At 34.8% G+C, this 104440-nt stretch carries 89 protein-coding genes and 1 tRNA gene (1 of these 90 only partly in view); 24 read left to right on the forward strand and 66 right to left on the reverse strand.

The annotated features are described in order from the left end of the window. A protein-coding gene (gene htpG / locus GQ45_RS16985) for a molecular chaperone HtpG (RefSeq protein ID WP_047419791.1) crosses the window boundary here: on the reverse strand, positions 1-1012 show its 5' portion. It extends 875 nt beyond the left edge of the window; the window shows 1012 of its 1887 coding nt (coding positions 1-1012); the start codon lies at positions 1010-1012; its stop codon lies beyond the left edge, outside the window. A 510-nt stretch (positions 1013-1522) separates the two neighbouring features. Between htpG and GQ45_RS16990 the strand changes: the two genes are divergently transcribed. After that, positions 1523-2182: a TetR family transcriptional regulator C-terminal domain-containing protein gene (locus GQ45_RS16990; RefSeq protein ID WP_047419792.1), complete on the forward strand. Its 660-nt coding sequence runs from the start codon at positions 1523-1525 to the stop codon at positions 2180-2182. Between the two features lie 137 nt (positions 2183-2319). Beyond that, positions 2320-3630: an AarF/ABC1/UbiB kinase family protein gene (locus tag GQ45_RS16995; protein ID WP_047419793.1), complete on the forward strand. Its 1311-nt coding sequence runs from the start codon at positions 2320-2322 to the stop codon at positions 3628-3630. A gap of 117 nt (positions 3631-3747) precedes the next feature. Here the strand turns inward: GQ45_RS16995 and GQ45_RS17000 are convergent, their stop codons facing one another. The 3 genes from GQ45_RS17000 to GQ45_RS17010 are packed head-to-tail and all read right to left on the reverse strand — an operon-like array spanning position 3748 to position 6454. Then, positions 3748-4887, reverse strand: a complete 1140-nt coding sequence (locus tag GQ45_RS17000; RefSeq protein WP_047419794.1) for a peptidylprolyl isomerase — start codon at positions 4885-4887, stop codon at positions 3748-3750. A gap of 8 nt (positions 4888-4895) precedes the next feature. Continuing rightward, positions 4896-5438 carry a gliding motility-associated peptidyl-prolyl isomerase GldI gene (gene gldI, locus GQ45_RS17005; RefSeq protein WP_047419795.1) on the reverse strand — a complete coding sequence of 181 codons (543 nt, stop codon included), beginning with the start codon at positions 5436-5438 and terminating at the stop codon, positions 4896-4898. Continuing rightward, positions 5438-6454 carry a bifunctional oligoribonuclease/PAP phosphatase NrnA gene (locus GQ45_RS17010; RefSeq protein ID WP_047419796.1) on the reverse strand — a complete coding sequence of 339 codons (1017 nt, stop codon included), beginning with the start codon at positions 6452-6454 and terminating at the stop codon, positions 5438-5440. Before GQ45_RS17010 ends, gldI begins: the two co-directional genes overlap by 1 nt. 78 nt (positions 6455-6532) lie before the next feature. Here GQ45_RS17010 and GQ45_RS17015 point away from each other — a divergent pair, with 78 nt between their 5' ends. Together GQ45_RS17015 and GQ45_RS17020 are read left to right on the forward strand one after the other, a co-directional pair. After that, positions 6533-7582, forward strand: a complete 1050-nt coding sequence (locus GQ45_RS17015) for an alkaline phosphatase D family protein (protein WP_081980949.1) — start codon at positions 6533-6535, stop codon at positions 7580-7582. A 150-nt stretch (positions 7583-7732) separates the two neighbouring features. After that, entirely contained in the window at positions 7733-8152 is a 420-nt protein-coding gene (locus GQ45_RS17020; RefSeq protein WP_047419797.1) for a nucleoside-diphosphate kinase, read from the forward strand. A 50-nt stretch (positions 8153-8202) separates the two neighbouring features. Here GQ45_RS17020 and GQ45_RS17025 read toward each other — a convergent pair whose 3' ends face one another. The 6 genes from GQ45_RS17025 to GQ45_RS17050 are packed head-to-tail and all read right to left on the reverse strand — an operon-like array spanning position 8203 to position 14780. Next, the gene (locus GQ45_RS17025; RefSeq protein ID WP_047419798.1) at positions 8203-11568 is read right to left on the reverse strand and encodes a DUF3427 domain-containing protein; all 3366 of its coding nucleotides are present in this window, start codon (positions 11566-11568) and stop codon (positions 8203-8205) included. Then, a complete protein-coding gene (locus tag GQ45_RS17030) occupies positions 11561-11959 on the reverse strand; it encodes a (deoxy)nucleoside triphosphate pyrophosphohydrolase (RefSeq protein ID WP_047419799.1) in 399 nt (132 codons plus the stop codon). The genes GQ45_RS17025 and GQ45_RS17030 overlap by 8 nt, the downstream gene beginning before the upstream one ends. Before the next feature lie 22 nt (positions 11960-11981). Continuing rightward, entirely contained in the window at positions 11982-12278 is a 297-nt protein-coding gene (locus tag GQ45_RS17035) for a DUF721 domain-containing protein (protein WP_047419800.1), read from the reverse strand. Beyond that, positions 12278-12709 carry a hypothetical protein gene (locus tag GQ45_RS17040; protein WP_047419801.1) on the reverse strand — a complete coding sequence of 144 codons (432 nt, stop codon included), beginning with the start codon at positions 12707-12709 and terminating at the stop codon, positions 12278-12280. Before GQ45_RS17040 ends, GQ45_RS17035 begins: the two co-directional genes overlap by 1 nt. Position 12710: 1 nt before the next feature. Continuing rightward, positions 12711-13640 carry an alpha/beta hydrolase gene (locus tag GQ45_RS17045; protein WP_047419802.1) on the reverse strand — a complete coding sequence of 310 codons (930 nt, stop codon included), beginning with the start codon at positions 13638-13640 and terminating at the stop codon, positions 12711-12713. Positions 13641-13694: 54 nt separating this feature from the next. Further along, positions 13695-14780, reverse strand: coding sequence for a DNA replication/repair protein RecF (locus GQ45_RS17050; protein ID WP_047419803.1), 1086 nt, complete (start codon positions 14778-14780; stop codon positions 13695-13697). 124 nt (positions 14781-14904) lie between these two features. Between GQ45_RS17050 and GQ45_RS17055 the strand changes: the two genes are divergently transcribed. From GQ45_RS17055 to GQ45_RS17085, 7 genes are all read left to right on the forward strand, one after another. After that, on the forward strand, positions 14905-15678 hold the full coding sequence (locus tag GQ45_RS17055; RefSeq protein WP_047419804.1) for a tol-pal system YbgF family protein: 774 nt from the start codon (positions 14905-14907) through the stop codon (positions 15676-15678). A 156-nt stretch (positions 15679-15834) separates the two neighbouring features. Next, on the forward strand, positions 15835-16317 hold the full coding sequence (gene ribH, locus GQ45_RS17060) for a 6,7-dimethyl-8-ribityllumazine synthase (protein WP_047419805.1): 483 nt from the start codon (positions 15835-15837) through the stop codon (positions 16315-16317). Between the two features lie 167 nt (positions 16318-16484). Beyond that, positions 16485-16775 carry a hypothetical protein gene (locus GQ45_RS17065; RefSeq protein ID WP_047419806.1) on the forward strand — a complete coding sequence of 97 codons (291 nt, stop codon included), beginning with the start codon at positions 16485-16487 and terminating at the stop codon, positions 16773-16775. Beyond that, a complete protein-coding gene (gene mutL / locus GQ45_RS17070) occupies positions 16775-18625 on the forward strand; it encodes a DNA mismatch repair endonuclease MutL (protein ID WP_047419807.1) in 1851 nt (616 codons plus the stop codon). Before GQ45_RS17065 ends, mutL begins: the two co-directional genes overlap by 1 nt. Then, entirely contained in the window at positions 18626-19381 is a 756-nt protein-coding gene (locus GQ45_RS17075) for a rhomboid family intramembrane serine protease (RefSeq protein ID WP_047419808.1), read from the forward strand. Between the two features lies 1 nt (position 19382). Beyond that, positions 19383-20252: a rhomboid family intramembrane serine protease gene (locus GQ45_RS17080; protein ID WP_047419809.1), complete on the forward strand. Its 870-nt coding sequence runs from the start codon at positions 19383-19385 to the stop codon at positions 20250-20252. Between the two features lies 1 nt (position 20253). Then, positions 20254-21276, forward strand: coding sequence for an endonuclease/exonuclease/phosphatase family protein (locus GQ45_RS17085; RefSeq protein ID WP_047419810.1), 1023 nt, complete (start codon positions 20254-20256; stop codon positions 21274-21276). A 114-nt stretch (positions 21277-21390) separates the two neighbouring features. On the opposite strand, the gene GQ45_RS17090 is transcribed toward GQ45_RS17085, so the two are convergent. From GQ45_RS17090 to udk, 11 genes are all read right to left on the reverse strand, one after another. Beyond that, a complete protein-coding gene (locus tag GQ45_RS17090; RefSeq protein ID WP_047419811.1) occupies positions 21391-21699 on the reverse strand; it encodes a DUF6122 family protein in 309 nt (102 codons plus the stop codon). Beyond that, a complete protein-coding gene (locus GQ45_RS17095; protein ID WP_047419812.1) occupies positions 21692-22321 on the reverse strand; it encodes a WbqC family protein in 630 nt (209 codons plus the stop codon). The genes GQ45_RS17090 and GQ45_RS17095 overlap by 8 nt, the downstream gene beginning before the upstream one ends. Before the next feature lie 53 nt (positions 22322-22374). Next, positions 22375-24108 carry a signal peptidase I gene (gene lepB / locus GQ45_RS17100; RefSeq protein ID WP_047420586.1) on the reverse strand — a complete coding sequence of 578 codons (1734 nt, stop codon included), beginning with the start codon at positions 24106-24108 and terminating at the stop codon, positions 22375-22377. A 145-nt stretch (positions 24109-24253) separates the two neighbouring features. Then, positions 24254-24958, reverse strand: a complete 705-nt coding sequence (dapB, locus tag GQ45_RS17105) for a 4-hydroxy-tetrahydrodipicolinate reductase (protein ID WP_047419813.1) — start codon at positions 24956-24958, stop codon at positions 24254-24256. Positions 24959-24960: 2 nt separating this feature from the next. Continuing rightward, a complete protein-coding gene (locus tag GQ45_RS17110; RefSeq protein ID WP_052188393.1) occupies positions 24961-25641 on the reverse strand; it encodes a DUF5683 domain-containing protein in 681 nt (226 codons plus the stop codon). Continuing rightward, positions 25634-26539 (reverse strand): ParB/RepB/Spo0J family partition protein, encoded by a 906-nt coding sequence (locus GQ45_RS17115; protein ID WP_047419815.1) that lies wholly within the window; start codon positions 26537-26539, stop codon positions 25634-25636. The genes GQ45_RS17110 and GQ45_RS17115 overlap by 8 nt, the downstream gene beginning before the upstream one ends. Then, positions 26539-27312, reverse strand: a complete 774-nt coding sequence (locus GQ45_RS17120) for a ParA family protein (RefSeq protein ID WP_047419816.1) — start codon at positions 27310-27312, stop codon at positions 26539-26541. The genes GQ45_RS17115 and GQ45_RS17120 overlap by 1 nt, the downstream gene beginning before the upstream one ends. 595 nt (positions 27313-27907) lie before the next feature. Next, positions 27908-30052, reverse strand: a complete 2145-nt coding sequence (gene scpA, locus GQ45_RS17125; protein ID WP_047419817.1) for a methylmalonyl-CoA mutase — start codon at positions 30050-30052, stop codon at positions 27908-27910. Further along, entirely contained in the window at positions 30045-31409 is a 1365-nt protein-coding gene (locus GQ45_RS17130) for a methylmalonyl-CoA mutase subunit beta (protein ID WP_047419818.1), read from the reverse strand. Before GQ45_RS17130 ends, scpA begins: the two co-directional genes overlap by 8 nt. Further along, complete coding sequence (locus GQ45_RS17135) at positions 31399-31734, reverse strand: septum formation initiator family protein (RefSeq protein ID WP_047419819.1); 336 nt, start codon at positions 31732-31734, stop codon at positions 31399-31401. Before GQ45_RS17135 ends, GQ45_RS17130 begins: the two co-directional genes overlap by 11 nt. 38 nt (positions 31735-31772) lie before the next feature. Beyond that, entirely contained in the window at positions 31773-32381 is a 609-nt protein-coding gene (gene udk, locus GQ45_RS17140) for a uridine kinase (RefSeq protein ID WP_047419820.1), read from the reverse strand. A gap of 330 nt (positions 32382-32711) precedes the next feature. Here udk and GQ45_RS17145 point away from each other — a divergent pair, with 330 nt between their 5' ends. Then, the gene (locus tag GQ45_RS17145) at positions 32712-33923 is read left to right on the forward strand and encodes a multidrug effflux MFS transporter (RefSeq protein ID WP_047419821.1); all 1212 of its coding nucleotides are present in this window, start codon (positions 32712-32714) and stop codon (positions 33921-33923) included. A gap of 17 nt (positions 33924-33940) precedes the next feature. Here the strand turns inward: GQ45_RS17145 and GQ45_RS17150 are convergent, their stop codons facing one another. Genes GQ45_RS17150 through GQ45_RS17160 form a run of 3 tightly spaced genes read right to left on the reverse strand, consistent with a single transcriptional unit; the run spans position 33941 to position 35110 of the window. Next, complete coding sequence (locus GQ45_RS17150) at positions 33941-34357, reverse strand: hypothetical protein (protein WP_047419822.1); 417 nt, start codon at positions 34355-34357, stop codon at positions 33941-33943. Between the two features lies 1 nt (position 34358). Then, positions 34359-34742, reverse strand: a complete 384-nt coding sequence (locus GQ45_RS17155; RefSeq protein WP_047419823.1) for a DoxX family protein — start codon at positions 34740-34742, stop codon at positions 34359-34361. Next, a complete protein-coding gene (locus tag GQ45_RS17160) occupies positions 34727-35110 on the reverse strand; it encodes a hypothetical protein (protein WP_047419824.1) in 384 nt (127 codons plus the stop codon). The genes GQ45_RS17155 and GQ45_RS17160 overlap by 16 nt, the downstream gene beginning before the upstream one ends. Before the next feature lie 561 nt (positions 35111-35671). Between GQ45_RS17160 and GQ45_RS17165 the strand changes: the two genes are divergently transcribed. Next, complete coding sequence (locus tag GQ45_RS17165) at positions 35672-36154, forward strand: RNA polymerase sigma factor (protein WP_047419825.1); 483 nt, start codon at positions 35672-35674, stop codon at positions 36152-36154. Between the two features lie 3 nt (positions 36155-36157). Further along, positions 36158-36757: a hypothetical protein gene (locus GQ45_RS17170; RefSeq protein ID WP_047419826.1), complete on the forward strand. Its 600-nt coding sequence runs from the start codon at positions 36158-36160 to the stop codon at positions 36755-36757. Between the two features lie 144 nt (positions 36758-36901). Here the strand turns inward: GQ45_RS17170 and GQ45_RS17175 are convergent, their stop codons facing one another. The 3 genes from GQ45_RS17175 to GQ45_RS17185 form a co-directional block, all read right to left on the reverse strand. Further along, complete coding sequence (locus tag GQ45_RS17175) at positions 36902-37468, reverse strand: hypothetical protein (RefSeq protein ID WP_047419827.1); 567 nt, start codon at positions 37466-37468, stop codon at positions 36902-36904. Positions 37469-38117: 649 nt separating this feature from the next. Further along, positions 38118-38441 carry a hypothetical protein gene (locus GQ45_RS17180; RefSeq protein ID WP_047419828.1) on the reverse strand — a complete coding sequence of 108 codons (324 nt, stop codon included), beginning with the start codon at positions 38439-38441 and terminating at the stop codon, positions 38118-38120. 149 nt (positions 38442-38590) lie between these two features. Next, positions 38591-43768 carry an MBG domain-containing protein gene (locus tag GQ45_RS17185; RefSeq protein ID WP_047419829.1) on the reverse strand — a complete coding sequence of 1726 codons (5178 nt, stop codon included), beginning with the start codon at positions 43766-43768 and terminating at the stop codon, positions 38591-38593. Positions 43769-44163: 395 nt separating this feature from the next. Between GQ45_RS17185 and GQ45_RS17190 the strand changes: the two genes are divergently transcribed. After that, a complete protein-coding gene (locus GQ45_RS17190) occupies positions 44164-44691 on the forward strand; it encodes a Pycsar system effector family protein (protein ID WP_047420589.1) in 528 nt (175 codons plus the stop codon). Here the strand turns inward: GQ45_RS17190 and GQ45_RS17195 are convergent. From GQ45_RS17195 to GQ45_RS17255, 13 genes are all read right to left on the reverse strand, one after another. Further along, positions 44686-45303: an HD domain-containing protein gene (locus tag GQ45_RS17195; protein WP_047419830.1), complete on the reverse strand. Its 618-nt coding sequence runs from the start codon at positions 45301-45303 to the stop codon at positions 44686-44688. The two genes, GQ45_RS17190 and GQ45_RS17195, sit on opposite strands and share 6 nt — an antisense overlap. Before the next feature lie 107 nt (positions 45304-45410). Next, positions 45411-47375, reverse strand: coding sequence for an adenylate/guanylate cyclase domain-containing protein (locus GQ45_RS17200; protein WP_052188326.1), 1965 nt, complete (start codon positions 47373-47375; stop codon positions 45411-45413). A gap of 460 nt (positions 47376-47835) precedes the next feature. After that, positions 47836-49743 carry an acetate--CoA ligase gene (gene acs, locus GQ45_RS17205; RefSeq protein ID WP_047419831.1) on the reverse strand — a complete coding sequence of 636 codons (1908 nt, stop codon included), beginning with the start codon at positions 49741-49743 and terminating at the stop codon, positions 47836-47838. A gap of 144 nt (positions 49744-49887) precedes the next feature. After that, a complete protein-coding gene (locus GQ45_RS17210; protein ID WP_047419832.1) occupies positions 49888-51597 on the reverse strand; it encodes a sodium:solute symporter family protein in 1710 nt (569 codons plus the stop codon). 29 nt (positions 51598-51626) lie between these two features. Then, complete coding sequence (locus GQ45_RS17215; RefSeq protein ID WP_047419833.1) at positions 51627-51887, reverse strand: DUF4212 domain-containing protein; 261 nt, start codon at positions 51885-51887, stop codon at positions 51627-51629. A gap of 287 nt (positions 51888-52174) precedes the next feature. Continuing rightward, on the reverse strand, positions 52175-53251 hold the full coding sequence (locus GQ45_RS17220; protein WP_047419834.1) for an anhydro-N-acetylmuramic acid kinase: 1077 nt from the start codon (positions 53249-53251) through the stop codon (positions 52175-52177). Further along, on the reverse strand, positions 53248-53916 hold the full coding sequence (locus GQ45_RS17225; protein WP_047419835.1) for a bifunctional 2-polyprenyl-6-hydroxyphenol methylase/3-demethylubiquinol 3-O-methyltransferase UbiG: 669 nt from the start codon (positions 53914-53916) through the stop codon (positions 53248-53250). Before GQ45_RS17225 ends, GQ45_RS17220 begins: the two co-directional genes overlap by 4 nt. 221 nt (positions 53917-54137) lie before the next feature. Further along, positions 54138-54581: an endonuclease domain-containing protein gene (locus GQ45_RS17230; RefSeq protein ID WP_081980950.1), complete on the reverse strand. Its 444-nt coding sequence runs from the start codon at positions 54579-54581 to the stop codon at positions 54138-54140. 1 nt (position 54582) lies between these two features. Further along, positions 54583-56175, reverse strand: a complete 1593-nt coding sequence (locus GQ45_RS17235; RefSeq protein WP_052188329.1) for a glycoside hydrolase family 3 protein — start codon at positions 56173-56175, stop codon at positions 54583-54585. Next, positions 56150-57439, reverse strand: a complete 1290-nt coding sequence (locus GQ45_RS17240; protein WP_047419836.1) for an MFS transporter — start codon at positions 57437-57439, stop codon at positions 56150-56152. Before GQ45_RS17240 ends, GQ45_RS17235 begins: the two co-directional genes overlap by 26 nt. Before the next feature lie 5 nt (positions 57440-57444). Next, positions 57445-58950: a glycoside hydrolase family 10 protein gene (locus GQ45_RS17245; RefSeq protein WP_047420597.1), complete on the reverse strand. Its 1506-nt coding sequence runs from the start codon at positions 58948-58950 to the stop codon at positions 57445-57447. Positions 58951-59023: 73 nt separating this feature from the next. Next, positions 59024-60367 (reverse strand): hypothetical protein, encoded by a 1344-nt coding sequence (locus GQ45_RS17250; protein WP_047420599.1) that lies wholly within the window; start codon positions 60365-60367, stop codon positions 59024-59026. A gap of 10 nt (positions 60368-60377) precedes the next feature. Further along, positions 60378-63380, reverse strand: a complete 3003-nt coding sequence (locus GQ45_RS17255; RefSeq protein WP_231555216.1) for a SusC/RagA family TonB-linked outer membrane protein — start codon at positions 63378-63380, stop codon at positions 60378-60380. Between the two features lie 270 nt (positions 63381-63650). Here GQ45_RS17255 and GQ45_RS17260 point away from each other — a divergent pair, with 270 nt between their 5' ends. Then, positions 63651-64400 (forward strand): DeoR/GlpR family DNA-binding transcription regulator, encoded by a 750-nt coding sequence (locus GQ45_RS17260; RefSeq protein WP_047419838.1) that lies wholly within the window; start codon positions 63651-63653, stop codon positions 64398-64400. A 4-nt stretch (positions 64401-64404) separates the two neighbouring features. Beyond that, a complete protein-coding gene (gene murQ, locus GQ45_RS17265) occupies positions 64405-65217 on the forward strand; it encodes an N-acetylmuramic acid 6-phosphate etherase (RefSeq protein ID WP_047419839.1) in 813 nt (270 codons plus the stop codon). Between the two features lie 6 nt (positions 65218-65223). On the opposite strand, the gene GQ45_RS17270 is transcribed toward murQ, so the two are convergent. Together GQ45_RS17270 and GQ45_RS17275 are read right to left on the reverse strand one after the other, a co-directional pair. Continuing rightward, positions 65224-65628, reverse strand: coding sequence for a cytochrome c (locus GQ45_RS17270; RefSeq protein WP_047419840.1), 405 nt, complete (start codon positions 65626-65628; stop codon positions 65224-65226). A 124-nt stretch (positions 65629-65752) separates the two neighbouring features. Next, positions 65753-66877 carry a PQQ-dependent sugar dehydrogenase gene (locus GQ45_RS17275; protein WP_047419841.1) on the reverse strand — a complete coding sequence of 375 codons (1125 nt, stop codon included), beginning with the start codon at positions 66875-66877 and terminating at the stop codon, positions 65753-65755. Positions 66878-67008: 131 nt separating this feature from the next. Here GQ45_RS17275 and GQ45_RS17280 point away from each other — a divergent pair, with 131 nt between their 5' ends. The 3 genes from GQ45_RS17280 to GQ45_RS17290 all read left to right on the forward strand — a co-directional run bounded on the left by GQ45_RS17280 (position 67009) and on the right by GQ45_RS17290 (position 77205). Further along, the gene (locus GQ45_RS17280; RefSeq protein WP_047419842.1) at positions 67009-75594 is read left to right on the forward strand and encodes a T9SS type B sorting domain-containing protein; all 8586 of its coding nucleotides are present in this window, start codon (positions 67009-67011) and stop codon (positions 75592-75594) included. Positions 75595-75714: 120 nt separating this feature from the next. After that, positions 75715-75789, forward strand: a tRNA-Pro gene (locus GQ45_RS17285). A gap of 204 nt (positions 75790-75993) precedes the next feature. Further along, positions 75994-77205, forward strand: coding sequence for a site-specific integrase (locus tag GQ45_RS17290; RefSeq protein ID WP_047419843.1), 1212 nt, complete (start codon positions 75994-75996; stop codon positions 77203-77205). Between the two features lie 18 nt (positions 77206-77223). Here GQ45_RS17290 and GQ45_RS17295 read toward each other — a convergent pair whose 3' ends face one another. The 11 genes from GQ45_RS17295 to GQ45_RS17350 form a co-directional block, all read right to left on the reverse strand. Continuing rightward, the gene (locus GQ45_RS17295; RefSeq protein WP_047419844.1) at positions 77224-78360 is read right to left on the reverse strand and encodes a TlpA disulfide reductase family protein; all 1137 of its coding nucleotides are present in this window, start codon (positions 78358-78360) and stop codon (positions 77224-77226) included. 205 nt (positions 78361-78565) lie between these two features. After that, positions 78566-78781 (reverse strand): hypothetical protein, encoded by a 216-nt coding sequence (locus GQ45_RS17300; protein ID WP_047419845.1) that lies wholly within the window; start codon positions 78779-78781, stop codon positions 78566-78568. A gap of 175 nt (positions 78782-78956) precedes the next feature. Continuing rightward, entirely contained in the window at positions 78957-79295 is a 339-nt protein-coding gene (locus GQ45_RS17305; RefSeq protein ID WP_052188332.1) for a cysteine peptidase family C39 domain-containing protein, read from the reverse strand. A gap of 84 nt (positions 79296-79379) precedes the next feature. Continuing rightward, the gene (locus GQ45_RS17310) at positions 79380-79601 is read right to left on the reverse strand and encodes a hypothetical protein (RefSeq protein WP_047419846.1); all 222 of its coding nucleotides are present in this window, start codon (positions 79599-79601) and stop codon (positions 79380-79382) included. A gap of 214 nt (positions 79602-79815) precedes the next feature. Further along, complete coding sequence (locus tag GQ45_RS17315; protein ID WP_047419847.1) at positions 79816-81003, reverse strand: TlpA disulfide reductase family protein; 1188 nt, start codon at positions 81001-81003, stop codon at positions 79816-79818. 75 nt (positions 81004-81078) lie between these two features. Further along, complete coding sequence (locus tag GQ45_RS17320) at positions 81079-81282, reverse strand: hypothetical protein (protein ID WP_047419848.1); 204 nt, start codon at positions 81280-81282, stop codon at positions 81079-81081. A 911-nt stretch (positions 81283-82193) separates the two neighbouring features. After that, entirely contained in the window at positions 82194-82907 is a 714-nt protein-coding gene (locus tag GQ45_RS17330) for a CPBP family intramembrane glutamic endopeptidase (RefSeq protein ID WP_047419850.1), read from the reverse strand. Positions 82908-83103: 196 nt separating this feature from the next. Further along, entirely contained in the window at positions 83104-84354 is a 1251-nt protein-coding gene (locus tag GQ45_RS17335) for a hypothetical protein (RefSeq protein ID WP_047419851.1), read from the reverse strand. A 226-nt stretch (positions 84355-84580) separates the two neighbouring features. Continuing rightward, entirely contained in the window at positions 84581-86758 is a 2178-nt protein-coding gene (locus GQ45_RS17340; RefSeq protein ID WP_047419852.1) for an amino acid permease, read from the reverse strand. A 683-nt stretch (positions 86759-87441) separates the two neighbouring features. Beyond that, positions 87442-88128, reverse strand: coding sequence for a VTT domain-containing protein (locus GQ45_RS17345; RefSeq protein WP_047419853.1), 687 nt, complete (start codon positions 88126-88128; stop codon positions 87442-87444). Between the two features lie 87 nt (positions 88129-88215). Continuing rightward, positions 88216-88722, reverse strand: a complete 507-nt coding sequence (locus GQ45_RS17350; protein ID WP_156125461.1) for a hypothetical protein — start codon at positions 88720-88722, stop codon at positions 88216-88218. Between the two features lie 578 nt (positions 88723-89300). Between GQ45_RS17350 and GQ45_RS17360 the strand changes: the two genes are divergently transcribed. Beyond that, positions 89301-90251, forward strand: coding sequence for a hypothetical protein (locus GQ45_RS17360; protein ID WP_047419856.1), 951 nt, complete (start codon positions 89301-89303; stop codon positions 90249-90251). A gap of 323 nt (positions 90252-90574) precedes the next feature. Here the strand turns inward: GQ45_RS17360 and GQ45_RS17365 are convergent, their stop codons facing one another. The 3 genes from GQ45_RS17365 to GQ45_RS17375 form a co-directional block, all read right to left on the reverse strand. Further along, entirely contained in the window at positions 90575-91666 is a 1092-nt protein-coding gene (locus tag GQ45_RS17365; protein WP_047419857.1) for a two-component regulator propeller domain-containing protein, read from the reverse strand. Positions 91667-91848: 182 nt separating this feature from the next. After that, complete coding sequence (locus GQ45_RS17370) at positions 91849-92550, reverse strand: hypothetical protein (protein ID WP_047419858.1); 702 nt, start codon at positions 92548-92550, stop codon at positions 91849-91851. Positions 92551-92746: 196 nt separating this feature from the next. After that, a complete protein-coding gene (locus GQ45_RS17375; RefSeq protein ID WP_081980952.1) occupies positions 92747-93568 on the reverse strand; it encodes a type II CAAX prenyl endopeptidase Rce1 family protein in 822 nt (273 codons plus the stop codon). Positions 93569-93809: 241 nt separating this feature from the next. Between GQ45_RS17375 and istA the strand changes: the two genes are divergently transcribed. Next, positions 93810-95354 (forward strand): IS21 family transposase, encoded by a 1545-nt coding sequence (gene istA / locus GQ45_RS17380; protein WP_047414181.1) that lies wholly within the window; start codon positions 93810-93812, stop codon positions 95352-95354. A gap of 16 nt (positions 95355-95370) precedes the next feature. Further along, complete coding sequence (istB, locus tag GQ45_RS17385; RefSeq protein WP_047414086.1) at positions 95371-96102, forward strand: IS21-like element helper ATPase IstB; 732 nt, start codon at positions 95371-95373, stop codon at positions 96100-96102. Between the two features lie 83 nt (positions 96103-96185). On the opposite strand, the gene GQ45_RS17390 is transcribed toward istB, so the two are convergent. The 10 genes from GQ45_RS17390 to GQ45_RS17435 all read right to left on the reverse strand — a co-directional run bounded on the left by GQ45_RS17390 (position 96186) and on the right by GQ45_RS17435 (position 103323). Beyond that, positions 96186-96668, reverse strand: coding sequence for a Crp/Fnr family transcriptional regulator (locus GQ45_RS17390; protein WP_197056980.1), 483 nt, complete (start codon positions 96666-96668; stop codon positions 96186-96188). Between the two features lie 227 nt (positions 96669-96895). Further along, a complete protein-coding gene (locus GQ45_RS17395) occupies positions 96896-97525 on the reverse strand; it encodes a hypothetical protein (protein ID WP_047419860.1) in 630 nt (209 codons plus the stop codon). 309 nt (positions 97526-97834) lie between these two features. Continuing rightward, positions 97835-98251, reverse strand: a complete 417-nt coding sequence (locus GQ45_RS17400) for a DMP19 family protein (RefSeq protein WP_197056981.1) — start codon at positions 98249-98251, stop codon at positions 97835-97837. A 337-nt stretch (positions 98252-98588) separates the two neighbouring features. Then, the gene (locus tag GQ45_RS17405; protein WP_047419861.1) at positions 98589-99218 is read right to left on the reverse strand and encodes a hypothetical protein; all 630 of its coding nucleotides are present in this window, start codon (positions 99216-99218) and stop codon (positions 98589-98591) included. A 303-nt stretch (positions 99219-99521) separates the two neighbouring features. Then, a complete protein-coding gene (locus GQ45_RS17410; RefSeq protein WP_047419862.1) occupies positions 99522-100010 on the reverse strand; it encodes a hypothetical protein in 489 nt (162 codons plus the stop codon). A gap of 222 nt (positions 100011-100232) precedes the next feature. After that, positions 100233-100784: a hypothetical protein gene (locus GQ45_RS17415; protein WP_047414092.1), complete on the reverse strand. Its 552-nt coding sequence runs from the start codon at positions 100782-100784 to the stop codon at positions 100233-100235. 207 nt (positions 100785-100991) lie between these two features. Next, complete coding sequence (locus tag GQ45_RS17420) at positions 100992-101549, reverse strand: hypothetical protein (RefSeq protein WP_047419863.1); 558 nt, start codon at positions 101547-101549, stop codon at positions 100992-100994. Between the two features lie 234 nt (positions 101550-101783). Then, a complete protein-coding gene (locus GQ45_RS17425) occupies positions 101784-101987 on the reverse strand; it encodes a helix-turn-helix domain-containing protein (protein ID WP_231555217.1) in 204 nt (67 codons plus the stop codon). Between the two features lie 101 nt (positions 101988-102088). Further along, positions 102089-102457, reverse strand: a complete 369-nt coding sequence (locus GQ45_RS17430) for a type II toxin-antitoxin system RelE/ParE family toxin (RefSeq protein WP_052188335.1) — start codon at positions 102455-102457, stop codon at positions 102089-102091. Between the two features lie 374 nt (positions 102458-102831). Continuing rightward, complete coding sequence (locus GQ45_RS17435; protein WP_156125463.1) at positions 102832-103323, reverse strand: hypothetical protein; 492 nt, start codon at positions 103321-103323, stop codon at positions 102832-102834. Positions 103324-103747: 424 nt separating this feature from the next. On the opposite strand from GQ45_RS17435, the gene GQ45_RS17440 reads away from it, so the two are divergent. After that, a complete protein-coding gene (locus GQ45_RS17440; protein WP_052188336.1) occupies positions 103748-104392 on the forward strand; it encodes a helix-turn-helix domain-containing protein in 645 nt (214 codons plus the stop codon). Positions 104393-104440: the final 48 nt, after the last annotated feature.

Genomic DNA, 104440 nt, shown 5'->3' on the forward strand with positions numbered 1-104440 from the left:
GAGAAACATTTAAAGGAATATCAGGAGAATCAACCACGCCACGAAGCATCATTAAAAATTCAGGAACAATCCCTTCCACATTATCGGTAACATACACCTGATTTTGGTACAGTTGAATTCTATCTTTCTGTACATTCATATCGTTGCTTAACCTTGGGAAATAGAGTATTCCCGTTAAGTTAAACGGATAATCAACATTTAAATGAATATGAAATAAAGGTTCTTCGAATTGCATTGGATACAATTCTCTGTAAAAACTTTTATAATCCGCATCGGTTAAATCTGCAGGTTGTTTGGTCCAAGCAGGAGTAGGGTTGTTGATTATGTTGTCAACTTCTTGGGTAGGTGCTTTATCTTCTTCTTTAGCACCCTCTGGTTTGGGTAAAGTTTCTGTCTTCATTCCAAATTTAATCGGAATGGGCATAAACTTATTATACTTTGTTAAAAGCGAAGTAATTCTGCTTTTTTCTAGAAACTCAGTGGAGTCTTCAGCAATATGCAAGATAATCTCAGTACCTCTGGTGTTTTTATCAGACGCTTCTAAATCAAAATTAGGAGAACCATCACAAGACCAATGAACTGCGGGTGCATCTGTATGACTTTTTGTGATAATTTCTACTTTTTCTGCTACCATAAAAGCAGAGTAAAATCCTAAACCAAAATGACCTATAATCCCAGAATCTTTAGCGCTGTCTTTATACTTATCTAAAAACTCTTCAGCGCCAGAAAAAGCAACTTCATTGATGTATTTTTTTACTTCTTCTTCGGTCATTCCAAGACCTTGATCGATAACATGTAATTTTTTACCTTCTTTATCGATCTTTATTTCGATAATAGGATCCCCGTATTCGCTTTTTGATTCGCCAATAGAAGTTAAATGTTTTAATTTCAAGGTTGCATCTGTAGCGTTTGAAATTAATTCTCTTAAAAATATCTCGTGATCGCTGTATAAAAATTTCTTTATTAACGGAAATATATTATCAACGGACACATTAATTTTACCTGTTGCCATCTGTTTATTCTAATTTTAATGATTAATACGAAACCAATAGGTCAAAAAAAATACCAAGCTTATGGTTTGTGACAAACTGACATACACTAAATGAAATTCCTAGTCAAAATAGAAGATTTGTGCAAAACTTAAGGAATACCACTACTTTAAATAAATAAAATGACATTTTTTGTTAAGGAAAGTACTAGAAATACGACTGTTTATAGGTAACAATAGCATAAAAAGATTAGTGATTTTGATGTGCTAGAGCTATTTAGAAAAATTTAACAAATATTTTGTTTAATTTATTTGATATATAGTTAAACAAAAATTATCTTTACTCCGTATTGGGAATATAAATTGCTATGAAAAAGAGTTTTATTCTACAATCGATTTTATTGGTTAGGTTGAAGAAAGCGCATTCCTTAACTGGAATGCGTTTTTTTAATTTTTACCACTAGTCACTAGTAGCAGTTTTGTATTATTCGTATCTTTAAATGAGCTAAAATTAAAGGAAAAAATATAAAAAAAATGGCAGCAAAAACAGCAACAAAAAAAATTACAGACGATCAAATTATCGCCATGTATATGGATTATGTTCTAGAGCATGAAATGGTTCCAAAATCAATTTATAAATTTTGTAAGTCGAATAAAATTCAAGAACAAGATTTTTATACGCATTTTGGTTCTGTCGAAACCATACAACAACGTATCTGGGAAAAATTCTACGAGAATACCTATACCTTAATGTTAGAAAATAAAGAATATGCCTCTTTCTCGAATAAAGATAGGATGTTAACTTTTTTCTTTTCTATGTTCGAACTTCTGACCATGAATAGGAGCTATGTATTATTTGCGCTCAATGAGCATAAAGGTATGTTGAAAAATTTGAGCCAATTAAAGGGCTTAAGGCATAATATTAAAGAGTTTTCTACGTCGCTTATCAATGAGGCGAACGAATCTAAAAACTATAAACTAACGAAAAGAAACCCTACGCTATTCTCAGAAGGGGCATGGATTCAATTTTTATTTCTTTTAAAATTTTGGATGGAAGATGCCAGTGCTGGATTTGAGAAAACCGATGTAGTTATTGAAAAATCTGTCAATACTATTTTTGATGTATTTGAAAACACGCCATTAGATAGCATTATAGATTTCGGCAAGTTTTTGTACAAAGAGAAAATGGTTTAAGGTCATTTTTATGGGGAGCAGATGAGCACCATGAGTTGGTTCACCTCGACTCCTCAAACTGTTCTAGAAGCATTTGAATTGTGCTGATCATCAACTGCATTGAATGACAGTATAAAAGAATTAAATAAGAGGTACACATGAAAACGTTAGATAGAATACCCACAGGTAAAATAGAAAGAGCTAGTAAGTTGGTGAAAACGGGTGTTAAAATCGGTGGTAACTACGTTAAGTATTATGGTAAAAAATTAGTAAATCCCGAATTAACGCGAGATGAATTAAATGAAGATAATGCTGGCGATATTTATGACGGTTTAAAAACCTTAAAGGGGAGTGCCTTAAAAGTAGCACAAATGTTAAGTATGGATAAAAACATACTACCCTCTGCCTATGTAGAAAAGTTTTCGTTGTCCCAATTTTCTGTTCCGCCATTATCAGCGCCTTTGGTACGTAAAACCTTTAAAAAATACTTAGATAAATACCCCGAAGAAATCTTTGATACCTTCGATAAGGATTCTATTAATGCCGCAAGTATTGGTCAAGTGCATAAAGCCACCAAGGCGAACAAAGAATTGGCGGTTAAAATTCAATATCCAGGCGTAGCGCAAAGTATCAGTAGCGATTTGGCATTGGTAAAACCAATCGCTATTCGCATGTTTAACTTAAAAGGCAAAGATTCTGATAAGTTTTTCGAAGAAGTAGAGCACAAGTTAGTAGAAGAAACAAACTACTTACTCGAAATGAAACAAAGTCAGGAAATTACTAAGGCCTGTGCTATAATTCCGAATATGGAATTTCCAGTATACTATCCTGAATTATCCAGTGAACGGATTATTACTATGGACTGGATGCACGGAAAACACTTAAGTGAGTTTGCAAAAACTGATTTTGATGAAGCCACTGGAAATAAATTGGGGCAGGCCCTGTGGGATTTTTATATGTATCAAATTCACGGCTTACGGAAAGTACACGCTGATCCGCATCCAGGTAATTTTTTAATTAGTAAAGAAAATACCTTAATTGCCATCGATTTTGGATGTATTAAAGAAGTTCCAGATGAATTTTACTATCCTTATTTTGAATTAGCGCGGACGGAAGTTCTTCAGAACGACACATTATTCATGGAGCAATTGTACAAATTAGAAATTTTAACAGCGACAGACTCTCCAGAAGAATTACTATTTTTTAAAGCCTTATTTAAAGAAATGTTAAGCTTGTTTACGGCACCTTTTAACGAAACCCAATTCGATTTTGGAGCCGACGAGTTTTGGCTTCAGATTGCCGATTTAAGCCAGCGTTATGCCAATGACCAGCAAATTCGTAAAATGAATGGAAATAGGGGGTCTAAGCACTTTTTATATATGAACAGAACATTCTTTGGGCTGTACAACCTGCTACATGATTTAAAAGCAAAGGTTGAGGTAAATAGCTTTAGAAAATATATTGAGTAAAAATAATTAAAACTACCCATAGCACATGAAAAAAGCCGCTTCAAATTTTTTGAAGCGGCTTTTAATTTTTTAGTTTGTAGATGCTTGGTTAAGCATACTTGCAGGGTCGATGATCAATTAATCAACCGATACCAATTCTAAATCAAAGATTAAATCGGTATTTGGTGGAATTGGTCCTCTACCAGATTCACCATAAGCCAAATGGGCAGGAATAAATACACGTGCTTTCTCACCCACTTTTAAATTCATAACAGCTTCTTTAAAACCTGCAATTACCCCAGCATCCATGCTAACTTCCATAGGCATGGTCTGGTATCCACCTTGTGCCTCTCTATTAGGGTTAAACTGTCCGTTTAGTTTCGATATTTCTAAAATATTGCTATCAAAAAGACGGCCATCTTCAAAATAACCAGCGTAGAATAAATTGGCAGTCTGTCCAATTTTTGGCTTATCACCGGTGCCATTGGTAAGGGTATGTATTTTTAATCCAGAAGCTAATGTGGTAGCCGTTTTCTTTTGTGATTCTAGCGTTGCTACAAAAGCCGCTTGGGCTACTTTCATTTGTTCTTCGCGTTCAGCCGCTAATTTAGCTTCTTCTTTTTCTCTAATTTCTTCGTCAGCAAAATATTTGGTCATAACGGCAACAGCATCAAATTTTTTGGCTTCTTTTCCATTGCGAATAATGACAATTTTATTCATAAAAACAGTTTCTAAAGGCTTATCTCTAGGATCTGTTTTTACATTGGCAATAGAGTCTATAACTTCGGTACCTACTACAGTTTCACCAAAAACCGTATAACCGCCATTTAAATCAGGTCTTGGCACGTGAGTGATGTAAAATTGACTTCCGTTCGATTTTGGTTGTCCAGTATTTGCCATCGCAAGAGTTCCTACTTTATTATGGTTCAAAGAGTCATGTATTTCATTGGCAAAACGGTAACCAGGGCCGCCAGTTCCCATACCTAAAGGGTCACCACCTTGAATCATGAAGTCTTTCATTACCCTATGAAACGTTAAGCCATCATAGTAGTTTTTACCTTTTAAACTGTCGCTTACAAACGGACTTTTACCTTCTGCTAAAGAAATAAAATTGGCCACTGCAATGGGTGTTTTTTCGTATTCTAAACGTACAATGATATCCCCTTTTGAGGTTTGAATATCAGCAAAAATACCATCGCCTAAATCTGCAGTTTTACTAGACTTACAGCTTGAGAATAAGACGACAGCGAATAGGAATGCACTAAGTGTTTTTTTCATTTTAAGTATTAATTAGATTGTTTTTGTTCAATTTTTAAAATTTCTATAGAAGATTTAATAGGCGTATTAGGGGCAATTTTGTTATCATCTCCGTGATAGCCAAAAGCTAAAGAAGACGGGAACAAAAAAGTTGCCTTTTCTCCCTCTTTTAATAAGGTAAACGTAGTTCTTAATCCTTTAAAAAGACTGGGCTTATCTACTTTTATTTCTTGAATACCTAGGGCATCAGCAGTATAAATGGTGTCGTTTGTAAGCGTCATTATGGTATAACGCAAGGTTACGAGATCATCATTTTTAGCGATATAGCTGGTGCTGTCGTTTTTAGTTTCGTAATAGTACCAAGAACCATTAGCTGTCGCTATATAATTGTGCAGCGTATCTTTTTTTACCAACGAATTAATAATTTGAACTTCCATAGCCAATAGGTCCTTATTGCGCTCCACCGTTGATTTTATGAGTTTCGGCGTAGAAGTTCTTACGGGTTTTCTAGCGATTGGTCCTTCACAACCAACAAGAAAAATCACAAGGATAAAAAATAAAAGATATTTCATTATTTGGTCAATTCTTTTTGATATTTCGGTAACAAGTTTACAAAATACTTTGCAGTTTCTTCTAAGGAGAGGTCACTTTTTCCGCCGGCAGCATTCGTATGACCCCCACCTTCAAAGTGTGCTCTTGCGAATTCGTTTACCGAAAAGTCGCCTTCTGATCGCAAGGATATTTTAATGATACCCTCTTCTTTATTTTCTATAAAAATAACGGCAAACTTTATACCTTCTAGGGTAAGTCCGTAATTTACGAAACCTTCGGTATCTCCCTTTTTAAACTTATACGTATCTAATTCGTCTTGGCTGAGGGTTATGTATGCCGTGTTAAACCCTTCAAGGATGACCATATTTTTTAAGGCACAGCCTAATAAATGTAGCCTACTAGGTGAGTTTGTATCGAAAATAACATTATGAATGTAGGTATTTTTTGCTCCTTTATCCATCAATTCGGCAATAATTCTATGCGTTTTACTGGTGGTTGATGCATACTTGAACGACCCTGTATCTGTCATGATACCCGTGTACAAACAATTGGCAATTTCGGGTGTTATTTCTGAGGTATCTCCTATCAAATCTATAAAATTATAGACCATCTCGCAGGTAGAACTCATAGTCACATCCGAATAGGTGACCAAGGCGTAATCTGATGGTTCTTGATGATGATCGATCATGATGATCGGCACCTTTACGGCTTCTAGAAAAGGCTGCATTTGACCTATTCTCCCTAAATGATTAAAGTCTAAGGTAAAAATTAAAGTGGCTTCTTCGATGGCTTTTTTAGACTGACTGTTTTCTGATTCAAAATTTAAAATAGCAGCAGCTCCGGGCATCCATTTTAAAAATTTTGGAAAATCATTAGGACTTATAATGGTAGCTTCTTGCCCTTTATTTTTTAAAAAATGCCATAAACCTAAGGTAGATCCAATAGCATCTCCATCAGGATTTTTGTGTGGAACAATAACAATTTTTTGTGGTACGCTTAACAGTGCTGTTAGCTGTGTAATATCGGCTAAATTCATGGCGGCAAAGATACTATTTTATCCTACAATGTTAACATTCAAAGTGCTATTTTTGTAGCAACCTTAGAGAAACATCCTATGAAATTTTTAAAACCAATTGTCACAACCTTTTCCTCCCTATTGGCTGTTTGTATGTTTGCCCAAGAAGCGCAGCATGCCATAGATACCGTAAAAACAGCAGATTTTACGATTGCCTTTGGTTCTTGTAACAAACAAAATATGCCCAACCTTTTATGGGATGATGTTCTTATAGCCAAACCAGATCTGTGGATTTGGGGTGGCGATAATGTATACGCGGATACCGATAATATGCAAAAGTTAAGAGCCATTTACGAGCAGCAAAATAGCGTAGCGGGGTACTCAGCCTTAAAAAGTAAAGTTCCAGTGATCGGTACCTGGGATGATCATGACTATGGGTTAAATGACGGTGGGGTAGAATTTAAAGCTAAAGCAGCAAGCCAACAAGAATTTCTAGATTTTTTTGGCGTACCCAAAGATAGTCCAAGGCGAGGTAGAGAAGGGGTTTATGTGGCACATAGCTATGAAACTCCGAAAGGAACTATAAAGGTATTGGTTTTAGATACCCGTTATTTTAGAACGGCACTCACCAAAGATACCGAAACAAAAAGAAGGGTGAAGCCTAATACCTATGGTGAAGGCACTGTTTTGGGGGAAGCGCAATGGCAATGGTTAGCCCATGAATTAAATACAAGTACGGCCGATTTTAATATTTTGGTGAGTAGCATACAAGTATTGTCTAACGAGCATGGTTTTGAAACTTGGGGGAATTTTCCACATGAAGTTGATGCCCTTAAAAAAATGATCGTAGCTTCAAAAGCAAAAGGGGTGATGGTATTGTCTGGAGACCGGCATATTTCTGAATTTTCGAAAACCAATGTGGAAGGTTTAGCGTATCCCTTAATAGATTTTACCAGTAGCGGACTTACCCATACCTACACCTCATATACAGGCGAGCCCAACCCATATCGAGTAGGTGAGGTGGTGTCTATAGTTAGTTTTGGAACCTTAAGTTTTGATTTTGAGAAACAGCAGGTCTTATGTACAATGATAGGCGATGATGGTCAAGTATTGGGAACTTTCGAGCAGTATTACAATGCTAAACGCTAAACGCCTAGCGCCAATCACAAAGCGCAAAGAAAAATTGAATGGCGCAAAGCGGACAGCGGACAGCGGTTTGCGAAAAGAGCAGAGCGCTTTTTAAGCAAAGACTTGCTAATTATATGAAAAGTAGTACTTTTGCACAAAATTTAAAAAAAGATGACAACAAATAGAACATTTACAATGCTTAAGCCTGATGCTGTTGAGAACGGACATATTGGTGCTATTTTAGATAAAATCAACGCTGCAGGGTTTAAAATTGTAGCTATGAAATATACACAGTTAAGCACTAGAGATGCTCAAGCCTTTTATGCTGTTCATAGTGCGCGTCCTTTTTATGGGGAATTGGTAGAATTTATGTCTAGAGGACCAATTGTTGCGGCTATTTTAGAAAAAGACAATGCGGTAGATGACTTTAGAGCTTTAATTGGCGCTACGAATCCGGCAGAAGCCGCTGAGGGTACTATCCGTAAAATGTTTGCCACTTCATTAGGAGAAAATGCAGTACACGGCTCTGATAGTGACGAAAATGCAGCTATCGAAGGTGCTTTTCACTTTTCAGGAAGAGAGATTTTCTAAGGAAATTTTTATACAAATTAAAAGGCTACCTAGAAATGGGTGGCCTTTTTTTATTCTAAAACCATTACAAACTCGCCAATTATTTTCATTTCGTTTATATTATCTTCAGTTAGAACAATATCCTTAAAATTTTTATCATAAGAATTAGGCTTTAATACAATAGAATCATGCTGCCAACCCTCTTCTGTGACAGTCTTTTCACTTGAATAAGTTTTAACAGTAAATGCTGAATTAAAATCTGGGTCAAGCGAATCTCGGTTTTCAATTAGTAAAATTTTTCCACTACGTGAACCTACTACATTTTTTCTGAATATACATATTGAATTATTTGGAATCGTTTTATTCATTGATTCACCAATTACTCGACAAGCAAAATAATCATCTCTTGCGTATCTTTCAGGAACTGAGGTTAAGTTATATTCCTTTTCATCTTGCATTTCACTAAAACTTCCGGCTGCGGCGTAAAAATCGAATAAAGGAATTGAGAATTCTGATGATTCCAGTTCCTTTTCAATTAATTGGATTTCTGTTTTTGTGTTTTTTTGAGGAGCCTCCTTCTTATTTATAGCAGTTATGTAATTGTATAAATCATCCTTTACTGGTTGTTCCAATTGAAATTTAAAGTGAACAACAGGTTGTCCAGAATCAGGCATTTTTTCTTGTAGGATAGAGTCTTTTATTATTGAAGCGTCTCCCATGAAATAAAAATCAGTTCCTTCTGCATCTTCTTTTTTTACAAATAATAATATACGTTTTGAATTAATTACATTTTTTATTTCTTGACTAGAAAGTTTTCTATTTGACCTTGATTCCCAAGCAAAAACAGAAGGAGAAACAAAATAATCGTTATACTTTATAGTATCTTCAATGTGGTCAGATTTATGATAAGTAACAAAGCAAGGAGTAATTTCATTTCTTGTTCGGTATCCATAAACAGTACTACTGATATCATTTTCCCAGTTTAATAACCTGCAAACATCTTTACGACTATATTTATTGAAAAGTAGAAGCCCTCCTTTATAAGAATCTAAAGAAAATTTTTTGTTGAAAGTATAAATTGAGTAGTCTACTGAATCGATAAGAAATTCTTTAAACGTCTCGTTAGACAGTATTTTTATAAATTCATTTTGAAATTTAAGTGTATTTTTTTCTTGAAAAATAACTTTTTCTTCCTTTTTTATAAAGCTAAAATTAATATTAAAAATACAGGATTTTATAGTTTCTGGACTTGGGTTATAATGATATTTATTAAATATTATTTCATTTAGTTTTGAAATACTTAGTTCATGATTTTCAAGTAATTCTTTTAAAATTAAACTCTCTTCAATTCTTTTCGAATTGTTTATCTCTTTTGAGAAAAGTTCTAATAATTCAGAACGTTTTTTGTCTAAAAATTTTTCAAATGATGAATCAACTTTTTTAATGAAATTAAAGTATGACTTTGAATATTCTATGAAAGTGAATGGTTCTCTAGCTTCATTTTTCACAAAATCCATCATCATTGGAGTTCGTCCAATTCTACTTTTTAAATTATTGTAATCTATTTTTAAATCAGCAAGTAACTGCATATTGGTAGAATCGATTGATTCATAAATTCTTTCCTTGGTGATTTCGTCGAAATTGATAGTTGATTCTCCTGGAATCATACTACTGCCTTCAGAAATTAATTTTCTTATTTTATCTTTATTGTAGGAAGTGTCACCATATAAAGCTATTGGGATTAAATAATTGTTTTTATAATTACCAATAAAATCAATTGCCGTCAAATAATATTTATTTTCTGTTATTCTTAATCCTCTTCCTAATTGCTGAATAAAAATTATTGCCGACAGTGTTGGACGAATCATTACTATTTGATTTATTTTAGGAATATCTATTCCTTCATTAAATATATCAACAGCAAAAATATAATCTAATTTTATTGATAAGTCGTCACTTTCTAAAAGATCTATGGCGTCTGATCTTTCATCCTCTAAACTATCACCAGTTAAAGCGACTGTCTTGTATCCTCTTAGGTTAAATTTTTCAGATAACTCTTTTGCTTCATTTTTTAATGAACAAAAAATCAAGCCTCTCGTTATTCCATTATCAGAGCCATAAAATTCTATTTTTGAAATAATTTTTGAAACTCTTTCGTCAGCAGTTAAAAGTCTGAAGTCTGATTCTTTTTCTAGTATTTCATTATTTACTGACAAATCTGTAACGCCATAATAATGAAATGGAATTAGCATATTTTCTTCCATTGCTTTATGAAGTCTAATTTCATAAGCTATATTATAGTCAAAAAGTCGATAAATATCTTTGTCGTCTGTTCTATCAGGAGTTGCAGTCATGCCAAGAAGAAATCTTGGTTTAAAATATTCTATTAATCTAATATATGAATCTGCACCAGAACGATGTGACTCATCTATAATGATATAGTCAAAATAATCTTTTTCAAATTGGTTTAAGTGGCTTGCTTTTGAAATGGTTTGAACTGTACTAAAAACAAAGTCTTTATCTAAGTCCCTTAGTTGACCAGAGTATAACCCCATTGTTTTAGTTTCTCCAAAAATAGTTTGAAAAGTTTCCATTGCTTTTTTAGAAATATTTAATCTATGTACAACAAATAATAATTTTTTAGGATTAAAAGCTTTGGCGTCAAACGCTGCTAAATACGTTTTACCTGTTCCAGTTGCAGAAATTATTAAAGCTTTGTTCTTAACCTCCTGTCTTAATTTTTTTAGATTCTCTAATGCTTCTATTTGCATCGAGTTAGGAGTTATTTCAAAATTAAGTTCTTTGGATAACTCTTCCTCACTTTTTTTATAAACTAGAAATTGTTTATTATAAATCTCTTTATATTTTTCAATATAAGTTTCATTTACAATTTGGCCTATTTCAAAATCATCTTGAAATTCGGTTATCACTTTATCTACTATAGAGCTTGAGTTTCTTGCGGAAACTTTCATATTCCATTCTTTATTTATAGATAATGCAGAGGAAGTTAAATTACTACTACCAATAACTAAATTATAATAATCTGAATGCTTGAAAATATAACCTTTGGAATGTGAGTTTTCTTTAGTTATTATTTTTAATTCTATATTTTTAAATTGAGAAAGCCTTTTTAAAGCTTCGGGTTGAGTGAAGTTTAGATATTGAGAAACAAGTATTTTTCCTTGGATACCATTGTCATCAAGAATCTTAAAGGTGTTTATTAAAGCTGCAACACCACTTGTTGTAACGAAAGCAACAGAAATGTAAAAGCTCTCACAGGTTTCTAATTCTTTTTTAATTGTAGATAGAACTTTCTTTATGGGTATTTTTCTGTTTACAAGCAACTCTGGTTGATAGAGAGCTTCAGAATCTAATGACTTATCAATGAATCCTGTGAGCAAACTGTTTTTAAAACTATCATTAAAAACTTTATTCATCCTCAATTAACTTATTAACTATTGGAATGTCAGCTTCAGCCCAATCTAATTTTTTTATGTTTTTAATTGTAAGCCATTTTGAAGAAATGTGTTCATTTAATTGAATGTCCTTAGTGTTAGAATAGCATTTAAAACTATGCATTGTTAATTCAAAGTCTGGATATTTATGAACTACAGTCATTAGCAAACTATCGATTTTAATTGGAATAAAATTTAATTCCTCAAGGAGTTCTCTTTTCAAGGCTTCCTTTTTTGATTCTCCTTTTTCCATTTTACCTCCAGGAAATTCAAATTTTTTAGAAACATAACTAAGTTTGTTTTCAGGTCTTTGAACACAAAGTATCTCTTCATTAAAATATATTATTGCGGCAACAACTTCTATTTTTTTCATCAGTTAACTTTACAGTAAAGGCCTACCTCAACACCAACTTCCTAATCACCTCTTTTCCTAATTCCTCGTTCAGCATCGCGATGATTTTACTTTTTCCAAGGCTTAATTCTTCTCGTAAAACAGAGGAGGAGAGCGATACAAATAAGGTTTCGTGTCGTAATTCTATGGCCGTTGTGTAATTGTTAACGCCGTTCCCCATTAATTTAGCCCAAGCCTCACGCGTATCTACACGGTCAATACCTTTTTGCAACTTGTTTTTTGATATAAACTCTTGTAAGGCTTCACTAATTGGGATATTGTCATTACGTCTTTTTGCCATTACTCAGTGATATTTATAGGTTCGTATCTTTTATAGGTATAGGTTACATTCTCGCTCGTACGTACTGAAAAACTGTTGGCAGAAACGGCTATTAAATTTTCTGTCCAGTCCATACTACCGTTAGCTTTATACTGAATGATATAGCTATCTTCTAGTTTAAATATCGTAAAGAGCTCCGCATCGTCACTGGTAATATAGGTGCCTTCAAAGGTCGGTTTCATTTTTTTTCGAAATCCTGTTAAGCTGTCTAGTTGAATGTAATCGACCGTTTCGTTGATGGTGTATTCTTTGGTTTGCCCATCCGGGAAGCTTACTTTTTCAATTTCCCAATACCCATTTAATTGGTTTAATTGCGTTTCCGAAACACTATTAGCACATCCGGTTATAGCTAGAATAAGAAAAATAAGGATGCTGTTTTTTAGAAGTATCATTTTAGTTAGTATTTTTTACAAGAAAGTCAATAAACATTTTTTGTTGGTCTATAAAAAAATTATGAGAACAATGATCTGCATAAAGTACATTGTTGCTCCCGATTAGTGCTTTTAAGGCATCAATTTGTGCGGTATCATACAAGCCGTCTTCTTTACCATAAAGCCCGTAAATGGCAATATTTTTATTTTTTAAATCTTGTAAACTTTCTGTAAGGTTTATGCTCGTGTATTTTTCGTTTTTCCAAAACCCCATAGGAACCTTATAATCCATTTTTGAAGCATAGCTTTTTAATTCGCTATCAGTGCTAAACAACTGATATAATGCCCTCGCTTCTGCTGAAGGACTTTTAGGACTGTAAAATCCGTTTTGCATGGCATGTGCAAAGGTGTAAGAGCTGTACTCTAAACTTTTTGAATCCATATTTTCTAGCATGGTCATATACTTCAGATTTACAGTATCATTCTTCTCGGTATAGATCTCTTTAGCACTAGCAATAATTGTTTTAAAGGTTTGTTGCATGCTAATCGGAGCGCCAACTAGCCATAAGTCTATTATCTTGTCTGGGTGTTTTTCGGCGAATTGGGTGGCCACAATGCCACCAAAACTATGCCCCAACAAACTCGCTTTTTCTAGCTTCAATTGTGCGTAAATACTTAAAATATCAGCAAAGGTTTCTTCAAAGGTATAGGCTGCTTTTAGTTGGTCGGATCTTCCTTCGCCACGTCGATCATACGAAATGACAAAAAAACCATTTTCACTTAATTGTGCTGCTGTAGTTTTTTCAAACGCCACACTGTTGTACCCTGGTCCACCATGAAGAAAAAGAATTGGTTGATCAGTGGTTTTTCCAAAAGTTTGTATAGCGATGTCTTGCCCAACAACCATAAGGCTTGCGAAAACAAAAATTAGAATTAAAGGTATATTTTTCATTTTACGGTTATATTTTTCTTCACGCGCTATGCGCCCTGCGCTCTATTCTCTTTTTCAATCGCCAAGCTTAAATATCTTATACGATTGATGGATGTTTTGTACCACATTTTCGGTTCTATCGGCATGGGTATCACTGATGAATAACTGTCCAAAACGCTCATCATCTACCAAGCGGATAATTTGCGCTACACGATGTTCATCTAACTTATCAAAAATATCATCTAATAATAAAATAGGCGTTGTTTTTGACTCTTTTTTGATAAAATAAAACTGAGCTAATTTTAAGGCTACTAAAAAGGACTTCTGTTGCCCTTGGCTCCCGAATTTTTTAATGGGGTGTTCGCCTAAATCAAAATTTAAATCGTCCTTGTGAATACCCACGCTGGTATACTGTAAAGCCCGATCTTTATCTATATTTTGATCAAATAAAGTGAGTAGACTGTCTTTTAAAAGCTTGCTATCATACACCAAAGCTACTTCTTCATGACCTCCAGAAATGGCTTTATACTGCTCCTTAAAAATAGGAATAAAAGTCTCTAAAAAGGCGATTCTTTTGTCAAAAATTACCGAACCGTACCCGTTTAACTGTTCGTTATACACACTTAGTGTGGTTTTATCAAAAGTTTGGTTCGCTGCAAAGTATTTCAAGAGCGAATTGCGCTGCACCAATACCTTATTGTAATTGATTAGGGCTTGTAAATAGGCCTTATCAGACTGCGAAATGACGCCATCCATGAATTTACGTCTGGTGTCGCTCCCTTCTGTTATTAAATCCCGGTCTGAAGGCGAAATAATGACCAAAGGCAAAAAACCAATATGATCTGATAATTTATCATAGGCTTTGCCGTTTTTTTTGATAATTTTCTTTAATCCTTTTTTTAGGCTACACACAATTTTCTCTTCGCGCTCGTCTTTTTCGAAATTTCCTTCGATGACAAAAAAATCTTCTTCGTGTTTAATATTTTGGATGGCAATGGGGTTGAAATAACTTTTCCCGAATGACAAATGATAAATAGCATCGAGGATATTGGTCTTTCCAATGCCATTTTGCCCAACAAAACAGTTGATTTTTGTATCGAATTCAAAATCTATAGCACTAAAATTTTTATAATTGATAAGGGATAATTTCTTTAGGAACATGCAGTGTAAGCCTATTTTTTAGATTGATTTGTAGATGAAGCTGCAAATTATCGAAAAATAACGAATAAGAAGCTTTACAGTTTGAATAAAAACTTTATTTTTGCGCGATTATTAAAATGAAACAATGGCTACATATAAGAAGCGCGGTTATAAAGCGAAAGATGTTAATATAGATGGTGACGATAAGAACTTCCATGATGGGGATAGTACAACAGCTGAAGTATTTAATACGCTAGACGAAGGTGCAAGTAAAACAGAAGAATGGGTTTCTAAAAATCAGAACTACATTTTAGGGGTTATTGGTGCTATTGCTATTGGAGCCTTAGGATATTTGGCTTACAATCAATTTATCGCGGCGCCTAAAGAAGTAGAAGCAGGGAACGAAATGTTCTATGCGATGCAAGATTTTAACCAAGCCTTGCAAAACACTGCAGCACAAGATTCGCTATATACACTCGCCTTAAATGGTAGAAATGGAAAATACGGTTTGGTCGATGTTGTGGATAATTATAAGGGTACTAAAAATGCAAATTTAGCTACCTACGGGGCAGGAATGTCGTATTTAAACATACAAAAATACCAAGAAGCCATTGATTTTTTAAGTGATTACAACGCTGATGATGTTATGACCGGCGCTTTGGCCAATGGAGGAATTGGAGATGCTTTTATGCAATTGAACCAACCAGAGGAAGCCTTGGAGTATTACGAAAAAGCGCTTAATGCGAATGCGAATGGCTTTACAACCCCTATGTTTTTGCAAAAAGCAGGAACAACCGCACTAGAATTGAATAAAGCGGAGGTGGCTTTGAAATATTTCCAGAGAATTAAAGACGAATTTTCAAAATCATCAGAAGCCAATATGATTGATGTGTATATTGCAATGGCTCAGAATAAGTAAGCATTTATTAGTCTTCAGTAATCAGTAAACAGTTTTTTATACTAACGTTTAACTGCCTACTGCTACGAAACACTGCATACTACAAAAAAGTTTTGATTTGTTTTAAAGTGATATACTTAACGCAACAAGTTAATTTTCAACTTAATATTAAAATACATGGCAACAGCCACTAAAAATTTATCTGTATACGATAAAGCCACAATCCCAAATGCGAAAAATTTTCGGTTTGGGATTGTTGTTTCAGAATGGAATACTAAAATCACAGAAGGATTGTTTCATGGTGCTAAAGAAGCTTTGATCGATTGTGGCGCCATCGAAGAGAATATTATTCGTTGGGATGTACCTGGTAGTTTTGAACTTACTTTTGGTAGTAAAAAAATGATCGCTACGCAAAAGGTGCATGCAGTGATTGCTATTGGAAGCGTTATACAAGGTGAAACCAAACATTTTGATTTTGTGTGTAGTGCCACAGCACAAGGCATCAAAGATTTAAATGTAACCACCGATGTGCCAGTTATTTTCTGTGTGCTTACCGATAATACCATGCAGCAAGCCATAGACCGCAGTGGTGGAATTCACGGTAACAAAGGCACAGAGGCAGCTATAGCAGCTATAAAAATGGCCGCTTTAGGTCATTAAGTCTTCAACTAAAAAGTCAAAATTGGCATCAAGTTTTAAATTTATTTTTGAACTTGCACCTGCACTTGCACTTTCCTTCATCAAATGTTAACAATTTTTAGCATCAGAATTCTGTTAAACTATGGTATTTTCAGTAATTTTGGAAGGAAAGAAAAAATTAAGTTGTTTTGAGATTAAAAGGATTTAAACTTCGTAAAAATAATAGCTTTAAATATGTACCTCGGTATACCGAAAGCGAAGCTGCGACTAATCCCTATAGTTTTGATTCTAAATTTTCTAAATACAAAAACTCAGCGAACCTCTCTGATATTCGTGGGCAATGGGGAGAAGCTAGAAAAGCAGGAAGAACCAAAGGAAACAGAGAAATAAATATTCGACTGCTGGCGATCATCGCCGTTCTTGTCTTTATTGTCCTGTGGTTTTTTGACTTTGATTTATCCTTATTTACTAAATTTTAATGGCCGATATCATTCAACTTTTACCAGACCATGTAGCGAATCAAATTGCTGCGGGTGAGGTGGTACAACGACCAGCATCAGTAGTGAAAGAGCTTTTAGAAAATGCCATCGATGCCGGAGCAGACGCCATTAAGCTGATTATAAAAGACGGTGGGAAGGCATTGATTCAAGTGGTGGATAATGGAAGCGGCATGAGTGCTACCGATGCGCGTTTAAGCTTTGAACGGCATGCAACCTCTAAAATTAAAAACGCGGATGATTTATTTCGGCTTACCACCAAAGGTTTTCGTGGTGAAGCCTTAGCCTCTATTGCAGCGATAGCCCATGTAGAGCTCTTGACAAAAACCGAAGCCGATGAGTTAGGAGTACAATTAAAAATTGAAGGTAGTAAACTCGTTGCGCAAGAAGTAACGGTTACGCCAAAGGGTACTTCGTTTTGTGTAAAAAACTTATTTTTTAATATACCTGCAAGGCGTAATTTCTTAAAATCGAACCAAGTAGAGTTTAGGCATATTACCGACGAATTTCATCGGGTTGCTTTAGCGCATCCCAACATTCAATTTCATTTTTACAACAATGGGAGTGAGTTATTTAATTTGCCGAAAGCCAATTATAGACAGCGAATTGTTGGGGTTTTTGGGGCTAAAACAAATGAAAAATTAGTCCCTGTTGCCGAAGAAACTCAAGTCGTTAAGATATCGGGCTTTATTAGCAAACCAGAATTTTCTAAAAAGAGTAGGGGAGAACAATTTTTCTTTGTAAACGATCGCTTTATCAAAAGTCCGTATTTGCATCATGCGGTAGTGAGTGCTTTCGAAGGTCTTATTCGTTCAGATAATCACCCAGGGTATTTTCTATATTTATCTATTGATCCCGCCTCTATTGATATCAACATTCATCCCACCAAAACAGAAATTAAGTTCGATGATGAACATACGCTTTACGCGATATTGCGTTCTGCGATTAAACATGCTTTAGGCCAATTTAATGTAATTCCTGCCTTAGATTTTGAACAAGATCAAAATTTAGAAACTCCTTATGCCTATCAAAACAAGCAAGCCGATGTGCCTAAGGTTGTGGTTGATGCCGACTTTAATCCGTTTGCGAAAGATATTCCGAGGTCTAAAAGCATACCTTATTTTGAAAAACAAACCACAATAGGTTGGCAGAATTTATACGTTGGTTTAGAATCAAAAGTAGGTAAAGAAGCAGATTTTAGTAGTGTTAGTTTCGAATCGGAATCGATCTCAGGATCTATTTTTGAGGATGATAACCTAATGATCGACAGTGTAACGACCACGTTTCAATTAAAAAGAAAATACATTGTTACCACGATAAAATCGGGGATGATCATCATAGACCAAAGTAGAGCGCATCAACGTGTCTTATACGAAAGTTTCCTAAAAAATATTACGATTAAAGAAGCGGTAAGTCAACAATTACTTTTTCCCTTATCCTTGTCTTTTTCCAAATCAGAGATTGCTATTATTCTGGAAATAAAAGATAGTTTGGTGACCCTTGGCTTTGCTTTTGAAGCTGTAGAAGACGAGCATATTGCTATTTCGGGCGTACCTTTATTGGTGCCAGAAAGTGAAGTAGGCATAGTTTTAGATCAATTAATTTCTGATTTTCAGATGGATGTGCCTGGCGATAGTTTTTCACAGTCTGATATCGTTTCAAAAACCTTGAGTAAATCCTTATCGGTAAAAACAGGCGAGCAGCTAGATAGTGAATCGCAGGCAGCATTGGTCAATAATTTATTTGCGTGTAAGGAATATAAAATTAGTCCGTTTAACAAACCCATATACATTACCATTACCGGTGATGATATTGATAAAAAATTCTATTAAATGATGCGACTTACAGATACCGTAAAGCATTTGATTATTATAAATGTTTTATTTTTTATAGCGACACAGATTGTTGGAGATCAAATGTACCAATGGTTCGCGCTTTGGTTTCCTGCCAATGAAAACTTTCAAATTTGGCAAATTATTACCCATATGTTCATGCACGGCGGTTGGTCTCATATTTTATTCAATATGTTTGGCTTGTGGATGTTTGGAACGGCCGTAGAACAGTATTTAGGACGAAATCAGTTCTTGTTTCTGTATTTTTCAGCGGGCTTGGCGGCGGCGGCGTTTCAATTAGGATACTACTACTTTGAATACATGCCCATACACGCTGAATTGATAAATTTAGGCTTAACAAGCGATCAAATTATAGAAATGATATCGAATAACCGCGCTATAGAGGGTTTAAGTGATACTCAATTTACCGCTATCCAAGAAGCTTTCCCTATTTACAGACAAACATTTTTTGCTTCTATGGTGGGTGCTTCTGGTTGTATCATGGGAATTTTAGCTGCCTTTGGAGTGATGAATCCGAATGCAGAATTGATGTTGATCTTTTTACCGATCCCTATTAAGGCAAAGTACTTTATTCCAGGAATTATATTGTTAGATGTAATTTCTGCATTTACAGGACAATCTTTTTTTAGTCCAAGTAATACGGCCTATATGGCCCATATTGGTGGTGCACTTATTGGTTTTATCATGATGTGGTACTGGAAAAAGAATTCATTTAATAAGAACCGTTGGGATTAATATGGCGACAGACTTAAAATATCAATATTCTCGATTAAATATTGCTGAAAAATTAATAGCGATCAATGTACTTATATTCATTGTTACACGACTTGTTTCGGTATTATTTGGTGTTTCGATAAACGCCATGATTAGTTGGTTTGAGTTGCCAGAAAACCTTTCTAATTTTATTACTCAGCCATGGTCGCTTGTAAGCTATGCGTTTCTTCACGCCAGTTTTGGGCATATTTTTTGGAACATGGTGATGCTCTATTTTACAGGCCGAATTTTTATGAATCTGTATGGAAAAAAAACCTTTATCAATGTGTACTTTCTGGGTGCTATTGTAGGGGGGCTCATTTTTTTAGTGAGTTACAATGTATTTCCTGCCTTATTAAACGCTAATAATGCGCTTATTGGGGCTTCAGCAGCGGTATCTGCAGTGTTGATTTTTATCTGTACCTACACGCCAAACCAAGAAGTACGCGTTATTTTTTTTAACGTAAAGCTTTGGTATATCGGAGCTTTATTTGTTTTGATAGATTTAGTGCAGATTGGCTATAGCGCTAATGTAGGTGGCCGTTTGGCACATTTAGGGGGTGCTTTCTTAGGGTATTATTATGCACGAAACCTACTGCAAGGAAAAGATATTGGTGCTTGGTTTTCAAGGTTTCTAGACTATACCAGCAATTATTTTAAGAAAGATAAAAAAGCACCCTTAAAGACCGTATACCGAAAACCTACTTCTAATTTAAAAAAAGAAGTGAATTACGAAAAAGAAACGCATCAAAGAAAAATAGACACCATTTTAGACAAGATAAGCAAGTCGGGGTACGAAAGTCTCTCTAAAACAGAGAAAGATTTTTTATTTAAAGCAGGTAAAGACCAGTAAGGTGAAAATAGGAGTTTTTATTGATAAACTAATCTTTGGTCTAAATATACTATTTGGAGGGGCATTGCTGTTGTCGTCGTTTGTTCCATACATCTCCATTAAGAAAGCGCCTATTGTTGCTTTTTTTAGTTTAGGGATTCCCATTTTGGTCTTTGTAAACCTTATTTTTTTATTGTTTTGGTTGTTACGAAGAAAAAAACAAGGATTTTTATCTTTAGTGGTATTACTGATCAGTTATTTTTCATTGAGTTCTTTTTTTATGTTTCGTTTTTCTGAAAAAGCCTTTCAGGAAAGTGATTTAAGTGTAATGACCTTTAATGTCAGAGGATTTAATAAAAATCAGCATATTGAAAATCCAAACCTATTGGAAGAAATTACCGATTTAATTAAAACCGAAAATCCGGATATTATTTGTTTTCAGGAGTTTAATTTTAGAAATAGAGACGATTTTAAAGCCTATACCTACAGATATTTAGAGTATATCAAGAATAAGGGAAAGGTAACTTTAGCCATTTACTCTAAATATCCGATCTTAAAAGAAGGCTTAGTAAATTTTCCAGACAGCCCAAATAATGCCGCTTTTGCGGATATTTTGTATAAAAAAGATACCCTTCGTATTTATAATCTACATCTAGAATCATTGCGGATCATTCCAGATAAAAATGCACTTGCTAAAGAACAATCGGCAAAATTGTTTAAAAGAGTGTCTCAATCTTTTGAAAAACAACAAGAGCAGGCTGGCATTATAAAAGCGCACAGAAAAACAGTGGCGTACAAAACCATTGTTGCGGGCGATTTTAATGGAACAGAATACTCCAATGTTTATAAAACCATTAAAGGAGACGATTTGCATGACACGTTTAAAGAAAAAGGCACGGGCTATGGTAGAACTTATAACTTTAAATACTATCCCGTTCGAATCGATTTTATTTTAGCGGATGAAGCTATGGAAGTCGTTGCACACAAAAACTACGATGTAAAATTATCGGATCACTTTCCGGTGATGGCTTCCTTTCAGTGGTAATCAAAGGGCTATAGTTTTAAGCGTTTAATTTTAAATCGTGGTCATCAAAAAGAATACTTTGCTCTTCTTTGAAACTTTAAACCAGTAACATTTTTGTTAACCCACAGCCCTAAATTACATCAACAGACAATCTACGGTATCTGCCAAAATATGTAAAAGTAACGCAATTCCGAAGATGCTAGTTTTCTTAAAAAAGAGCAATACAAAATATACCGCGATTGCCCAGTATTGGTGTAATAGGTGAAAGCCAATGCTACATCGTTCTGGATCAAAAATAGGATCTGCTAGTACATGATCTACATCGATTAAAATACCCGCTAAAAGAATGAGTAGAACACGAGATCTTTTTTCTTTAAAAAAAACAAAGGCTATAAAAAATGGAACGATAAAATGAATTCCGTAATGAAGTGTAAACCTAAGCATTCATAAAATCTAAAGGAATATTTTGTAGGTAATCGAGCGCATTCGTCCCTTCATTAAAAAGTAAGTCTAAAATACTGAGATTTTTTATAAATCCGTTTCGGTCATCAAAAACCTGAACATAGGGTTCAAAATCAAGAGGCGTTTTCTTTTTTGCATCAATTAAATAACGCCCATCAACATCCTGTTCTACCGTTTTGTGATAGATGCTTGTTTGTATTTTGGGCATGTCAATTTGTAAACACTCACAGGCGATTTCGATCGTCTTTAGGTTAAATTCTAATAATGAGCTGTAGGTATTGTGGTATAAAACCGCTAGGTCATCTTCATAAAATTCAAAAAATGGAGACGTCCTGTAGGCGGTTTGTAGCGTTCTCCAATGCTGCCGCTGCCATGCGTATTTGTTGTCTATGGCTACCTCGGCATACGTATTGCGTCCATTTAATTTACCATTGTGTTTAATAGGAATACTCAGGGTATGAAAACCCCTGTCGTTGGCAATATGGCATCGGTTTCTATAGCTTTGTTTCTGATAATTCCCAGAAACCTCCCAAATAATATCTTTTTGAGCGATAACCGCAAAATTTGTCAGATTCAAAAAATACCCGGGATGTAGTACTACCATCTTTTTAATTGAAAATTAATTTTCGCCTACCACTTACCGCTTGGCGGACTGCGTTAAGCTTTTTTCTTTCTCTTTTTACGCACAAAATCAAACACAAAATAACCAACTAGCACAAGTAGAAAATACTTGAAATAGGAAACGGGCTCACCGTCGCCACCGACAGTGGTAAATACACGATCCCAGCGCACTTTCCAATTTTTTACCCCATTGGTGAAATTATCTACACTAAACCATATAAAAATAGGGGTTCCTACAATATGGTCTTCGGGAACATACCCCCATACACGACTATCTTCCGAGCGGTGACGGTTATCTCCCATCATCCAATAGTAGTTTTGTTCAAAGGTGTAGGTTTTTGAAGCTTGACCATCAATCAAAATCTGATTTCCGGAAACGCTTAAGGTATGATTTTCGTAATCTCTGATTACTTTTTTATAATACGGTAATGTTTCTACAGTCAAATTGATTGTTTTACCAGCTTCTGGAATGTAAATGGGGCCGAAGTTATCTATGGTTCCGGTAAGGGCCTTGTCTTGTGGAAATACGCGATCATCTGCATTTTTTTCGCTATATCTATCCACAGCAACAATACCCGATTTCCCTACTAAATTTTTAGCTTCCTCAACGGTCAGGTTAAATAATGCCATGTTTTTAACATTGGAGGCTTGCAAGTAGTTGATGATTTTTTGATCAGAAATACTACCGGAATAATAGGTGTAAACCGAATCACTTTTAATAGCTTCTAAACCCAAACGGCGAATTAATTCGGCCGCGTTTTCTTTTTCTCGTGCTTCATTAGTGATTTTCAAGACAGGACCAGAATAGCTTTCCATACCGCCTACTACTTTAACCGTGGCATTATCTATATCATTTTTTGTCGTGATCACGTGATGAAATTCTGGTTTTGCTCTATCGTTCAAAACGAGTTTCTCACCATTGATGTAGACATCACCATTAATAACAGCAAGCGAATCGCCAGGAGAACCCACATTGCGCTTCACATAGTTCGATTTTTTGTCTATAGGCTTTACTACACCCTTGGCTCTTTTAAAAAACTGATACACGGTATCTGCTGGCCAACTAAAAACGACAATGTCATTTTTCTTTACCTTTTTAAAGCCAGGGAGCCTGAAATAAGGAAGTCTTAATTTATTTTTCCAAGAGCTTTTGTAGCTGTCTTTTTCCACATCGGCCAAGTACGATTTTGTTTTTAGAATAGGTAGGGAATCGTGAACCATAGGGGCAGCCACCACAGTCATAGGTACCCTAGCGCCGTAGTGAAACTTACTCACAAATAAAAAGTCGCCCACCAACAATGTTTTTTCCAAAGAAGACGTGGGTATCACATAAGGTTGAATAAAATAGGTGTGCACAATAGTAGCGGCCACCACAGCAAAAACAATAGAGCTAACCCATTCTCCAGCGACTGTTTTAGGATGTAAACTTCTGTCTTTTATATAGTTTACATCGAGTGCATAGTTTATATAGTAGGTGTAAAAACCAAAGCTTAATAATACCAGCCAGGTATCTAATAAGGTGTTTTTTCCAAAACTACGAATGGTTTCTACCCAAATAACCGGGAACATCAATAAATTAATAATAGGAATAAATAGTAAAATAACCCACCATTTTGGTCGGTTGATGATGTGCATCAAAACAATCGCATTGTAAATAGGAATTGCTGCTTCCCAAGCTTTTCTTCCTGCTTTTACATATAATTTCCAAGTACCTAAAAAATGGATAACCTGAATAATTAAAATGAAAACTAACCATTGTGTTCCGTTCATTGTCTGTTTTTTGTTTCGTTCTCGGTTTTTTGTTGCTATTTTTTCGGTTTCAGGTTGAAAATTCAACCATCATTCTCACTTAAAACTTACCATTTAGCACTTAAAACTTTTTTAAATTTCGTATTTCGCACTTTGTATTTTTTATCTACCGTCTAATATGAAGCACGTCTTTCATGGTAAAAACCCCATGTTTGCCTATAATCCATTCTGCGGCAGTAAGTGCTCCTAAGGCAAAGCCTTCTCTATTGTGTGCTGTATGTTTTATTTCGATAGTGTCCACAGGGCTCGTGTAACGAATGCTATGTGTACCGGGAACATCGCCTTCTCGAAGGGCAGTAATTGGCAAAATGCCTTCTTCTTTTCCATCTAATTTCCAATCGGTATATCCCGTATTTTGAATAACAGCTTCAGCTAAGGTAATGGCGGTACCACTTGGCGCGTCTAATTTTTGAGTGTGGTGTATTTCTTCAAGAGACACCTTATAATCTCTAAGATTTGCCATCATTTTGGCAAGGTAATCATTCAATTCAAAAAATAAATTTACACCTAAGCTAAAGTTTGAGGCATAGATAAACGCACCATTGTTTTGATTACAAAGCGCAACAGCATCCTCATACTTATGCAGCCAACCAGTTGTTCCTGATATAATAGGCGTATTGTTTTCCAAACACATTTTAATATTCGTGTACGCTGCGGAAGGCTGACTAAAATCTATCGCAACATCAATAGTTGAAAAATCTATCTCAGTGGTGTCGACATCAATTTTGGCAACAATAGTATGATTTTTTTGTACGGCCAGGGCTTCAATCATTTTACCCATTTTACCATAACCGAATAAGGCAATATTCATTTTTAAAATTTTATAGTTAATGCCATTCCGTAATTTGGACTAGCCGTTACTTCGTTATAACCTAAAAAAGGCTTAAAATCGATGCTTAAATCGTCATCGATATTAAATTGTTTTAAATGCGCATCCACATTCGCATCAATAATATTTAAGGCGTATAAACCAATAGTAACAAGTAACATTAAATCACGATCTCTTTGGTATCTTTCTTGTGCGTCTTGTAATGCCGCTGTTGAAAACTCGGGAGACGTTAAAGGCGTATCGCTTAAAGGAGGTCTGTCGTAGAATTCATCATCTGTAAAACCGGCTTGTCTTCTTTTAAAAGCCGTTCTAGTCCTTTTATAATTTTTATTATTAAAATCGTAGGCATAAATACTTGTGCCAAGGGCACCTAGTACAATAGGAATTTTCCAGTATTTTTTGTTGTAAGCTTGTCCCAAGCCTGGGAGAATGGCCGAATAGAATCCTGCTTTTGCTGGCGCTAAAGGATTTATTTCTCGCTTTTTGGTAAACACAGTGTCAGCAACGATCACACCTTCTTTTTTCAAATTGCTTTGATTAGAATTTTGCTGCTGCTCTACTTTTATTTCAGGTATTTCTTGTTTCTCTTCTTTCTCTTCTTCCTGTGAAAAAAGTGTAGTTATAAAACCCAAACAAAAGAATAGTATTATGAAATTCTTATTCACCAAGAATTAATTTTTTTATACGATCAAATTCTTCTTTAGAGGTAAAAGGAATTACCAATTTTCCTTTTCCACTTTCAGAAGCTTTAGCTTCTACTTTTACGGCTAAATAAGAATTGAAATCAGACAGGCTATTTTCAATATATTTTGGCGTTGTATCGGCTTTTAAGCTGCTGGCTTTCGTCTTTACTATTGGATTTTGAAATTCTTTGACCGCCTTTTCCGTATCACGCACCGATAAGTTATCACTGATTATCTTTTCGTACAGTGCTAGTTGATCGTCTTTCTTTTCGATATTCACTAAAGCTCTTCCGTGACCCATACTAACAAAACCATCCCTAATTCCTGTTTGGATGATAGGGTCTAAGCGCAACAAACGTAAATAATTAGTAATGGTAGAACGTTTTTTGCCGACACGCTCACTCATTTTTTCTTGCGTTAATTGAATTTCATCAATTAAACGTTGGTACGATAAAGCAATTTCAATCGGATCTAAATCTTGTCTTTGGATGTTTTCTACCAAAGCCATTTCTAAAGACTCCTGATCGTTTGCAATTCTAATATAAGCAGGTATAGTTTCTAGGCCTACTAATTTCGAGGCTCTAAATCTGCGCTCTCCAGAGACTAGTTGGTATTTATTAAAATCTAACTTACGAACGGTAATGGGTTGAATTACCCCTAACTCTCGTATAGACGAAGCCAATTCTTGAAGGGCTTCATCATTAAAATTAGAACGTGGTTGAAACGGATTCATTTCAATGGCCACTAAATCTAATTCTATAATATTACCGACAACCTTATCAGCATTTTTATCGCTTGCAGAATTAATATCATTACTTGGATCTTTCAGTAAAGCAGATAAACCTCTACCTAAAGCTTGTTTTTGTGTTGCTTTCGCCATTATACTATGTCCTTATTTTTCTTCAATACTTCTTGTGCTAAGCTTAAATAGTTTTCGGCACCCTTGCTACTTGCATCATATTTAATGATACTTTCTCCATAACTTGGCGCTTCGCTTAACCTTACATTTCGTTGAATAATGGTGTCAAAAACCATTTCGCTAAAATGTTTACGAACTTCCTCAACCACTTGATTTGATAATCGTAAACGTGCATCAAACATGGTGAGTAGCATTCCTTCGATGTCTAAATCGGCATTGTGAATTCGTTGTACACTTTTTATCGTGTTCAATAATTTGCCTAAACCTTCTAAAGCAAAATATTCACATTGAATAGGAATCATTACAGAGTCGGCAGCAGTTAAGGCATTTAAGGTAAGTAAACCTAATGATGGTGCACAATCTATTAAAATATAATCATATTTTTCTTTGAGATGCAGGATGCTTTTTTTCATCATGTACTCGCGCTCCTCTTTATCGACTAGTTCAATTTCAATAGCGACAAGATCAATATGTGCAGGAATTAAGTCAACATTTGGCGAGTTTGTTTTAATGATCGCCTCTTCTGCAGTTTTACTATGTTCTAAAAGTTGATAGGTGCCTATTTCCACACTATCCACATCAATACCTAACCCAGATGTTGCATTTGCTTGGGGGTCAGCATCAATTAATAAAACTTTTTTTTCTAGAACTCCTAAAGAAGCCGCTAAGTTTACAGTAGTGGTTGTTTTACCAACCCCACCCTTTTGATTTGCAATGGCTATTATCTTGCCCATTCTATTACCTAAGTTAGGGGCTAAAATTACGATTATTTATAATGTTATAAAATGTATTTTGTTAACAGTTCGTGAATAAACACGAGTAGCAGCGTTAAAGTTGGTTAAAATTTTGGTTAATTGGCTTGTGAATGTGGGGTTTAGGGATGAAGTGTTGTTAAGAACTTATTCTGTTTTTGAGCTTATATAGCCTTTTCAAATGATTTATACACTTAATTATTTATCAAAGCTAAGTAACGCTATAAGCTAATTCGTTTTTAATTCTTTGAGCTTACTCTAAGTTGTTCTAGTCATAGCCACTATTACTAATCACCGTTTTGTACAGATACGCATTCACTAGATTATGCTCCGGTTAGCAATGCAAAATAAAAATAGAACTACTTAATAATTCTTGAAATAGGACTTATAGGCTGTTAAATCGTAGCCACTTTATCTTAATTAGCCGTAACTTTTGTTAATATCAAACCTAAAATGAAATTAGAAATTAGAGAAGTAAAAGCACTTGTGTACAAGTCAATCTGAAAAAGCCAATACATGAATGCGAATTGCACTATAGCTGCAATAATAGCTATTTTAATATATATCCCCTTATTTTTCATTCCTCAATCAAGATGTCTAAAATTTGAATAGCGGCTTCACTAATTTTAGTACCAGGACCAAAAATTGCTACAGCACCAGCGTCAAATAAAAATTGGTAATCTTGCTTTGGGATAACACCACCTACAATGACCATAATATCTTCTCTGCCGTGTTTTTTTAATTCCTCAATCACTTGTGGCACTAAAGTTTTATGGCCTGCAGCTAAAGAGGAAACACCTAAAATATGTACATCGTTTTCTACGGCTTGTTTCGCAGCTTCGGAAGGGGTTTGAAAAAGAGGGCCTATATCTACATCAAAGCCTAAATCGGCATAACTCGTTGCTACAACCTTTGCCCCACGGTCATGCCCATCTTGACCCATTTTTGCAATCATGATGCGGGGTCTTCGGCCATCTTGTTCCGCAAACGCATCTGCCAATGCTCTTGCTTTTTTAAAGCTTTCGTTATTTTGAATTTCTTTTGAATACACGCCTGTAAATGTTTTTATAACCGCTTTGTGTCGTTTAAAAGCGACTTCTAAGGCGTCACTTATTTCGCCTAAGGTGGCTCTAACTTTTGCAGCTTCTACTGCTAAAGCTAATAAATTATGTTCAGATTTTTGATGATCCGCTACTTTTGCTTTGGCAGCATTGGTTAAGTTTTCAATGGCTTTGTCAACCTCCGCTTTATTTCTTTCTTTTTTTAGCCTTGATAAGCGTTCGAGTTGCTGACGACGTACTTCTTGATTATCGACCTCTAAAATATGCAAAGGATCTTCTACCGCCAGTTGATGGCTATTAACTCCGATGATCTTATCGCGACCACTATCAATCCGTGCTTGTTTTTTAGCAGCTGCTTCTTCAATTCGCATTTTCGGTATTCCTGCTTCAATGGCTTTGGTCATGCCTCCTAATGCTTCCACTTCTTCTAATAATTCCCAAGCTTTTGCTACGATTTCATGCGTTAAATGCTCTACATAATAGCTACCTGCCCAAGGGTCAACGGTTTTGGTGACTTTGGTTTCTTCTTGAATAAAAAGCTGGGTATTCCGCGCAATTCTGGCTGAAAAGTCGGTCGGTAATGCTATGGCTTCATCCAAGGCATTGGTATGTAAACTTTGAGTTCCACCTAAAACGGCTGCCATGGCTTCAATGGTAGTTCTAGCGACGTTATTAAATGGGTCTTGCTCTGTTAAGCTCCAACCACTAGTTTGGCAATGGGTTCGTAAGGCCAGTGATTTCTCATTTTTAGGATTAAATTGTTTTACCACTTTAGCCCAAAGCATGCGACCGGCTCGTAGTTTCGCAATTTCCATAAAATGATTCATTCCAATCCCCCAAAAGAAGGATAGTCGAGGTGCAAAATCATCTATTTTTAGTCCTGCTTTTAGTCCAGTTCTAATGTACTCTAAGCCATCTGCTAAGGTATAGGCTAACTCAATTTCTGCTGTAGCACCTGCTTCTTGCATGTGGTAGCCAGAAATACTAATACTATTAAATTTCGGCATTTTCTGGCTCGTATATTCAAAAATATCAGCAATCATGAGCATCGATGGTGTTGGAGGGTAGATGTAGGTATTCCGCACCATAAATTCTTTCAAGATGTCGTTCTGAATAGTTCCAGAAAGTTGCTCCAGGCTAACCCCTTGCTCTTGTGCTGCAACAATATAAAATGCCAGTATGGGTAATACGGCACCGTTCATGGTCATAGAAACCGACATTTTATCTAAAGGAATACCGTCGAACAAAATTTTCATGTCTTCAACAGAATCAATGGCTACCCCTGCTTTCCCAACATCGCCTACCACACGTTCATGATCGCTATCATAGCCCCTGTGGGTTGGTAAATCAAAAGCAACAGACAATCCCTTTTGTCCGCCTTGTAAATTACGACGGTAAAAAGCATTGCTCTCTTCTGCGGTTGAAAAACCAGCATATTGCCGAATAGTCCATGGTCGTTGTACATACATAGTTGCATAAGGGCCCCGCAAGTAAGGAGGAAAACCAGCTGCAAAATTCAAATGTTCTAAGCCTTCGATATCCTTTTTTTGATATACCGCTTGGATAGCAATACCTTCAGCAGTTTCAAAAGTACCTTTTGATTCATTTGCTTCTTGAATATCGGTTGCTAGGGTAATATGTTGAAGTGCTTTTCTATTCATCTTCTAATCTTTTTTGCTCTAATTCTTCCGCCAAGCGTCTTTCGATAATAGGTTCGATCACCGATTTTCTAGGTTTGTTTTTTACAAAAGGGTATATTTCTAATGCTCCTTTCATCGTATCTAGTGTAGATTGGTACTTGTTAGCGCCTACTAAAACCTCTTGTTTGGTATCAAAAAGTAATTGTTCTTTTTGAGCACTCTCTTTGATTTTTTTCTGGATGGTATTTTCTTTCAACTGCTTTAAAAACCCACCTGCTTTTTCTATTTCTTTAAAAAGGGTGAGTGATTTTTCCGCCAGTTGCTGTGTTAAGCTTTCAATATAATAGGCACCATCGGCAGGGTTTGTTGTTTTGTCGAAATAACTTTCTTCCTTTAAAACGAGTAATTGATTTCTAGCAATTCGTTCTGAAAACTCATTAGTTTTGTGGTAAATAGCATCGTAAGGCATGTTGCAAATGGCATCTGCGCCACCTAAAATGGCCGCCATACTTTCAGTAGTGGTACGCAACATATTTCCGTTGTAATCGTAAAGCGTTTTATTTCTCCTTGTGGGTACGGCTATAATTTTACAGCTTGTAGGTATACCATAGGCTAAGGCTAAACTTTTCCATAACAGGCGTAAGGCTCTAATTTTAGCAATTTCAAAAAAGTAATTGGTGCCGACCGCAATTTTAAACGTGATACTTACTGCTGATCCTTGTGCTTCCGGAATGAGGTTTAAATATTCGTTTACATGTGCCAGTGCATAGCCCAGTTGTTGGGTAAAATTTGCACCTGCATTTTGATAGCTGGTGGTATCTATGATCAGGTTTTTGTAGTGGGGCACGGCTGCTAAAAATAGTTCCGTATCTTTTTCGAGGCTATCATACCAATTTCCTGTTTTACAGAGGTGGTATATGATATCTGTTTTAAAATATAAACCAGTGTTATTTTTATGTTCAAAGGACTTAAAATTCGCATGGTATTCAGGAGATAAAAATTGAATATCGAAATAAACCACGGTGGAGCTTAATGGTATATTTTTTAAGAGTATTTGAATATCGATATCACTTGTGGGAATCGTAAAAATTAGGCTTTCTGCTCCTTTTTCTAAAGCTCTTAAGGCTTTTTTATTGGCTATTTCCGGATTACCGGCATAAATAGCTTCGGTAATTTTCCAGGTAGCTATAGGCTTAGGAATGGTATTTTCTGTTTCGATATCTTCAGAGTGGTAAAAGGGTTTTACCTTTATGCCTTCCAAAGATTCCCAAACCAAAGATTTGTTATAATCTTCTCCTTTTAATTCGAACTGAATTTTTTGTTTCCATTGTTTTTCAGAAACTGGAGTAAAATCATTAAAAAGTGCATTAGTCTTCATTCTGTTCAACTTTTAGACTATCTTGATATTCAATTAAATATATTTCTTCGTTCTTTCTCTTTAGATAGTACTGTTCTCTTGCGAATTTTTCTAGTTCTTCTCTATTCGATAATTTATCGATGATAATTTTGTCTTTTGCAATCTCATCTTTTAAATACACCTTAGTTTTTTCTAGCTTCTTAATTTCTTTTTTTAGTTCCCAATGAATTAAGAAAGAATTGGTATCAAAAAAAACCATCCAAAACACAAAAACAGAAAGCACCAATACATAGGTATTGGAGGCTATTTTAAACCATTTTTTATTTTTTAATTCCTTAAAATTCATTTTTTTACTTAAAAATAGTTTAGAAGTTAGGTCTAAAATTACACTAATTTTTCGTTTATAATACTCTTTACAATTTCAACGGCAACCGTATTGTACTTGTTATTAGGAATGATAATATCAGCGTATTCTTTAGAAGGCTCAATGAACTCTACATGCATAGGTTTAATTACGGTTTGGTATTTGGTAATTGTTTCGTCTAGGTCCCAACCACGTTCATTAATGTCGCGCTTTAAGCGACGAATTAAACGTTCATCTGAATCGGCATGCACAAATATTTTAATATCGAACATTTTGCGAATTTCAGGATTGGTCAAAATCAAAATGCCCTCGACGATCATTACTTTTCTTGGATGTGTTGGTATGGTTTCGTCAGTTCGGTTACATTCTAAAAACGAATACACGGGTTGATTGATAGAGTTACCGGCTTTCAGTTCTTTTAAATGTTTTGTTAATAAATCAAAATCTATAGAATTTGGATGATCAAAATTTGTTTTTCTTCGCTCTTGTAAGGTTAAATGCGAAAGATCATTGTAATAGGCGTCTTGCGAAATAACCCCAACTTCACCAATGGGAAGTTCATTGATAATTTGATTGACTACGGTAGTTTTTCCACAGCCTGTGCCTCCAGCAATTCCGATAATAAGCATTTGTAAAATAGTTTGGCGCAAAAATAGGGATTTGAAGATGAAGTTAAATAACGAAAAAGAAAAAAGAATAGAGAGAAAATAGGAGGTATGAAAAATAGACAAATTGCCGGCGGCTTTTGGGTAGTTATTTTTGGTTTGAATTGTAGAATTCTTGACGAGTACAAGATTGTTCTTTTTAAAGCGTATTAAAACTAGCAGCTAAGTACAAGTACAAGTTTAAGTTCAAGTTCAAATCCAAGATCAAGTTTAGGATTATAATTTTCAAATATTTATAGGAATACAGTGTTGTATTAATTCAATATTACATGATCAAATACTTACTTTTGCACGATGCAAAAAGAAAGGACAAAACCTAATTTTGAATTTATTGCGTTAATGGCATCTTTAATGTCGATTGTAGCCTTGTCTATTGATGCCTTACTGCCTGCCTTATCTAATATTGGAGTTGCAATTCAGAGTTCGTCTACTACAGACCATCAATTATTAATTACCATGATATTTTTAGGCTTGGGTGTGGGACAATTATTTTTTGGTCCTTTATCGGATAGCTTTGGACGCAAACCTATTATTTATATTGGTTTTTTTGTGTTTGCTATTGCGAGTTTTATATGTGTTTTTGCGACTTCACTTGAAGTCATGGTCATAGGAAGAATACTTCAAGGTATTGGTTTATCTGCTGCCCGAACTATTTCTATCGCTATTATCAGAGATACCTATGAAGGGAATTATATGGCGAAAATAATGTCATTTGTAACCGCTTTTTTTATTTTAATCCCTGTTGTAGCTCCTGCTTTTGGCAAAATCATTTTAGATCAATTAGGATGGAAGGCAATTTTTTACATGCAAATAATTTTTGCCATCGCTATCGGTATTTGGTTCTGGAAAAGGCAACCAGAAACCCTGCACCCAGAGTATAAGGTAAAGTTTTCTCGTCATGTTTTTATGAAAGGCTTTCGGGAATTAATTAAATATAAAGAAACCATGGCCTGTACGATGATATCAGGCTTAATAACCGGTGGTTTTTTAGTCTATTTAAGTTCTGCACAACATGTATTTGAAGACCAGTATCAATTAAAAGAAACCTTTCCTTATTTATTTGCAGCCTTAGCGATTTCTATAGGCTTATCAACGTTTTTAAACGGTACCTTAGTTTTGCGTTTTGGAATGCGAAAATTAGCTTTTCTAGCACTCCTTTCTTTTACATCGCTTTCTTTAGGGTATGTACTATTATTCTGGAACAGCGCCAACCCTCCCGTGGTTGTTTTAATGTTGTTTTTATCACTTACTTTTTTCTCCTTAGGCTTTATTTGGGGGAATATGCGTTCTATTGCTATGGAACCGATTGGGCATATTGCTGGTATAGGCGCTGCTATAACGGGCTTTATATCGACAGTAATTTCTATTCCTATTGCAACCTATATCGGTAGTTTTGTGACCACCACGGTTTGGCCTTTGTTTGTTGGTCTTAGTATCTGCGGATTATTGGCACTCTTACTTTTTGTTCGGTTTAGACAGCCTGCCTCTGAAGTAGTTTTAAACTAAATGATTGGTAAGCGGCATTAATAAAAACTAAAATGCACCAAAGAAATCACAAAGAGTAAGGTCCATAGTACGGTCCGCATCCAGTTTTTTTGGACCAGTTTATGGCATACCTTATCCACTGGAGTATGGTTATCAATACTTTGATGTAGGGGAACAAAAATTAAAAAAGTAAGTAGCCAAAGAACAACAATCAAGAGCATGCTCAAAATACTATACCAATTCTGAAATTGCCATAGTTGCACGCTTGCTAATATGAATTGAAGCGTTATTAAGGGCAAAACAATAAACGTTACTCTAATCGTGTATTTTTGATGCCAAATGAGAAGGTTTTCTTTGGAATAGTACTGAAAACAAGGGTATATCACCAATTGTACAGCCCAAATTAAAATTAAAAAACCAAAATCGATCAGTAAACGTGCTAGTGCTAAAGTCATATTAAATTGTTTTTCTTACGGACCAAGCCCAAAAGATGAATAAAGGATGAATGGCTAGTAAACGTACCCAAGCAATCCATGGTGACACACAAAAAGCGGTTTCAACACAAGAGCCTATTTGAATAAAATAAACGTGCGAAGGGATGAATAGGACTAATAAAACAATGATTCCTTTTACGGCCACTACTCTTGTTTTTGGCAAAGCTACGCCAATAGCCAACACTAGTTCTAAAAATCCACTTATATAATTTACACTTTCTGGATAGGGTACATAAGCAGGTATTAATCCGTAATAAAAATCAGGATGTATAAAATGATAACTTCCCGCAAAGGCATAAAATGCAACGAGTACATATCGCAACAATTTTATCAGCTTAGTTTCCATTGATACTCCGTATGAACTTTCTTTAAAATTAAAAAGAAGGGAATCCACCATATAAAATCGTTGGTCACTAAGGTGTATATAAATTCAAATGGAACATCGCCTTTTAAGTAATTAAAGATAAAGCCTAATGGACCAAATATCTTCCCTAAAAATCCTACGGCTACAATAGGCCAATGTTTCATTGGGTTGTAGGACGCCCACCAATAGCCCAAACCATATACACCAATGACCATGCCCATACCTTGCCATACCATAGGGTGATTTAAGGGCTCCATGCCCACCAAATTAAAAAAATGATTTGGAAATAGTACTACCCAAGCACCCCAAAGTAGGTTATAAATAGCGGCTAAACGTAGGGTTAATTTCATAGTTTTCTTTTTACCACAAAAATAAGGTATACAGGCTTTTATATTTATAAAAAACCTTATTTATTGCCTAAAATTTAAAGCGTCTTTTTAGGTCGTTAAAAAAAATTACGCTCTTCTACAAAGTCTTTTTAGGATATAATAAGCTATGAGTTTCTTTTATAATTGGAATTTTTATAGCGAACTATTGAGAGATAATTTTTTGGTCAAATCTAGTCGGGGATAATCCTCATGGGCTGTAAAAGTTCAGAGATTATTTTTTACGTTAACAATTACAACCAAATTCCTTGAATTTATGGGTACTTTTTTAGACCTTGACTGTATGATTTAAGTCTAGGTCTTGAATATTAGATTTTTTTTAAGGCTAACTTTTTAGGTTTTACTTTACTAAAAATTTAAGCTTTTACTGTTTAATATGTTGCTGTCTTGGCACGTCTGTGACCTATAGCTTATGGGATAGTTGGGTATATTGGAGCAGCCTGATGCTAGTGTACATAATAATTTGTTTATTTTTTTGTGCTTTTTTAAATCTATTGAGTACTTATACAATGTAATTACCTAAGAATGCAGGATAAAGAACAATTTGAAGCACTTATTTTAAAACATCAAGGACTCGTGTATAAGGTAGCACGCTTGTATGTAGATACACCAGAAGATCAGAGCGATTTGTACCAAGAAATTGTATATCAGCTTTGGAAATCAATTTCACAGTTTAAAGGAGATGCGAAAATAAGTACATGGATGTATCGGGTGGCATTGAATACCGCAATTGCTTTTTTACATCAAAAAAAGAAACGACAGCATACCACTAGCAGCTTCGAATTGCCTGAGATTATCGATGATTCTTCTTTGGAAAAAGAGGAACAAAGCAAATACTTGTATAAGGCTATTAAGCAACTTTCGGTTGTAGAAAGGGGAATTGTATTTCTATTTCTAGAAGGGAAAAGTTACCGAGAAATTGCAACTATAACAGGTTTTTCAGAAAGTAATGTAGGCACTAGAATGTTACGAATCAAAAAGAAATTAAAAGAATTAATACCACAATAGGCTATGGAATTACAAGATATTCAAACACAATGGAAGGCAATGAACGCACGCCTTGAAACAATAGAAATTATACAAAAAAATCAAATTATGGAAATGACGCAAAAAAAGTATAAAAGTAAATTTACAAAACTTTGGAATATTGAATTCTTTGGCGCTATCATCTGTTATGCCATGGCAGCATGGATTGTCATTGATTTTCAAAAATTTGATACTCCTTTTTATATGGCATGCGCAATTATTACACTTTTGTTTTTAGCTATTTTACCCATTTTTGTTTTAGGGTATATCTCAACTATTAAGAACATTTCATTAAGTGAAACAAGCTATAAAGAAACTATTGCAAAGTTTCAAAAAAATAAAAATAGGCTATTGGCAACCCAACAATTTTCTGGTGTTGCAGGTATATTCATCTTTTTTTTAAGTATGCCGGTTTTTTCAAAGCTATTTGGTAATGACCAATCCTTTGAGAGCCTAAAATTATCTCAATATATTTTTATTGCACTGACTTTTATTGCTGTTCTTTTATTTATACTGTGGAGTGTTAAAAAGTATAAAAACCTTATGAGGCATGCAGAAAAGATGCTGCAGGAACTAGAGGAGTGAACTACATAAAAACCTGCAAGAGTTGGCTTGAAAGAATTTATTATTGAATTCTTTACGTTGTTACTTGTAGCAGATAGCAATTAATTCATTTGTTTAAAACTAGAAGAGCTTTGATAAAGTTTAATTTTCTTAAGAAAATTTTTTTTACTCTTCCCAGCCCCAAGGTGCGGAAGGTGTTTCAACTGCTTTGGTGGTGTCAAAAGTTACCGTAAAGACTCTTTCGCTGCCAATTCGTTTTAAATTATAGCTAAATGAATTTTTATCAACGGTAATCCACCAAACATTGGTGGATGCATAGCCAATTAAATCGCTTGTTTCTTGATCCGCCGGAAAGAACTGAATGTTGGCTAATCCTGAATTTGTTGAGGTACCTCCGTATTGGGTTATTTTATCAGGACTACCATCTTCATGTCGGTGATCATGTTTTAGTGTGATTACCTCATCATTTTTAGTTAAAACCCAAGTTCTTGACTTATCATCGCCAACAAAAAAAGGAATCCGAATGCGGTTATCTTCACAGCTTTTAACATGCATCACTAATTTTTTGCCGGTAAAAGAATCGTCAGCTGAAGCCCCAGCCGTTATTTCGCCTTCGAAAGATTGCCCACAAAAGGTTTTTAATTGCTCCCAAAATTGTTCCGATCCAGTTGGGGATTGTGCAAAACTGAATTGAAATGTTAGTATAAGTAGTAAGAAGAAGGTGTTTTTCATGGTTTTTAAAGTGTAAGAAACAGTTTTGTTATTCTATTATTCTTTTTTAAATGATTTTTGTAGTTCAATTTAATCGTCATTCAAAGATATATCCCATTTAGCACTACTGGATACGGTTTTGATTTAGTTTAATACAAATTTCACAATTCAATTTTTTCTTTTTCAAATTAAGACCAACATGAGGTGTCCTAATTAATTACAAACAACTACAATTATTTTTAAATATCGTTAATTTATCTGAGAATTCATTTCTTAAACCACATGTTCAATAATCTTCTTGTGCCACTTTCGGGTTCAATAGCGCACTGGTATCACTAAGATTAGAAACAACATTGCTCGCTATTTTAGCTAATATGCTTTCTATAATTTTTCCACTTCGAGTTATGGTTAGGTCGCAGAAAAAGTGAATTTTATCAAGCTTTGCGATAGGGCCGAGGAGTTCGGGGATGTATTGTTTACTTTTTACTGTGATCTTCTGATTTGTGAAGCGTTTTTTAGTAATCGATAATCAGTTTTGGTGTTCGCTATGTTTTGTAAATAGTAGTCCATCAATTTTTTCTTAAACTATAAATTCTGATCTGCACTCAAGCAGTATCTATTTTTATAATAGCTATGAATATTTGCGTTATGACAATTTATGAGCTTTGTATTACTCATTATAAACTCCTATTTGTTCAATAATGCTTTGAATTAATTCGATTTCTATATCATGTACGCGACCATCTGCCTTTGCCATTTCTTGAAGCAAAATAACAAGTGTTCTTTTTTTATCTTCTGGCATGGCTTTGAGAATAGACATACCTTCATTTCCTGTGGTTTTTCTCGCTTCTTCTATTAAACCGGATTCAAATTTGAGAATTTTTGTTAAGTGTCTCAATAAGTGAATTTCCCTTTGACTCACATAACCATCCGCTAAAATAACTTCATCTATAGCTTTTACAATTGCTAATTTCTCTGCTAAATTAAATTCCATTTTTTATAGTATTAAATTAATCTTGTCTTTTTAAAATGTACTAATTTGAATTTGAAAAAATTAGTTTAGGTACTTGTTCTCCAAAACGCCAACTTTTTATTTTCTCGATATTTTCAATACATATGTAGCTAATAAGCAAGATTATTGCCTTAAATTTTAATGACTTTATAAGATTTAATAGCTCCATTTTGTTCTACACTAACGTAAATCATCCCTGGTCTAAAATTGGAGGTGTTTATGGTTGTTTCAGACGAACTATTTCCATTTAACTGTAGCTTTAATATCGTTTGTCCTTGTTCATCATAAATTTGGATATTGATTTTATCTGAGGTTATCCCAGTTATTATGTTTAAATAATCGGTTACTGGATTAGGGTAAACAACTAATGATTCCGAGGCAGAATTTACTTCCTCAGTAGTTGTTTTTGAGACTTCCACGGAACCAGAAACACATTGGTTTGCGTTGGAGCCATTGGCCGATTTTGAAGCACTTCCACATCCTTGTGTAATGATCTCCCATTGCAATCTTCCTCCATTGGTGTAAATGTCAAAAGTATGAGTACCAGGTAGAAACAATTCTGGTGGAGAACCTATAAATATTGCATTTCCCTTAAGGATGTTTTTAGCGCCATTTGGAATGAAAATAGGGACGTTTAAATTATTGGTATACTCAAACTGTAATTTTGTAGTTATTTCTGGGCGACCGGCAATCGTAAATGAAGTTCTACAAATATCAGAAGCTTTGATTCTATCATTACAACCCACAGTTGGATTTACAAAAAGTACTCCAGGTATTTGTGTAATCGTATAGTTTTCATACCCTGTTAAATTTGAAATATTGGCATATACAAAATATTCACCTCCGTTTAGATTCCCTGTCTGAATTACACCATCTTTATCTTTAATTATAAAATTATTTATTGTAGGGGTAAGGTCATTACAAACCAAGCCGTTGACCATGATGTTAAAGTTTGATGGTGTTGGGCTCCCTTCTTCAATAAAAGAATTTGATATTTCTACTTCGAGAGCTGTTTTGTTTATAGTCAATATGCCAGGTTCATAAGTAATAGTATAATTTTCTGGTTGTATAAAATCGCTAACGGCTATCGTAGTACTGTTTGTACACCCATCCGAAGGGGTAAAACTAAAGTCGCCTAAGACATCAGTAATGACTTCATCATAGGGTAATATTTCAGGACTAACTGAAATGCCAAAATCGGGTTGATCTAATTGTCCGTAGGTAATCACAGCATCATTAGCCTTGACTATAAGATTAAATTTATTGACTGTCAGTAGGCCTACATCAATATAGGAAATATCATAATTAGAAGAGGTATTCAAGGATGTGGACTTAATAATATATGGACTATCAGCAACTCCACATGATCCACAATCAGTACTGTAGGTAATTCCATCAGGGAAAATAGCTTCTTCGGTGTCGGCATATTGTAATCCATCGACAACTCCTGTTAATATCCCTTGGGTATCATCCCCATAAACAATGTTGGCATCTTGGGTAGTGACAGTCAATGTAGCAGGTAAAATCTCGATTGGGGTAGGCTGGTATTGAATTTCGAAATTTGTATCTAATACTCCTCCAGGAATGATATATTGCGTGCCTGCATCTACGCCAGTGATGACATTAATGGGCTTAATGTCTACTGGAATTTCACTTAAGGCATCATCTCCATTAAGAATGACCAAGATATTTTCAAAGGCATTAATCACGGGAGTACTCTCACTATTTACTAATGGAATACCGTTTACTAAAGAGATTCCATTCACTAAACTAATACCATTCACTAATGAAATACCATTAACTAAAGAAATTCCGTTTACCAAAGAAATTCCATTCACTAAACTAATGCCATTCACTAATGAAAAACCATTGACTAAAGAAAAGCCATTGACTAATGAAATACCATTAGTTATCGTGGAGAAGTCACCAGATTCAATTTTTTGAGTAGAAAGAAGGTCAGCACCAAAGTTGACCACTTTTTCATTTCCAGATCCATTCACCAAAGAAAACCCATTTTGGGTTGCGGTATCTGATTGATTAACTGTGCTTTGTGAAACAAAAAATGTTTTATTTACTAATGAAAATCCGTTTAAAGTTGGTTCTCCATTAACTAAGGAGATTCCGTTGACCAATGATATTCCATTGACTAACGAAAAACCATTAACCAAAGATATGGCGTTGGTATGATTTTCGGCGAATGTACTCGTTACAATAGGATCCAGATTTAAATCATCTTCACCTTCATGACCAAATGTGTAATCAAAGTTCACAAGGGGTAAAGGAGCACCATACACAATGGGATCCATAGTTCGTGGTTTTATAGTCACAGGCATGGGACTTATATTTAAAACTCCTGGTTCTATTATAAAATTATAAAGCTCTGTTAAGCCGATATTTATATTTTCTGTTTGAATATCAATGGCATATATACCAACAATAGACGTTGAAATTGCCGCTGTAGTTATGGTAATTGAAGGCAATAAAAGAGCTAATTCTTCCTCAGAAAGAGGCAATTCTGTTTCTCCTACTTGGGTTGTATAACTAAACGTTGGGTTTTCTTCTCCATAGCGTCTAGTTTCATTATTTGCACGAATAACGACATCAGTTATAACAGGGTCTGAAAAGGTAATTACCGCTGAACTACCTCCATCTGATCCATTGGTCAGTGGACCAGGTTCTGTAAAAGCATAAATAGGTGGGTTTCCAACAAATTCTGGAATGGTTGCTATTAGTTTTGTGGCACTCACAAAAGTGGTGGGTAATTCTTCGCCTCTAAAATATATAGTTGTAGACTCATTAAATGAATTTCCTTCTGCGATAAGATCAAAAGCAATAGCACCTGGCTGGTAAAGTTCGGTGTTTAAATTTTCTAGATTTAAGCGAATTAAATTAGGTGATGGATTAGAAAAGGAACCCACGGCAACATCAGCAGAAATGAATCCCGCACCTGTCTTAAAATCAAAACCAGGAGATAGCATATCTATGGCCGTATTGGTTAGAATATTTCTTACGCTAAAATTAGGATCTATGTTTGTGGGGTCTACTTCAAATTTGGTTTTGGCATTAATAATAAGAGCAGCCACTCCTGCAGCATGTGGTGCAGCAGCAGAGGTCCCGAAAAAATTTGGTAATGAATTGCCTTCAAAATCCGGAGCTCCTAAATTTACCGAGGTATCTCCGCCCGTAGGAGCCAAAAAATTAGGTTTATTTCTTAGGGTATTATTGGTTATAGTGCCACCAAGAGAAGATGATTCTTGTGCAACGAGAACACCACCGAATGCTGAAGTGTTATCATAACGTACTGCACCTACGGCTAGGGCACTTTCGGCATTGGCATGACCTACAATTGTGGATCCATTTGCTGGGGGTATCGCTTGAAAATTACCATCATTACCAGAACGAAAAACAACATATTTAAATTTTAATGGCGCACCATTGCCCATGGCTCTTTCAATAATTATATTTGTCGTAGTTGGGTTTATCACCGTAAAAGGAATTATTTCGATAGGGTCAGCTCCTAAATTATTTCTATTGAAACCATATAAGATGGCGCCATCATCATTGGCTAGATAAATATCTAGGTCATTAACAGCGCCCGTGGAAGAACCTAAAGAATAAAAATCGTCATCCCATTGCAAGGCAATAACGTATTGTCCAAGGCCTAAGGTTACCTGCTGTAAAGATGAACTACCATTAAAACTGTGTCGAATTGGGTTGGTGGGTGACGGACTAAAAGTTGCTTCATAGGATCTTGAACCAAAATTACCTGCAGAACTAAAATAACTTATACCATTGGCAGTGGCATCATTTATGGCATTTGCAATGATACCATCTTTAAAAAATGGGGCCTTCATATACGTAAGGTCATCGACAATTATATCACAATCATGATTAACCAATTCAGCTATTCCTGCTGCCATATTACCCTCAGAAATATAGCCGGATCTAAAAAATAATTGTGCGTCTGGTGCAACATCATGTACAATTTGAATCATAGCTCGTCCTTCATCACTAGCCACGCCAAAAGGGTAATCTTGAACTACAGTAACTGCATTTGCCCCAGTGGGTAGGTCTCCATTGGCAATGTCGGTTTGTACAGAAGCGCTTGGGGTTGGTTGTACACCAAATTTACGGTCATAACTATCTGAAATGACACCAACTTTTACGCCCTCTCCGGAAATATTCCAACCAAGTCGAGCTATATTTGAATTTTGCGCAGCGTCTCCTTGGCTATTTATTAATCCTTGGTTAGGAATAGGAGGTGATACCTCATAGACTTGATTAATGATGTCTGTTCTTGAATTCAATGCTTGTAAATTTGCAATAGGGAAGAAAACGGTAATTACCCGTTCATCATCATCAGGATTATAAACATCAGAAATATAATCATTCACAGCTACTCCAAAAGTGCTTAAGAATGCACTCACACTATTAAATTGGCCATTGAATATTACAATTTCAATCAATACTTCATTGTTCGGATTTATGGTATAAATAATATCGTTATATGCTTCATTTGGATTGTAATTTATGGCGAGAGAGGTCAATGCCGATCCTATGATTTCATTCACTTTAAAGTCAGATGGGTACCCTGGCAGAATATCACAATTATTCAATACGCACTCACACACTTTTGTTACTTCTTCTAATGTGCTAAGTGATCCCGGAAGGCCACTGCTATTTTGACTATAAAAATAGATAACATCAATGCTCCAAGTACCACCGTTATTGATGTTCCCATTTAAGGTTTTTACACTCCCGACTCCAGACAATATATTTTTGTTGAGGAAATTTCCATTAGTAAGCTCAATACACGCGCTTGATAGGATTATGGAACCATCATTTATAATATTTCCATTTTTAAAAAAAAAGGCATTGGTTAATGTAATAGTTCCTGAATTATTTAAAACTCCCGGACCAATTTCAATCTGCCCTTGATTAACTGTTAAAGAACTTCCTGAAGAAATATTTAAATTGCTGATAGTGGTTAATTTGGCATTGTTACCAATGATTAATTTAGCTTTATTATTTAAACTTATGGGGTCATTGTAATTGTAGAAAATAGTATGATTAATTGTAATTGTACTATTGGATACGCTTCTATTTGGGAAAGGTTTATTGTTACAGCCACCACCTGAACAAATCCAAGCGTTCGCATCATTCCAATCGGTTGATAGTCCGGTTGTGGTGTAATTCTGAGCTGATAAAATTACGCTAGAGAATAAAAAAAAGATGGTGATTGGTACTAAAAGTCTGTTACTGACAAATTTCCCAAGAATTTTGGTTGTTGATTCCTCGATGAATTGCATAGTTAATGAATTACTTAGTTAACCAAATAGCAAACACAAATTTTAGTGAGAGGTTAAGTAAAACAACAATATGACTTAGGGGCTATACGGGAGGATTAGTACTAATATAGTAAGTATTAAGTTTACATTAACAAAAAATGCAATTTTCTATGAGCATATTAACATATATTTAACATATTTTATTAATTTTTGATAAAATCAACAATTGATCCTTGCTTCTTTGAGTAGCACTAGATGGTATTTGTTGATTTATAGTATGTTAGATTATTTATTTGGCAGAAAATAGTTTGAAGACAAGCTTTTCTGTTTTTTCTACCATTGGATACTAAAATCAACTTGAAAGCTATATGCTGAACTTATTTTTAGTACTTTTAATTCAATTATTTTTAAAAATCATGAAGCAACTATCTCCTGAAGACAAAATAAATGTGTATTGGCAAGGAATCTCGTACATTAATGGCCTGAATAGATCATCTGAAATTAAGGCAGGACTTATCATATCGTTTTATGGGCTTTTATTAGGGGTGGTTTTCAAGATTGCAACAGGGATGGATACTAATTTGCATTTGAATGTAGCGCTTTCGGTAACTTTTATGATTTTTATTTTTTTCGTATCTCGTTCTATTTATTTTAGTTTTAAGTGCTTTATGCCACAAATTGAAACAAAGTTTGATGCAAACATGTTTTTTTTTCATGACGTAGTGACTAAATATGGAACTGTTAATGATTACTCCAAGAAATTAATGGATTTAATGAATGATGAACATCAACTTTATGATCAATTAGGAGAGCAGATTTATGTGAATTCGTTAATAGCCTCAAAAAAATTCACAGACGTAAATAAATCGGTAAAGAATTTAGTGTATAGCTTTGTGCCTTTATTAGTCAGTGTAATTATACTTTTAATCCAAGTATTTTTATAATTTAAATTTGGTGTTTTTATCGATTAAATTAGCCTTAAGCTCATTTAGTTTTTTGGCTTTTAATTTTTCACGGTGCTCACGGGCATACTCCGTATGGTATTGGTGTTTTTCTAAAAAATTAACTTGAAGGAGCAGCCATTCCTTATCGTCAGATACAAAATCATGGTATTTAAATTCTTGGTATAACTTAGCACTAAGCACATCATAATCTTCTCTACCCAAATAATCTAAATCAGCATCAGCAATAATTTCTTCATAAATGGTTTTTGGCTGTTGCGGTACTTTTGTTGCTCTAATTAATCCATTAATAATTGTGATTTCACCTGTGGTAAGCTGGCCCTTTAAATAAGGTTTAATTGCAATAATGCTTCGTTCTTCATGGTTAATAGGAGATACGATATAGCCATAGTCGTGACTAACAGCTGCTATTCTGATTAGCCTTGCCATTTCTTTGTCTATTTTAAAATGTTCTATATAGTTATTGCATACATTGGCTACATCAATTGTGTGACACAAGGAATGATAGGTAAGATGCTGTGGTAAATTATCTTCTAGATCTTTTAAGATCTTGAGACAAATTTCGGGGTATGCTTTTTTGTTAAAAAGAACCATATTTTTAGAACATAAGGCTAGGCATTAGTACAAATAAAACATTTTTTTGCCGAATTTATTGTTATTGTTAGCATTTATTAAACAATAATTATCTGGGCACTTTTGTATTATGCCTGTTCTACCAGTATTTTGCTTTGGACATTTAGAAAATACATTTTGAGACTTTGAGAATTTTTCACGTCTATAATGCCTCGATAGGTAAAATCATATTTGTCTTTTAAATGTTGATAGGTATTTTCTGAAATATTAATTTTCCCTTCTTCAGAATTGCTTTCCATTCTTGCTGCAATATTTACTGTGCTTCCCCAAATATCATATTGAAATTTTTTGGTTCCAACGACTCCTGCTACAACGGGTCCTGTATTGATTCCTATTCGTATTTCGAAGGGATAAACACCGTCTGGAGGTTGATTTTTTGTTTTGTTGACAAAATCTAATATCTCCATAGCAGCCTTCAGTGCGTCATCAGGATGCGTCTTATTTTCTGTAGGAAGTCCACCAGCGCACATATAAGCATCTCCAATTGTTTTTATTTTCTCTAATTTATATTTTTCTATAATGGCATCAAACTTTCTAAAATAGTAATCCACACTAAAGACTAATTTCTCCGCAGAAATATTTTCAGCAATTACAGAAAAAGCCTTAAAATCGGTAAACAAAACCGTAACAAAATTAAACTCTTTTGCTTTGATATGGCCATTGGCTTTTAGTTCTTCAGCGGTTTCTTTTGGAAGTATATTGAGTAATATCTCTTCAGTTTTAACCCTTTCTTTTGCTAATCTTCGGTGTGATTTTTTTACATAACGGTATTGAAAGAAGAAACCGGCAATAATAACAAAAAACAAGCCACTTAATGCTAATAGGTATTTTTTAGAAATAGCCGATCGTTCCAATTCAATCTGCTTTAGTTCATTGTTTTTATTTAATAGTGTTATTTCTTTTTCTTTATTATCTAAATCAAATTGAAATCTGAGATCACCTATAGATTTTTCATAAGAATCGTTTTTCAAGGTGTCGACCATTGCGGAATATAATTTTTGATATTGATACGCCTTCATGTAATCTCCAATTTCAGAATACACATTTGACAATCCTTCATAAGCTTCTTTCTTAGCTCTATACACTCCAGTAATTTCCGTGAGTTTTAAACCAGATTCAAAATTAAGGATAGCCTCATCGAATTTTTTTTGTTGTATTTGGATCACCCCTAAATCAATATATGCTTTTGTTTTTTCCATTTTGGCATCAATTTCACTTGCTGCGAGAATGGCATTTATTTGATAGCTTTCCGCTTTGTTTAAGTCACCTAATTTTTCATAGGTCAATCCCATCAAATTATAACTAGTAGAAAGGTTTACCCCGGCTCTTGCATATGCACCAATTGCTTCATTTAATTCTGGTAATGCCTTTTTTGGCTCATTGGTCTTTAGGTATAATTCTGCCATATTAATACAAGCGGTTCCAACACCTTCCTCATAACCAATACTTTTAAAAATAGCTTTGGATTTAAGATATGCTTCAAAAGCTTCCTTATACGTATTTTTTTGGTTTGAATATACGGTTCCAATATTTAAATAAGCTGTGCCAATTCGAGAAGAATCTTGAATCTGTTCTGCAATTTTTACAGATTTTATAAAATAATCAAGTGCTTTTGGATCATCACCTTTCGTTTGATAAACAGCCCCTAAATTGCTTTGTAAATTACTAATTCCAGCTTTATTATCAATTTCTTCAAAAATCGCAAGAGATTTTTTCCAAAATAAAAGTACCTCTGAATATTCTCCCTTATAGTAATGTGCCAGACCGGCATTTTTATAAGCATAAGCCATTCCGCTCTTGAAATTAATTTTTTCGGCTAAAATTATGGCTTTTTTTGAATAGCTTAAGGAAGAATCAGGATCTGTTCGAAATAGAAGCGCAGAGATATCTAATAAATGATTTACAGCTGTAGTGTCATTTTTTTTTAGCTTAATTAAAGCGTTAAGACTATCTATTTGATTGTTGTTTTGCGACCAACCTACTATTGAAAAGCAAAAAAATACAACAATTAAAATGGCTTTGTAATTTTTCAAATCTATTACCTTTAAAAAGTTATAGGGGGGAATTAACCTAAATATAGTGATTTATTCTTTTATGGAACTAAATCCTAAAATTATTTAAGGGCTCTAAATCTTCATTAACTCCTTAATACTACTCAAATTGGCTTCGTTCGCCATATGAATTTTCATTTGATGCTTTTTCAATCAAAAGTTTTAATACCTATGATTTGAATTTTTTGGATAATGTTACTTTCTACCTAACAATTTCATTTTTAAATGAGAATCGTCACGAATAATTCGTTTATTTCTTCGAGCTAAAATGTAAATGCTACTTGCTTAAAATCATTTTATTAGCAGATTTTGCCCATTGGTATTACTCTAAATTTATCAATAAACGTATAGAACAAAAAGACATATGCGTACTTTTTGCCTTTTCATGAAATTAGCTCTAAAATTCAGCATTCTGATGGCTTCAAATTTTGTAAAGCGCTCATTAAACCACCTGATCAATAATCTCTTGGACTACTTCAGGGTTCAATAGCGTACTCGTGTCGCCTAAATTCGACACATCATTACTGGCTATTTTACGTAAAATTCTCCGCATAATTTTACCACTACGGGTTTTAGGAAGGCCGCTGACAAACTGAATTTTATCAAGCTTTGCAATAGGACCAATGAGTTCGGTGATTTGTTGGTTAATTTCTTTACGCAAATTTTCTCTGTCTCTACTTTCGCCAATTTCCTTGAGCATAACAAAGCCGTATAAGGCGTTACCTTTTACATCATGTGGGAAACCTACAATGGCAGATTCTGCTACTGCTGGGTGTTCGTTGATGGCATCTTCAATAGGGGCAGTCCCTAAATTATGACCAGAAACGATAATGACGTCATCTACACGTCCTGTAATCCGGTAATAGCCTACAGCATCACGTAAAGCACCATCACCTGTAAAGTACTGATCTTTATACGCAGTAAAATAAGTGTCCCTATACCGATCATGATCACCCCAAATAGTACGGGCAATGGAGGGCCAAGGAAATTTAATACACAAACGACCTTCCACTTGATTGCCTTTGAGTTCGTTGCCATGCTCGTCCATTAATGCGGGTTGAATCCCAATAAAAGGCAAGGTGGCAAACGTAGGTGTGGTAGGCGTTACATACGGAATTGGAGTAATCATAATACCTCCAGTTTCTGTTTGCCACCAGGTATCTACAATGGGGCTCTGGTTCTTGCCCACATTGTTATTGTACCAATGCCAAGCCTCTTCATTTATAGGCTCACCAACAGAACCTAGTACCTTTAAACTCGATAAATCGTGCTTTTCAACAAAGTCTAGGTTTTCTTTTGCTAAGGCTCTTATCGCGGTTGGAGCCGTATAAAACTGATTTACTTTGTGCTTTTCAATCACTTCCCAAAATCGACCATGATCTGGATAGGAGGGAACGCCTTCAAAAAGTACGGTGGTAGCCCCATTGGCTAAGGGACCGTAAATGATATACGAGTGACCCGTAATCCACCCAATATCGGCAGTACACCAAAACACATCATTTTCACGGTATTGAAATACGTTTTTAAAAGTATAGGCGGTATACACCATATAGCCAGCAGTGGAGTGCACCATTCCTTTGGGTCTTCCTGTTGAACCTGAAGTGTATAAAATAAACAAGGGATCTTCGGCATCGACTATCTCAGCTACAAAATCGCCATAAGCATTGTCTAACAAATGACTTAGCCATTTGTCTCGGCCTGGTTTCATTGCTATTTCGGCACCGGTACGCTTTACCACTAAAACACTCTGTACATTCGGGCATTCTTCTAATGCCTTGTCGACAATTCCTTTTAAATCGATGCTTTTTGCACCTCTATACGACCCGTCTGATGTGATGACTATTTTACAATCTGCATCATTGATTCGAGTAGACAATGCATTGGAAGAAAAGCCTGCAAAAACAATAGAATGTATGGCACCGATGCGTGCACAAGCGAGCATGGCAAAGGCTAATTCGGGAATCATGGGCAGGTAAATACAAACGCGATCTCCTTTTTTTACGCCATGATCTTTTAAGACATTGGCCATTTTGCAAACTTGTTCGTGTAATTGATGATAGCTAATATGTTGCGCTTCTTCTTTGGGATTATTAGGTTCAAATATAATCGCCGTTTTATTGCCACGCGTTGGTAAATGCCTATCGATACAGTTTTCAGTAATGTTTAATTGAGCTCCTTCGAACCATTTTATTTCAGGTTTTGAGAAATCCCACTCCAAAACCTTGTCCCATTTTTTGCGCCATACAAAATGCTCTTCGGCAATTTCTTCCCAAAACGCTTCTGGATTACGCACTGATTTACGATATACTTGAAAATATTCTTCTAAATGTTTAATGTGGTAATTACTCATGTTTCTTGTATCTAAAAGATGAATGTCTAATGTCTAAAAAAGCTTTTTAGGTTCTGTATTTGGGAGTTTACGGGTCCAAGTACCTTATGAAACTAATATTTAACTTATTTTAAAGCCTAAAGCCTAAAGCCTGCAGCTTATATTTTAATGATCCCTGGCTTCTCCAGCGCCACTCGGAATTCTAATATCCTCCACAATATCTTGCACCTCTTGCGGTGGATCGGGGGTAAAGCGCATCACGACCAAAGCCACTATAAAGTTAGCAATCATTGCAATACTACCAAAGCCTTCTGGTGAAATTCCGCCGTTGCCAAAATCAAACCAATATTCGTCGGGTGTACCACCGCCAAACCAGTTAAATTTGAATTTGGTCATATAGAAAAGCATTAATAAAATACCGACAACCATTCCAGCAATTGCGCCCTCCTTATTCATTTTTTTATAAAAGATACCAAGAACTATAGCCGGAAAAAAAGAGGCAGCCGCCAAACCAAAGGCCAAGGCAACAACAGCGGCCACAAAGCCCGGTGGATGAATACCAAAATACCCCGCTATAATCACCGCAATTGTGGCAGCAATACGTGCCGCCCATAATTCACCTTGATCGGAGATAGTAGGTTTAAAAATTTTCTTGATTAAATCGTGTGATACCGAGGATGAAATAACTAAAAGCAGACCAGCAGCTGTAGAAAGCGCAGCGGCCAAACCTCCCGCAGCAACCAGAGCAATAACCCAAGCCGGTAAATCTGCAATTTCAGGATTTGCCAAAACCATTATGTCATTATCAATGGTTAATTCATTTTTTTCTTTATCAGCCACGTAATTAATAATACCATCCTTATTTTTATCATCGAACTGTAATAAACCAGTTTCTTCCCAGTTTTTAAACCATTCTGGCATTGTTCCGTAGGCTTGATGACTAACAGTGTTGATAAGGTTTGTTTTTGCAAAAACGGCAACCGCAGGAGCTGTAGTATAGAGTATGGCGATAAGTAGCAGTGCCAATCCCGCAGATTTTCTGGCATCTTTTACACGTTTCACCGTAAAAAAACGCACAATTACGTGGGGTAAGCCTGCAGTGCCGACCATTAAAGCTAAGGTTATGGCAAAAATATCAATAACAGATTTAGAACCATCGGTATACGGAGCGAACCCAAGTTCAGTCGAAAGCCCGTTTAATTTTTCTAACAGATACATTCCAGAACCGCCATTTACTGTTGTACCCATTCCTAATTGAGGAATAGGATTTCCTGTCATTTGTATCGATATAAAAATGGCAGGCACCATAAATGCAAAAATAAGCACACAGTATTGTGCCACTTGGGTATAGGTAATTCCTTTCATTCCTCCTAAAACGGCATAAAACAGCACAATCACCATCCCGATTATGACCCCAGTTTCAATATCAACTTGAAGAAATCTAGAAAAAACAACACCAACTCCACGCATCTGACCGGCCACATAGGTAAAAGAAACAATCAAAGCGCAAATAACGGCAACAATTCTAGCCGTTTTAGAATAATAGCGATCTCCAATAAAATCAGGAACCGTAAACTTTCCAAATTTCCGTAAATAGGGGGCTAAAAGTAATGCCAAAAGTACGTATCCACCTGTCCATCCCATTAAATATACGGAACCGTCATAACCCGAAAAAGCTATAATTCCTGCCATTGAAATGAATGATGCGGCAGACATCCAATCGGCTGCAGTCGCCATACCATTTGCTAATGGTGAAACGCCACCTCCAGCAACATAAAATTCTTTGGTAGAGCCTGCTCTAGACCAAATGGCAATCCCAATATATAAAGCAAATGTGATGCCTACTAAAAGATACGTCCATGTTTGAACACTCATAATTTTTAAGGTTTAGCTTGGGAGTTAATTTATTCGATGTAGCCATATTTCTTATCTAGCTTATTCATCAAGCGTACATAAACAAATATGAGGATCACAAAAACATAGATTGACCCTTGTTGCGCAAACCAGAAGCCTAATTTAAAACCACCAATTTGAAAGGCATCAAGGGCTTCTTTAAAAAGAATTCCAGCACCGAAAGAGACAGCAAACCAAATAGAAAGAAGGATAAACAAATAGCGCACATTCTCTTTCCAATAAGCGCTTGCTTTTTTTTGGGTTTCAGACATGGTTAAAGTTTTAGATTGAAACTCGAATATAGTGATTTGTTGTTAAACTTTATCAGATACATAGTCCATCATTTCTTTAGATCTTTAAGCTTATGTTGGAAAGTGATTAGCGCTATACCGACTAGTTCTTTTTACTTTCGTCCTTTAAAAATATCTTGCCAATCCGAAGAATAACTAGCCCTTGGCAGTTTTAGCTAGGGTGTATTCTAAGGAAATTATTTACTGTTCTGCTGGTATACACGAAATGCCAACTTTTGGTGGGCTTTATTATTTAAAAGCTATTGGAACTACGAAGGCAAATACAAAACGCCACTTGAAGAATCTCTTTTGGAGCCTGTAACGGCGCATAAGACATTTATTTGCTCGTTAAGTCTTAAAACACCCATTAAGGCAAAAACTAAGGCTTCTTTAAATTCTATAAGTTGTTTTGGTACGGTTTTAATGCTGACCGTTTCACCTAGTTTATCTTGTAAGGTCTCCAATAGAAAATCATTTAGAGCGCCACCGCCCGTTACGATCAGTGTGTGCTGTGATTTCGTCGTATTTTTCAAAATATCTTTTGCCACTTTTTCAGCCACGTGAACCACATGGGTATGTAGAATGTTTTCTAATGTATCTTCGGTAGCATCAATTATTGGCACTACTTTTTCTACAAACCATTCATACCCTATAGATTTTGGAAACGGCAAATCATAATAGGCTAAGCGATTTAAATTACTTAACATACTTTGGTTGATTTTTCCCTTTCGTGCTAATTGTCCTCTATCGTCATACTGAAGTCCCACTTTTCGAGTGGAATAATTTAAGCCCATATTTGCTAAACCAATGTCATAAGCCGTTCTTTTTCCATTTAAATCAAAGGAAATGTTGCTAATACCACCAAGATTTAAACAAAAATCGTAGTCACCAAAAAACAATTTATCCCCTATAGGTACTAAAGGAGCACCTTGACCACCTAGGGCCACATCGTTCGTTCTAAAATCGCAAATGACAGGTATTTCGGCCTCATTGGCTAAATGCTGACCAGATCCAATTTGAAACGTGAGTCCCTTTTGGGGTTGATGATGTGTGGTATGCCCATGGCTTGCAATGTAATCGACCTCTAGGTCTTGTTCATGGATAAAGGTTTTTGCCTGTTGACCAAGCCAAGTGCCGTAGCTATTATGAAATTGTAATAATTCATCGGCTGAAAGAAAAATAGAATCTTTAAGTTTTAATTCCATTTCCGAGGTGTACGAAACGCTTTTGCTTGCTTTTATACGAAACTTCCAAGTACTATTTTCTTCCCAAATATGGCAGTAGGCGAGGTCCAGTCCGTCTAAAGAAGTACCAGACATTAGGCCTATTATTTTATATATTTTCATCTATATTGTGTTTTAAAAATTACAGAAATAGGAATTTGCTGATCGTTATTCACTTCAATGATTTCATTTAAAACTAAACCTGCTTTCTGAAAATCGCTACTCCAATCTTCAAAAGTTCTCGCATACCACTGGTGTCCGTCTGTGAAGTTGCCCGCTAAACCTTTCCAAGCATCGTCAATCCACTGACTTTGATAGGGGAGCTGGTTCTGAATTAAAAAGTAGGGGTGTAAGGTCTGAATGATTATTTCACCTTGTTCAACCACACTTTGTTTTAATTCTAGTAAAAGTGAGACTAAGGTTTTATTTTGATAGATGCAGAAATTAAAAACAGCCGCATCAAAAGGTGCATTAGGTATTTTCTTAGCTTCAATAATATCTTCAAAGCTCATATGATGGTAGACTTCTTTTCCTTTTTTTCTGGCATTTGCTAAAAGAGATGCTGTTGCATCAATCCCGACGGCACTTTTCCCCATACTGGTGATTGCCCTGCTTAACCAGCCTTCGCCACAACCCATGTCTAAAATTTTTATGGCTTTAGAATTTTTTAAAACAGCAACAATAGCTTCATTGGTGAATTTACGAGACGTGATTTGTTCGCTGTCTAGCGCTTTAATCCATTCTTGAGCATTAGTGTCCCATGAGGTTTTGATGGCATTTTTTTTCATTTTAGATTATTGTACAGTTATATTTTTGGATACTACTTTTCTCACAAGCAAAATTTTCACGAATTAAAATAGTGTCACATTAAATGCTTCACTACATTTTTACATTGAATTTATTTTTTTTGCTCCCCTCTTTTTTCAAAGAGGGGAATGAATCCGACTTTAGTCGGAGAAAGGGGAGTTTTTTTGACTCAACTATTTTTTTGTTTTAAAGTTTACGCTTTTTAACCCTCCGACTCATCGGCTCTGGCCGATGCGCCACCTCCCTTTAAAAAAAGGGAGGAGCTTTTTTTTATTATACTTTTTTCTAAAAAATTATTACTTATTTCCATTAGAACAGAACTTAAATTATCAAAAACCATTTTATTTTCAAATCGAATTACTTTGTAACCGAAACTTTCAAGAAATTTGGTTCTTTTTTCATCATTTTCTAAGGCATTAGCGTTATTGTGAATTTCTCCATCTAACTCGATGATTAGTTTTTCAGAAGGACAGTAAAAATCAATAATATAATTGCCGATACTATGCTGTTTGGTGAAACGTCTTCCTTCAAATTTCCTACTTTTTAAATAATTCCAGAGAAAAGCCTCGGCTGGTGTTAAATTGGAACGGAGGTCTTTACGTAAAGCCGCCAACACTTTTTTTGAATGTAAACTTTCTTTTTTCATACTAGCTTATTTTAACAGGTATAATACCTTTTGCTGGTAATTTTTCTAGAAAATGTTCTGCGGCCACTTCTTGGAAAACTTCAAAATTTTGATAGGCAATAACGATAGCTTTTGCATGCCTTGTTTCGATGTGATTTAGCACAAAAGGATTTCCAAAAAGGTAAAGTATTACTTGTTTTGAGGCTAGTAAATTGTTGATAAAATCAATTTCTTGTTTCGGAATATCAAAATAGTTCGAGGGTTTTGCGTTTGGGGGATAGATGGCTAAAAGGATATGATCTTCCTCTGTAAGTTTATCCTGAATTTCAAGAAGCGTTGACGTCGCTGTTTTAAAATATGGAAACGCTATATTTTTTTGGATGCATTCAAAAAAAGTGGACGTTGTGTCCTCAGATGAAATTTGTATTCCGACAATTTTTTTGTTTTTAAAGTGGTCTAAATCTCCTTTGTACAGCGTTAAACTTTCCGCTGCAATTTTTTTGTTTACACGGTCCGGATCACTAAGTTGCGTGTTTAAATTTGGATTATCAATTCTAAAAGCCTTTTCTTTTAAGTGCCAAAGACGCTCAAAACTAGCTTCAATTTGTTGGTTTGAGGCATTTTTATGTATGGCTTCAATTCCTTCTTCGATATGTTCTGCAAAGCATAAAACGTCATTACCGGCGTTAAAAGCTTCCCATTCTAATTGCCCTTTTACCGGGTAATTTTTAGAAACCGCATGCATATTTAGGGCATCAGAAATAACGACCCCTTTAAAGTTCATTTGATTGCGTAACAAATCTTTCAACATTTTTTTAGAAAGGCTAGACGGAATTTCGTCGCCATCGGCCAAAGCAGGAATGGCTAAATGACCCGCCATAATGCTATCAACATCTTTATTGATTAATTGTTGAAAAGGGAAAAGTTCATTTTCAAGTAAGGCTGCTTTTGATTTTGTAATTAGCGGCAATCCTAAATGCGAATCAACTTCAGTGTCACCATGACCAGGAAAATGCTTGATACAGGTTAAAATACCTGCGCTCTCGCTACCCTGTATAAAAGCTAATGCTTTTTGTGTGACCTGGTATTTATCTTCTCCAAAAGAGCGATACCCGATAACTGGATTATTAGGATTGTTATTGATGTCGACCACAGGTGCTAAATTCCAATGAATCCCTGCAACTCTGCAGTCCATAGCTATTTGCTTTCCAAGCTCATAAATTAGGTCGTACTGATTTTGTAGTGCTCCTAGCGTTATAGCATAGGGATACTGAGGCGTATTTTCAATACGCATGGCTAAACCCCATTCAGCATCAATACTGATTAATAAGGGATATTTTGCCGCCTTTTGATACCGCTGAATTAGTTTTTTTAAAGTCTCAAAACTGTCTTTTTTGTACTCAATTTTTTTTTGTCCTTCAAAATTAGTCGCAGCACTTGCCCGACTATGAAAAAAGCATAAACTTCCAATATGTCGTTCTCGAATTCGTTGTTCTAACTTTTGTATTTCCTCTTCAGAATCGTTGATGAAAGCAGCAGGCATAAAAAGCTGACCAATTTTTTCATGCCTTGTCAATTCTTTTTTGGTTTTAGTATAGGGTGCTATCTTCATCATTCACAATTTCTTTTTTACCAAAATCGGCAGGATATTTTAAATATTTTAATAGTACTAATGCTGGAAGGGCAGCTATTACCACCCAAACAAAAAATCCGCCATAGCCCAACCATTGTTGCATGTAGCCACTAATCATTCCAGGCAGCATCATTCCAAGTGCCATAAAACCCGTAGCAATAGCATAGTGCGACGTTTTTGACTTCCCATCGGCGATATAAATTAAATACATTAAAAAAGCAGCGAAACCAAAGCCATAACCAAATTTTTCAAGCACTACAGTGACAGAAACCGCAACGATATTTGTGGTTTTGCTAAGCGCAATGATGGCATAAAATATATTTGGAATGTTTAGGGATAATACCATGGGCAACATCCACTTTTTGAGTCCGTCTCTTGAGATTAGAATACCTCCTAAAATTCCCCCTACCGTAAGTGCAATAACACCAATAGTTCCGAATAAAATGCCAATTTCTTTCGTCGTGTAGCCTAAACCACCTTGTTCCGGGCTGTCTAATAAAAACGGAGAGGCCATTTTTACCAGCTGTGATTCACCCAATCGATAGGTTAAAATAAAAGCTAAAGCAATTCCGATTTGTGGTTTTTTAAAGAAGGTGATAAACACCTCCATAAAACTTTTAGGCTTTTGAATCGCTATCGTTCCAGAAGCTTCGTATTTTGGTGTAGCCAAGAAATTTCCAAGGGTTAACAGTAACATTAAAAATGCCGCAGCAGTCATGGTGACACTCCATGCTTTTGTGGGATCTCCATATTTTTCTTCTAAAAATCCGGCACCAAAAACTAATAAGCCTTCTCCGGTGACCATAGCCAATCTGTAAAAAGTGCTTCGCATCCCTACGAAAAATGATTGTTTTTTTTCTGTTAAGCCTAGCATATAATAGCCGTCAGAGGCTATATCGTTGGTGGCAGAAGCAAATGCCGCCATCCAGAAACAGGCTAGCGTAGTGGTGAAAAACATGCTTGTAGCGGTGGTTAAACCAACACCTAATAAGGCCAAAGCAATGATAAATTGCATGCTTAAAAACCAATTTCGTTTGGTGCTTTTTAAATCAACAAAAGGACTCCATAAGGGTTTTATAACCCAAGGCAGGTACAATAGACTGGTATATAGACCAATATCTTCATTGCTCACACCAAGTTGCTTGTACATAATGACCGATACGGTAACGACTAATACATAGGGCAAACCCTGTGTAAAATACAATATAGGTACCCAAGCCCAAGCACCTTTGTCTTTTTGAATCATATCAGCTAGTTTTGCTTTAAAAGTATAAAAATAGGTTCAGTTTTTTGTCCAAATTTATCAGTAAATGCTATGGCGATTTTTTTATGCTTTTTTACCATTTTCGTTGAAATAGGTAGGGTATTCCCGTTTACCGCTGTAAGGGGTACCAATAGATCCTTTAGGGAAAAACTAGTTTGGTTCGCCTTTGCTTTATACACTAAAGCATATCTGTAGGGGTCTAAGTTATCAAAACTTAATTGAAGTTTGTCGGGGGTAGTCTTTTTAGAAATCAATATGGGTGTTGCTGGAGTTGTATTTGGTGCTAAATGAGAAATTGGCGGTAGTGCCATTTGTGCATAATAGTTTCTTTTTAAAATTGTAACCACATCATCATTTGCATTTGGTAAGCTTTTGGCACTAAAAAAAGCATTGCCTTGTACCTTGTCAATATTTCTAGCTAATTTAATTTGATTGGGTAATTCTCTTTTCTTGTCCCAAGCCTTGTCGTCATTATTCCTAATTTTGTAAGGACCGTTACCCATATATAAATTAGTATTTGGACTATTTTCTGCCCACCATTCGCTAATCACTTTGTGGGAGGCTACAGGTAGATTAAGACTCCAATAGGCCTGTGGAATAATATAATCGATCCAACCTTGTTCCATCCAGAGGATAGGGTTGGCATATAAATCATCGTAATTCGTCTGTCCGGCTTGCGTATCCGAACCCTTAGGATCTGTACTTTTGTTTTTCCAAACGCCAAAGGGGCTCACGCCAAACTGTACCCAAGGTTTTTCTTGTTTGATGTTTTTATGAATTTTTTGTACTAAAGAATCTACATTGCTTCGGCGCCAATCATCTAAAGATTGATTGGGTAAACCGTAGGTTTTGTAGCTTGAGGCATCATCAAAAACTTCATCTTTAATTTTATAGGGATAAAAATAATCATCAAAATGAATGGCATCAATATCATATTGCGCAACCACTTCCTCAATTATAGTCACTAAATGTTTTTGTACATCAGGAAGTCCTGGATTGTAATAGTATTTTTTACCATATTTCAGCATCCAATCTGGATATAGGTTATAATCGTGTTTTTCGCTTAAGGATTCTGTATCTAAATTAAACGTGGCTCTATAGGGGTTTAACCAGGCATGAAATTCCATACCTCTTTTATGAGTTTCTGAAATCATCCAGTGTAGTATATTTTCCTCGGTTTTCGGAGCAACACCTTCTTCCCCTGTTAAATAGCGAGACCAGGGGGCATAGTCCGACTCATAAAAAGCGTCGCCAGCAGTTCGCACTTGCACTATAGCGGCATTGAAGTTCATTTTTTGATAAAAATCGAGTAGCGCTAGATAGTCTTTTTTCTGTTTTTCGACCGCATCATGCCCGTTTTTTGGCCAATCGATATTCACGACCGTAGCCACCCAAAAACCTCTAAACTCCCTTTCAGGTTGCGGAATGTTCGATTTAAATAGGCTACAAGAACTCACTAGTAAAGCCAGCAAAAAGAGAGGTATTTTATTCATATTATATTTAATAAAAAGGCCTAACATTTTTGTTATAAATGTAGGCCTTTTAAAAACTCAAATTAACTTAATATTATAGGGATGGATCAGCAGGGGTATTTGGGTTGCTATTTCGCTCTAAATCTGGATAAGGATAAAAATTTCTATTACGCTCTTCGGTAAAAACAGATCCATTACCACTAGGTTGAGGTCTATTAAAACGTCTGCTATCTTCTAAGCTTAATCCACTTAAAAATAATTCAGCTCTACGGTTTTTATAAATTTCCAATAAAAGGGCTTCAGCAGTTGCTGGTCCGGAGTATGCAGGAACATCAGCGTTTATTCCAAAAACATCATCAGTGTCTGTCAAAACATTATTTAAGGCGGTAGTCGCGGCAGAAATATCTGGTGAGGCCTTTCTTAAATTTGCTTCTGCAATAATTAATTGCATTTCATCAGGAATATATAATGGAATTGATTCGGTGCTCATATCAAAAAAGCCTAACAAATTTTCAATAGGCAATCCGTTTTGATTTGTGTCGGGGGAAGGAGAAATGTAAAAGGCACGTCTTCCATCTGTTGGATCAAAAACAAAATCGGAGCTTGGTAAACCAAAGTTATCTCTTGGTCTAAAGTTAGCAATTCCGTTTAAAAATACGCGATTGTAAATAGGGTTTAAATTGATGTTGTCATACGCAAAAACAGAGGTTGAAGTTGTGCTCACGCTATTTGCATTTGTGATTGCAGCTTCAAAGTTACCAGCAAATAAATTATATCTTGCCAGGTAAGCATTTATACTATTTAAGACATCAATATTCCCTAAGGTTACCGCGTTCGTAAATTCTTGAGAAACTGGGTTCGCAGCTAAGGCAGCTTTTCCTTCATTTAACAAGGCGATTGCGGCTAGAAATCCGTCATTTCTTGAAACAAATGCAGCATCATTGTCATTGCTAGTTTGAATAACTACTTGTTCATAATTCTGGGCTAAACTGCCAATAGCCATCGCTTTAAAAAGCTTGGAATAGGCTAGTAATCCGCTTCTCGTTCCTGGAGCTAAGGTTACATTATCTACATTTGCTTCTATATCTTCTGCTATTTTCATGACTCTTAGCATAGTAGCCCAAAGCCCTTGTACATTTGAATTAAAATTAGGTAAGCCTGTGCCTCCTTCTTCTAGTTCAATCATATTCTGAAAAGTTGTGGTAATTGCACCTTCTCTTGTGGTTATTGCAGGGGTTTCAACGATCCATCGCATTCCAGAGGTGGAGTATAATTGCTGCATTCCTACGGTGACAGCTAAAATGCCATCTCTAGAAGAAAAGGCTTGATCTGCTGTGGCAGCATTAGGATTATTAAAGTCTGTTTCGCATGAAGTTGCCATAAGGCCAACAATCATGCTCAACACTAGTGTACTGTATATTTTATATTTATTTTTCATCTTTATTTTTTTAGAAACTAACGTTAACACCTACTTGATATGTTCTCGGAATTGGAACACCTGCAAAGTCGAACCCTCGTACACCATTACTTTGGCCTGCTGAGTTTATTTCTGGATCCCATCCTGAGTAACTGTCCCAAGAAACTAAATTTCTACCCACTAAACTAAATTGAATATTGTTCACATTTTTAAAAGGGGACCTAAGATTATAGGTAACAGCTAATTCTCGAAGTTTAACGAACGAAGCATCTTCTACGAATTCTTCAAAAATATTTGCTTGTGCTTGCCCAAGGTTTTTTAATCGATTACCGGCTAATTCTTGACCGTAATTAGCTCCTCCACCAAAAAGTCTATTATCCATTAAGCGCCTGTTCCAGTTAAAAATATCATAGCCTTGAACGGCGTCAAATTGAACTCTAAAACCAAAATCTTTATATGTAAATTCATTAATTAAAGAGCCAAACCATTCTGGATTTGGGTCTCCAATTACTTTACTTAACGCAGAGCCTGTTGGCTGTCCAGCAGCGTTTCTTCCAATTTCACCCGTAGTAGTATTACCTCTTTCAGTTTGCGGATATCCGCTGGCATCTAATAATAAGCTTCCATCTGGATTTCTGGCATAATATTGACGGTAGAATACACCAAGAGGCTCTCCTTCAATAACAAAATTGGTAGAAAAACTACCTCCTAAAGCAAATTGTCCTCCACCCGCTACTTTAGTTACTTCATTATCATTACTGGAATAAGTTGCCGTGACATCCCAAGAAAAATCTTTAGTTTTAAAAGGAGTTCCTCTTAACAAGAGTTCAATACCTTTATTTTCTAAATTTCCTATATTTTGAATTCTAGAACCAAAACCAGTAGATGGCGATAATTCTATGGGTAACAATAAATCGGTAACATTTTGTTTGTAATAGGTAAATTCAACCCCTAATCTATTATTTAAGAAACCAGCATCAAAACCAAGTTCTATTTCATCTTGACGCTCAGGAGCTATATTTAAATCTCCTTGCTGTGTGCTGGGAATAAGGCTAGTAGTTCCGTTTATGGCATCTGGACTTAGCACTGTAAATCTTTGAAATGCAGATAAAGCGGTTAAATTTCCTGCTTGACCCCAAGAACTTCTTAGTTTAAACACATTAAAAGTATCGCCAAAAGTTTCTTCCCAAAAATCTTCATCAGACATGATATAAGAAATACTTGCTTTTGCGAACAATTGATTTCTTTCATCTAAACCAAAGGTAGATGCGCCATCCATACGAATGGCACCATTGACATACAATTTATCTTTAAAACTAAAGGACTGTTGAATAAATCCGCCCCAGTAAGAGATTTGTGATCTGCTTTCACCTTGGGCCAAAATACTACCTGTTTCTGCAGTCTGTACGATCGGAGGTAATCCATCAGCACTAATCCCAATTCGATCAAATTCTTCATATTGCCATGAGCCACCAACGGTAGTTGTAGCGCTAATAGCATCAGAAATTGGCGTTTTATAACTTAAGTTTAAATCACTATTGTATTGAAAGTTGTTGATATCAGAACGTCTTGCAAATCCGTTTGGATTTGGAGAGGTATTATTAATAGGAATAAAAGCAGTTGCTGACTGATTAAAATAATCAATCCCTAAAGTATAACTTGCAGAAAGTTTTTCGGTAATATCAGCATTTAATGCAATACTGGTGATAAATCTATTTGTTTTTTGTCCGAAATCAAATCTGTTTACAGCCTCCAATGGATTAGTTCTTGGAACTAATAAGGAAGTCACAGGGTAAACACCCGATTCATCTGGATTAGGGTTTACTGAGTTTTCACTGAACAAAAATCCAGTAATAGCGCCATAGGCACTATTGATACCACCGTTTGGGATATCGTTACTAGTACTTCTGACATAGTTAAAGCCACCAGTAATAGTTAACCAATCAAATGCTTTTTGCGTGATATTTGCTTTAAATCCGACTCTTTTAAAGTCAGAATTAACGATAATACCTTCATTATCTAGTTGAGATGCAGATAAGTAATAAGATGTTTTATCGGTTCCACCGCTTACAGATAAATTATTTTCTAAACCAAAACCAGTTCCAAAGAAACTATCTTGTAAATCATAGCGTTGCACAGGGACGGTTTGTAAATTATTGCGATCTGCTGCGTCAACCCAAGCTAACTCCGTTGTATTATAGGCTATTTTTTGTCGTAATTCATTAACCCTCACATTTGAAGAGAATGAAAATTTTGGATCTCCACTCTTTCCTCTTTTGGTAAAAATTTGCACCACACCATTACTCGCTCGAGAGCCATAAATAGCAGCAGCAGCAGCGCCCTTAATAATCTCAATACGTTCAACATCGTTTGGATTAATATCCGCTAATCTGTTTTGGGCATTACCACCCAAATCAATTAATTCACTGCTCGAGTTACTAATAATGATACCATCTACAATATATAGAGGATCAGAATTTCCTAATACGGTACTTGGACCTCTCAAGCGTATACTAATACCACCAGCAGGATCTCCAGAATTCTGTTGAACCAAAGCACCAGAAATTTTTCCTGAAATAGCCTGATCAACTGCGGTAGCGCCATTATTTACTAAGTCTTCCGCTTTCACTGTTGATATAGCATTACCGAGGGTTCGTTTATTAACGCCTATGGTGTTCCCTGTGACTACAACTTCATCTAAACTTAATAAATCTTCATTTAAGCTTATGTTATTTTCGATAGTAGTACTTGATGTGGAAAATTTAATTTTTTTGGTAGAAAAGCCCAAATAACTTACGACTAAGGTATAGTCGCCAGAAGTTAAATTTGCACTAAAATCATATTTTCCATCAAAATCACTCACCCCACCAAAACTAGTGTTCTCAATAAATACGGAAGCACCAGGTATGGGCTGGCCGTTCGCATTATCTGTAACGATTCCATTAAAGGAATACTTGTTAGTTTGCCCAAAGGCAACGGTACTAAGTACAAACAAAGCCAATGTTAATAGCTTTACATGTAATCTTCCCTTCATTAAAATCATTTTTTTCATAAAAAAAGAGTTAGTTTAAAATAAAAGTTAATACTATAAAATTTTCCTTAAAAATTAGCTATCCTATTGATTCGTATTTTTTTAAGTAAAAAAAGAAAATACTTCTAACCTTTCAAAAATATAAAAAAAAATACATATTTGCTGTTTTATGCGTTTTTTAATTCTGTATTAATTAACACAGCATAAAACGGCATTTGGTGAAATTTTTTATAATTTTGTTTTACATTAGGGGCAAACTAATGACTGTTTTAAATGTTAAAAGAAGAACGACATAAAATGATTGTTAGTGAAGTTGAACTACACAATCGTGTCTTATTAACTGATTTGGCGGAAAAGCTCAATGTTTCCATTGATACCATCCGCAGAGATGTCAAAGAGCTTGATACTGCTAAGCAACTAAAAAAAGTGCATGGTGGTGCCATTGCCTTGGGCTATACTAATTTAGCCAAGTACAATGAAAATATTTACGCACAAGCTGATAAGATAAAAATTGCAACAAAAGCCTTGTCTTTGATTAAGCCTGGACATATAATTTTAATACACGGTGGAACAACCTGTTTTGAATTAGCAAAGTTAATACCCAATAAGCTCGAAATTACTTGTTTTACCACCAGCCCTGTGGTCGCTCTAGAATTGTTAAGAAAAAAAGGAGTTGATGTTATTTTTATTGGAGGAAGACTGTCAAAAGAATCTCAAATTTCAATTGGTGCCAGTGTTATTCTGCAACTTTTAGAGATTAATGTAGATTTTAGTTTTATTGGTACGGGGTATGTTGATGTGGATTTTGGATTGACCGAATTTGATTTTGAAAGTGTACAGGTTAAAAAAGCAATAGTTAAATCTTCAAAGAAAACAGTACTTTTGTCGATATCCGAAAAATTAAACTCAAAACAGCGTTATAAAACTTGTGGGATTAATGCTATACATACCATGATTACAGAACTAAACCCTGAGGATGGTGTCTTGGAAAATTTTAGAACGCAAAACCTCCGATTGTTGTAAACCTATGAATTATAATAAAATAACCGAAACTCCTTCAAATTACACAGATTTGGAGAAAATGGATACGACTACCTTACTTGCTAGTATAAATAATGAAGATAAAAAAATAGCAGATGCCGTAGCCTTAGTGATACCTCAAATAGCGCTATTGGTGGATGCGCTAGCGGAAAGATTTAACCAAGGTGGACGACTATTTTACATAGGAGCAGGTACTAGCGGAAGACTGGGGATTTTAGATGCTTCTGAAATTCCACCAACTTTTGGATTACCCCATGAGCGGGTTGTGGGTATTATTGCCGGTGGCGATACCGCCATTAGAAAAGCTGTTGAAAATGCAGAAGACGATACCAAACAAGCCTGGTTAGATTTAGAAGTTCATAACATAAATGCATTAGATGTGGTTGTAGGTATTGCAGCTTCAGGCACAACCCCTTACGTAATTGCAGGAGTACAGGCCTGTAAAGAAAAAGGAATTCTTACCGCTTGTATTACCAACAATCCAGAATCTCCCTTAGCAAAAGCCGTAGATATTCCCTTAGAAGTAAATGTAGGACCAGAATTTGTTACCGGAAGTACACGAATGAAAAGTGGTACTTCTCAGAAATTAGTATTGAATATGATTTCTACCGCACTCATGATAAAAATAGGTAGAGTTAAAGGGAATAAAATGGTGAACATGCAATTAAGTAACGACAAGTTAGTTGATCGCGGAACGAGATATATTGTTGAAGGCTTAGGAATTAGTTATGAAGAGGCTGCCAAGTTATTAAAAATACATGGTTCTGTTAAAAAAGCCATAGATGCCTTCAGTAAGTAGGGTAAATTATTCTTTAGCCATTAAGGCAACTTCTTTTGGAGTTACTATCTTTTTGGAAACATTACCCCAAGAATTTGAAATATAATTCATGACATCCGCGACCTCCTCGTCACTTAAGCCCATAGCCGGCATGGCCCCGTTATAAGTAATGTTATTTACTTTAATTTCTCCACTTTGCCCGTATTTGATACCTCTAATACTGTTCTCTCTTTGCTGCATTAAGTAATCAGATTTGGCTAAGGGCGGAAAAGTATGAGCTACGCCTTCTCCTTGTGTTAAGTGGCAATTCACACAAAAATCATTATAAATATCCCTACCTCTTTCCATACTTTTTTCAAGCTCCTTATCCTGAAATAAAATGGCAGAAAGTAGAGCGGTACAAACAACATAGGCTATTAAAAATAATTTCATATTTTTTTTCGTTAAGATTTGTTATGGAGTAAAAAGCACTAAAACGGATTAAAAAAAGAAAGTAGAATTTTGACTTAAGTTATTTAAAATACACACCAAAATTCTACTATTGTTTTGCCGTTATTTAATTGTTCGGAACTAATTTATAAATTCCTTTTCCTTCAACGGCAATATATATAAGACCGTCTTTTCCTTCTTTAATATCGCGAACTCTTCCTATTTCAGGAAGTAATTTTTCTCTTTTGACCACTTTGTCATCCTTCATAACGAGGTGTTCCAAATATTGAAATTTTAAAGAACCAACTAATAAATTCCCTTTCATTCCTTTGTAATTATCCGTTGAAATAAATGCCATACCACTAGGCGCAATAGATGGTACCCAATAATGCAATGGTTGTTCCATACCCTCCATGGCTGTTTTGTCTGTAATAGGCGTTCCACTGTAATTAATGCCATAGGTAATTAAGGGCCAACCAAAATTTGCTCCTTTTTTTATGATGTTAATCTCGTCCCCACCTTGAGGTCCGTGTTCGTGATTCCAAATTTTTCCAGTTTCAGGGTTTTTTACTAATCCTTGTGGATTTCTATGGCCATAGCTATAAATAGCTTTTTTTGCCCCATCCGTGTTTACAAACGGATTGTCACTAGGAATGCTACCATCATCATTTAAGCGATATATCTTCCCTCCGTCACGGGTAATGTCTTGTGGATTTACATCTCTATCACCCCTATCTCCAACTGAAAAATACAAATATCCCTCGTTGTCAAAAACTATTCTTGAACCAAAATGTTGCCCTTTTGTGGTATTTGGAGTGGCTTTATATAAAAGCTGCTTTTCTATGAAGGCATTATCCTTTAGTTTAGCTCGCATTAAAGTTGTATTCCCACCTTTTTCTTCACCTTCACCTTCAGAGGCATAAGTAATATAGATCCAACCATTTTCTTCGTAATTTGGGTGCAAAGCGATATCCATTAAACCCCCTTGACCCCTTCTGTAAATTTCAGGAATATTTGAAATTTCAGTTTTTATTTTGTCTTTAAAATGAATGACTTTTCCATCAATTTCAGTAATTAATAAACTATTATCTGGCATCATGGTTAAGCCCCATGGTAGCTGTAGGCCATCGACATATAACTCCGCTGAGAATGGTGGATTTTCGGTCTCAGAGACTTTGTTTTCAGTTTCCTGAGCACAAGAGCTATTAAGCGTTACAACGATTAAATAGAGGGCTATAGCAATTTTTTTCATAACTTGTCGTTAGATTTAATATGGAATAAAATTTTTTTAAAGATAACTAGAATTTATAAGTTTAAATAATTACGCGAAAAAATATTTTTTGATCCCAAGTCTTACAGTATTTTTTTTAACCTACTATACCTATGCAACCCAAAAAATCAAGGCAACCTTGGTACATCTATGTATCCATTGTTTTTTGTTTGATACTTAGCTCATTAGTAGCAAGTAATACCACTTTTGATTTTATAAGTGAGGTTTCTACTGACCTAGTCACATCGCTACGTACCCCTTCAAAAAATATAAAAACCGCAGAACCTTCTCTTGGAACTTTTCAAAATAAAGAGAATACTGCAGCTCCAGCTCCTTTTTTTGCAACCATTGTGGCGAATGCCGATATCACAACGACCTGCTCTAATGATGGAGCGACCTTGGCTCGTTTTAATTTATGTGGAAATTTTGATAATAGAGTAATAGCCCTGAATCAAGCTTATGGCAGTTATGAATGGCAACGTTTAACCACAGCTTCATGCCCAAGTTTTAATATAGATGAAGAATGTCCTACCTATACATGCACAGGTTCGTGGGTGGCTGCTGGTAGTGGCGCTACATTAACATTAAATCCAAATACCATTTCAGCCGCAACAGGGGCTGAATATAGAGTTAGGGTAGATGGGGGATCATACTTCTATATTAAGGTGAAAAAAAGTATCATTACCCAAACCTTTGTGAAAAGAGATTTTATATGCGGCGTTGATGGAAGAATCCAAATAACCAATCTATCGAGTGCCTATGAATACGCGATAGATAACGGAACTGGTTTTGGAGCATGGCAAGGTGCCATTTTTGATGGTTTACAACCTGGTACTTATATTGTTAAAGCTAGGCTAAGAAATACACCAAATACCTGTGAATACCCTTACGATCCAATCGTTATAGAGTCAAGAGAAATTGATATTGATGTGAATTTTGTGGACGCCAATTGTTTTGGCGATAATGGAAGCATCTCAGTTTTAGTGAATGACGTTCCAGGACCTTACAAGTATACCTTATTAGATAGTAATGGTTTTCCACAAGAATTTACCTCTTTTATAGCTAGTAATACCTATACATTTGCGGCGGTTGGTTTTGGTAGCTACAGCATTCAGGTAGAAACACAACAATGTAGAGGTGATATTGCGAATGGTATTGCTGCGCCAAGACAAGATGTAGATGTGAATGGAGCCCCTATCGTTATTGGTGATGGCTTGTTTCCTTTAGCAGCATCCACGGAAGTAAATACTAGTTTTGGATGTTCTACTATCACTAGTGTTCCAATTATTGTTAGAACTTCTGGAGGTGCAGGGCCTTATACATATACGGTGAACGGTGGGCCTTCGAGTGCCCCATTTACAGGACAAACTACGCATTCTGTTTCAGCTTCAGGAGATTATAATTTTTTAATAACCGATGCCAACGGGTGCACCATAACCGCATCTGCCAATGTGCAAGAATTAAGTCCACCAGTGGTAACAGCAACTGGAATAAATGGAACCTGTACCAATGGGGGTGCAAAAATTAATTTTAATGTCATAAACGCTAGGGGTTATAATTTATCGTATAGAACAAACAGCAGTGATCCTTGGGTGGCAAGTACTAGAATATCTGTGGCCGACGGAACCTATAACACTCTAGAAGTTAGGTATGAACAAGGTAGTTTTTCATGTACTATGATTTTGCCTAGCGTTACTGTCACTAGTGAAGCAACAGTAACCGGAAATGCTAGTAAATTATCAAATCAGACCTGTAATGCTTCAGGAGGTACCGATGGAGGAAGCATTCTTTTTGCCGGTGCTGGTGGAGGTTCAGGTACTGGGTTTCAGTATAGTGTAGATGGAATTAATTTTTTTACAAGCGCATCGTTTACAAACCTGCCTCCTGGAACCTATACGCCTATTATAAGAGATGATAGTGGTTGTAGACTAGAGCTTACGAATATTGTAATTGATACCGTAGATCCTCCCACCAATTTAGATTTTGTTCAAAGTAATATTAATTGTGCCTTGGGAACAACCGATGTGCAATTAGTAGCAACTGGCAGTGCAAGTATTGCAAACTATAGGATTATTAGCCCTACAGCCGTTGATAATGGTGCTATTGACACCTTTTCGGGCCTAAGTACATCAACCACCTATACTTTTGAAATACAAGATGTGAACGGTTGTGTGTATACTGAAAGTTTTACACCCGTTGTGGTAAGTTCTATTAGGGCTCGAGCTAAATCTGATGGAGATAAAAGAGTATGTGCAGGTGCTACAGATGGTAGCGGTACTTTTGTCATAGATGGTTTTGGTACCAACTATACCTATCAAATCAACGCAGAACCGGTTAGTGCAGCTCAAAATACAGCCGAAGTAGACCTAGTAGCAAGAGGCGCTGGCACCTATACCATTACGGTTACCGATGTGGATACAGGTTGTACAGATACAGCGACAATTGTTATAGAAGCAGCAGCAGCCTTTGTTTTAAACCCAGTGATTACGCCAATGACTTGTGCAAACGGTAATATTGGTAGGGTAGTAGCGAATACTACTGGGGGTTGGGGCGGTAATAGGTATACCTTACAATACCCTAATGGAACTACGGTTGGTCCAACAAGTAATAGAACTTTTGGGAATTTAACAATAGCTTCTACCATCGCCAATCCTTATATATTAACCGTCATAGACTCAGAAGGCTGTACAGATACCTTTGAATTTCAACTTACTCCTTTAGATTCACCCACCATAAGTATCGTTTCTTCGAATTTATGTTACGAGCCGGTTTCCGGTGCTTCTGTAACTGTTGCCGCAACAGGGGGTACTCCGGCCTATACCTATCGAATAGATGGTGGTTCGTATCAAGCTAGTCCTTCGTTTACAAACTTGTTACCTGGCACCCATATCATGCAAGTTAGAGATGCAAATAACTGTACGGATACAATATCCATTACAATTAATAGACAATTGCGCGTGAGTATTGCTACGGAAGTAGAAATACCATGCGGAGGATCTCCTGGTCAAATCAGGGTTAACGTATCAAACGGGTATCTAACAAATATAACACCAAAGCAATATCAGGTAAGTACTGATAATGGAGTAACTTTTGGACCCCTACAAGCCTTTACAGCAAACTCATTTTTATATCCGGTAACCGTGGGTGGAAACTATGTGTTTAGAGTCACGGACAACGAAAATTGTGTGGCACTTTCAGAACCACTAGATGTCATGGATCCTGTGAACATTCTTGCTTCGGCAGACCCAATACCTGCCAGTTGTAGCGATCCTAACAGTGGCGGTATGCGTATAATTCCAGATGCAACTAGTGGATTACCACCCTTTGAAATTGATTTTGAAAATACTGGGAACTTTAGTTCACAGACCGTATATACTGGCTTAACAGCAGGACAAACTTATAATTATACCGTACGCGACGCTAGAGGCTGTTTAACTTCTGGCTTGTCATTAACAATTCCAACAAGCCCTAATGCTGCCCCGAATGCAGTAATTACGGCGATAGATGCTAATTGTAGTGCTTCCGGCTCTAGTGCAGGAAGTATTGTCATCAATAGCGTAAGTGATGGAACCCCAAACTTTACGTATATAGTTTCAGATATTTTCGGAAACGAAATAGTGCGTGTTGGCCCTACGGCAAGCACCTCTGAAACCATCACTGATGCAGCCCTAATACCTGGCGATTATATCGTTAGAACCGTTGACGCCTTAGGGTGTAGCGATTCAGATGCTGTTACTATTGCTCAAACCGATTTAAGTGTGGTTCCAGATGTAATACCACCGGGTTGTAATGTAGCTGGTTTTTCAAATACTGTAGAAATTATTGGTGGGGTAGGGCCTAATTTTTTAATCCGCTTGGTAGGCGATCCGAGCGCACCTGTCACGCCAAATAGCCCTCCAAGACGTCATACGTTTAATGGATTACAATATGGGGTTACCTACACGGTTGAGGTTACTGATGTAAGCACAGGTTGTATTTATTTTGAAGTAATACCTCCAGTGGAGGGTTCTACAGCTTTAGACGTTACAGCGACATCTCCCCCTGTATTTTGTGATGATTTTGGAAACGGAAGAGTTGATTTTACAGTGACTGATTTCTTAGGACCAAACTTAGTAATTGAATTGATAAACCCTTTAACAAATACAGTTTTACTTACTGATTCGCCAACGGGTTTAATTGGGGGTGTAGGTTCTACGTACTCTGGGACTTTTGATATTACTCCTGGTAATTATATCATTTTAGTCACTGATTCAGATTCGTGTACCGATGCTACTTCAATAAATGTTATTCTAAATATCCCTCAAATAGATATAATTTCAAACCTTCCCGCAAATTGTAATGCTTTAGGGCAGCTTACGGTTCGTGGTAGTGGAGGCGATGGTGGTCCGTATACCTATGCTTTTGTACCGGCAGGTAGTCCAGTAGATAGTGATGGAACATTAACACCATTAGATACTTCCGATGATTTTACGGCCAGTAATACAGCAGTTTTACCTGGAAGTTTATTGGGGATTGCTTATGATATTTGGGTAAAAGATGGGCGAAACTGTACTTTTAACGTATCTGAAGATATAATTTTATTACAACCACCTTTGCCAGCACCAATTGTTAATGTTGATAATCAATGTGCGGCATCCGCATCATCATTTAATATTACCGTGTCTATGCCAGCTTGGGTAACAACACCCAGTTTTACCCTTAATGGAGAAAGTAAGTTTGGCGTATTTAATGCCCTTGCAAATCTTTGGGAAGCCCAGTATACCGTAAGTACGCCAGGAACTTATGTAGTAGATGTTGTCGATGCGAATGGGTGCGTAGGAGCAGGGATTGCCGAGGTGTATGAATTTTTATCTGGAACAGGAGAGTTTACAGCCTTACCTACTTGTAATAATGCTGATGGAACCATTACGGTAACAACCAATGGTGGTAGTGGTGATTTTGTATTTGAATTACAGGATAGTTTAGGAAATGCAATAGGTGGTGTGCCCACGAACAATACAGGCGTATTTATAAATCAAAGTCCTGGAAATTACTTAGTTTTAGTGACTGATAACTTGGTAAATGACGGAGCAGGTTTCTGTGCGTTCACGGTTCCAGTGAATCTAGATGTAGCGATACCACCAATCATTAATACCGAAACAGTTGAAAATATAAGCTGTCATAGTGCTAACGACGGAAGTATTTCTATAACGCTTCAGGCAGGTACTGATGTTGATGGCCCTATAAACTTTATCTTAACAAATATCACTACGGCGACCGTAGTAGCCAATAATGCGACTGGTGTTTTTAACAATTTAGGAGAAGGCGATTATCAAGTTGAGGTAATAACCAACAAGGGCTGTACTACGGTATCTAGTATCTTGAATATTACAAATCCTCCCGTTTTTGAAATATCGGCAACAAGTACACCATTTACCTGTGAAATAGGAGCAAACCGATTCAGTTCTTCTATCATTACCGTAAATATTGACCAAATAGGAACCCTCGGATCTGGATACCAATACAGTATTACGGGTTATGCAAATTATCAAACCTCTAATACCTTTGAAATAATTGATGATGGCTCTACACAAACTATAACGGTTTATGCTATTGATGGTAATGGGTGTAGGGATGAATTTACACTTCCGGCAATAGCGCCACCTTCAGAGGTGCAAAGTACCTTGTTGGTGAGCACAGCTTTAAATTGTGAAGATCCAGAAGTAGTACGAATTACCGTGACAGGAACCATTGATTTCACCATTTTAACAACATCGGCGACCCCTGTTGCAGATGTTTCTAATAGTGCTGGAATTTCATTTGTAGATATTAATTTACCAAATAGTGGTGAATATTTATTTGTGGTGAGAGATAATGTTACCGGCTGTTTATATCCTATGCCAAGACATACTGTTATTGAACCTATACTTCCTTCAGTAAGTATAAGAGAGGCAAATCCTATTCAGTGCTTTGGTGATACCAATGGTGCATTATTTATCAATGTATCCAATTATTCAGGAGTTTACGCGTATGATGTGTATAGAAGTGATGATCTAACCCAAACCACATCCCTAGCATCTGGTACTTTTGATACCGGTAATTACCCAGATGTAAATGGTGATGATGCACAAATTACAGGGTTACCAGGAGGTAATTTTTATGTACGCGTAAGAGCTATTGGTCTTCCAAAATGTTCAAATATTAGTAATGTAGCAAACATAAGAACACCAAATGGCGCATTAACCGTTACGGCTATAGAAATTGATAATGTGAGTTGTAATGATAACGCTGGAAACATTGTAGCGACAGGTATAGGTGGTTGGGATGCCTTCCCCTATGAATTCCGATTGTTAAAAGAAGATACCTCAGGTACTATTTCTATAGCAGGTATTTTATATTCTGAAGAAATAGCTTTTGGTTCGGCTAATCAATTCTTAGGCTTGACTAGTGGAAATTATAAAATTGAGATAAGAGACATTGAACAATGTTCAAGCGCTGTCGATATTACCTTAAGTCCTGTAGACACTATAGTGGTTGGTATTCGCGAACCTCAAGGATTAATATGTCCGGATGGAAATAATGCTGTTTTAGAAGCCTTTGATACGACAACCGGTACTAGTGCAACTGCAACGGCTGGCGCTAGTGGAGGTGTTCCTGGATTTGGGTATAAATATCAATTATTATACTTAAACAGTAACGATAACACCGATATAAATTCAAGAAGTGGACTACAAGATACCCCTACTTTTGATGGGGTTTCAAGTGGATTTATAAGTGCGGGGTGGTATGCCATAGAAGTATCCTCAAGTTTTGAATGTGTTGGTGTAAGTGTCCCTTATTATGTAGTTCCGCCACCACCCATAGATCCTAAATTAGTTCAAGTGAGAGCTCCAGGTTGTGGTGGGCAAGGACAGATGCGTTTAAGTATTGAAAATCCCGAGCTAGGCTTTACTTACGAATACCGATCAATTTCGGCAGCTAGTACTGACCCTTTTATTCCAATCGTAGGTAATTCAGTACTCATAGACGGAGATCAAGGTTTTTATCAATATGATGTCCGTAAAGTAGGTGGGGCTGGTGCGTGTACAAGTTTACGATCAGAAGGTATTACTCTTGTTGATGCGCAAGCGATTGATTTAGTGGCTAACTTACCAGACGATATTTCTTGCGCTACAGAAAGTGATGGTCGAATAGAATCTTTTTCGTCGGGAGGTATTGGTAACGAGCTGTATACTTTATATTTAGGCAATCCAGCACCTGCACTTTCTATGTATACCGCATTTAATCCTGATCCCTCAGCAACTATTGTACGGGGACCTCAAGACGATGGTACATTTGAAAATTTATCAGAAGGGGTGTATTACATTGCGGTGACCAGTGGTATATCCTGTGGTGATGTTGAAGGGCCTTTGGTTGTGGCTCGTCCTGATCCTATTGTTTATAATATTACAACGTCTAATATTTCTTGTAATGGAGAAACAGATGGTAGTATTAGGGTTGAAATAATCAGTGGTGGTGAAGGTCTAGTGCAGTTTGCCATTAATCCTAATTTTAATGAATTCTTTAGTGATCCGAGCAATCCTAATGTGTTCACGTTCGAAAATCTTCCAGCAGGCGCAAACTACGAGATTTTGATTAAGGATGATAAGGGTTGTGGTGAGTTAGTGCCAGTAGCACCGATTACAGAACCTGATACTTTAGCTATTTCAAATGTGGTTACACAACCTGAAATATGCTTAAACGCTTATGATGGCGAAGCTCAAATAACGATTATTGGAGGAACTCCTTTTATTGATTCGACCACTTTTGTGCGGTATTACGAAACAAGAGTAGAAGGCCCAGGTTTTGCTTTACCAGATCCTAGTGACCCAAATCAGGGCTATTTAAGAAATGATAACTTATTGTTTGAAAATCTTCAGGGTGGTGCATCGTACCGCATTTATGTACGGGATTTTAATGGCTGTACCGCAGAAAGAGTTGTTACTATTGGATTAGGTGTGGATTTAGCAGCACAGGCTATTCCGCAGTATGGCTGTGAGGGTATTTTTCCAAATAGCACTGTCAGTATTGCCATGACCGACGAATCTTTAGTTCCAGAATTATTGTTTAGTTTGGATGTTGACGATATGGCCAATGCCACGACGACAAGAACATTTGGAGATTTACCAGCAGGTGATCATACTGTTTATATTTACCATAGTAATGGCTGTATGGATCAAGTAAGCTTTACTATAGATGCCTATTTACCTTTGTCTTTGTCTGTGTCTAAAACAGGTCCTGATGAAATAACAGCGGTGGCAAGCGGTGGGTATGGTAATTATGTATATACGTTCCAAGATCAACCGGCAACGACAGATGCTGTGTTTACTATTACCATGGATGCCAATGTGGTGGTTCGGGTGGAGGATGAAAGAGGTTGTGTCGCTATGGTTACCTTACCGTTTGATTTTGATACCATGGTAGAAATTCCAAATTTCTTTACTCCTGACGGAGATAATATAAATGACATGTGGTCACCGAAAAATCGACAGTATTTTCCTTTTATAGAAGTCAAAATTTATGATAGATACGGTCGTGTAGTGGCGGTTTTAGATCAAATTAGAGCTTGGGATGGTACCTATGAAGGAAACGAGGTTCCAACAGGAGATTACTGGTATGTGGTGAATGCCAATGACAAGGATAAGCAACGATATGTTGGGCATTTTACACTATACAGATAGGCATTAAAAGATCACATTCAGATGATAAAAAGGAACTTATTTTATAAGTTCCTTTTTTTATTTTTAAATCTTTGTAGTGTTAAGTATTGTTGTATCTTTGCAGCCTGAAAAATATTTTTTCGGGGTGTAGCGTAGCCCGGTTATCGCGCCGCGTTTGGGACGCGGAGGTCGCAGGTTCGAATCCTGCCACCCCGACTTTTTAGTAATTCAAATAGGAATAAAAGCTTGGTAATCGTATGATTATCAAGCTTTTGTGATTTTAGGACAATCATTTAATTTGGTTTGATTTGATTAAAAATGTGACCTATTCGGTTACCTAGTTTTAAAATGTATAAAAAAGGTAACCGAATGTTTTGATTTGACTTTTGTTTTAATGTTCAATTTTTAAAACAAAAACGTATGAAAACTTTAAACACCTTCAGTATTCTGTTTTGGCTAAAACTTGCCAGTGCCAAAAATGGAGAAGCACCCCTTTATGTCCGAATTACAGTAAATGGAAAAAGAGCAGAGCTTTCTCTAAAACAAAAACTCTTAATTTCAGATTGGGACGCAAAGAAGAATCGATTAAAAGGATTAAGTGATGATACTAAGAAAGTCAACACCTATCTTAAACAAGTAAATTCTCAACTCTTTGAAATCTATCAAAATCTAAAGAAAGAAAAAAAGTTTGTTACTTCAGATCTTCTTAAAGCACACTTTCTAGGAACAGATGAAAATAGGTATGCACTCACAGATATTATCAAGTACCATAACGAGCATATGAAATCAACGCTACGGTGGGGAACACAGAAGAACTATTTTACCACCCATAAGTATATTTTTCTTTTTCTAAAGCAAAAACATAGCACTACGGATATGTTCTTAAGTGAGTTGAATTATAAGTTCATAATTGATTTTGAACGGTATTTAAGAGGTCAAAAGTCTATGGGTAACAATACGGTCATGAAACACATTGAACGTCTTAGAAAAATGGTTAGCCTTGCTTATAAAATGGAATGGCTAAGTAAAGATCCTTTTATAAAGTTTGAAGCCAAATACGAAAAGAAAGAAAGAACTTATTTAACATTAGAAGAATTACAAGCCATAGAAAGCAAGCGATTTACGATTGCCAGATTAGAACTGATTAAAGATTTGTTTGTTTTTAGTTGCTACACAGGATTATCTTATGGTGATGTGATGCACTTATCTACTAAAAATTTATGCACTGGTGTTGATGGTAAGCAATGGATTTATGCGCAAAGGGAAAAGACTAGTGTCCCCATGAAAATTCCAATTCTCTCAAAAGCGCTTTGCATCATTAAAAAGTATGAAACACATCCAGAATCTGTATTAAGGTCTAAACTTTTTCCAACAATATCAAATCAAAAATTAAATTCCTTTTTAAAAGAAATAGCAGACTTATGTGGAATAACTAAAAATTTAACCTTCCATATCGCCAGGCATACTTTTGCTACAACGGTTACCTTAAGTAATGGTGTTCCTATAGAAACAGTGTCTAAACTATTGGGGCATTCAAAAATCACCACCACACAGATTTATGCTAAAGTAATCGAGAGAAAGGTTAGTGAAGATATGCAGAAGTTAGAGGAAAGCTTTTTACTTTCGGAATAGATATAATTGTCACAAGTTTTAGATGTCAACAAAAAGACTTTCAAGTTTAGCTTCTAAACTAATTAGATTAAGATTATTGTCTGAACTGCTATTAAATCTACCAATTATTACCCCATTTGTATCAATTAAAATATAGGTAGGAATTATTTGGACATTATATTTCATACCAATTGAAGTACTTTCTTTTCCAAGACGGAGATGATGCCATAAGGTTGTTTTGTCCTTTGCTATAGCCTTTTTCCAAGTGCTGATTTGTGAATCACTAGTTATACCAACAAACTCTACCCCTTTTGGATGAAATTTTTTATACAAATTGTTTAATTTAGGACTAGCTTTTCTACACGGGACACATGAACTGGCCCAAAAATCAATTAATATGTATTTACCTTTAAAATCTTCGAGCTTTACAGTTTCATTGTGAACATTTTTTAAAGAAAAACTAGGAGCTTTATCTCCAATTTTAGATGTAATACTTTTTTCGAGTAATCCTTGTTCAAGCATTTTACCAAAAAGGCTTTTCTTTACATTTTCACCAAAACGCTTATTATAATACATTAACGAATCAATGGGCAGTTTTCTTAAATACATAAGACCAACATAGAATCCACTTAATAGCGAATTTGGGTTTTCAGTACTAAAATTAAGTCGAATAGACTTGATGCTATCAAGTTTATTTTGCACTTCATGGGAAATTTCTTTTTTTCTTTTTAATAGGACTTTAGAATTTTTATCATCGTACTGCTTATTCAATATTGAGTCCCGGTATAAAATTAATCCATCAATTCTATTATATATCGGCCTTTCTAATTTGTTTAAAATTTCATATTCTATTTGGGTATTTCCACTGCTGACATTTGCATTTTCAAAAGCGCCTGATTCCAATTCTATTTGAGTCTCACCAGGTTCTATGAAAAAGGATATTCGACTATGTCTGTTTGGAATATCTTCAAGAGTAAGTATTTTGGCAAAAGTGATATCTTGAATGAAACCTTTTGCTGTAAAACCTCCATTAACCAAAGGAATAGTATCTATAACCAAATTTTGATCAATATCTGTGTAAACTAGTCTTAATTTAGTATCATCGTTCCCTTTGTACTTCCCATTAATAAAGAATTGGTTTGTAATCGTTTTGTTCTCGCAACTTAATGCTAACATAACTAATATGGTTAATAGCAAAAATTGGTAGTTGAAATTATTAATGAGTGTAATCCATTTATTTAATATTATTAACATCGCTATTATTTTTTAAACCTTTATTTAACATTTATATCACTTAAATACAGTAATTAATTGAAAAGTACTGAGAATATCTTCTACCCCAGTACCTTTCAAATTTAATTAATTATTAGCATTTTATGTTTTAATTGGACCCGCATATACTCGTAGTGCCACAAAAACATGCAGTAGCTCCTCCGCCGTCGTTGCAATCAGAGTCTTCAGTACACAATACTCCTGATTTACATCCACTGTTACCGCCATCTACACTCACAATAGCACTTCCTCCCAAAACACTTTTCATTTGGTTTCTTTGAAGTACTTCATTACCTCCAAAATTTAAACTTTTTAAAATTGACATAATTTATAAAATTAAAAATTAAATTTGTCTTGGACAATTAGGGACACCCAAGTATGTGTCCATTCTTCGCGAAAGAATTATTGTTCATAGCCCAAAGATTTTACTTTGGGCTTATTTTATCACAAAAGCTTTATTAGATCAACAGTTTTATATTCATTTGTGAGCTTATTGGTAATTAAACTATACGCAAGATCAGAAACAAAGACTTCATTTTTTTTATTTTGTAAAACACTGCAAAGTGCTTTTTGTTCCAATGCTCAATAAAAGGCAATGGGGCTTCCTTTAGTTTATTAAACTCCAACTTAACTCCGATAGTCTTAAAACCAATAGCTTCTGCGGCATCACTTAGCTCTAACAAGTTACCGCCTTCTCTGGTGGTTTCAGAAACCTCTAGTATTTTTTGAAGTGAAATTAGCTTTCCATAGTGTTTGGGTATTTTTTGAAAACAAGTTGGCTCACAGATTTTAGAAATAAGTTGTTTATAAAGCGTAAAAGCTTTATTCGTGTGAATCATTTATTTTAAGTAATAACTAATTATTAATTTTTAATATTAAAAAAATAAAAGGGAGAAGTTACCCCCTCTCCCTAAAAAAAATAGTTACTGACAACGTCCATTTATACAAAGACCATAACCAGAAAAACCTCTATCACATATTTCATTGGAGGTACAAGGACAGCCTGGAGGCCAAACACCCTCAACAAATACACAATCAGTTGCATATTTAATTTTTGGCATATTGTTGCCACCTAAAACACTTTTCATTTGGTTTCTTTGAAGTACTTCATTACCTCCAAAATTTAAACTTTTTAAAATTGACATAATTTATAAAATTAAATTTGTCTTGGACAATTAGGGACACCCAAGTATGTGTCCATTCTTCGCGAAAGAATATTGTTGTTAATTAAAATTTATAATTTTATAGCCACCATTCAATAATCCTAGCCTGTCTTATTATTTCTTTAAAAATCATTTTCTATAAACCCCTTTTACAATTTTCTAAGAAATAAAATAAAAATCTTTCTGGTTAGTTTTTTTAGGATGAAAAATTTCTATGACCTGCGCCTAATAAAGAATTTAATTTTTCTTCCAATTTGTTAATTATATCACCGTCTTCACCCAAAAATCGATCTATAATTAATCCATTTTTATCAATTAATATATAAGCAGGTATAGCCTTAAAATTATATTCCTCCCCCAGGGTATTGTCCTTTCCAGCAATGACATGATCCCAAATACTAACCTTATCCACTTCAATAGCCTTTTGCCATTTCATTTTATCATCCTCTAAAGCAATACCTATGACTTCAAAACCCTTATTGTTAAATTTTTGAAAAACTTCTTTTAGCATTGGACTATTTTTTCTGCAAGGACCACACCAACTTGCCCAAAAGTCTATCAAAACATATTTTCCTTCATAATTTCTTAGTGATATAATATTTCCATTCTTATCTGGTAGTTCAAAATTAGCAGCTTTATCACCAATTTTACTTTTAACAGAGCTTGCTTTGATTTTTTCATGTAATACTATTCCATAATATCCATTTTTTATATTTTCATCAAAACTATTGTACAATTTATTTACAGAATCTAATGATATACTTTGAAAATACCATTTTAAATAAAATGGACTTAGAAACGAACTTGGATTTTTAGTTATAAAGTTCAATCTTATTTTCCTGATTTTTTCTAGCTTTTGTTCCTGTTCTATCACTAGTTGTTTAAAACGATTAGAATGCATATCGCCTTTACTAACTAATTCGTCTCGTTCAGCTAGTATTGGTTCTATTTCAGCATATAAGGCGGCTGTTTTTTTTCGTAATTCTTCTTCCTCTTTCTGTGTTTTAGATCCAGTAATCTTCGCTTGCTTAAAATTATTTTCTTCTACAATTAAGGTTGTTTGAATGTTTGGTTCTAAAAAAAAGGTAGTATAATTAGGGTCATCGGTATAGGTGGATAGAGTATTTCCAGACAAACTAACTTGAATTGCTCCATTAATTTTCCCTTTTGCAGTAAATTTATTATCAACTATTTGAAGTGTATCTCTGATTTTAATTCCCCTAGTATCTATATAGGATAAAACGATCTTTTTTGTTGTGTGGGGAGGAGTCAACTTTCCTTTTAAAAGAAATTGTCCATTCTTATAATCTTGTTTACATCCTAATATTAAAAAACAAAATATTAAGTAAAAATTAAATTTACTTAGAAAATTTGAATTATTCATAAACAATTTTTTTTAAAAGAGCGAAGTTAAATGCTATTTTAAAACATTACTTCGCTCTTGTTAATCAATAAACTATTAAGTTATACAAGTGCCTGAACTACATCTTGAACAATAAGCATTACAATCATAATTAGATTCACATTCAATGCCTTTATGGCATGCATCGTTACCTGGACCGCCATCATCCTCAGAAATAATAGTTCCTCCAAAAATACTTTTCATTTGACTTCTTTGAAGCACCTCATTGCCTCCAAAATTTAAATTTTTTAAACTTTTCATTTTTGTTAAAATTAATAAATTAAATTTGTCTTGGACAATTTATTATGGATAAGAGAGACTTATGTTAGTGCTCAAAAAAAGGACTTGGTCAGAAGGCGCAAGATGTGTTTTTGTTGCCACAAAAACAAACTTGCTTTACTCCCGAAGGTCGCAAAGAAAAAAGAAATTCAAAACAAAAAGTAGTTACGCCCAGTTGGATTTCCTCTTAACGTTTATCAACCCGAACACTAAAGAAATCCAACCGGATCCAAGCGTAAGTAAGTTATGGTAAGATCTGGGGGCATTTTATTTTAATAAAACTTTTTGCTTTAATAGTACTAAAGATTATAAAATGAATGATTATTTTTTTTCTTTCATTAGCAAAGTCTTTTAGGGTAACGATTAATTTATTTTGATCATATTTAAAAATCATAATGCTTAAAATCACTACCTTAGCATTAAAACAAAACAAAAGACCTTATTAAAAAGGTTACTTATTCGGTTACCAAAACTAGTTTTAATTTTCAACTTATTGATTTATAAAAGTATAGGGTGGTTTAAGAACATTCTGCCACCCCGACCAACCTAGAAATAGGTCATAACAAAACACTGTTAATCGTATGATTATCAGTGTTTTTTGTTTTTAAAGCTACTGTTTAGAATTATGTAGTCTTTATTCAGGAGGGGTCAACATGATGCACAAGGTTCTTGTGTATGAAAAATAGGGTAAAAAAAGACGCTAATTTTTCGGATAAACAGAGCTACGAATTTTTATGTTTTTTTGTGGTCTTTATTTTAAAAGCCAAATTTAAAAATTTGGCAACCTCCCAAAAGTGACTTTGTTATTGGGTTAAGCATTCATAGCCCAATTAAATTATGCTTCGTTGTGCGTCGTATTTTATATCCGAACATATTACATTTATTTCAAATTTTTATACTCTATCTACCATAGAAATGGTGTTCAGGACGGCATGAGCAATTATTAAAGGCCACAAATTTCTTCCAAATTTCACGTAAGCAATTCCCATTACTAACCCAATAAGTCCAACGCTAATTGACCTGTCTGACAAATCATATGAATGCCTAAACCCAAAAATCAGGGCTTGTAAAATTACTGCAAGTATTGTGGCTATTGTCGTTTTAGAAAATAAATTCTCAAACCAATAGATTAGAAAACCCCTGTCTAGTAATTCTTCTAACATCGATTCAAGCAAAACTGCTGGCATAATAGTAAAAAAGAGCGACCAATTTCCTTTTAGATGGCCAAATTTAGACGCTGAATTTTCTGAATAATTTTTTTGTTCTACTGAAAATGGTAAATAATCTTTTATCATTTCAAAAGCCATTATTGAAACAACAATAGCTACAAAAATTCCGATAGTCACCACTACTGTTTTTTTGAAACTTTCTGGTTTTCGAAGTCCTAAGTCTTTCCACGTTACTTTGCGAACTTTCATCCTCCAAGTAGCCATTACTAAAGTCGTCAATGACCAAAATAGTCCGTTTATGATAAAACCTACACTTGGAAAATATAGCTCCCTAATCAAGAACATTACAGCAATGTAAATAATTAGGTCGAATAAGAAAGCTTTGTGATTAACTGGTTTTGTTATATCATTAGCAATTTGCTTTTGGTCAGTTGGCATCTTTTTAATCCTTTTATGATGAGTATTTGTATGGCCTTACCTTCGAAAAAAAGTTACAAGGGTTTTATGTAGTAGTTAAATCATTAAGGACACTTAAGCCTAATAAAGATCAAGGTTTTGATAGTCAATATAAGTAAGATAAGATTTTTAATTCGTTTACTTTATGTTAGGCGCTCAATAGTGTTCCTATGCCTACTTATCTATTGTAAGGACGTTCATTAATCCAATTAAAACCACGGGAGTACAAATTAAATTTTTCGTGGTCTTTTCTCGAAAATATGATCTGTAGGGTATCAGATTCCATAATTCCATCGAGTTCAAGGAATTCTGAATTTGGTTTTTTATAGTTGAAATTATAATCTTCAGATTCGGATCTTTGCTGATGCAACTTTATCTTTTGTGAAGTTGAATCTGTTATAAAATAATATTGATGTTTAGCATCATCCATTGTTTTAACAGTTGCTTCATCTTTTAAATCAACAATGAGGTAACGCCATCTAAAATTATCAGTAATTAAAGGTTGAAGGGTGTCTCCATTTTTGATAAAATGAATAGCCTCCCAAATACCATAAAGTTCTGGTTTTTTTCTGTTTTCATTGCGATGACTTTCTGTTGTATAAAAATTGAAAGAGATGAAACTAATAAGAAGCAGTAAGCCAATAGATTTAACCCAAAAAATAACTTTATGGTATTTGGTATTTTTAATAGGATGATAATACTTGTATTTTTCTACCGCTTTATTTTTGATGAATACATTTAAAAATCGGTTGTCAGTGATAAAAATTACTGAAGCCATGAGTACTAAATGAACTGAAAATAATTTGACAGGAATATCGTAACAGAAATTCATAACTGCTACTTGGGTCATGACACCAATAACGATAAGTGAGCCAAGAGTTTGTGTTCGCCTCGGAATTAAGAGTACACCACCGAGCACTTCTAATAAACCTACAAATACGTTAAATCCTTTTGAAAACCCCATATAGGTCCAAGCTAAACCCATGGGCGAAAAATCAGCTAAAGGGTCTAGCAGATGTGTCAAGGAAGCTGATGGAAATTGAAGTTTAAAAACTTTTACAAACCCGTAAAGAAGCATGGCAGAAGCAATAACAATACGAAGAAATACTAAAAACCAGTAGCGTAGTTGATTGTAGCTTTTGCGTTTTTTGTCTAGAATGTGCCAGAAAACAAATAGTACAAAGGTTAAAACCACATTCACAAATAAAGTTAGGTACGCAAAAGTATGATCGCCGCTGCCATTACCGCTTACTTCGTATGCATAATTTATTTTAAAAATAACTTGGCCTATCCATCGGTAAGGGGTTTCAAATAAGGGACTAAAAATTGCTAATAGTACATAAAGCACAAAGTAAAGAAACAGTACTCTAAATACTACTTTACTTGAGGTATTCCAGTGTTCTTTATACTCTTGTGTTAGTAGTTCCATATAATACTAGTGCTTAAACATAAAGATTAGTTACACATTTACATTAAAATTTCTTCAATTTAGCTATTGTAAAGTTTCAAAATTTCTCAATTTTTGTGGAAAAGGTCAACGGTGTTGCATCATGTTCTCGTGTGGTTTCGTTGCGCGTGTCGGCAATTAATTACATAGGTTCTTTTGTACTGGCATTTCTCAATGCTTTTTAATAATGTTTATAAACAGGTAGAATCTATACTAGAACATTCTCCATATTTGAATCTACACAGAAAATTCCAGATATTCTCGATTCGTTGACCAAATAAATCATATCAGCCGTTGACATATCAGCATCAACACTAAATATATTAATGTCTGCATTTCGATATTTTTTAACATTATTCAAAAGATCTCCTTGTTTCACTGAAATGCTGGTTTTATTGGGAAATCGAACCATAGTTTTTATGTCTTCAATATCAGTTTCTGAAAATTTTGAATCTGGATTTTTGTTAACAATGAGTGCGTTAATTTCACCTTTCCAATTCTTACAAATTAGTAGAGATAAAAGTGTTGATAAATCATTATTTCCAAGATTGAAAGTTTCTTTCCAATTAAAGGGGACATCTGTTAACCAAAGATTTATGGTTTTTTCTATGGCCAAACTTGCCGTAGAAAATGGAATATAAATTATCATTCCAAAATTGTTTTTTTTAACATCAGCGATTAATTTATCATAAAATTCTAAATTAACATTTCCAGTGTCAACACTAACAAATATAGTATTTGGTTTAAAAAAGGCTGCGTTCAAAGATTGCATACTAATATTGATAGTTGTATTCAGTTCTCTGTTTTCTACAAATGCATAAGAAACTGAGATGCCATTTTCTTTATATTTTTGTGAAGCATTTATCAAAAACAACTCAATATTTTTCTGTTCTTCTGGGTTATCATTAAATAAGGATAAAATTTTAATGGAACCATTCGGACTGATAATTGAATGAATTAGCTTGTAAGAGCTTCTAATTTCCTTCGGCATGGTCATTGGTATTAGAAGATCAGGACGCCATGATCTAATTTCTTTTTGAGGGCTCAGATTACTAGATTTTTTGGTAGCCCATTCAGCAAGAGCAGTAAAAAGACCACTACGCGAATCACCAACTTCTGATTTTAATTTTAAATTAACCAGATAGAAGTAAAATAAAAATATTAAAATTAGAGATGTTAAGGCGACAATGACATTAATAACAAACATGATGGCGATAGAACCAAAGGCACCCAAAGCTGGTATAATTAATGGGACTTTTAAAGTAGGTCTATAACTTGGTAAACTCAATGATTGCTCAACAAGGACTACAATATTAACCATGGCATAGGTGATCATGAAAAACATAGTAAGAATTGGGGCAATGGTGTTTAAATCACGTAATGAAATTCCTATAAATACAATAACAGCAGTTATTAACATAGAATTGACTGGCTCTCCTTTTTTTGATGTTTTTGCAAGCTCCTTGCTTTTAGGTAATATTCCCTTTTCAGCTAGGGCAAGCATAATTCGTGGAGCACCTATAAATGATCCTAATGCAGAAGATAATGTTGCTCCCAATAAACCGGCCAGTACAATAGGACTATAAACCGCTTTATCTATAAACAAATTATAGTTTGATGCCATTTCATTTGGAGTTGCTAAAAGGGAAGCCACAAATATTAAACTTATATAAATAATAGTTGTTAAAATTACTGCTGAAATAGTTCCTTTAGGAATGCTTTTTCGTGGACTCGTGAGGTCACCAGACATATTAGCACCTGCCATTACACCAGTCACAGCTGGAAAAAACACAGCAAATACAACCCAAAATGATGTACCACTAAAATTATTTTCTATTGATCCAGGATATTTACCGAATAATTCGAAGTCATAGTTTAAATCATTGATAAAGAGTGCTCCATAAATAGAGATTAACGAGAGTACAATAATACCAAGGATGACATATTGAATTTTAAAAGCAAAACTTGTGCTTATAAAAGCAATAGCCATTACAACTGAAAAAATAATAATATCAAGTAGTATTGGATTAAAGTAAGGTACTATGGAGACCAATCCTTCTCGGAACCCAAAAACGTACATGGCTACTGCTAAAGCTTGTGCTATGTAAAAAGGAATACCAATAGCACCACCAATTTCCAAACCCAAAGATTTTGAGATAATACTAAAAGCACCACCAGTACCTATACGTACATTAGTAGTTATTGAAGATAAACTTAAAGCTGTTGTAAACGTAATGGCTACCGAAATTAGTAAAATTCCTAATGCTCCTACAATACCAGCATTTCCAACAACCCATGGTTGACGAATGTACATGATTACCCCAAGTATTGTTAAAGTAGTTGGGGTAAAAACTCCAGCAAACGTTCCAAAGGTCTTTTTTATCATGTTTCAAACTTTTTTATTAATATTGAATTTTCATGCGTAGTTTTTGCTGTTCGTTAAGGCAGATATTTTATACAAGTTAAAGATTAATGTCTACACTAAATTAGTTTTTTACCTTATTGTTTGTTGTTTTTTAAATTTTTTTTAATCAGAATAAAATCTTTAAGACTTTGCGGACTTTGCAAATATGCCAAAGCTTTCACATTTAGCACTTTTTGCCCTATTTGTTATTGCCATTGTTGTGCCTAGGTTTTTTGAGTTCTGATTGTCAATGCTTGTCTATTTAGCGATATACTCACAATTCTGAACCCAACATTCAAAAGTCCGATTTCTAAATCAGTTAAGTTTAAGTATTAATCAGAAAATACAAAAGAGGAGTATATGGATAGCATATATCGTGAAGCTTTTGACGTCACAACATTGACCCATTCTCTCCCCTTTTTTATAACTAGTATCGCGTTCAGTGCTGTGAGGTTATAGTCCTTCTTTTCAAGTTGTTGCGAACAAAAGAAACTAGTTGAAAAAAATTGTTCTCGTTACCAAAGTGTCATGGCTTTATTATGTAATAGTAAAAATCTATAAACAGTAGTGTTGCTATGTAAGATATTAGATGAACCCAAGCTGTCTTAGTTTTTATTTACTTCTGTATTGTTTTTAAGCTTATGGGCAACGAATTGTGATGTAAGCTATGTTTTATAGAACTTTTTGATATCTGTTTTTTTAGGTTTGTTCCTATAAATTTCTAGTAAGATTGGAACTAAAGACAAGACGATAATTCCAAAGATGACAGTTTCAAAATTTTGTTTTACGAAGGGTAGGTTTCCGAAAAAGTAACCAAGAAACACCAAACTAAAAACCCATACAAATGCCCCAATCACATTAAAACGTACAAATTTCGAATAAGTCATTGTTCCAATTCCTGCTACAAAGGGGGCAAAAGTTCTAATGACAGGTAAGAACCGAGCGATAATAATGGTTTTTGAACCATGGCGTGCATAGAATTCGTTGGTCTTTATAGTATATGTAGGATTAATCAAGGGCTTATCTTTTATTTTACAGTTTAGTAGTTTAAGTCCAAGATTTTTACCAATATAATAATTGAGATTGTCTCCAAGAATTGCTGCTAGCGTTAATAGAAAAAGAACAATAAGCAGATTTAATTCGGCTGTTTGCCCCACATCATTTTGAACGCCGGCACAAAAAGTACCTGCTGTAAACAACAAAATATCTCCTGGTAAAAAGGCCATAAGCACCAATCCTGTTTCCATAAATACTATTAAAAACAGAATAATATAAATCCAAATGCCATAATCTAAAACCAATGCAAAGAGGTGTTGGTCAAGATTTAGGATAAAATCTAAGAAAATATTCATAATTTCCAAAGTTAGGCTGTGTTTAAAATAGTAGTTTTACTTAAGGCTTGTTCTTACGACCTTAAATATATAATGGGTTCGAATGCATTAAGCAGCAGGTTTAATTAATCGTACGTTCAGTTTGCTTTGTTGAATTAAAGCCTGCCATTTTTCAATACGTTTCATTTCAAACTCTTCAGAAAAGTCGTCTTTGATATCATAAAAATTAAGCCTAACAATTTCTTCTTTTGTTAAAAATGCAAATTCTAAATCTAAGGATTGTAATTCAGTTTCCATTTTGTTTTCCTTTTTAAAATCTTTTGTTTGCCTATTAATTTGACAGCTTTTGATCTGGTTAAGGTCGATTTTCAAAATAGAGGCTTCATTGTTACTTAGTTTTATAAACATTAATATGTTTTTGGATGCGTCAATGGCAATGAAATTATTATTCCATTGTTCTTTGATATTAATCAACAAGTGGTTGTCTTTTATGGCATCCTTAAATTGTTTTTCTTTTTTTCTGGTGTTCATTTTTCCAAGTAGTATGAACCAAGCAAAGGGTATTATGCAGAATAGGGTAGTGAATATGATCATCACAGACATTGAAATTTTCATTGTATTATGTTTTATGTTAGATTTAAAATAATAATAGTGTATCTGTGGGCTCAACAATAGAGCACAGATTTAAAATAAAAAAAGAGGAAGTTTTTTAAGTAAATAAATGAAATGGAAAGATGAGCGTCCTTGACGTGAGTTTGACGGAAATGGTTTTTACAATCTTTATATATAAAAGTTTGTAATCGTATGTGTCCGCTATGGGTAGTTGCTTCTGATACTTTAAAAAAGGGTAAGGTATTTTTATGGTTTTAAAAGACCAATTTGGACGATGAGTATCTAAAAGATTATCTATTAGTAAGGCCTGATCATTGATGTTGTTATTTAGCGTAATAAGTTCTGATCGGCTCTCAAAATTTAGAGCAACTTCATCAACATGTGGTGGAGATAAGAAAAAAAGCCCTAAAAAAAGGCTACAAATAAAACACTTTAAACCAAGCATTTTCTCTAAATTAAGTTGCAAATTTACGTCAATTACATGTTAAAATATTCATAAAATAAATTAACAATATCTTAATATGGGTTTATTTTTTTAGATCGAAATACCGTTACATTTGTCCTCGCATATTATCTTCTTTATGGAACTGGTCATTGGTTATATTGGCTTTATTATTGCGGCTTACTCCGTAATAGCTAACGATGTTATTCAAACACTTGGCACTTTTATTTCTTCAAATTTTAAAGTAAAATGGTGGTGGCTTTGGCTATTTGCTATTAGTATTTTATCGATTACACTTGTTTATGGATGGTATGTTAATGATGGCGATGTGTCTTATGGGAGATTGAGTGCTATCCCATTTCCCGAGAAATTAGAATGGTGGTATCTTTTAGCGCCAATCGCCCTATTGGCCATTACACGATTCGGAATTCCTGTAAGTACTACGTTTATGATTTTAAGTGTTTTTTCGTCGGGTATGGTAATAGAAAAAATGGTATTAAAATCGGTCTATGGCTATGCGATTTCTTTTGTTTTTGCAGTAGTGGTCTATGTTGCAATTTCGAGAAAATTTGAATCTAGTTTATCTTTGGACAAGCATGATAAAGATAAAAATAAGCATTATTGGTTAGTAGCGCAATGGTTTTCTACTGGATTTTTATGGTCTCAATGGCTGATTCAAGATTTTGCGAATATTTTTGTTTTTCTTCCACGAAAGCTCTCCATAGAACAGCTCATAATCTCTTTGTCCTGTATTGTTTTGATTATGGCCTACATATTCAGAAAACGCGGCGGAAGGATTCAGGAAATAGTTAATAAAAAATCGAATACGAAGAATATTCGTTCTGCCACCTTTATTGACTTAATCTATGGTACCTTCCTTTATGTTTTTGGTAACCTCAATTCGATTCCTATGAGCACTACTTGGGTCTTTATTGGAATTTTAGCGGGAAGAGAATTAGCGATCACTTACCTATTGAATAAAAATAAAATAAAATACACCTACATCATCATTGCCAAAGATTTAGGTAAAGTAAATATTGGTCTTGTCGTGAGTTTAGTGATTGCATTTTTGATTCAGTATTTAAAATAATCGTTCCCTACAAAACTATTTAAATTAAAGTGAATTTTTTTCGGAGACTCACCGATGCTGTTCTTTGTAAATACTGGTTTTTTACGATCGGATTTTTTGAATTCTGTTAGCTGTTCGTTAACGCAGATCGTTTGCACAAGATAAAGATTAGTGTCTACACTAAATTAGTTTCTAAGCTTGTTGCTAGTTATTTTTTCTATTTTTTTATCAGGGCAAAATCTTTAAGATTTTGCTCACTTTGCAAATTTGCCCAGGCCTTTACATTTAGCACTTTTTACCCTATTTGCCATAAACATTGTTAGCTGTAGCTCTTTTTTCATTCTTCATTTTACAAATTTTTCAAATGTTATACCATTGAATTTATATGCTCCATTTTTGTGGGTCCCAAGCCAAAGGTCGCCATTGTTGTCTTTGTAAATGCTGAACAAAGTAATGTCTTTTGAATTATCTTGAACAGCATAATGAGTAATTTTCGTTCCATCATATTTCCATACGCCATTACGGTAGGTTACAAACCACAAGTTATTATTTTCGTCTCTTACTGTTGATAGATACTCGTTCAAATCGCTCTCATTTTTCCCATCTAAACCACCTATGCTTTCATGTCTTGTGTAAAATTTATTGCTTTTTAATGTTGCGCTGTCATAAACACTATAACGATATTCGGTATTGAACCAAAAGTCGCCATTTTCATCTTCAACAATTGACCGCACTCCATTAGAAACTTCTGTAGGTTCGTTAAAAATTTCCACAACGTCTTTTTCTAAAATCCAGTCAAATGATTTTCCATTGTATCGGAACGCTCCTAATGCTCCTGTGCCAAACCAGACATTTCCTTTACTGTCTTTGTAAATGCTATATACTGTATATGGGTTTGGATAGTTTGGGTTGTTTAAAATATGGTCTTCTCCAAGTTTTGTCTTTGGTAGCTTTAGTTTGTATAAATAACTTCCATCGTATCTATAAACATATCCTGAATCCCAACCATCTTTAAACCACAAATCATTTGGTTCCAATTTCCAATTGCTTTTCAAATCATCTACTTTTAATAAATGGAAATTTTCACCGTCAGATTTAATAATGCCACTACTTGTATTAAAGTAAATATTTCCTAAATGGTCTTCTTTAATTTCACCAATTCCGTTATTGGGCAAGCCGTTTTTAGTTGTGATATGAAGAATTTTTTTACCGTCATACTTGTATATTCCATCTTCCGAACTTCCAAACCAATGATTGTTTTTTTTATCTTGATATACAAGCATTATATTTTCTCCAAGTTCCTTAACAGTTTCAACTTTTGTAATATCAATGATGCTCGTATTCTCTTTTTTGCTATTGACTTTCGAATTATTCTGTCCGTTGCACGAGGATAAAAAAGTTAATATGATTAAGTATAAAAGCAGTTTTAATTTCATTGTCGGTCTGTTTTATGTTTACTGGGTTTTGCCAGGGTTGCTGCTAATGGTTCGGCTATGAGTAGTTGCGCGGTTTAGCGATTAATTTTGCAAGTAAAAACCAAACTGAAAATCCGCAGAGATTTTCGAAAGTAGGTTTGGACCAGCAATTTATTTTATACGCTATTGTGCTTTCGTTATTTTTATTTTTGCAATTCGGAAAACGTATTTTTTAGTTTCTTTAAAGATTCGATTGAATTTTCATAAGCATTTCTATTTTGACTTAAAGTTGTCATTCGAGCTATAACTGTATTTTCAAAATATGCATCTTTTCCAAAATTATCTAAAGATTGGGTCATATTTATAAATCGTGCATTTGACATTAAATAATCTTGAGAGTATATATTTATTAGCTTTTCGTCAATATCTTCGGAAATTTTTATATCCTTAAATGAAGCATATGTTTCAGAGATAGAATTACGTAAGTTTAAATCTTCAAAAAGTTTTAAGTCACCAGAAAATATTAAGTTTTCATAGGTAACCGTTAATGGATTAAATTTCGTGTTTGAAATAATGAATATTGATTTTGAAAGTAACTTTGGGTTATCGTATTCTTTATTTACTAATATTTTAATTAGCGTATCCAATTCTGTAAGTATTTGTGTTGTCTCATCTTTGTTGTCATTTAATTTTTTTAGATTACTATCTACTTCGGCATTTAGCTGAATAATGTATGAGTCTAGTAATTTATTATTGTCTCTTTTTTTCGATTGGTCGTTAATTGCCAAAGCAATAAGAATTCCAATAATTACAAGAATTATTTCTCCAATTGCATATACTAAATATTTACCAAACTTATTTTCAGTTAGTAGTTGTTGGCGAATTTTTCTAAAGAATTTAATCATAATATCGTTTTTTTACGCCCTCGCTACAGCTGGCTCTTCACTATCAAAGGTCTACTAGACCTTTGATTCCCGTTCAGCCCTCTAAAAAATTTAATCATTGGTTAGTGGTTTTTTATAGTGAAGCAGAACGGTCTTGTATATGGTTTGTTGCCTATTTTAAGTTCCTAATTAAGCAAGCTTGAACTGGCAATTAATTTTATACGATGTTGGCACTTGTTTTTAATTTATTCTTTACTATTAGGAACCCAGTAAATATTAGCATTCCAATACTTGACAATAAATGTACTTTTTTGAAATCCAAATTCAATTCAGGGTAAAACAGCAATGCGATTCCTGCATTAATTGACAAGTGAAATAAAATTGCAATAAGAACACTTCCTTTTGAATTAATTACTAACCAAGTAATTATTATGGATAGGCAGATTAGCATAGTAAAATATGTAATAACAGGAATTAAAGATATTGGTTCTCCACTAACCAAGGTCCCGAATGGTGCCCACCATAGTGGGATATGCCAAATAAACCATATAAATCCAATAATGATTGCACTTTTTAAGTTTGAATATTTTTTTTGAAACTCAGACAATAAAAAACCTCTCCATCCAAGCTCTTCTCCCAAAGGTCCAGCATACAATCCCGCTAATAATATTGTTGGTATCGATAGATATGCCATTTTATCAAAACCTCCAATCTCCCCAATAAACTGGCTGTAAAGTGCAATGCCAATAATGACAAATATTAGAGGTAAAAGAATTAGGTATACATAATATTTTAAAGGAACTTTCCATATAAAGAGTTTCTTGATTAATTCAAATACTCCTATAAGTCCATCAAAAAATAGAGTTGTAATTATTGCGGAAATTGTTGGTCCATATACCCCAACAAAAAAGAAAACTAAAAATTTACCGATTGACTCTTGATTAATTCCATCTGAAAGGTAGTTTAATCCGATAATCCAAAGTATCCAAGACCACAAAAAGGTCAGTATTAAAAACACAAATAATTTTTTCCTATTCATTTTTTTTGAAATGTCTTGTCCTGAAATATGGCTACAGGTTAAAATTGATTTTACGCTGTTTTTAAATATACCATATTCGGTGTTTTATAGTGCAAAAAACGGGCATAGTATACCACCTACAGCGGATTAAAGTGATCATAGTGGAGCGGGTGAAAGTGAACCACTTGCGGCGGACGAAAGTGAACCACTAAAAATCGATTCTATTTGTAAAGCTTTAAATATCTTTTTATAAAAAGATATTATGGCCAACAAACAAATAGAAATGCGAAAAATAAAACAGATTTTCAAACTTTACAGTGAAGGAGTCAGTAAGCGTCAAATAAGCCTAATCACAGGGCTATCACGTAATACCATCACTAAATATATTGACTTTTTTAAGCGCTATGGGCTTACTAATTACGAAGTGTCTTCCATGACACTCGAGGAGCTGAACAGACTTTTTAAAACCGACCAAAAAGGTAAGAGCCAACAACTATTGACTCTAGAAACATACTTTCCTTATTTCGACAAAGAACTGCGCAAAACGGGTGTAACCAAAGAGCTACTCTGGCAAGAGTATGCTTCCAAACATCCAGATGGTTACAAACTTTCCCAGTTTAGATATTGGTACCGGGAGTGGGCTAAAGAAGTGTCTCCAGTGATGCATTTTACACACAAAGCTGGCGATAAACTTTTTATTGATTTTACAGGTAAGAAGCTTTCCATCGTAGACCGTTACACAGGTGAGATACAAGATTTAGAAGTCTTTGTTTGTGTATTGGGAAGTAGCCAATATACGTATGTTGAGGCTTGTGAGAGCCAAAAGAAAGAAGACTTTATAGCTTGTGTAGAAAATGCACTTTGGTTTTATGGCGGTGTACCACAAGCTTTAGTGCCCGATAACTTGAGGGCAGCAGTTACTAAAAGTAGTCGTTACGAACCGAAAGTAAATGAGACTTTTATAGATTTTGCTGAGCATTATGAAACGGCAGTACTTCCAACTAGAGCCTACAGACCTAGAGATAAAGCCATCGTCGAAAATGCTGTACGTATCATATATACACGTGTCTTTGCGCCATTGCGTAACCAAACGATCCATACTAAAGCTGCACTGAATAAGGCTATATTAGAACTTCTTAAAACCCATAACAGCACCTCTTTTAGGGGGCGTGAATATTCTCGCTATTCGTTATTTGAAGAGATTGAAAAGCATCAGCTCAGACCATTGCCAGCAAAACGCTATGAGATTAAACGCTACGCTAATGCAACGGTTCATAAAAACAGCCATATTTATTTTAGTAAGGACAAACACTATTATAGTCTGCCCTATCAGCATATAGGCAAGCGTATCAAAATGGTTTACTCAGATAGCGCAGTAGAGATTTACTACCAGCAGGAACTGCTTACGGTACATCCAAGAAACAAGCAAAAATATGGGTATAGCACGATAAAGGAACACATGCCTTCCCATCACCGCTTTATCAGCGAGTGGAGCAGTGAAAAATTCATTACCTGGGCAGAGCAAGTTGGTAATAATTGTAAGGTGTTAATCATTAACATATTAGAAAAGAAACAACACCCTGAGCAATCCTACAAATCGTGTTTAGGCATATTGCACCTTACTAAAAAGGTAGGCAATACACGGCTAGATAATGCCTGTAAGCGAGCATTAGACTATGGAGCGCATAACTACAATATTGTAGAGCGTATCCTTAAAAACGGCTGGGACACTTTAGATGAAGATATCGAAGATCAACCAGATATCCCAAACCATAGCAATATTAGAGGGAGCCATTATTACAAATAAATTTAAACCAAAAACAATGAATAAACAGACATTAGAACACATGAAACAACTAAGGCTATACGGCATGTACAGAGCCTTTGACAGCAGTTTATCACCACAAAGTATAAACTACACAAATGATGAACTCATCGCATATCTGCTCCAAAGCGAATGGGATGACCGCCAAAACAGAAAGATAGAACGGTTAACAAAAGCGGCACGTTTTAGATATAGTGCTGTTATGGAAGCTATCGATTTTGATGCTTCAAGACAGCTAGATAAAAATCAAATACAACGCTTTGCTAGCTGTGAGTTTATAAAGCAAAAACAGAATATCCTTATCACAGGAAGTACAGGTGCTGGAAAAAGCTATATAGCATCAGCTATTGGTCATCAGGCGTGTTCATTGGGATATAAAGTCATGTATTATAACACGAATAAACTTTTTACCATGCTTAAAACATCAAAAGCAGATGGCTCTTATTTAAAACAAATCAATAAACTAGAAAAACAAGACCTACTGATTATAGATGACTTTGGACTCAAAGCTTTAGATGCTATAAATAGGCACTCTTTTATGGAAATTATTGAAGATAGACACGGAGAACACAGTATTATTATAGCTTCACAATTACCAGTAGAAGCATGGCATGAAATTATAGGAGAACAAACCATCGCAGATGCCATTTTAGACCGCCTTGTACATAATGCACACAGAATACATATTAAAGGAGAATCGATGCGTAAAAAAATGAAAAATAAAGACTAAATTTAACCACAAATGAATCGATTTTGAGCACTTACTTTGCTATGCTCACTTTCATCCGCCGCAAGTGGTTCAATTTGACCGCCCTATCCAGTCAATTCTAATTTCTTTTTTAAATGGTCATAAAGTCTTTTATCCATTCTATCCAATAATAAATGACCGATTGTATCTAAAAGTTCTGTGTAACGAAGATTAAATTGATTATAAAAAAGTTCGTTGAAGTCGGGATATTCTTTCAGCCAATTTGGTAATAACTGAACAGGTATTAAGAGTACTTTTGAGTCTTCTTCTGTTATAGCGAATACCTTACTTGGAGTGTTTTTTAATGCAGCGTAGAATGTCATAACACAGCTTTGAGCTGATTCGATATAATAAAGTAACAATTCTTTCTCTTCAAATCTAGAATATACTTTTATCAGACCATTAATAACAATGGGTAAAACTTTGACATACTGCTGTTCCCTTAAAATTTCAGTTCCTTTTGAAAATTCCTTAATGGTAGATTCTTGCAGGATTTTTTCAACCAAATCAGGTTTTAAAAAAGATAATATTCTTCTGTCAAGTTCCATTTTACGTCTTTTTCTTAGGTTGCACACAACGCTTCAGCTATGAGTAGTGCGGAGGCAAGGAAACCTTTTTGTTTCCGTCTACGCACGTAGCAAAAGCTTTTTGTTTTGTTTTATTTTTTTTCATCAGAGCAAAATCCTAAAGATTTTGCGGATACTTTAAATATACACAAACCATTGAATTAATCACCAAACTCCGCATTACTTATAGCTATTGTTGTAAAACGTTTTTATTTTATTCCGAATGGTTTAGCTTTTAATTCCGTTAACCATTCCGTTCCATATTTCTTATTTAAATAATCGAAAATCATTTGATTGTTTTCTGTTACTTTTTTAAATGATAAAGGGTCAATCACGCAATTCTCTTTTATAAGTCCAATTCCATATTTTTCCTTAAATGCCAAATATTCTTCTGGAATTGAACCGTCGATGCCATGTATTATAAAATTTAGCGTTCCGTCCGAAATCCGTATTTTTATTTGTTCTTCGGTCAAATTTGTGTCCAAATTCATAGGGAAAGAGTAAATTCCACTACTATAACTTAATTCAGTTTTTTCCATTAGCCGAATAGTAATTGTATTTTTTCTATTACTTATACGTGCAGGATAGAAAGTGTAAGCAGTAAAGTCATCTGAAACGAAGCTGAATAGATATTTACCTTTTTCCGGTAAAGTGATTTTAAAACTCTCAGCGTTATTGACTTCGATTTTGTGATTTGAATTAATGATTGTAAATTCTCCTGAAGTAAATTTCTTATTCGTTAAGTTCTCAAAAGTTACTTCGGCTATTATTTCTTTTTCGGTTGCTTTCGAAATAGTACAAATCAAAGCTAAAATCAGAGTTATAAATATTTTTTTCATAGTTATTAATTTAAATCAAATATTAAATTACTATTTCTATAAAACAATTCATAATTAGTGAATAACCTTTTTCGTTTAGTAAAACTGCTTTTTGATTGAGCCAAATGTTTTACAACGCTTCAGCTATGAGTAGTGCGGAGGCAAGGAAACCTTTTTGTTTCCGTCTTCGCACGTAGCAAAAGCTTTTTGTTTTGATTTATATTTTTTCGCCAGAGCAAAATCCAAAAGATTTTGCGGACATAGTAAATATACGCTTACTTTAAATTAAACACCAAACTCCGCATTACTTATAGGTATTGTTGTAACACGTTATTTTTCGAAATCAGCTTTGTTTTTTAGCACATATGAAATAAGTAAATCGGTCAAATCATCTTGATATTCGTAAAATTCCGTATCGCATTTCTCCCAATTTTCTTCCGCTTTTTCTTCTATTAATTCCAGTTTATTCTGTCTCTCAGTTCTATCTTTTGGCACATTTCCATTATCAAATTCAGAATTTGCGTTCTCAACAATTTTTGCTGTTTTTTCTGCTCCGATTTCCAAAAGTGCATTTAGAGTTTCTTGGCTAAAATCTCCACTGGAATTAAAATAGAATTGGTTAAATCCTCCATTATTTATTTCACGTTCTAAATTCTCTACAAAAAGAAAAGTTCGTTGTGAAGAATTCAGTTTCTCAATCTTTTCTCCGTATTCAGATTTTTCATTCAGATATGTGTCAATTTCCATAACAATCATATCTCGTCTTTCTATTTTTAGTGTTTTGTCAAGATTAAATTCCATTTGCGAATTACAATTTGTAAAAAATATTACTGTTAAGAATAGTAAAATTTTATTCCTAGCAGAATTTTTCTTTAATGTGTTACAACGCTTCAGCTATGAGTAGTGCGGAGGCAAGGAAACCTTTTTGTTTCCGTCTACGCACGTAGCAAAAGCTTTTTGTTTTGTTTTATTTTTTTTCATCAGAGCAAAATCCTAAAGATTTTGCGGATACTTTAAATATACACAAACCATTGAATTAATCACCAAACTCCGCATTACTTATAGCTATTGTTGTAAAACGTTTTTATTTTATTCCGAATGGTTTAGCTTTTAATTCCGTTAACCATTCCGTTCCATATTTCTTATTTAAATAATCGAAAATCATTTGATTGTTTTCTGTTACTTTTTTAAATGATAAAGGGTCAATCACGCAATTCTCTTTTATAAGTCCAATTCCATATTTTTCCTTAAATGCCAAATATTCTTCTGGAATTGAACCGTCGATGCCATGTATTATAAAATTTAGCGTTCCGTCCGAAATCCGTATTTTTATTTGTTCTTCGGTCAAATTTGTGTCCAAATTCATAGGGAAAGAGTAAATTCCACTACTATAACTTAATTCAGTTTTTTCCATTAGCCGAATAGTAATTGTATTTTTTCTATTACTTATACGTGCAGGATAGAAAGTGTAAGCAGTAAAGTCATCTGAAACGAAGCTGAATAGATATTTACCTTTTTCCGGTAAAGTGATTTTAAAACTCTCAGCGTTATTGACTTCGATTTTGTGATTTGAATTAATGATTGTAAATTCTCCTGAAGTAAATTCCTTATTCGTTAAGTTCTCAAAAGTTACTTCGGCTATTATTTCTTTTTCGGTTGCTTTCGAAATAGTACAAATCAAAGCTAAAATCAGAGTTATAAATATTTTTTTCATAGTTATTAATTTAAATCAAATATTAAATTACTATTTCTAGAAAACAATTCACATTTAGTGAATAACCTTTTTTGTTTAGTAAAACTGCTTTTTGATTGAGCTAAATGTTTTACAACGTTTAAGCTATGAGTAGTGCGGAGGCAAGGAAACCTTTTTGTTTCCGTCTTCGCACGTAGCAAAAGCTTTTTGTTTTGATTTATATTTTTTCGCCAGAGCAAAATCCAAAAGATTTTGCGGACATAGTAAATATACGCTTACTTTAAATTAAACACCAAACTCCGCATTACTTATAGGTATTGTTACCTACAGTTTTTTATGCGTAATCTTATCGGTCAGTATTAATTTTTGCACCTTTTTAATCAGTGATGATATTTTAAATCGCGCGATTAATTCGATTATTAATGAGTAAATCAGTCCGAAAGTCGGCATAATTAAAAACTCGACTTTGCTAAATCCGTTCATAGCTAATTGATATACAGCAATTGTTAAAGTCAGTCCGACAAAAAATATTCCAAACCAAAATTGCATCTTATAAGTAATTCCGTTAATCCTTTTTAGAGTTAGTTTGCATTCGGTTCCATTTTCATTTGTATTTACCGCATTTGCAATAAGTTTCACTAACGGCCCTAAATTTGGAGTAAAAGCGAAAAATGATAAATTTCCATAGAGTTCTATTCCTCCGTCGTCAGAAAATCCTCCTGCAATATTGTTCCGTCCTATTTCTGAATTAATTATTTCAATAATGCTGTTAGCCGAATTGTTAAGGTTATATACTTTTGTTTGGTCGTTCACAGTGTTATTTGAAATTGTAGGTAACGGTTTGTATATGAAACGTAGCGTGCAAAAAGACACAGAAGTTTCGGATTATACACAAGCCAGATTTTTAAATTTTCTTTTTATCTTAATTTCTCAAAAAGCCAAATTTAAAAATTTGGCGATCTTCGAAAATACACAAAAACCTCTCGAAAAGCCTATAATAGCTATGTTTTATATACGTTGTTGTAAACAGTTTTTTTATATTTCTTCATCATATCCGAACCAATGGTTAAAACATTTAACTTTTTCAGATTCTATTTCAATGAATTTGTTTTTCGTTAAATCTATTTTCCACACTTTTAAGATATGGTTTTTGTCAAAATATTCTTTGTCTTGATTTTTTGCTATTCCGAATATGAATTTTTCGTTAGATTTGTCGGCCATCTTACAATCAGTCGGTTCAGAGAACAGTTTTGATTTGTCTGCAATCAATTGAACTTCGTCTAATATTTTAAAATTCACTTTCGAAGGATTATCTCTAATAATCTGTTCCAAAACCAGTACTTGTATGCTATCTTTCTGGAGGTATGAAAGTGCTTTGTCAGTACCGTCCAAAACCATTCCAACAATTTCAGTAAATCCTTTGTATTTATCCAACTCCGTTATTTTTCGATAAACAGTTTGGTCTTCATTTTCTATTAATAGAATTTCACTTTTTTTGTTAGTTTCAGAAACGGGTTGTTTCTTACTCTCTTTACAACTTAAAGTCAGAATAATTATTGAAATTGCTATTAAGTTTCTCGTTTTCATAAATTGTTTACAACGGTTCGGCTAAGCGTAGTGCGGTGGTAAGGAAACTTTTCGTTTCCGTCTGCGCACGAAGCTAAAGCTTATTGTTTAGTTTTATTTTTTCTTTTCCAAAGCTAAATCCATAAGATTTAGCGACTTCATAAATATACACAGACCTTTCTATTTAGCCCTAAAGTCCGAATTACGTTTAGGTGTTGTTGTAAAACGTTATTCTTTGGGCTCCCAATTGAGGTCAATTTCCTTTTCTGGATTTATTACAATATTATCGTAATCATAGGTTACAACAGAATCTGTATCATTATGGTATTTATTATCGTACGCAAGAGTAAATGCTATTACAATTAAAGGGTCAATTTCATATTTTTCTAACTTTATAAGATACTTGTCCTCTCCGAGTATTTTTTTGTGATTTTTTGAAATTATGCCAATGTGTTTTTCATTTAAGAATATTGCTATTGCATTACTTTTTTGTTCATGAAAATATATAGTCCCTTTTGAAATTCGGATGTTATAGGAAATTGCTGATTCACTTCGAATTTCTATTGAGTTACTTAAGCCATAATTGATTGAGTAGTTTAAGAAATCTGTTAAATTCGGTTCTCTTTTTACAGATAATAGTTCGTAGTTGTCCAAGTCCTCTAACCCAATTTGTGAATAAAATGAGAACGGCTTGGACTTAGCATAATACATTAAATTATTATCAACCAATATTTCATATCGGTCAAAGAATATATTCCATCTTTTTTGAAAAATCCTTATTTCCATGAATTGGTTCTTTTTATAATGTTTTACAACGTTGCGGCTATGGCACGTAGGGCAGGTGATAAGCACTTATCTTTCCGCCAAGCGCGTAGCCAAAGCTTTTGCATTTTGTTTTTTATTTTATCTACTCTAAAAGCCCAAATCAAAAGATTTGGGGGACATCGTAAACAAGACCAAGCCAATAGATTCAGCACTTAGCGCTCTATTTGCTATAGCCATTGTTATCTTTAGTGCTTTTTACGCAACCTTGAATTCCGAGTCATTCATTTGTACACTGAACTTTATATTTGCCTTTAGTGCGTTAAACACTTTTAAAATAGTTTCAATCGTTACGTTTTTTGCGCTTCGCTCCAGTTTAGAAATCTTGTGACTTTGAACTCCAATCAATTCACCAAGTTGTTCTTGGGTCAATTTCCGTTCTTTTCGCACAGACTTAATCATTTCGCCAAAACCTCCATTCGCAAATCGAATTCATACTTGCCCTATCCGCCGTTCGATTTTTCCAATGTCCTTGTCCTTCATTTGTTCAAGGGTCATCATTTTCATCTTTTATTCTTTGTTGCCATAACTTTATTTTTATTGCTCGAAATATTCCGTCCCGAATCTGCTTTGCTTTTTTCGATTTCAGCTTTAGGAACCTTGTCCGTTTTTTTGACCATTCCATGCGTAGAAATCACAAGCGTTTCGGTTTTTCCAGTCCTGTCCCAAAATGCGAAAAGTCGGTATTGAAGTCCTCCATATTTTGTTCTAAACTCCCAAATGTCGTCCGTTAGTTTTTTGAACAATTTCGGGTCAAGTCCAAATGTGGCCTTGTCTAGATTATAGTAAATCTTCGCTTTTGCTTTCTTGTCGACCTTTGACATAAAATCAATAGCCTGTTCAAGAAAAACGACTTCAAATCTTTTCTCCATTCTGTTTATGTGCCCATTTATAAGACAAATATAAATAAAAAAGTTGAATTATATGGAAACTTTTATATTTTTGGTCAGCATTAAAGATAACGCTTCAGCTATGAGTAGTGCGGAGGCAAGGAAACCTTTTTGTTTCCGTCTTCGCACGTAGCAAAAGCTTTTTGTTTTGATTTATATTTTTTCGCCAGAGCAAAATCGAAAAGATTTTGCGGACATAGTAAATATACGCTTACTTTAAATTAAACACCAAACTCCGCATTACTTATAGGTATTGTTGTAAAACGTTTTTTTCGTAACAATTCCACTTCTATATTACACAAACCATTTAAAAGTCCTTTTGCGTAATTTTCGTCAATTCAGCCGGCATAACGTTTTTATTCAAATAACTTTTCACTAACTCTTTTTACCATTTCTTTGTCCATTTTTTCAGGTAAACAAACTAAGTTAGGACCCATAACATTACCGAGAGCTAAAATTCCATATTCTTTATTAAATAAAATCGGACCAGTTCCATCGGTAATTGGTTCAATCAATTCGTACTTTTTAAATGGTAATTCTGATAATTCTAAAATTTCAAATTCTGAATTATTAATTGGTTCAAAATTCATAAAACTGAAGGATAAATTCTCAGATTTTAATTCGTAAGTTAAATCAATGTTTCTTTCAGAATCTTCAATATCATCATAATGATATTTCCATAATTCAGTCTCTCTTTCAAGAGTCATTATACATTTTCTAAGTTTTTGAGAATTTCCAGGATTAATAAATAAATCACGATTTGCAAAAGTCGTTTTCGAAACATTTTCGCAACTCTCTGAAATCAATATCATCAGAACTAAAATTAATATGTTGATGGTTTTTTTCAAAATGTTTTACAACGTTTATGTATAAGATTAGTGGCGTTTTTAATCACCTAATCTAGCAAATAATTACTAGATAGAAAATCCGCAAGGATTTTCGTAAGTATGCGAGGACTAGCCATTAATTTTATACGGTGTTGTGTGTAGTGTTTTATGCGTTTTTATTTTATCAGTTTAAATTGGTCAATTCCGATTTCAAACACAATTTTGTCATCTATCTCAATCTGTTTTCCATTCAGGTCGTAAAATTCAACGAAAACATTGTTTTCATCAATTACTTGCAAAAAACGGGCATAGTATACCACCTACAGCGGATTAAAGTGATCATAGTGGAGCGGGTGAAAGTGAACCACTTGCGGCGGACGAAAGTGAACCACTAAAAATCGATTCTATTTGTAAAGCTTTAAATATCTTTTTATAAAAAGATATTATGGCCAACAAACAAATAGAAATGCGAAAAATAAAACAGATTTTCAAACTTTACAGTGAAGGAGTCAGTAAGCGTCAAATAAGCCTAATCACAGGGCTATCACGTAATACCATCACTAAATATATTGACTTTTTTAAGCGCTATGGGCTTACTAATTACGAAGTGTCTTCCATGACACTCGAGGAGCTGAACAGACTTTTTAAAACCGACCAAAAAGGTAAGAGCCAACAACTATTGACTCTAGAAACATACTTTCCTTATTTCGACAAAGAACTGCGCAAAACGGGTGTAACCAAAGAGCTACTCTGGCAAGAGTATGCTTCCAAACATCCAGATGGTTACAAACTTTCCCAGTTTAGATATTGGTACCGGGAGTGGGCTAAAGAAGTGTCTCCAGTGATGCATTTTACACACAAAGCTGGCGATAAACTTTTTATTGATTTTACAGGTAAGAAGCTTTCCATCGTAGACCGTTACACAGGTGAGATACAAGATTTAGAAGTCTTTGTTTGTGTATTGGGAAGTAGCCAATATACGTATGTTGAGGCTTGTGAGAGCCAAAAGAAAGAAGACTTTATAGCTTGTGTAGAAAATGCACTTTGGTTTTATGGCGGTGTACCACAAGCTTTAGTGCCGATAACTTGAGGGCAGCAGTTACTAAAAGTAGTCGTTACGAACCGAAAGTAAATGAGA

This window comes from Cellulophaga sp. Hel_I_12 (assembly GCF_000799565.1).
Taxonomy (GTDB): domain Bacteria; phylum Bacteroidota; class Bacteroidia; order Flavobacteriales; family Flavobacteriaceae; genus Cellulophaga.

Coding starts and splice junctions, on each gene's coding strand:
- GQ45_RS17115 (WP_047419815.1), bottom strand. CDS start 26,539: ATGGCGAAAGCAACACAAAAACAAGCTTTAGGTAGAGGTTTATCTGCT.
- GQ45_RS17295 (WP_047419844.1), bottom strand. CDS start 78,360: ATGTTAGCATTAAGTTGCGAGAACAAAACGATTACAAACCAATTCTTT.
- GQ45_RS17145 (WP_047419821.1), top strand. CDS start 32,712: ATGCAAAAAGAAAGGACAAAACCTAATTTTGAATTTATTGCGTTAATG.
- GQ45_RS17370 (WP_047419858.1), bottom strand. CDS start 92,550: ATGATTAAATTCTTTAGAAAAATTCGCCAACAACTACTAACTGAAAAT.
- GQ45_RS17160 (WP_047419824.1), bottom strand. CDS start 35,110: ATGAAATTAACCCTACGTTTAGCCGCTATTTATAACCTACTTTGGGGT.
- GQ45_RS17040 (WP_047419801.1), bottom strand. CDS start 12,709: ATGATACTTCTAAAAAACAGCATCCTTATTTTTCTTATTCTAGCTATA.
- GQ45_RS17275 (WP_047419841.1), bottom strand. CDS start 66,877: ATGAAAAAAATTGCTATAGCCCTCTATTTAATCGTTGTAACGCTTAAT.
- GQ45_RS17440 (WP_052188336.1), top strand. CDS start 103,748: ATGGCCAACAAACAAATAGAAATGCGAAAAATAAAACAGATTTTCAAA.
- GQ45_RS17030 (WP_047419799.1), bottom strand. CDS start 11,959: ATGAAAAAAATAGAAGTTGTTGCCGCAATAATATATTTTAATGAAGAG.
- GQ45_RS17420 (WP_047419863.1), bottom strand. CDS start 101,549: ATGGAAATAAGGATTTTTCAAAAAAGATGGAATATATTCTTTGACCGA.
- GQ45_RS17155 (WP_047419823.1), bottom strand. CDS start 34,742: ATGGAAACTAAGCTGATAAAATTGTTGCGATATGTACTCGTTGCATTT.
- scpA (WP_047419817.1), bottom strand. CDS start 30,052: ATGAATAGAAAAGCACTTCAACATATTACCCTAGCAACCGATATTCAA.
- GQ45_RS17375 (WP_081980952.1), bottom strand. CDS start 93,568: ATGAATAGGAAAAAATTATTTGTGTTTTTAATACTGACCTTTTTGTGG.
- udk (WP_047419820.1), bottom strand. CDS start 32,381: ATGCTTATTATCGGAATTGCTGGAGGCACAGGCTGTGGAAAAACTACC.
- GQ45_RS17055 (WP_047419804.1), top strand. CDS start 14,905: ATGGCTACATATAAGAAGCGCGGTTATAAAGCGAAAGATGTTAATATA.
- murQ (WP_047419839.1), top strand. CDS start 64,405: ATGAATTATAATAAAATAACCGAAACTCCTTCAAATTACACAGATTTG.
- GQ45_RS17025 (WP_047419798.1), bottom strand. CDS start 11,568: ATGAATAAAGTTTTTAATGATAGTTTTAAAAACAGTTTGCTCACAGGA.
- ribH (WP_047419805.1), top strand. CDS start 15,835: ATGGCAACAGCCACTAAAAATTTATCTGTATACGATAAAGCCACAATC.
- GQ45_RS17195 (WP_047419830.1), bottom strand. CDS start 45,303: ATGGTTCTTTTTAACAAAAAAGCATACCCCGAAATTTGTCTCAAGATC.
- mutL (WP_047419807.1), top strand. CDS start 16,775: ATGGCCGATATCATTCAACTTTTACCAGACCATGTAGCGAATCAAATT.
- GQ45_RS17120 (WP_047419816.1), bottom strand. CDS start 27,312: ATGGGCAAGATAATAGCCATTGCAAATCAAAAGGGTGGGGTTGGTAAA.
- GQ45_RS17225 (WP_047419835.1), bottom strand. CDS start 53,916: ATGAAAAAAAATGCCATCAAAACCTCATGGGACACTAATGCTCAAGAA.
- GQ45_RS17150 (WP_047419822.1), bottom strand. CDS start 34,357: ATGACTTTAGCACTAGCACGTTTACTGATCGATTTTGGTTTTTTAATT.
- GQ45_RS17300 (WP_047419845.1), bottom strand. CDS start 78,781: ATGTCAATTTTAAAAAGTTTAAATTTTGGAGGTAATGAAGTACTTCAA.
- GQ45_RS17245 (WP_047420597.1), bottom strand. CDS start 58,950: ATGAATAAAATACCTCTCTTTTTGCTGGCTTTACTAGTGAGTTCTTGT.
- GQ45_RS17095 (WP_047419812.1), bottom strand. CDS start 22,321: ATGGTAGTACTACATCCCGGGTATTTTTTGAATCTGACAAATTTTGCG.
- GQ45_RS17430 (WP_052188335.1), bottom strand. CDS start 102,457: ATGGAGAAAAGATTTGAAGTCGTTTTTCTTGAACAGGCTATTGATTTT.
- istA (WP_047414181.1), top strand. CDS start 93,810: ATGGCCAACAAACAAATAGAAATGCGAAAAATAAAACAGATTTTCAAA.
- GQ45_RS17130 (WP_047419818.1), bottom strand. CDS start 31,409: ATGAAGACTAATGCACTTTTTAATGATTTTACTCCAGTTTCTGAAAAA.
- GQ45_RS17255 (WP_231555216.1), bottom strand. CDS start 63,380: ATGAAGGGAAGATTACATGTAAAGCTATTAACATTGGCTTTGTTTGTA.
- gldI (WP_047419795.1), bottom strand. CDS start 5,438: ATGAAATATCTTTTATTTTTTATCCTTGTGATTTTTCTTGTTGGTTGT.
- GQ45_RS17090 (WP_047419811.1), bottom strand. CDS start 21,699: ATGCTTAGGTTTACACTTCATTACGGAATTCATTTTATCGTTCCATTT.
- GQ45_RS17315 (WP_047419847.1), bottom strand. CDS start 81,003: ATGAATAATTCAAATTTTCTAAGTAAATTTAATTTTTACTTAATATTT.
- GQ45_RS17270 (WP_047419840.1), bottom strand. CDS start 65,628: ATGAAATTATTTTTAATAGCCTATGTTGTTTGTACCGCTCTACTTTCT.
- GQ45_RS17210 (WP_047419832.1), bottom strand. CDS start 51,597: ATGAGTGTTCAAACATGGACGTATCTTTTAGTAGGCATCACATTTGCT.
- GQ45_RS17290 (WP_047419843.1), top strand. CDS start 75,994: ATGAAAACTTTAAACACCTTCAGTATTCTGTTTTGGCTAAAACTTGCC.
- GQ45_RS17235 (WP_052188329.1), bottom strand. CDS start 56,175: ATGATGAAGATAGCACCCTATACTAAAACCAAAAAAGAATTGACAAGG.
- GQ45_RS17230 (WP_081980950.1), bottom strand. CDS start 54,581: ATGAAAAAAGAAAGTTTACATTCAAAAAAAGTGTTGGCGGCTTTACGT.
- GQ45_RS17310 (WP_047419846.1), bottom strand. CDS start 79,601: ATGTCAATTTTAAAAAGTTTAAATTTTGGAGGTAATGAAGTACTTCAA.
- GQ45_RS17175 (WP_047419827.1), bottom strand. CDS start 37,468: ATGAAAAACACCTTCTTCTTACTACTTATACTAACATTTCAATTCAGT.
- GQ45_RS17020 (WP_047419797.1), top strand. CDS start 7,733: ATGACAACAAATAGAACATTTACAATGCTTAAGCCTGATGCTGTTGAG.
- GQ45_RS17050 (WP_047419803.1), bottom strand. CDS start 14,780: ATGTTCCTAAAGAAATTATCCCTTATCAATTATAAAAATTTTAGTGCT.
- GQ45_RS17075 (WP_047419808.1), top strand. CDS start 18,626: ATGATGCGACTTACAGATACCGTAAAGCATTTGATTATTATAAATGTT.
- GQ45_RS17400 (WP_197056981.1), bottom strand. CDS start 98,251: ATGGAAATTGACACATATCTGAATGAAAAATCTGAATACGGAGAAAAG.
- istB (WP_047414086.1), top strand. CDS start 95,371: ATGAATAAACAGACATTAGAACACATGAAACAACTAAGGCTATACGGC.
- GQ45_RS17190 (WP_047420589.1), top strand. CDS start 44,164: ATGAAGCAACTATCTCCTGAAGACAAAATAAATGTGTATTGGCAAGGA.
- GQ45_RS17170 (WP_047419826.1), top strand. CDS start 36,158: ATGGAATTACAAGATATTCAAACACAATGGAAGGCAATGAACGCACGC.
- GQ45_RS17305 (WP_052188332.1), bottom strand. CDS start 79,295: ATGATTCACACGAATAAAGCTTTTACGCTTTATAAACAACTTATTTCT.
- GQ45_RS17010 (WP_047419796.1), bottom strand. CDS start 6,454: ATGAATTTAGCCGATATTACACAGCTAACAGCACTGTTAAGCGTACCA.
- GQ45_RS17185 (WP_047419829.1), bottom strand. CDS start 43,768: ATGCAATTCATCGAGGAATCAACAACCAAAATTCTTGGGAAATTTGTC.
- GQ45_RS17045 (WP_047419802.1), bottom strand. CDS start 13,640: ATGAAAAATATACCTTTAATTCTAATTTTTGTTTTCGCAAGCCTTATG.
- GQ45_RS17330 (WP_047419850.1), bottom strand. CDS start 82,907: ATGCCAACTGACCAAAAGCAAATTGCTAATGATATAACAAAACCAGTT.
- GQ45_RS17215 (WP_047419833.1), bottom strand. CDS start 51,887: ATGTCTGAAACCCAAAAAAAAGCAAGCGCTTATTGGAAAGAGAATGTG.
- GQ45_RS17350 (WP_156125461.1), bottom strand. CDS start 88,722: ATGAAAATTTCAATGTCTGTGATGATCATATTCACTACCCTATTCTGC.
- GQ45_RS17280 (WP_047419842.1), top strand. CDS start 67,009: ATGCAACCCAAAAAATCAAGGCAACCTTGGTACATCTATGTATCCATT.
- acs (WP_047419831.1), bottom strand. CDS start 49,743: ATGAGTAATTACCACATTAAACATTTAGAAGAATATTTTCAAGTATAT.
- GQ45_RS17000 (WP_047419794.1), bottom strand. CDS start 4,887: ATGAAAAAAACACTTAGTGCATTCCTATTCGCTGTCGTCTTATTCTCA.
- GQ45_RS17220 (WP_047419834.1), bottom strand. CDS start 53,251: ATGAAAATATATAAAATAATAGGCCTAATGTCTGGTACTTCTTTAGAC.
- GQ45_RS17395 (WP_047419860.1), bottom strand. CDS start 97,525: ATGAAAAAAATATTTATAACTCTGATTTTAGCTTTGATTTGTACTATT.
- GQ45_RS17365 (WP_047419857.1), bottom strand. CDS start 91,666: ATGAAATTAAAACTGCTTTTATACTTAATCATATTAACTTTTTTATCC.
- GQ45_RS17135 (WP_047419819.1), bottom strand. CDS start 31,734: ATGAATTTTAAGGAATTAAAAAATAAAAAATGGTTTAAAATAGCCTCC.
- GQ45_RS17390 (WP_197056980.1), bottom strand. CDS start 96,668: ATGGAACTTGACAGAAGAATATTATCTTTTTTAAAACCTGATTTGGTT.
- GQ45_RS17015 (WP_081980949.1), top strand. CDS start 6,533: ATGAAATTTTTAAAACCAATTGTCACAACCTTTTCCTCCCTATTGGCT.
- GQ45_RS17035 (WP_047419800.1), bottom strand. CDS start 12,278: ATGGCAAAAAGACGTAATGACAATATCCCAATTAGTGAAGCCTTACAA.
- GQ45_RS17335 (WP_047419851.1), bottom strand. CDS start 84,354: ATGGAACTACTAACACAAGAGTATAAAGAACACTGGAATACCTCAAGT.
- GQ45_RS17180 (WP_047419828.1), bottom strand. CDS start 38,441: ATGGAATTTAATTTAGCAGAGAAATTAGCAATTGTAAAAGCTATAGAT.
- GQ45_RS17415 (WP_047414092.1), bottom strand. CDS start 100,784: ATGAAAACGAGAAACTTAATAGCAATTTCAATAATTATTCTGACTTTA.
- GQ45_RS17425 (WP_231555217.1), bottom strand. CDS start 101,987: ATGATTAAGTCTGTGCGAAAAGAACGGAAATTGACCCAAGAACAACTT.
- GQ45_RS17360 (WP_047419856.1), top strand. CDS start 89,301: ATGGAACTGGTCATTGGTTATATTGGCTTTATTATTGCGGCTTACTCC.
- GQ45_RS17320 (WP_047419848.1), bottom strand. CDS start 81,282: ATGAAAAGTTTAAAAAATTTAAATTTTGGAGGCAATGAGGTGCTTCAA.
- GQ45_RS17405 (WP_047419861.1), bottom strand. CDS start 99,218: ATGAAAAAAATATTTATAACTCTGATTTTAGCTTTGATTTGTACTATT.
- GQ45_RS17250 (WP_047420599.1), bottom strand. CDS start 60,367: ATGAAAAATAAATATAAAATATACAGTACACTAGTGTTGAGCATGATT.
- GQ45_RS17080 (WP_047419809.1), top strand. CDS start 19,383: ATGGCGACAGACTTAAAATATCAATATTCTCGATTAAATATTGCTGAA.
- GQ45_RS17260 (WP_047419838.1), top strand. CDS start 63,651: ATGTTAAAAGAAGAACGACATAAAATGATTGTTAGTGAAGTTGAACTA.
- dapB (WP_047419813.1), bottom strand. CDS start 24,958: ATGAATATTGCCTTATTCGGTTATGGTAAAATGGGTAAAATGATTGAA.
- GQ45_RS17240 (WP_047419836.1), bottom strand. CDS start 57,439: ATGATTCAAAAAGACAAAGGTGCTTGGGCTTGGGTACCTATATTGTAT.
- GQ45_RS16990 (WP_047419792.1), top strand. CDS start 1,523: ATGGCAGCAAAAACAGCAACAAAAAAAATTACAGACGATCAAATTATC.
- GQ45_RS17340 (WP_047419852.1), bottom strand. CDS start 86,758: ATGATAAAAAAGACCTTTGGAACGTTTGCTGGAGTTTTTACCCCAACT.
- GQ45_RS17165 (WP_047419825.1), top strand. CDS start 35,672: ATGCAGGATAAAGAACAATTTGAAGCACTTATTTTAAAACATCAAGGA.
- lepB (WP_047420586.1), bottom strand. CDS start 24,108: ATGAACGGAACACAATGGTTAGTTTTCATTTTAATTATTCAGGTTATC.
- GQ45_RS17345 (WP_047419853.1), bottom strand. CDS start 88,128: ATGAATATTTTCTTAGATTTTATCCTAAATCTTGACCAACACCTCTTT.
- GQ45_RS16995 (WP_047419793.1), top strand. CDS start 2,320: ATGAAAACGTTAGATAGAATACCCACAGGTAAAATAGAAAGAGCTAGT.